This window comes from Pseudoalteromonas prydzensis (assembly GCF_001661495.1).
In the GTDB taxonomy this organism is placed as follows: Bacteria; Pseudomonadota; Gammaproteobacteria; order Enterobacterales; family Alteromonadaceae; genus Pseudoalteromonas; species Pseudoalteromonas prydzensis.
Genome location: NZ_BDDT01000001.1, coordinates 865069 through 980411 on the forward strand (window position 1 = coordinate 865069; position 115343 = coordinate 980411).

The 115343-nt window shown below is 41.8% G+C and carries 81 protein-coding genes, 2 pseudogenes and 2 CRISPR repeat arrays (2 of these 85 only partly in view); of the genes and pseudogenes, 41 read left to right on the top strand and 42 right to left on the bottom strand.

What is annotated here, in order from left to right; genetic code table 11:
- The 6 genes from A7968_RS03525 to A7968_RS03550 form a co-directional block, all read left to right on the top strand.
- A protein-coding gene (locus A7968_RS03525; RefSeq protein WP_064665170.1) for a glycoside hydrolase family 43 protein crosses the window boundary here: on the top strand, nucleotides 1-258 show its 3' portion. Its footprint begins 705 nt before the window's first position; the window shows 258 of its 963 coding nt (coding positions 706-963); the start codon falls outside the window, past its left edge; the stop codon is at nucleotides 256-258.
- Between the two features lie 496 nt (nucleotides 259-754).
- The gene (locus tag A7968_RS03530) at nucleotides 755-4180 is read left to right on the top strand and encodes a LamG-like jellyroll fold domain-containing protein (RefSeq protein ID WP_064665171.1); all 3426 of its coding nucleotides are present in this window, start codon (nucleotides 755-757) and stop codon (nucleotides 4178-4180) included.
- 146 nt (nucleotides 4181-4326) lie between these two features.
- Nucleotides 4327-5175: a poly(ethylene terephthalate) hydrolase family protein gene (locus tag A7968_RS03535; protein ID WP_064665172.1), complete on the top strand. Its 849-nt coding sequence runs from the start codon at nucleotides 4327-4329 to the stop codon at nucleotides 5173-5175.
- A gap of 11 nt (nucleotides 5176-5186) precedes the next feature.
- Nucleotides 5187-6770 carry a carboxylesterase/lipase family protein gene (locus A7968_RS03540; protein WP_064665173.1) on the top strand — a complete coding sequence of 528 codons (1584 nt, stop codon included), beginning with the start codon at nucleotides 5187-5189 and terminating at the stop codon, nucleotides 6768-6770.
- Between the two features lie 114 nt (nucleotides 6771-6884).
- The gene (locus A7968_RS03545) at nucleotides 6885-7301 is read left to right on the top strand and encodes a hypothetical protein (protein WP_157586645.1); all 417 of its coding nucleotides are present in this window, start codon (nucleotides 6885-6887) and stop codon (nucleotides 7299-7301) included.
- 117 nt (nucleotides 7302-7418) lie between these two features.
- Nucleotides 7419-9422: a methyl-accepting chemotaxis protein gene (locus A7968_RS03550; protein ID WP_064665175.1), complete on the top strand. Its 2004-nt coding sequence runs from the start codon at nucleotides 7419-7421 to the stop codon at nucleotides 9420-9422.
- A gap of 323 nt (nucleotides 9423-9745) precedes the next feature.
- On the opposite strand, the gene A7968_RS23680 is transcribed toward A7968_RS03550, so the two are convergent.
- Together A7968_RS23680 and A7968_RS03555 are read right to left on the bottom strand one after the other, a co-directional pair.
- The gene (locus tag A7968_RS23680) at nucleotides 9746-9874 is read right to left on the bottom strand and encodes a hypothetical protein (protein WP_264373507.1); all 129 of its coding nucleotides are present in this window, start codon (nucleotides 9872-9874) and stop codon (nucleotides 9746-9748) included.
- 176 nt (nucleotides 9875-10050) lie between these two features.
- Entirely contained in the window at nucleotides 10051-10860 is an 810-nt protein-coding gene (locus tag A7968_RS03555) for a TlpA disulfide reductase family protein (RefSeq protein WP_064665176.1), read from the bottom strand.
- 206 nt (nucleotides 10861-11066) lie between these two features.
- On the opposite strand from A7968_RS03555, the gene A7968_RS03560 reads away from it, so the two are divergent.
- Both A7968_RS03560 and A7968_RS03565 read left to right on the top strand, forming a co-directional pair.
- Entirely contained in the window at nucleotides 11067-11738 is a 672-nt protein-coding gene (locus A7968_RS03560; RefSeq protein ID WP_064665177.1) for a response regulator transcription factor, read from the top strand.
- Complete coding sequence (locus A7968_RS03565) at nucleotides 11738-13045, top strand: ATP-binding protein (RefSeq protein WP_064665178.1); 1308 nt, start codon at nucleotides 11738-11740, stop codon at nucleotides 13043-13045. The genes A7968_RS03560 and A7968_RS03565 overlap by 1 nt, the downstream gene beginning before the upstream one ends.
- A 58-nt stretch (nucleotides 13046-13103) precedes the next feature.
- Here A7968_RS03565 and A7968_RS03570 read toward each other — a convergent pair whose 3' ends face one another.
- The 8 genes from A7968_RS03570 to A7968_RS03605 all read right to left on the bottom strand — a co-directional run bounded on the left by A7968_RS03570 (nucleotide 13104) and on the right by A7968_RS03605 (nucleotide 24223).
- Nucleotides 13104-14075, bottom strand: a complete 972-nt coding sequence (locus tag A7968_RS03570) for a calcium/sodium antiporter (RefSeq protein WP_064665179.1) — start codon at nucleotides 14073-14075, stop codon at nucleotides 13104-13106.
- A 398-nt stretch (nucleotides 14076-14473) separates the two neighbouring features.
- On the bottom strand, nucleotides 14474-16444 hold the full coding sequence (locus tag A7968_RS03575; protein WP_064665180.1) for a family 43 glycosylhydrolase: 1971 nt from the start codon (nucleotides 16442-16444) through the stop codon (nucleotides 14474-14476).
- Complete coding sequence (locus A7968_RS03580; protein ID WP_064665181.1) at nucleotides 16416-18383, bottom strand: glycoside hydrolase family 97 protein; 1968 nt, start codon at nucleotides 18381-18383, stop codon at nucleotides 16416-16418. The genes A7968_RS03575 and A7968_RS03580 overlap by 29 nt, the downstream gene beginning before the upstream one ends.
- Complete coding sequence (locus tag A7968_RS03585) at nucleotides 18383-19450, bottom strand: aldose epimerase family protein (protein WP_225736544.1); 1068 nt, start codon at nucleotides 19448-19450, stop codon at nucleotides 18383-18385. Before A7968_RS03585 ends, A7968_RS03580 begins: the two co-directional genes overlap by 1 nt.
- A 216-nt stretch (nucleotides 19451-19666) precedes the next feature.
- Nucleotides 19667-20257 carry an HAD family hydrolase gene (locus A7968_RS03590; RefSeq protein WP_064665183.1) on the bottom strand — a complete coding sequence of 197 codons (591 nt, stop codon included), beginning with the start codon at nucleotides 20255-20257 and terminating at the stop codon, nucleotides 19667-19669.
- A gap of 93 nt (nucleotides 20258-20350) precedes the next feature.
- Nucleotides 20351-21850, bottom strand: coding sequence for an L-arabinose isomerase (araA, locus tag A7968_RS03595; RefSeq protein WP_064665184.1), 1500 nt, complete (start codon nucleotides 21848-21850; stop codon nucleotides 20351-20353).
- Nucleotides 21851-21872: 22 nt separating this feature from the next.
- Nucleotides 21873-22574 carry an L-ribulose-5-phosphate 4-epimerase gene (locus A7968_RS03600; RefSeq protein WP_064665185.1) on the bottom strand — a complete coding sequence of 234 codons (702 nt, stop codon included), beginning with the start codon at nucleotides 22572-22574 and terminating at the stop codon, nucleotides 21873-21875.
- Nucleotides 22571-24223, bottom strand: coding sequence for a ribulokinase (locus A7968_RS03605; RefSeq protein WP_064665186.1), 1653 nt, complete (start codon nucleotides 24221-24223; stop codon nucleotides 22571-22573). Before A7968_RS03605 ends, A7968_RS03600 begins: the two co-directional genes overlap by 4 nt.
- Before the next feature lie 238 nt (nucleotides 24224-24461).
- Between A7968_RS03605 and tal the strand changes: the two genes are divergently transcribed.
- The gene (tal, locus tag A7968_RS03610; protein ID WP_064665187.1) at nucleotides 24462-25415 is read left to right on the top strand and encodes a transaldolase; all 954 of its coding nucleotides are present in this window, start codon (nucleotides 24462-24464) and stop codon (nucleotides 25413-25415) included.
- A gap of 119 nt (nucleotides 25416-25534) precedes the next feature.
- Here the strand turns inward: tal and tkt are convergent, their stop codons facing one another.
- The 11 genes from tkt to cmr1 all read right to left on the bottom strand — a co-directional run bounded on the left by tkt (nucleotide 25535) and on the right by cmr1 (nucleotide 39099).
- On the bottom strand, nucleotides 25535-27538 hold the full coding sequence (tkt, locus tag A7968_RS03615; protein WP_064665188.1) for a transketolase: 2004 nt from the start codon (nucleotides 27536-27538) through the stop codon (nucleotides 25535-25537).
- 595 nt (nucleotides 27539-28133) lie between these two features.
- The gene (locus A7968_RS23685; protein ID WP_280138453.1) at nucleotides 28134-28256 is read right to left on the bottom strand and encodes a hypothetical protein; all 123 of its coding nucleotides are present in this window, start codon (nucleotides 28254-28256) and stop codon (nucleotides 28134-28136) included.
- Nucleotides 28257-28300: 44 nt separating this feature from the next.
- A CRISPR array of direct repeats spans nucleotides 28301-28570; the repeat unit is 28 nt; unit sequence TTTCTAAGCTGCCTGTGCGGCAGTGAAC.
- Between the two features lie 452 nt (nucleotides 28571-29022).
- On the bottom strand, nucleotides 29023-29145 hold the full coding sequence (locus A7968_RS23880; RefSeq protein WP_280138453.1) for a hypothetical protein: 123 nt from the start codon (nucleotides 29143-29145) through the stop codon (nucleotides 29023-29025).
- A gap of 44 nt (nucleotides 29146-29189) precedes the next feature.
- Nucleotides 29190-30659: a CRISPR direct-repeat array (repeat unit 28 nt; unit sequence TTTCTAAGCTGCCTGTGCGGCAGTGAAC).
- A gap of 130 nt (nucleotides 30660-30789) precedes the next feature.
- The gene (gene cas6f, locus A7968_RS03620) at nucleotides 30790-31344 is read right to left on the bottom strand and encodes a type I-F CRISPR-associated endoribonuclease Cas6/Csy4 (protein WP_064665189.1); all 555 of its coding nucleotides are present in this window, start codon (nucleotides 31342-31344) and stop codon (nucleotides 30790-30792) included.
- A 146-nt stretch (nucleotides 31345-31490) separates the two neighbouring features.
- On the bottom strand, nucleotides 31491-32369 hold the full coding sequence (locus A7968_RS03625; RefSeq protein WP_064665190.1) for a DUF6602 domain-containing protein: 879 nt from the start codon (nucleotides 32367-32369) through the stop codon (nucleotides 31491-31493).
- Nucleotides 32369-33502 (bottom strand): type III-B CRISPR module RAMP protein Cmr6, encoded by a 1134-nt coding sequence (cmr6, locus tag A7968_RS03630; RefSeq protein ID WP_064665191.1) that lies wholly within the window; start codon nucleotides 33500-33502, stop codon nucleotides 32369-32371. The genes A7968_RS03625 and cmr6 overlap by 1 nt, the downstream gene beginning before the upstream one ends.
- Entirely contained in the window at nucleotides 33499-33933 is a 435-nt protein-coding gene (cmr5, locus tag A7968_RS03635) for a type III-B CRISPR module-associated protein Cmr5 (protein ID WP_064665192.1), read from the bottom strand. Before cmr5 ends, cmr6 begins: the two co-directional genes overlap by 4 nt.
- A 3-nt stretch (nucleotides 33934-33936) precedes the next feature.
- Nucleotides 33937-34788 carry a type III-B CRISPR module RAMP protein Cmr4 gene (gene cmr4, locus A7968_RS03640; RefSeq protein ID WP_064665193.1) on the bottom strand — a complete coding sequence of 284 codons (852 nt, stop codon included), beginning with the start codon at nucleotides 34786-34788 and terminating at the stop codon, nucleotides 33937-33939.
- A 23-nt stretch (nucleotides 34789-34811) separates the two neighbouring features.
- Nucleotides 34812-35999, bottom strand: coding sequence for a type III-B CRISPR module-associated protein Cmr3 (locus tag A7968_RS03645; protein WP_064665194.1), 1188 nt, complete (start codon nucleotides 35997-35999; stop codon nucleotides 34812-34814).
- A gap of 11 nt (nucleotides 36000-36010) precedes the next feature.
- Nucleotides 36011-37843: a type III-B CRISPR-associated protein Cas10/Cmr2 gene (cas10, locus tag A7968_RS03650; protein ID WP_064665195.1), complete on the bottom strand. Its 1833-nt coding sequence runs from the start codon at nucleotides 37841-37843 to the stop codon at nucleotides 36011-36013.
- On the bottom strand, nucleotides 37843-39099 hold the full coding sequence (cmr1, locus tag A7968_RS03655) for a type III-B CRISPR module RAMP protein Cmr1 (RefSeq protein ID WP_227008939.1): 1257 nt from the start codon (nucleotides 39097-39099) through the stop codon (nucleotides 37843-37845). Before cmr1 ends, cas10 begins: the two co-directional genes overlap by 1 nt.
- A gap of 584 nt (nucleotides 39100-39683) precedes the next feature.
- Here cmr1 and A7968_RS03660 point away from each other — a divergent pair.
- The 9 genes and pseudogenes from A7968_RS03660 to A7968_RS22825 all read left to right on the top strand — a co-directional run.
- On the top strand, nucleotides 39684-40637 hold the full coding sequence (locus A7968_RS03660; RefSeq protein WP_064665197.1) for an SPFH domain-containing protein: 954 nt from the start codon (nucleotides 39684-39686) through the stop codon (nucleotides 40635-40637).
- A gap of 18 nt (nucleotides 40638-40655) precedes the next feature.
- Entirely contained in the window at nucleotides 40656-41108 is a 453-nt protein-coding gene (locus A7968_RS03665; protein ID WP_064665198.1) for an NfeD family protein, read from the top strand.
- Nucleotides 41109-41378: 270 nt separating this feature from the next.
- Nucleotides 41379-42053 carry an ABC transporter ATP-binding protein gene (locus tag A7968_RS03670; protein WP_064665199.1) on the top strand — a complete coding sequence of 225 codons (675 nt, stop codon included), beginning with the start codon at nucleotides 41379-41381 and terminating at the stop codon, nucleotides 42051-42053.
- Nucleotides 42047-43015 (top strand): HlyD family secretion protein, encoded by a 969-nt coding sequence (locus A7968_RS03675; RefSeq protein WP_064665200.1) that lies wholly within the window; start codon nucleotides 42047-42049, stop codon nucleotides 43013-43015. Before A7968_RS03670 ends, A7968_RS03675 begins: the two co-directional genes overlap by 7 nt.
- A complete protein-coding gene (locus A7968_RS03680) occupies nucleotides 43008-44177 on the top strand; it encodes an efflux RND transporter periplasmic adaptor subunit (protein ID WP_064665201.1) in 1170 nt (389 codons plus the stop codon). Before A7968_RS03675 ends, A7968_RS03680 begins: the two co-directional genes overlap by 8 nt.
- Complete coding sequence (locus A7968_RS03685) at nucleotides 44174-45367, top strand: efflux RND transporter periplasmic adaptor subunit (RefSeq protein WP_064665202.1); 1194 nt, start codon at nucleotides 44174-44176, stop codon at nucleotides 45365-45367. Before A7968_RS03680 ends, A7968_RS03685 begins: the two co-directional genes overlap by 4 nt.
- A complete protein-coding gene (locus A7968_RS03690; RefSeq protein ID WP_064665203.1) occupies nucleotides 45367-46602 on the top strand; it encodes an ABC transporter permease in 1236 nt (411 codons plus the stop codon). The genes A7968_RS03685 and A7968_RS03690 overlap by 1 nt, the downstream gene beginning before the upstream one ends.
- Nucleotides 46603-46693: 91 nt before the next feature.
- Entirely contained in the window at nucleotides 46694-47536 is an 843-nt protein-coding gene (locus tag A7968_RS03695) for a patatin-like phospholipase family protein (protein ID WP_064665204.1), read from the top strand.
- Nucleotides 47537-47633: 97 nt separating this feature from the next.
- A pseudogene (locus A7968_RS22825) lies at nucleotides 47634-47801 on the top strand (transposase); the annotation flags it as partial.
- Nucleotides 47802-48138: 337 nt separating this feature from the next.
- On the opposite strand, the gene A7968_RS03700 reads toward A7968_RS22825, so the two are convergent.
- Entirely contained in the window at nucleotides 48139-50013 is a 1875-nt protein-coding gene (locus A7968_RS03700) for a methyl-accepting chemotaxis protein (protein WP_064665205.1), read from the bottom strand.
- Nucleotides 50014-50601: 588 nt separating this feature from the next.
- Between A7968_RS03700 and A7968_RS03705 the strand changes: the two genes are divergently transcribed.
- Nucleotides 50602-52809, top strand: coding sequence for a hypothetical protein (locus A7968_RS03705; protein WP_064665206.1), 2208 nt, complete (start codon nucleotides 50602-50604; stop codon nucleotides 52807-52809).
- A 60-nt stretch (nucleotides 52810-52869) separates the two neighbouring features.
- Here A7968_RS03705 and A7968_RS03710 read toward each other — a convergent pair whose 3' ends face one another.
- Both A7968_RS03710 and A7968_RS03715 read right to left on the bottom strand, forming a co-directional pair.
- Nucleotides 52870-53421 carry a YdeI/OmpD-associated family protein gene (locus A7968_RS03710; RefSeq protein WP_225736695.1) on the bottom strand — a complete coding sequence of 184 codons (552 nt, stop codon included), beginning with the start codon at nucleotides 53419-53421 and terminating at the stop codon, nucleotides 52870-52872.
- A 115-nt stretch (nucleotides 53422-53536) separates the two neighbouring features.
- Complete coding sequence (locus A7968_RS03715; RefSeq protein ID WP_064665207.1) at nucleotides 53537-55162, bottom strand: methyl-accepting chemotaxis protein; 1626 nt, start codon at nucleotides 55160-55162, stop codon at nucleotides 53537-53539.
- A gap of 561 nt (nucleotides 55163-55723) precedes the next feature.
- Between A7968_RS03715 and A7968_RS03720 the strand changes: the two genes are divergently transcribed.
- A complete protein-coding gene (locus tag A7968_RS03720) occupies nucleotides 55724-56194 on the top strand; it encodes a DM13 domain-containing protein (protein WP_064665208.1) in 471 nt (156 codons plus the stop codon).
- A gap of 7 nt (nucleotides 56195-56201) precedes the next feature.
- Here the strand turns inward: A7968_RS03720 and A7968_RS03725 are convergent, their stop codons facing one another.
- From A7968_RS03725 to ahpC, 3 genes are all read right to left on the bottom strand, one after another.
- Entirely contained in the window at nucleotides 56202-56606 is a 405-nt protein-coding gene (locus A7968_RS03725; protein WP_064665209.1) for a GFA family protein, read from the bottom strand.
- Between the two features lie 149 nt (nucleotides 56607-56755).
- Nucleotides 56756-58330 carry an alkyl hydroperoxide reductase subunit F gene (ahpF, locus tag A7968_RS03730; protein WP_064665210.1) on the bottom strand — a complete coding sequence of 525 codons (1575 nt, stop codon included), beginning with the start codon at nucleotides 58328-58330 and terminating at the stop codon, nucleotides 56756-56758.
- 123 nt (nucleotides 58331-58453) lie between these two features.
- The gene (ahpC, locus tag A7968_RS03735) at nucleotides 58454-59023 is read right to left on the bottom strand and encodes an alkyl hydroperoxide reductase subunit C (protein WP_064665211.1); all 570 of its coding nucleotides are present in this window, start codon (nucleotides 59021-59023) and stop codon (nucleotides 58454-58456) included.
- Nucleotides 59024-59263: 240 nt separating this feature from the next.
- Here ahpC and A7968_RS03740 point away from each other — a divergent pair, with 240 nt between their 5' ends.
- From A7968_RS03740 to A7968_RS03755, 4 genes are read left to right on the top strand one after another with little or no spacing between them, the layout of a single operon-like run.
- Nucleotides 59264-59683 carry a DUF3429 domain-containing protein gene (locus tag A7968_RS03740; RefSeq protein ID WP_064665212.1) on the top strand — a complete coding sequence of 140 codons (420 nt, stop codon included), beginning with the start codon at nucleotides 59264-59266 and terminating at the stop codon, nucleotides 59681-59683.
- A 57-nt stretch (nucleotides 59684-59740) separates the two neighbouring features.
- Nucleotides 59741-60112, top strand: coding sequence for a hypothetical protein (locus tag A7968_RS03745; protein ID WP_064665213.1), 372 nt, complete (start codon nucleotides 59741-59743; stop codon nucleotides 60110-60112).
- On the top strand, nucleotides 60112-60909 hold the full coding sequence (locus tag A7968_RS03750; RefSeq protein ID WP_064665214.1) for a class I SAM-dependent methyltransferase: 798 nt from the start codon (nucleotides 60112-60114) through the stop codon (nucleotides 60907-60909). The genes A7968_RS03745 and A7968_RS03750 overlap by 1 nt, the downstream gene beginning before the upstream one ends.
- A 2-nt stretch (nucleotides 60910-60911) precedes the next feature.
- Nucleotides 60912-61898 (top strand): Gfo/Idh/MocA family protein, encoded by a 987-nt coding sequence (locus A7968_RS03755; protein WP_064665215.1) that lies wholly within the window; start codon nucleotides 60912-60914, stop codon nucleotides 61896-61898.
- 103 nt (nucleotides 61899-62001) lie between these two features.
- Here A7968_RS03755 and A7968_RS03760 read toward each other — a convergent pair whose 3' ends face one another.
- Complete coding sequence (locus A7968_RS03760) at nucleotides 62002-64077, bottom strand: TonB-dependent receptor (RefSeq protein WP_064665216.1); 2076 nt, start codon at nucleotides 64075-64077, stop codon at nucleotides 62002-62004.
- Nucleotides 64078-64435: 358 nt separating this feature from the next.
- On the opposite strand from A7968_RS03760, the gene A7968_RS03770 reads away from it, so the two are divergent.
- The 3 genes from A7968_RS03770 (at nucleotide 64436) to A7968_RS03780 (ending at nucleotide 67297) form a co-directional block, all read left to right on the top strand.
- A complete protein-coding gene (locus tag A7968_RS03770) occupies nucleotides 64436-64732 on the top strand; it encodes a hypothetical protein (protein ID WP_064665218.1) in 297 nt (98 codons plus the stop codon).
- The gene (locus A7968_RS03775) at nucleotides 64729-66303 is read left to right on the top strand and encodes a PepSY-associated TM helix domain-containing protein (RefSeq protein ID WP_064665219.1); all 1575 of its coding nucleotides are present in this window, start codon (nucleotides 64729-64731) and stop codon (nucleotides 66301-66303) included. The genes A7968_RS03770 and A7968_RS03775 overlap by 4 nt, the downstream gene beginning before the upstream one ends.
- A 130-nt stretch (nucleotides 66304-66433) precedes the next feature.
- Nucleotides 66434-67297, top strand: coding sequence for an EamA family transporter (locus A7968_RS03780; RefSeq protein ID WP_064665220.1), 864 nt, complete (start codon nucleotides 66434-66436; stop codon nucleotides 67295-67297).
- 34 nt (nucleotides 67298-67331) lie between these two features.
- On the opposite strand, the gene A7968_RS03785 is transcribed toward A7968_RS03780, so the two are convergent.
- The gene (locus A7968_RS03785) at nucleotides 67332-68216 is read right to left on the bottom strand and encodes a sensor domain-containing diguanylate cyclase (protein ID WP_064665221.1); all 885 of its coding nucleotides are present in this window, start codon (nucleotides 68214-68216) and stop codon (nucleotides 67332-67334) included.
- A gap of 158 nt (nucleotides 68217-68374) precedes the next feature.
- Nucleotides 68375-70399, bottom strand: a complete 2025-nt coding sequence (locus tag A7968_RS03790) for a hybrid sensor histidine kinase/response regulator (protein WP_064665379.1) — start codon at nucleotides 70397-70399, stop codon at nucleotides 68375-68377.
- 268 nt (nucleotides 70400-70667) lie between these two features.
- On the opposite strand from A7968_RS03790, the gene A7968_RS03795 reads away from it, so the two are divergent.
- The 5 genes from A7968_RS03795 to A7968_RS03815 all read left to right on the top strand — a co-directional run bounded on the left by A7968_RS03795 (nucleotide 70668) and on the right by A7968_RS03815 (nucleotide 76053).
- Entirely contained in the window at nucleotides 70668-72983 is a 2316-nt protein-coding gene (locus tag A7968_RS03795) for a TonB-dependent receptor (protein ID WP_064665222.1), read from the top strand.
- A gap of 57 nt (nucleotides 72984-73040) precedes the next feature.
- On the top strand, nucleotides 73041-73328 hold the full coding sequence (locus A7968_RS03800) for a hypothetical protein (protein ID WP_064665223.1): 288 nt from the start codon (nucleotides 73041-73043) through the stop codon (nucleotides 73326-73328).
- A complete protein-coding gene (locus tag A7968_RS03805) occupies nucleotides 73325-74935 on the top strand; it encodes a PepSY-associated TM helix domain-containing protein (protein WP_064665224.1) in 1611 nt (536 codons plus the stop codon). Before A7968_RS03800 ends, A7968_RS03805 begins: the two co-directional genes overlap by 4 nt.
- Nucleotides 74932-75165 carry a hypothetical protein gene (locus tag A7968_RS03810; RefSeq protein ID WP_064665225.1) on the top strand — a complete coding sequence of 78 codons (234 nt, stop codon included), beginning with the start codon at nucleotides 74932-74934 and terminating at the stop codon, nucleotides 75163-75165. Before A7968_RS03805 ends, A7968_RS03810 begins: the two co-directional genes overlap by 4 nt.
- Before the next feature lie 198 nt (nucleotides 75166-75363).
- Nucleotides 75364-76053, top strand: a complete 690-nt coding sequence (locus tag A7968_RS03815; RefSeq protein WP_064665226.1) for a VC0807 family protein — start codon at nucleotides 75364-75366, stop codon at nucleotides 76051-76053.
- 11 nt (nucleotides 76054-76064) lie between these two features.
- On the opposite strand, the gene A7968_RS03820 is transcribed toward A7968_RS03815, so the two are convergent.
- Nucleotides 76065-76670: a TetR/AcrR family transcriptional regulator gene (locus A7968_RS03820; protein ID WP_064665227.1), complete on the bottom strand. Its 606-nt coding sequence runs from the start codon at nucleotides 76668-76670 to the stop codon at nucleotides 76065-76067.
- A gap of 155 nt (nucleotides 76671-76825) precedes the next feature.
- On the opposite strand from A7968_RS03820, the gene A7968_RS03825 reads away from it, so the two are divergent.
- Nucleotides 76826-77875, top strand: a complete 1050-nt coding sequence (locus A7968_RS03825; RefSeq protein ID WP_064665228.1) for an efflux RND transporter periplasmic adaptor subunit — start codon at nucleotides 76826-76828, stop codon at nucleotides 77873-77875.
- Complete coding sequence (locus tag A7968_RS03830; RefSeq protein ID WP_064665229.1) at nucleotides 77875-80928, top strand: efflux RND transporter permease subunit; 3054 nt, start codon at nucleotides 77875-77877, stop codon at nucleotides 80926-80928. The genes A7968_RS03825 and A7968_RS03830 overlap by 1 nt, the downstream gene beginning before the upstream one ends.
- Nucleotides 80929-80988: 60 nt before the next feature.
- Here A7968_RS03830 and A7968_RS03835 read toward each other — a convergent pair whose 3' ends face one another.
- The gene (locus A7968_RS03835; RefSeq protein WP_064665230.1) at nucleotides 80989-82968 is read right to left on the bottom strand and encodes a ligand-gated channel protein; all 1980 of its coding nucleotides are present in this window, start codon (nucleotides 82966-82968) and stop codon (nucleotides 80989-80991) included.
- Between the two features lie 121 nt (nucleotides 82969-83089).
- Here A7968_RS03835 and A7968_RS03840 point away from each other — a divergent pair, with 121 nt between their 5' ends.
- Nucleotides 83090-84016: a LysR family transcriptional regulator gene (locus tag A7968_RS03840; RefSeq protein WP_064665231.1), complete on the top strand. Its 927-nt coding sequence runs from the start codon at nucleotides 83090-83092 to the stop codon at nucleotides 84014-84016.
- Here A7968_RS03840 and A7968_RS03845 read toward each other — a convergent pair.
- The 7 genes from A7968_RS03845 to A7968_RS03875 all read right to left on the bottom strand — a co-directional run bounded on the left by A7968_RS03845 (nucleotide 83988) and on the right by A7968_RS03875 (nucleotide 99761).
- Entirely contained in the window at nucleotides 83988-85811 is a 1824-nt protein-coding gene (locus tag A7968_RS03845) for an Lnb N-terminal periplasmic domain-containing protein (protein WP_227008938.1), read from the bottom strand. The genes A7968_RS03840 and A7968_RS03845 overlap by 29 nt on opposite strands.
- 56 nt (nucleotides 85812-85867) lie before the next feature.
- Nucleotides 85868-86350 carry a DUF3015 domain-containing protein gene (locus A7968_RS03850; protein ID WP_064665233.1) on the bottom strand — a complete coding sequence of 161 codons (483 nt, stop codon included), beginning with the start codon at nucleotides 86348-86350 and terminating at the stop codon, nucleotides 85868-85870.
- Nucleotides 86351-86550: 200 nt separating this feature from the next.
- Nucleotides 86551-87189: a response regulator transcription factor gene (locus A7968_RS03855; protein ID WP_064665234.1), complete on the bottom strand. Its 639-nt coding sequence runs from the start codon at nucleotides 87187-87189 to the stop codon at nucleotides 86551-86553.
- A gap of 7 nt (nucleotides 87190-87196) precedes the next feature.
- A complete protein-coding gene (locus A7968_RS03860) occupies nucleotides 87197-90691 on the bottom strand; it encodes a hybrid sensor histidine kinase/response regulator (RefSeq protein ID WP_167542951.1) in 3495 nt (1164 codons plus the stop codon).
- Nucleotides 90692-90700: 9 nt separating this feature from the next.
- The gene (locus A7968_RS03865; RefSeq protein WP_064665236.1) at nucleotides 90701-94450 is read right to left on the bottom strand and encodes a S8 family serine peptidase; all 3750 of its coding nucleotides are present in this window, start codon (nucleotides 94448-94450) and stop codon (nucleotides 90701-90703) included.
- Between the two features lie 2 nt (nucleotides 94451-94452).
- Nucleotides 94453-96825, bottom strand: coding sequence for a PKD domain-containing protein (locus tag A7968_RS03870; protein ID WP_064665237.1), 2373 nt, complete (start codon nucleotides 96823-96825; stop codon nucleotides 94453-94455).
- Between the two features lie 218 nt (nucleotides 96826-97043).
- Nucleotides 97044-99761 carry a choice-of-anchor I family protein gene (locus A7968_RS03875; RefSeq protein ID WP_064665238.1) on the bottom strand — a complete coding sequence of 906 codons (2718 nt, stop codon included), beginning with the start codon at nucleotides 99759-99761 and terminating at the stop codon, nucleotides 97044-97046.
- Between the two features lie 297 nt (nucleotides 99762-100058).
- Between A7968_RS03875 and katG the strand changes: the two genes are divergently transcribed.
- Entirely contained in the window at nucleotides 100059-102272 is a 2214-nt protein-coding gene (gene katG, locus A7968_RS03880; protein ID WP_064665239.1) for a catalase/peroxidase HPI, read from the top strand.
- A gap of 99 nt (nucleotides 102273-102371) precedes the next feature.
- On the opposite strand, the pseudogene A7968_RS03885 reads toward katG, so the two are convergent.
- Both A7968_RS03885 and A7968_RS03890 read right to left on the bottom strand, forming a co-directional pair.
- Nucleotides 102372-102578 (bottom strand): annotated as a pseudogene (locus A7968_RS03885) (alpha/beta hydrolase family protein); the annotation flags it as partial.
- A gap of 75 nt (nucleotides 102579-102653) precedes the next feature.
- Nucleotides 102654-105101, bottom strand: coding sequence for a S9 family peptidase (locus tag A7968_RS03890; protein WP_064665241.1), 2448 nt, complete (start codon nucleotides 105099-105101; stop codon nucleotides 102654-102656).
- Nucleotides 105102-105246: 145 nt separating this feature from the next.
- On the opposite strand from A7968_RS03890, the gene A7968_RS03895 reads away from it, so the two are divergent.
- The 5 genes from A7968_RS03895 to A7968_RS03915 all read left to right on the top strand — a co-directional run bounded on the left by A7968_RS03895 (nucleotide 105247) and on the right by A7968_RS03915 (nucleotide 113550).
- Nucleotides 105247-106254 (top strand): LacI family DNA-binding transcriptional regulator, encoded by a 1008-nt coding sequence (locus A7968_RS03895; RefSeq protein WP_064665242.1) that lies wholly within the window; start codon nucleotides 105247-105249, stop codon nucleotides 106252-106254.
- Nucleotides 106251-107471, top strand: a complete 1221-nt coding sequence (locus tag A7968_RS03900) for a glycosyltransferase (protein ID WP_064665243.1) — start codon at nucleotides 106251-106253, stop codon at nucleotides 107469-107471. The genes A7968_RS03895 and A7968_RS03900 overlap by 4 nt, the downstream gene beginning before the upstream one ends.
- A gap of 128 nt (nucleotides 107472-107599) precedes the next feature.
- Nucleotides 107600-108826, top strand: coding sequence for a threonine/serine exporter family protein (locus tag A7968_RS03905; protein ID WP_084448003.1), 1227 nt, complete (start codon nucleotides 107600-107602; stop codon nucleotides 108824-108826).
- A gap of 527 nt (nucleotides 108827-109353) precedes the next feature.
- Entirely contained in the window at nucleotides 109354-111912 is a 2559-nt protein-coding gene (locus A7968_RS03910) for a TonB-dependent receptor (RefSeq protein WP_064665245.1), read from the top strand.
- A 228-nt stretch (nucleotides 111913-112140) separates the two neighbouring features.
- A complete protein-coding gene (locus A7968_RS03915; protein WP_227008973.1) occupies nucleotides 112141-113550 on the top strand; it encodes a TonB family protein in 1410 nt (469 codons plus the stop codon).
- On the opposite strand, the gene A7968_RS03920 is transcribed toward A7968_RS03915, so the two are convergent.
- A protein-coding gene (locus A7968_RS03920; protein ID WP_064665246.1) for a winged helix-turn-helix domain-containing protein crosses the window boundary here: on the bottom strand, nucleotides 113531-115343 show its 3' portion. It continues 341 nt past the right edge of the window; only the last 1813 of its 2154 coding nucleotides appear in the window; its start codon lies off the right edge, out of view — the gene reads right to left on this strand; the stop codon is at nucleotides 113531-113533. The genes A7968_RS03915 and A7968_RS03920 overlap by 20 nt on opposite strands.

Below are 115343 nucleotides of genomic sequence, written 5' to 3' on the forward strand. Positions count from 1 at the left end.
AGTATCCATGGGCCTTGGCAGTACCAAGGTATCCTCAATGAGATTGCCGGTAACAGCGAAACCAATCACCAATCAATTATCGAATTTAAAGGTAAAAGTTACTTTATTTACCACACCGGTGCAGTACCACCGAAAGACGGCAAGCCAAGTGGCGGTCGTTTTCGACGCTCTGTTGCTATTGAGCCACTGCTTTACAATGAAGATGGCACCTTACAGCGTATTATCATGACCACTGAAGGATTGAGTAAAGGTAAATAACTCAGTCAATAAATGGGCTCTTATTGTAGAGCCCTCAATACTATGATTTAAAAAGCCTGCTGTTCGGAAAATTAATCGTCTTGCTACAATAACTATCTCAACACTCCAAAAGTTAGTTTAGGGTTGAATTAACTACCGATAAGCCTGTTATACAAATCTTTGGTTATTTACATTTTCAAATCAATATATTGGTAACTTCCATTAATCAGCTCAGGTCTGAAATACTGACACTTACTCGCAACACTTAGGTTTTTCGCTGCAAAAAAGCGAAAAATCAGTTCAAATCATTACTTAAAAATAATTAAAACAGCGCTGTAAGCATTGTAAATAAAGTACTTTTTATTTACATACCAATTACTTTTGCAAAAGTATTTGCACATTTTTAATAGTACTATAAAATTACAATACTACGTAGTTGCTATTTTACGTTCAATGCGCAGCAATTTTATTGACAACATTAAATAACAAAAATCCCAGTAATAAGAGGACACACAAAATGAAACTAACCAAATTAGCGATGGTGATCACCTGCGCTTTAGCTGTTACAGCATGCTCTGAGGAAGGCACTAAGCTTGAGTCATCACCAGCAGTTGCCCAGCCACAAAGTGCAAAACCAACCGTCAGTGATAGTGTTGAGTACAACGAAGAAGGTAAGGTAGCAGTAACTTATGTTGGCGTACACGATCCATCAGTCATTGAAAATGATGGCACCTATTATATCTTTGGCTCGCATTTAGCAGCCGCTAAATCCACTGACTTGTTAAATTGGGAAATGATTTCAAGTCTTTCCGCTAATGAAGCCGTGAATGAAAGCCCGCTTTTTGACTTTAATTACACGAGCGAAATTGCAGAGGGTATTCAGTGGACAGATGGCTTTACCGGTAACTGGGCTGCTGATGTTGTTAAAGCACCCAATGGTAAATTTTGGTTTTATTATAACCACTGCGCACAAGACAACCCTGATACACCCGATGTAGTCGATGAAGTATGCTGGAACCGCTCATACTTAGGCCTTGCAGAAGCTGATAATATTGAAGGCCCATATAAAAATAAAGGCGTATTTTTACGCAGTGGCTATCGCAACGATGAAGAGTTTGCACAGTATCCTTTAGATAATGGCCAAACAACATGGAATGGCGCGGTTGACCCGAATGCCATTGACCCCGCCGCTTTTTATGATAAAGACGGGCAATTATGGATGGTTTATGGTTCATATTCTGGCGGTATTTTTGTACTGGCAATGGATGAAGAAACGGGTATGCCAGATGCTGAGCAAGGCTATGGTAAACACTTAGTGGGTGGTGACTTTAGAGCCATTGAAGGCGCATTTGCTATGTATAGCCCTGAAAGTGACTACTATTACTTATTTTACTCAGTAGCTGGTTTTGATGTAAACGGTGGTTACAATATCCGTGTAGCACGTTCAAAAACACCAGATGGCCCATACTTAGATACCGCTGGCAATGATATTGCCGCTGTTGGTGGTCTAGAAATTGGTGAAAAACTATTAGGTGGCTTTGAGTACACTCAAGAGCTAGGTGAAACCTCACCTGCTTGGGGTTATCAATCACCGGGCCATAATTCAGCACATTATGACGAAGCGACTGGCCGTCACTTATTGATTACCCACACGCGTTTCCCGCAAACCTCTACACCGTTTCCGACAGCGAGTGAAGCTCACCAAGTTCGCGTGCATGAGATGTTCATTAATTCAACCGGTTGGCCGGTAACCTCACCGCAACGTTATGTGCCATTAGAGGGTGATAATTTAGTGGTGGCTGAGCAGCTATACGGTTACTACAAATTTATAAACCATGGGACTGATGTTAATACCAGCGCAGTGCGCTCTACTCACATTGCTTTAAATGCCGATCATTCAGTAACAGGTGATGAAGCAGGTATTTGGTATATGGTTGATGATTCAAGCGTTAAACTTGAGCTTGAATCTGGCACTTACTATGGTGTGGCTAAATGGCAATGGGATGATGGCAAGCAAGATTTAGTGGTTACTTTCTCTGCAGTATCACTAGAAAACACCACCGTCTGGGGCAGTAAAGTAGCGGAAATTGATGAAACTGCCAGTGTTTTAGCAACCGTGAGCGATGCACTGGATATAAAAACTGAGCTGACAATTGATGATGAAGGTTATTCATTACCAACCAAAGGGAAAGCGGGTACGACTATTCTCTGGGAGTCAAGTAATGAATATTACATTAATACCCAAGGCAATGTGTTTATACCAACTCCTGATCGGGGCGACCAAGCAGTTACATTAACCGCTAATATGTCACTTAATGGTGAAACTATCACCAAAACGTTCAATGTTAATCTAAAAGCACGCCCCGTATTTAAAAATGCGATTGCGCACTATAGCTTTGAAAACGGCTTAACAGATAATTTAAGCAACCTTGCTGATGCCATGACCACTGATAACAATTTAGACAACACAGGTGTTGGTACGCCAGCCTATGCTGCTGGTCAAACAGGACAAGCATTTAACTTTGATGGCGCAACCGGTGTTCGGTTACCGGATGACATTATCAATTCTGACAGCTACACCGTTTCATTTTGGTCTAAGCCAGATGTCGTTTCAGGCTATACTCCGGCATTTTTTGCTGCTGAAAATGCCGATCGTTGGATTAGCTATATTCCTGGCGGCGCCCCTCACTTCACAACTAACCATCTAGTATGGAGCCGCTACCTAGTTGAACCAGAGGTTGAGCAATGGAATCAAATTGAAGGTACGAGCGGCGCAACTGCCGGCCAATGGTCACATGTCGCCCTGAGCTATTCAAATGGGACTATGAGATACTATCGAAATGGTCAGCTTGTGGGCTCTATGCCACGCCCTGATATGTTTAGTGCTGATACAGCTAAATTTGCACTTGGTGTAAATTTTGGCTGGGATACACCATTCCAAGGTCAAGTAGATGAATTTATTGTCTATGATTACGCATTAAACAGCTTAGATATCAATGGTGCAGCGATAAACAACCTAACTGATCCAACTAAGTTTGAAACCTTCATTACTGATGCACTTGATTTAGGTGATACAACGGCTATCCGTGAAAGCTTTACCTTACCCCGTGTTGGGCCATTTGTGTCAGGGATTAGCTGGACATCAAATAATGAGGAGTTCTTAAAACCGGTTAATGGCACTGCCATTGTTAATCAGCCAAGCGCCAATGCGGGTGACCAAGTTGTTACTTTAACAGCAACAATTAACTATAAAGACTTTACCGATACTAAAACTTTTGAAGTTACAGTTAAATCACTTGCCCCTGCAGAATATAGTTTTGAAGGCGACTTAGCTGAACTTAAAGCAGCTTACGCAAACGCCAAGCCTACTGGAGACCGTATTGATAACACTGGCGGTAACATCACATTTGTTGAAGGTATTAAAGGCCAAGCAGTATTCCTGCAAGGTTCAGGGATTCGTTTACCAAATAACTTGATCACTACCAATGATTATTCTGTGTCTATGTGGTTAAAGCCTGAAACGTTCTCAGATTACACCACTGCATTTTTTGCAGGTGCAAGCTCGTCTGCATGGATAAGCTTAGTCCCCTCAATGGTTGATTCGAATACGACTCGCCTTTGGGCAAATGGCGGCGGTGCCTTCTTTGATAATGGTGATTTAGGCATGCGACTGCCAGCCAAAGAGTGGTCACATGTTGCCTTCACTGTTGACGGAACCAACGGTGACACCTTGAAGATGTATGTAAACGGTGAGCTTAAAATTGAAGCAGGTGGCTTCCCTCGCGTGTTTACTGTTGAGGGCGAAACCAATGAATTTGCGTTAGGTGTAAACTACTGGGATACACCTTTCAACGGCGCGGTTGATGAGTTAAAAATATTTAACGGAGCAATCGATGCTGACGCAATCAAAGCACTCTACGATGCAGCTAATGCACAAGAGTAAGCTATTTAGGGTGAGCTGCCTTACCCAATAGTTTGTTGTCATAAAAAGCCAGACGAGAGTCTGGCTTTTTTTAACTTTTTATTTTCAACAAACACAACATCATATACAGTGATATTTATAATACAATATTAACTAAGGAAGGAGCTATGCAACGTCTTTTCATCACCTTACTATGCTTGATACCCTCACTATGCTTTGCGAAAACTGCTAACTATAAAGTGATAGACGAAGGTGGCAGTGGCCCATTTAGCGCCATTGCAGCCACTGAAACCTCGTTAGGTAACTATGTTATATACCGTCCGAAAGAGTTAAATCAGTCAATAAAACTACCCGTTGTAGTATTTGCTAACGGCGGCTGCATGGATACATCATATCCCTTTGAGCATATGCTCTCAGACATTGCCTCGCATGGTTACTTAGTGATTGCATTAGGCAAAATGCAAAACAGCCTTGATGACAGGCCCTTAAATAAGGCCAGTAATAGCATGATCCCTCACGCGATTGATTGGATCACAGCACAATCTAGTAATCCGCTGAGTGAATTTTATCAACGCGCACACCTTGAGAAAGTCGCTATTGCAGGCCAATCGTGTGGCGGCGCGCAACTACTTGCTACTGCCGCAGATAAAAGAATCAACAGCTATTTAATGTTTAATTCAGGCATTGGTGATATGACCATGGCAAGCGCCGATGTTGACTCACTGCACAACTTACATGCTCCTGTTATTTATCTTGTCGGTGGGCCAACCGATATTGCCACTGACAATGCCAAGCTTGATTATCAGCGTATAAATCATGTGCCTATTGTGTTTGCAAATCATAAAACAGCCGGACACTCTGGTACGTTTGAACAGCCGTTTGGTGGTTCGTTCTCAAAGCTCGCTATCAAATGGCTTGACTGGCAATTAAAAGATAAACAAACCAATGCAACGCTATTTTTACAGGGCCAAACCGCTGATTTTGTCAGCTGGGATATAAAAGCAAAGCAATTTTAAAAGGAATGATTATGAACACCTCAACACTTAAGCGGCTTTTATGGGCTGCATTTTTTGCTACAACAGCGGCCAGTGTAAACGCTGAGCCGTTAACCCAAGTAAGCGTGGCACAAGGCAAACTTGAAGGCACTGCACAGCAAAACCTGGCAGTTTTTAAAGGTGTGCCGTTTGCTAAACCACCCGTTGGTGAATTACGTTGGAAAGCCCCTCAACCGGCTGAAAAATGGCAAGGTGTGCTTAAAGCACAAGCATATGCACCCGCCCCAATTCAAGCTGGTGACCCTGTATCTGGGATCAGCGAAGATAGTTTATATTTGAATATTTGGACACCCGCACAATCCGATAATGAAAAGCTCCCTGTACTCGTTTGGATATATGGGGGTGGTTTTAGTTTTGGCAGTTCATCAGACCCCATTTTTGATGGTAGTGAACTTGCGAATAAAGGCGTGATAGTTGTTTCGATTGCTTATCGCGTTGGTCAACTTGGCTTTTTAGCTCACCCAGAGCTTAACAAAGAAAGCCCAGCAGGTGTCTCTGGAAATTACGGCTTACTCGATCAAATTGCCGCGTTAAAGTGGCTTAAACAGAACATTGCTGCGTTTGGCGGTGATGCTGATAATGTCACTATTGCTGGAGAATCCGCGGGCGGTATTTCAGTGAGTATGCTTGCAGCGTCCCCGTTAGCGAAAGGGTTAATTAACAAAGTTATCTCACAAAGTGGCGGTTCATTTGGCCCTACTCGCATAAAAAATTACCCCGGTGAAAATATGTCGACCTTACAACAGGCTCAAGCAGAAGGTTTCGACTATGTAAAACAGTTTGGCACAACCTCCATTACACAACTGCGAAAAATGAGCGCAGACACCTTTATTCCAAAAGGTTGGTCGCTGCCTGGTGGCTGGCCTATCGTTGACGGTTATGTGATCAAAGGCGATCAATATAAACTCTATCAGCAAGGCAAGTTTAATGACGTACCCGCTTTAATTGGTTATAACTCGGATGAAGGCGTCAGCTTTGTATGGGACCCTGATGTAAATAACTTTGTTGACGGAGTAAAGACTCGTTTCGGTCAGTTTGCGCCAAGTCTGCTTGAAGCTTACCCGGTGGCAAAAAATAGCATTCCTCGCAGTGCTCGAAACCTTGTACGCGATGCGGCATTTGGTTGGCATACTTGGAGCTGGGCTAAATTACAAAGCCAGTATGGTAATGCACCCGCTTACCTTTATTACTTTGATCATCACCCTGAGCGTAAACTTGGTGGCAAAGATGAAGATCATGGCTCTGGCCACGGTCATGAAATTGCCTATATGTTTAAAAACCTTAATAAAGCAGATCCGAATGTAACTGAAAATGATTTAAAGATGTCAGATACTATGGCCACCTATTGGACTAACTTTGCCAAAAATGGCAACCCAAATGACACTACCCTGCCCCATTGGCCCGCTTTTAATGAAAGCAAACCAAGCACTATGTATTTTCAACAACAAGCGAAAGTAGGCCCAGTGCCCGACAAACAAGCGCTAGAAATACTTGATGAGTATTTTAAATGGCGCCGCACACCAGCTGGTGAAAAATGGGCTAACCAAATTCACTAATTTGCAGCGATATAAATAAAAGCCAATTTAATCGTTGGCTTTTTACTCTTCACCTCTTTAGTTACAACTCATCCAGCCGATAAATGTGCTTATACCACATTATAAAGAGCCATGATGCAGATACATAAACCGCAGGGATACCCCATTGCGTCACCCGCAGAGTCTAGAGTAAAAAGTAACGACGCTACTGGTTATCGCTTGTCAGAAAAAGAGCTGGATAAGCTCTCAGGTAAAGAGGCCAAACAAGCAGCAGAAAAAGCGGCCAGTTCAGACCTGCCTGAACACATTGCAAAAATGATTGAACAACTAGAACAACTAAAACAGCAGCTTGAACTACAAAAACAGCAACTACTTAAGTTGAAAGCGCTAGATAACCAGCAAGATGAAGCCGTGAAAGCACAAATCAAGATGCAAACTGACATGGTTTCATCAATACAGAATCAAATGATTACCTTAGCAAAGGCAATTAGCGACGCCATGAAAGAAGCCGGTATTACTGATCCAGGCGCACTTATTAGTGCTATGGTCTGATCGACTCTAAAATGCGATTAGTCAATACTATTATTCTGCTGCCCATAATCTATTCTTAGCATTAGTGTTTTTTTCACTATACTTAAATAAGCGCAATATCAACAAGTGGGTATTAATATGAGTTATAGAAACTGGCCTATTGCCAAACAGATTGGTGCACTGGCATTTTTGCTATCACTGTGTGTTTTTAGTATCGTTGGTGTTTCTTCCTATATGGTCGCCACCGCGATTTTCACCGATAAAAGTGAATCAGCCATTGAATCTGAAACCCATCAAATCGTTAACTTACTCGAACTGCAATACAACAGTCTGCTGGCAATAGCATCAAAAAACGCCGATGTTTTTAAAACCATGTACCCAGGTGACTTTCAGCTCTCAAATGAAAGAGTAACTGTGGTTAATCAGCAAGTGCCAGTACTATTACACAATAATGAAGCCGTAAATAATGACATGGCAGTCGTTGATCAGTATGCGGCACTCACACGAGGCAATGCTACTGTGTTCGTCAGAGATGGCGATGATTTTTTCCGTATTGCGACTTCTTTAAAAAAATCGGACGGTCAACGAGCTGTAGGCACTTACTTAGGTAAAAAGCACCCTGGCTATCAAACCTTAATGGCAGGTGATACCTATCAAGGCTATGCCCAATTGTTTGGCAATGAATATATGACTGTGTATAAGCCAATTATGAATAACGCTAACAGAGTCATTGGTATTCTTTATATCGGTTTTAATATTAACGATTCAATGCGCTCTTTAAGGAAAACGGTCAATGCATTAGTTATGGAAGAAACAGGCCACGTGGCTATTTTTAATAATGCCAATAACACGGTTATTGTTGCCAAAAATGCAGAACCTAATGTAGAAGTGTCAAGTAGTTTACTTGAAGGGCTAACACCAGAACAAGTACACATGCATGCCCCATTGTTCTATACAAATACCGCAGGTAAGGCGATGTTTTCTTATAGCGAGCCAATTAAAGGCTGGAACTGGACCATACTCTCACGAGTAAATGCAAATGAACTAGCTGATGAAAGTATTCAGCTAATGACTGTCAATGCCATAGCATCTGTTGTTGGTATTGCTATGATAACGGCACTACTTTCATGGGTACTCGTGAAAACCCTCAAACCATTAAAGCAACTCACTAAAACAGTGGATAGACTGGGTAATGGCGACTTATCTGAGCAACTATCGGGCTCAGATAGACATAGTAACAATGAAGTTGATCAAATCACCGTCAGTGTCAGTGCTATGGCTGAAGAATTACGTAAGCTTATTTTTGCCCTGCAATCATCCATGGTACAACTTGAATCCCACGCAGTAAAAAGTCAAACCGAAGCGCAAACCAATGGTCAAGAAGCTCATGAAATGATGGCGCAAACAGCACAAATCGCCACTGCGATTGAGCAAATGTCATGTTCAATTAAAGATGTTGCAAACAACGCCAATGAAGGTGCTGAACGCACTGGACAAGTAGATAAAGATGCACAATCGGGCCGCTCACAGCTTAATCAAGTGATCGAAGATTTAATGCAACTTAGTGAACAACTCAATAGTAGCCATCAAGCGGTTGAACAAGTTAATTTGGCGAGTAATGAAATCAGTAAAGTCACTGAAGTGATTAATGCGATTGCAGAGCAAACTAACTTATTAGCGCTAAATGCAGCAATTGAAGCAGCCCGTGCTGGTGAGCAAGGTCGCGGTTTTGCCGTGGTCGCCGATGAAGTTAGAACACTAGCCCAACGAACGCAAAAATCTATTGTTGAAATTAGTAACACCATAGAGCAATTACAGAATCAAGTTAGTACGGCAACACGGCAAATGCAGCAAAGTCAGCAACTAGGAATTAAGTCAGCAAATGAAGGTAAACAAACTGGAGAACAACTTAACTTGATCACCGCAAGCATCGGTGATTTAACCCGTTCTTCCAGTAATATAGCCGAAGCAACCGAGCAACAAAGTACCGTTGCTAATGAGATCACGCAAAACTTACACTTGATAAGCCAACTGGCCAAAGATGCTGAATCAAGAACAGAAGGAACAATTTATTCCGCTGATGAGTTGATTCAATTAGCAAATAAAATAAAACAGCAAATCAGCTTCTTTAAAGTTAAATAAACATACCAATGGCTACTTGTCATCTAAGTTCATGACGAGTAGTCCTGACCACTTTACAGCAATGAAGGCTGTGTTTTGTTGTTTAAGACGCCATGTAATACTAATGCTTTTTTAGCTTTTCATATGTTATACCAATCGTGTTAAGTTGTTTTCTCAGATTGAAGCGCTCATTTCCTCTCATTGTCTTCTCTTTGTGTAAAATGGTTTTGTAAGCGAGTGGCTTGCCACCGCGAAAGATTTAAGTGATTTATTCACAAAGAGGTTAAGAGCCGCTTCGCTTAAAGAGTTAGATCATCAATTAAATATGAGGAGTGCAAACACGGCTAATCTTCAAGCGTTCCTAAAATATCTTCCATCGCAGCCTGTGGCGGTAAGCCCATCTGCATTTTCAACTGCCCAGCTTGGTTATGATAAAAAGTCGCAGGTGTTGCTCTTGCCCCCATAGCAGACATGATCTGATGATTTGGCTCTAAGTTCTTCAGGTATTGTTGCTAAAGATTTTAAGGAATTAAAAGTTATGCCACTTTCAAACTTGTTAAATTCTCCCTCCGGGTTATCTGAACCAAGAATCGCAGCAACTAAATGAAATGGCACTAAAAATATTAAAAAAGCGAACTTATTCATAAAGCTACCTTATTTTTTGGATATTGTAATTGAGGCTCGCCTGCGACAACTCACCCATATGGCTCTCCACCAGCCCACCTTGGGCATCATAAAACAATGTGGTGGGTAAGCCTGCTGAGCCTGACTCTCGACTGACCCTACTGGCAGGATCAAGAAACATATTCTGTAATGCCAACTGCTCAGAGTTAATGAACTGACGAACGGTTGCTTTACTCTCTCCTTGGTTTAAAAATATAAACACTACGTCGTCAGCGTATTTCTGTTGTGCACTTGCTAATACAGGCATTTCTCTGCGACACGGGGGACACCATGAGGCCCAAAAGTTAATGACTACAGGTTGACCTTTATAATCTGTTAAATCAATTTCTTGGCCCTGCATATTATGAACTTTGGCGCTGGGTAGCTCGATGCCCGTTTGATAGATTGCCAAACTAAAGGTCGGAATCGCCATCCCTAAAGCCGCTAACATCGCAGAAATAAAATAAACCTTGATGAGTTGCTTGTTCTTACGCGCATAAAATAGCAGCACGACACCACCACTCAGCCAACCATAAAAAGCGACAAAGCCACCATCGCTAATATTTATAATTTGCCATAAGTTAGCCTGGTAGGATTGCCACATTGTGATCACAAAAGCCACCCGTGCAGCGAAAAAGCCCACTATAATCGCCCTAGATACAGCGTCTAAGATTGCTTTTTGTTGAGGATTCTTGCGTGTTTGCAAATAGGTAAAACTCCAAAAAGCAAACAAGCCAACGAAAATAATTAACAGTGATAAGGGGATCACTAATGGCCCTAAAGAAATACTTAGCATTTATTTTATAATCCAATTGCGTATTGCCAGCCACTATAACTCACTTAGATTAAGTCAATATTAAGAATATAAATTATCAATCCTTTACTTGTTTTAGCTATTCATAGCGAGTTACTCTACTCACTTACGCGATTAACCATGCCGCTTTTCATTCATCATTAGTGACAATGCGAGCAAAATAATTTCACGCATAAAAGTAGGTAAAAATGTTCGTATTACTGGTTGAAGATGATGACATTATTGCCGATGCAATTAGCACGTTTTTAGCAAATGAAGGCATTGCATTAGAACATGTAAGGTCTATCAGCGGCGCTAAAAACATTATTGCTGCAAGTCAGTTTGATATAGCAATACTTGATTTAAATTTACCAGATGGCAATGGACTCAATTGGTTAACCTGGTTACGTAAACAACAAAACGCTTTACCTGTATTAGTACTTACGGCCAGTAACACCATTGACGACAAAGTCGCGGGCCTAAAAAGTGGCGCAGATGACTATTTAGTTAAGCCGTTTGATCTAAGAGAATTGCTTGCCCGTTTATACAGTTTACAAAGACGAGCCAATGATCGATTAACAAATATACTCTCCCATGGACAGTTAAATTATGACCTTGAGCAACATAAGGCTCAGCTTAACGGTGAACATATAAGTCTCTCGCGCAGTGAGGATTTACTGTTAAAAACCCTGCTCAATAATCCGCAACGAATTTTATCGGAAAACCAATTAAAAAATGTACTGTATGGCACCTACGACGACGTATCTAGTAATGCATTGAATGTGCATATATTCAACTTGCGTAAAAAATTCGGTTCAAAAGCAATTGAAACAATCCGCAATTTTGGTTTTCGTTTAGGTCCCGCAGAGCAGTTTAAATAATGAGCTTACGCATACGTCTAACAATTTTAGTTGCCATCGTATTTATTGCCTTTTGGCTTATTGTCAGTATCTGGATGGTAGCGGGTTTAAATAATAAGCTAGAAAACAGCTTTGATAAACGTCTTGAATCCACCGCAATGATGCTGAGTAACATTTTAAGGCATGTCCCCCATGATTCACTTAAAGCTGGTGTACCAAACATAATTACAGAAAATGAAATTGGCACTGAAAAAGGGCTAACATGCCAAATTAGCTCTTTGCATGGTGCTATTCTTACCACCAGTAACAGTGGGCCTTTCCCAAATAACAACGCTTTTAGTGCTGGTTTCGATTATCTCACTAGCAACAACGCTCGTTGGCGGACATTTACTTTAATTACCAAGCAACGCAAGATCACCATAGCAGACAAGGTATCAGAGCGGCAGTCACTTTATTATGATTTATTAAAAAGCATACTTATTCCACCTACTCTGGCAATTTTCATTACGTTGGCGCTACTTTGGTTTGCCATTGGTAAAGGTATCCAACCCATAATGCAACTTACCACAGCCCTAAAAAAGCGCGGAAGTAATGATCTAGCCCCCATAGAGCTCACACAACCTTCCAAAGAATTGCAGCCACTGCTTGATAGCCAAAATGCCCTCATGGCGCGTTTAGAGCAAACCATAAAACGTGAAAAGCAATTTACCAGTAATGCTGCACATGAGCTGCGTACACCATTGGCAGGCATTTTATCGCAAACCCAAATTGCGCACTTGAGCACCGGCGATAAACAGCTACACGCGTTAGAACAGGTAGAATTAAGCTGCAAAAAATTAACGGCTATATTGGATAACTTACTTTTATTAGCCAATATTGATGCTGCGCCATTAATGCGCAGTAAAGAAAGTTACTCTATTGAGGCATTACTTAAAAGCATCATTCAAGAGCTCGCACCTAACGAAGAGCGCGTAGCTTATATGATACAAAGTGACGAATATACATCGGCGCTGCCACCTATGCTACTGGCTATTGTTGGTAAGAATCTGCTTGATAACGCGCTCAAATACAGCAAAAAAAATACACCGATTATTATTATCAGTGAAGTCACAGACGAGCATATTAGTCTTAGAGTTAGGAATGAAGCCACACTGCCAGCTGCGGATGTGCCATTAATGACAACTCGTTTTTGGCGAAAAGGAAATGCGCAAGGCGCAGGTCTAGGTTTATCCATCGTAGATACAATCGCGCAAAGTTATCATGGCTCGATAAAACTTCAGCAGCAAGATGAAATATTTACAGCCGAATTTACCATCCCTGCAGCTTAGCCCTCTAAATCATTAATATATGGCCCAATACAGACCGGCCATATACTAACCACTCGTATTAGCTTATTACTGACATCACTAACCAAATAGTGTAACCAATATAAGCGAGTAATAGCGCTGCGCCTTCAACTCGGTTGATCCGTCCCTGCCGACGAAAACCATATGCCATCATCAATAACGCAACCATCATTGCCATCATTACCAGCCAATCACGTGACAACACTTCGGGAGCGACTGAGGTTATCGGTGTGATCAGGCCTGCAATGCCCACAACAGCTAGAATATTAAACATATTTGAGCCAACCACATTACCAATTGCAATGTCATGCTCTCCTTTTCGCACCGCTATTATTGATGCCGCCAATTCCGGTAATGAAGTGCCCAATGCAACAATAGTCAACCCAATAACTAAGTCACTCACGCCCAAACTTTGGGCTATACTTACAGAGCCCCACACCAGTATTCGCGAACTAATAACCAATATAATAAGCCCAAATATAAGCCAGAAAATGGCTTTTCCTAATGTCATTTCGTGACTATGTAATGCTTGCTCAGTATCAGTTTCTAATGAGTCACCTTTATTACTCATTGCCGAATAAATACTCCATGCGATTAAAACAAAAAAGCCTATCAGTAAGAGCATTGCATCAAAGCGTTCCAAAGCGCCATTCCACAGTAAAGCCCCAAAAAAAAGCCCGATAATCAACAACAGAGGGAGCTCTTTACGGACAATTTTAGAGTGCACAACAATAGGCGCAATTAGTGCTGTAACACCAAGGATCAGCCCTGTATTAACGATATTTGAACCCAGCGCATTGCCTAGTGCTAAATCAGGATTCCCATCAACTGCCGCCATTGCCGACACCACCATTTCAGGTGCTGATGTACCAAACCCGACAATTACCATACCAATAAGCAGCGAAGGCATACCAGCATACTTAGCCGTAGCCGCTGCGCCATCAACAAATCTATCGGCGCTCCAGACTAACAATATAAAACCACCTAAAATAGCCAAGCTGGCGAGGATCATGATGATTCCTTAAGTAAAAAATAATGGTTAGCTACACCAGCAATAAATCGCATTAAGCGACATAGTAAACAAGCATAACCGTTTTAACACTAAACCTTTATCCGAGTTAATATTAACCAGTGACTATAATATCGCAAAGAGATTTGTGCTGATGCTAATGCGATAATTGGTGTGGAATAAGTAAACCTGAAAAATCTAGTCTGGACCACGCGAACAAAAAAGCAAACACTGTCAGTAAATACAATGCAGATACAATTTAAGGGGGTTTTTTTGCCTGCTTATTCCTTGTCTGTCTGGTTGTCAAAGTTTATAGCATAAACAAAAAAGCCACTACCTAAGTTAAGTAGTGGCTTGGTGAGAGTCGAACATGTTTCTTGACTAGTTAACCTAAGCTCAGGTTAGTTAGGCTCACGGAGGTGGAAAATTTGGCACTTGTTACCTAAATCAGGTTGTTGCGCAAAATTAGTTTTATCTGCAAGGCCACAATCACTTAAGCCTAGTGCTTGCTTTGTATAGCGATTGATCAACATCACGCCGCCACCTGCAACAGGAGCAATGCGCCATTGTGCTGTTTTAGTTTCGCACGAAGCCATTTCAACATTAGCACCGGGTACTAAGGCATTGTTTGCCACCGCAGCGCAGTAATCGCTATCAAGGTCTTGTTTTAAAGCAACGTAACCTGTGTCTGTTGGTGCAAAGAACCATTGCTGGGCATCGCTATGAGTAAACGCTTGTTGCTCAACATTAGTGCCTGCTTTAACAGTACCTGCAACGCTCAACGCTTTACCACTTTGTTGGCTCATTACCGCGACACTGCCTACAGGCTGTAATTGCCAGTCACCACAGGCCGTATCTTTGCCTTGTTGTAACACGGCTTGATTTTGTGCAGCTGAACACCCTGCTACGGCTAATGGTTTTTCAGTGTAGCGATTCGTGATAGTGACATTACCATCAGTGCTTGGGGCTACTTGCCATTGCTGACAGAAGTTATTACGCCAAGCAGCAGATTGTGTTTTCGCATTATCTGCATCACTACAATTAGCTAGTTCTAAAAACTTGCTATCTTCACGGTTTGCTAAGCGGACAAAGCCATCTGTAGTGGCATCAATAACCCATTGACCATTGGTTGCAGCACATTGACGTTGTACGGCACGGGCATCTTGAGGATCGGCTGCAATGTCTAAACACAAACCGCTAGTTGCATTTACGAGGTTATAACGCTGACCTTGAACACGAGTAACCAGTGGTCCGTATTCGCCTGATGGCGGAGCTACTTCAACACCCGGTGTTACAGGTTTTGCAAAGTTTGGCGTGCCATCATCATGCCAAGTAAATTTTTGCGCACGTAAAGAACGTGTGGCACTACAACCATGTTCTACTGAGTCATTACCGTGATATACCAGCCAATCTTCACTGCCATCTGGAGAAGTGAAGAAACCATTGTGACCAGGGCCAAATACTTCAGTGGTACGTTCAAATACTGGTTGATCAAACTTTTTCCAGCTGTTTGCATCAAGCGGATCATCACCAACAAGTTCTAACATCCCTAACTTATAATCTGGCGTGTTACAAAAGCTTGCTGAGTAAGTCATAAACGTGCGACCGTTATGCTGCAGAATTTCAGCACCTTCAGTTACCTTACGTCCGCTGATCTCCCAATCAAGTTCAGGACGTGTGATCACAGTATGTGGCGTGCCTTTTTTCAGTGTCCATGGGTTTTCCATTTCAGCAATAATATTAAGCTGTTGATCGCCCTGCCACTGTGAATAAATAACATAGAGTTTATCTTTGTAGCTTAAATAGTTACCATCAATATTCCATACGTCAGGCATGAGCGCGCCTTTGTACTCATACGGGCCCATTGGGTCGTCACCAGCACTTTCTAATACATTAAGATGTTGGTTATCTAATGTGCCATCAGTGCCGGCTGTGTACATCATGTACCAACGGTAGCCATCAGGGCCTTTAACACGATGAAATTCGAACGCCCAAAAGTTACAACAGCGAGCAGGATCGGTTGCTGACCATACATTTACTGGGGTTGCATCGGCAAGTCCGGCTAACGTCGGTGACTTACGCATCACCAATTCAGATGTCCATGTTGTTGTAGTCAGGTAATAGTTACCATCCCAGTACTCAAGCCATGGATCGGCACCATTTGGGAACAGTGGATTAGTGAACACGCCATCGTCTTGCGTGGGTGCTTTGGCGCTCGTAGTTAGTGCCTTATCAGCTGTTTTTTGTGTGCCTGCGCTAGTTGTAGATCCACAACCACTAAGCGAGCTTAAAGACAAAGCAAATAAGCCTACAAGGCCAGTTGCTTTAGCTGTACGCTTTAACTTAGTTCGCAAGTGATGTTGTACATTCATTGTTGTTATCACCCTTAGTTATTATAACAAACCCACTATTGGGGTTTAATTTTATAGAAAGCTGTTTTGAGTCGAGCTGTTGCGTCTCAACTTCTGTTAATTTTTTACCTGCGCTTAGCAGCTGTGCTGAGTTAAAGTTGCTAAAACTTAACTCAATATCTAGCGTAATAGCTTTATCTTCAGCATTGATCCCTGCTATATACCAGTTGCAACCACGGCGCCTTGCCATTACCACATGCTTACCAGGGCTGCCTTGCAATAGCCGTGTTTCGTCCCATACTGTTGGCAACGATTGTAAATAGGTTTTAACTGGTGCTGACACCTTTGCCATTTGCTCAGGGGTCGTAACTAAGTGCTGAACCCCAGAGGTAAATAAAATCGGCAACGCGAGCTGAAAGGCATTATTGGTTTTGCGTTCAATATTAGGAATATCGCCAAGTACCATAGGTGTAAAATCCATTGGATCAAACACGTTACGAGTAAACACTAAGGTGGCGGCATGTTGTGCTTCTTTATCAGCAAAAGCTTGGAAGAAACTGATCATCTCAAAACCCTTTACGGCTTCGGAGGTCATTAAATTAGGATACGTTCGCTGTAGCCCCCGTGGTAAGGTGGTGCCATGAAAATTGACCATTAACTGATACGCTGCGGCGTCTTGCAATATTGCTTCGTAATACGCCATCACCGATGAGCCATCACCTGGGAAGAAGTCAACTTTAATGCCTTTAATCCCTAAAGCTTGCAGTTTAGTAAAATGTTTTATGCGATCAGCGCGAGTCAGTAATGCACTTTTAGGCGAGTAAACAGTATTATTCCAAGCTCCTGATGAGTTATACCAAACCCATAAATCAACATTTTTTTGCTTAGCATAAGTTGCCAACTGCTGGATTTTATCCCAACCTATTTTTTGATCCCAATCCGCATCAATCAATACATATTGCCAATGCATATCTGCTGCATAATCAATAAACTGCTTTTGCACAGGGAAGGTTGTAAAGTCATCTTTTAGTAAGCCCCAGCTCCATGCAGCGATGCCGGGTTTAATAAAATCAGTATTGCTTAATTGATTAGGGCGAGCGATATCAGTACCCAGAGTCGATTGCGTAATAGTTTGCAATGAGCCTATCGTTAATATGCGCCACGGCGATAATAATGGCAAAGTATGCTCAGGTAAGTAGCCACCGTTGCTGATAACTTCACGGGCATCTGGAAAACGTACCTGAAACTGCCCTTCGCTATTATTCGTTAAATTGGTACCACTGTAGTAATCAGCACCACCGGCCTCAGATACTAAAATATACTGTTGGTGGTGTTTAAATAACGCAGGATAAACCCAGCCATTATTGGTTACCGCTGGTGTATTCAATGGCGCTGCTTGTAAATATTCTTCTTCATAAGAAGGGTTAGTATTCATCCAGCCAGATTGTGCTTCGGCCTTAGGCTGCAACCACGCAACTGTTTCAGCTGGAAAGTTAAACCCTGTTTGTTCACTCATTACCACACGTGTATCTGTGGTTTCGCCGGCTAACTCATAGCGAAAAGCAACCCCATCATTACTGACTTGAAAGCGAATATTCAGTGCTTGGTCTTGCTGATTAGTCACGCTAACAACCGTGCTGTTAGCATGGTAATCAACCAACTGCTGCTTACCAGTAAAAAGCTGGTAGCTGTCATTTACTGTGGGCTGTTTTAAAACTGCGGCTAAGCTCAATCGCTTAGTAAAGTCGGTATTATTAAGCGTGATACCTAATAAAGAAGGCTCAATGACCTTATCGCTACGTGACTGTACTTGATAACTTAGCTGCCCTTGCTCATCTAAATCAACCAATAAAGTTAACTGCTGATCCGGGCTGCGAATGGTCGCAACCTCAGTCGCTTGCGCCGCAGTTGTTATCACTAAGGCTGCAAACAGCAGCCCTATTTGATTAACAACGTGCATTACTTAGTACCAAACTCATACACGATACGAGTTGAGTAAACCTCACCAGGGAGCAGTGTCGTGCTTGGGAATGTTGGCTGATTAGGCGCGTCTGGGAAGTGCTGTGGCTCTAAACAAAAACCACTTCTTAATTTATGCACTAAACCCGAGGCTTGTTTACTGCTGCCATCTAAAAAGTTGCCTGAGTAAAACTGTACCGCGGGCTCTTCTGTATACACAGTCAAGGTACGCCCTGAGCTTGGTTCATACACATTAGCAGCTTCAATCAAATCATGATTAGGCTTGTTTTTAAGCACAAAGTTATGGTCATAACCTTTGCCAAGCTTGAGCTGCTCATCATCGATATTAATATCTTTGCCAATCGCTTTTGGATTTCTAAAATCAAACGGCGTACCCGCCACTTGCATCAACTCACCCGTTGGGATCAAACCGCCATCAACTGGGGTAATTGCATTTGAGTTAATTTGCATTTGGTGATCAAGAATATCGCCCTTACCGGCTAAGTTAAAATAACTATGCTGGGTCATATTAATGATGGTGGGCTTATTAGTTTTTGCCACAAATTGCATATCTAGGGTATTTTTGTTGGTCAGTGTGTAGGTAACTTGTGTTGTAAGCTCGCCAGGGTAACCTTGGTCGCCATCAGGGCTCACTAAACTGAGTGTGACACCCGCACTGTTTTCTGTACTAAATGGCACCATGGTCCAGACTTTCTTATCAAAGCCCTGTACACCACCGTGCAAGTGATTATCACCGTCATTTGTGGCTAACTGATAGTCGGTGCCATTTAAGCTAAATTTACCATTGGCAATACGGTTACCAAAGCGGCCAATGATCGCGCCAAAGTAAGTGGTTGCATTGGTATAATCTTCTAAGTTATCCAAGCCTAAAACAATGTTACCCATATTGCCATTGCTGTCTGGCGTTTCGATGCGCGTTATGATGCCACCATAATTGATCACATCAACGCTCACACCATTACTATTGGTTAGCGTTACTTGGTTGATCGGAGTTTGATCTGCAAGCTTGCCATAAGCGTGCAGTAATGCAGAAGGTGAATTGCTCATATTGTCTCCTTGGTGAGCACACGCGGGGGTTAAGGCAATTGAAAAGGACACTGCCACTGCAAAGATACCGCGAGAGAATTTTTTAATAGATGCTGACGACTGATGAACCGCTGTTAGGCGCTGAGTTACACATTGCAATGACATACCAATAACCTTTTTATAATTGTATTTATACTTTTATAATACAATACAGTAGTCAATTGCAAATTTATTCGCTTAAGTTTTTAGTTGTATTTTGCCGTTTTTAACTAAAATACAGTCCATACCTGCCGCCGCCGCTGCCTGATAACCTATTTGCGTGTCTTCAAACACCACACAATGATTTGGCTGTATACCAATTTGTTTGGCAACCGTTAAAAAGGTTTCTGGGTGTGGTTTACCGTGACGAACATCACTGGCCGTGACTAGCGCATCAATTTTATCGATTAGCCCGGTATGAGTTAAATGATCAATGGCATGCTCGCGGTCTGCACCAGTACCTACACCAATTGGCATTTTGCCATGGTAATAATTTAATATATCGACTGTCTCAGTAATGATTTCTGGTTGCTGGTTTAAACCTAACCAAAATTGGTGTTTTTGCTGCGCAATTTCATCCGCATTATGGCTAAGGCCAAATTTTTCATTGAGAATATCAACGGTTGCAAGCGTTGGCACGCCACCTAAACCATACATGTAGTCGTAGTCAAACGGATAGCCAAAAGCTTGGCAGGTCAGCTCCCACGCTTGCAAATGTGCGCCCATCGAATCGATTAGCGTACCATCCATATCAAAAATAATGCCTTGGTATTTTGTTAGACTTAGCATTGTTACTCCTAAAATTAAAAGCCCACAATAGCATAAGCCAGCGCTAGGCTGGCTTATGAAAACAACATATTATTGTCTACTTGCGCTATAAAATTATAAGCCGCGCTTTAGCATGTAATACGCTGCATTATGGCGTAGTTCTGTTTTGAAACCACGGATGTTGGTATCAGCATCGATGATCATGGTTTCAACGCCAGCCATTTCAGCAAAATCAACAATCATATCTGTAGTTACCGCTTGGCTGTATGCAGTGTGGTGTGCACCACCAGCATGGATCCACGCAGCAGACGCTACTGAAAGGTTTGGCTTTGGTTCCCACAATGCTGACGCCACTGGTAAGTGTGGTAATTCAGCCGGTGGTGTTACCGTGTCTACTTCGTTAATTAAGATGCGGAAACGGTTACCCATATCAATTGGTGAAACGTTAATTGCCGCACCAGCTTTAGCAGTAAACAATAAACGACCTACATCACATTTCACACCAATTGTATGAGTGTGAACTTCTAGACGCGGTTTTTGCGCTGCAATTGATGGACACACTTCTAACATGTGAGCACCCAATACTTGGTCAGTATCACCCATGTTATAGGTGTAGTCTTCCATAAATGAACAACCGCCTTCACGGCCTTCACCCATTACTTTCATGATGCGAACCATAGCAGCTGTTTTCCAGTCGCCCTCGCCACCATAGCCGTAACCTTTCGCCATTAAGCGCTGCGTTGCAAGGCCCGGTAAACCTGATAAACCTGATAAATCTTCAAAACAGTTAGTGAATGCTTTAAAACCACCTTTTTCTAAAAAGCGCTCCATACCAAGCTCTAAACGTGCTTCGTTGCGTAGCATCGATACTTTGTAATCATCTTGCAGCGTTTCATCGCTAATCACATAGTCAGTTTTGTATACTTCAAGCTGTGCATCTACTTCGGCATCAGTGACGGTATCAACAACTTTAACTAGCTCCGCTACGCCAAAGGCATGTACTTCATAACCAAACGTGATTTGTGCTGATACTTTGTTACCTTCAGTAACCGCAACTTGACGCATGTTATCGCCAAAACGTGCCACTTTAAGTGTTTGGCTTTCAGCCCAACCTTTAGCAGCGCGACACCAATCATCAATTTGCTTTTGTACGTCAGCGCGTTGCCAATGACCTGCAACCACTTTACGCTCTTTACGCATCACTGTGCCGATAAAACCAAATTCACGGTCACCGTGGGCACTTTGGTGGGTATTCATGTAGTTCATATCAATATCAGCCCACGGTAGCGCGGCATTGAATTGCGTATGAAGGTGTAACCATGGTTTACGTAACTCGTTTAATCCAGCAATCCACATTTTCGCAGGTGAGAACGTATGCATCCATAATACTAAACCCACACAGTTAGGATCGGTGTTGGCTGCTTGGCACACGGCATGAATTTCTTCAGGCGTTTTCACCGTTGGCTTACACACTAAGTTAACTGGTAAATTAGCTTCGCTATTTAAACCAGCCACAATTGCAGCGCTATTATCTGCAACGGTATTTAACACTTTTGGGCCATATAAATGTTGTGACCCAGTTACAAACCAAACTTCTTTCATTGACGACGGCATATATAAATTCCTCTTGTACTTGTTAGCCACGGTTACTTTGGCCGTAGTAGGCATCTTTACCGTGTTTTCTTAAATAATGTTTATCCATCACAGACTTCTTAAGTGCACCGGCATTTTGATCTAAGGTGCGAGTTAAGTAAGCCATGCGAGCAATTTCTTCTAGTAGTGCAGCGTGATACACAGACTGCGCAGCATCTTTACCCCAAGTAAACGGTGCATGTCCTGCCACAATCACCATAGGTGCCGCTTTCGGATCACGGTCTTTATAAGCATCGGTAATTTGAATACCGGTCTCAAGCTCATAATCACCATTTACTTGCGCATCAGTAAGCTCGCGGGTGCAGGTAATGTCACCGTGCACATAATCAGCGTGTGTAGTACCAAAACAAGGAATGCTCTGCTTTGCTTGTGCCCATGCAGTGGCATACGTTGAATGAGTATGCGTTACGCCACCAATGTCATTAAAATGACGATACAAATGAATATGGGTTTTGGTATCCGAAGACGGCCGCATGCTGCCCTCAACGATGTTGTTTTCTAAATCAACAATCACCATGTCTTCTGCTTTCATTTGGTCATACGATACACCACTTGGTTTAATCGCAATCACGCCTTTGTCGCGGTCGATTTGCGATACATTACCAAAGGTATAAATCACCAAACCACGACGTTGTAATTCCATATTTGCTTCGAATACTTCGCGCTTTAATTCTGTGTAGCTCATGCTTTTGCTCCATCAACATACTGTGCTAACGCTTGATAGTTAGCATAGAGTTCGTTATAAACCGCAACCCGCTCTGGGTTAGGTAAATACTGATGACATACAGCAGAAGCCATAACTTGCTGAGCATCCGCCACTGTTGCAAATTCACCCGCTGCCACAGCAGCCATAATTGCAGCACCAAGCGCACAGCTTTGCTCGCTTTCAAGTACGTCAATTGGGCAGTTCCATACATCAGCACAGGTTTGCATTACGTAATCAGATTTTTTCGAAATACCGCCAATCACAACCACTGACTCAATCGGTACGCCTTCACTTTGAAAACGCTCAGTAATGGCGCGTGCGCCAAAGGCCGTCGCCTCAACTAATGCTTTAAAGAACTGCGGCGCATCAGTGCCCATTTTCATGCCCGTCATGGCCATTGCTACGCTTTGATCAGCATCAGGAGTGCGACGACCGTTGACCCAGTCAAGTGCCGTTACATCGGTATTTTTAACCGGTAACGCACTGGCAGCTTTTGATAAATCAACTAAAATTGAGTCTTCAATTTTGTTGATCAAGCTTTGTTCAACGTCGTTTAAATTTGTTAATTGGCGAGTCGGCCATAACATCAGGTTTTTAAACCATGCATATAAATCACCAAACGCAGATTGACCCGCTTCAAGGCCAATCATGCCTGGAATAACCGAGCCATCAACCTGACCACAGATACCTTTTACACAGGTATCGCCAAGTTGTTGTTTTGAAGTAACGGTAATATCACAGGTAGAAGTACCCATTACTTTAGTCAGTACGCCTGGGCGCACATTAGCGGCAACTGCGCCCATGTGACAGTCAAAAGCACCGTAACCAACAACGACGCTCTGCGGTAAACCCAGTTTCTCAGCCCATTGCGCGGTTAGTTTACCCGCGACTTGGTCGCTTGGTTGAGTTGTTGCATTAAGCGTATCAACCACACCATCTAATAATGGGTCAATTTTGCTGAAGAAACTATTTGGTGGGAAACCACCCCATTGCTCATTCCACATTTGTTTGTGGCCTGTAGCACAACGACCCAGCGTTAATACTTCAGGGTGTGTGGTGCCGCACATTAATGCCGTCATCCAGTCACAATGCTCTACCCACGAGTAAGTAGCGGCTTTTACAGCGGCGTCATCTCTGAAGATATGCAGTGCTTTAGCCCAGTACCATTCTGATGAATAGATACCGCCCATATGTGAAAGATAATTAACCTCGTTATTGGTCGCGGCTTTGGTGATCTCATTCGCTTCTTTAATCGACGTATGGTCTTTCCAAAGAATGAACATAGCATTTGGATTTTCAGCAAATTCTTCCGTCAGCGCTAAAGGTGTGCCTTGGCTATTAATCGCCACTGGCGTTGAACCTGTGGTGTCAAAGCTCATACCAACAACGTTATCTGCAGTACCTGCTGGCACTTGTTGCCATAGACCATTTACAACCTCAATTAAGCTGTCGATATAATCTTGTGGGTGCTGGCGAAACTGGTCTTTACTCGGATCACAATATAAGCCTTGTGCCCAACGCGGATAATTTACTAAATGGCTAGCCAGCTCTTTACCTGTGGTAACATCAACAAGCAGTGCTCTTACTGAATCAGAGCCATAATCTAAGCCCAATGTATAACGAGACATAAATACCTTTCACTAATTGGATACTAACAATGTTAGTCATTACTGTTATTTGTATGATAATATCAATAATGACAGGTTGTAAAGGTATTATAAAAATATTATTAACAGATTAATTCTGAAATATTCGTGACACCTGTGCCCTTTAAACTAATGTTTTGCACTTATAAAGGGCTTAAACCATGTCACAAGCAATGCTAAAAGCCGTTAATTTATTTTGTATGATGAAAATAGGATGTCTATGTCTAGCCAATTAGAACAATTAAAAACCATGACCACTGTGGTTGCTGATACCGGTGATTTTGAAGCAATCGATCAATATAAGCCGCAAGATGCCACTACAAATCCATCGTTATTGCTCAATGCGATTAAAATTGAAAAATACCGTCCACTGGCTGTTGAAGCCGTTGCTTGGGCTAAGCAACAAACCAATGACAATGCACAAGTGATCAGTAAAGCCGCAGATAAGTTATCAGTATTAATTGGTGCAAACTTAATGGCACAAGTGCCTGGTTTAGTCTCAACTGAAGTCGATGCGCGCTTATCATTTGATACGCAAGCAACTATTAATAAAGCGCTTGAGTTGGTTGCGCTATATAAAGAGCAAGACATTGACACTTCACGGGTGTTGATCAAAGTAGCGTCAACATGGGAAGGTATTCAAGCGGCAAAAGTACTTGAGCAACAAGGTATTCGTTGTAACTTAACGCTGGTATTCGCGTTTGCTCAAGCACGTGCTTGTGCTGAAGCCGGTGCTTACCTAATTTCACCATTTGTTGGTCGAATTCTTGATTGGTATAAAGCCAATAATGCTGATACTGATTTTAGTGGTGCTAACGATCCGGGCGTGCAATCAGTGACTCACATCTATAACTTCTTTAAAAAGCATGATTATAAAACCATTGTTATGGGAGCAAGTTTTAGAAACATCAACGAAATTCAACAACTCGCAGGCTGTGATAGATTAACAATCAGCCCAGGGCTACTTTCAGAGCTGGCAGCAACAGATGCACCTTTAGCGCGTCAACTAGCTCCTACACCTGAAACAGTTGCGGCACCTGAGACTATGACTGAGCAAGCATTCCGCTGGGAAATGAACCAAGATGCAATGGCAACAGATAAACTAAGCCAAGGCATTCGTCAGTTTGCAATTGACCAAGAAAAGCTTGAAGCCATTTTAGCTGAGCTTGTCTAAATCATTAACTAAATTGGGCTCTTGATAATAAATCATTTATCAAGAGCTCAAATTAAAGACATAAAAAAGCCCGCTGATTTAATTAAATCAGCGGGCTTTTTATCAGGTAAAACTTTAACCTAGATGTCGTTTAATAACGCATTTGCCTTAGCAACTAAGTTCTTTACGGTAAAACCAAAATGCTCTAGTAATACAGCACCCGGTGCTGACTCACCAAACGTAGTCATACCTAATACATCGCCATCTTGGCCAACATATTTATACCAAAAATCACTGTGTGCGGCTTCTACGGCAATTTTAGCAACACCTGCTGGCAATACACTTTGGCGGTAATCTTTATCTTGCAAGTCAAACTGATTGGTTGATGGCATAGAAACAACGCGAACTTGCTTGCCTTGAGCTGTTAGTTCAGCTGCTGCATTCACCGCTAATTCAACTTCAGAGCCAGTCGCCATTAGAATAAGTTCTGGCGTTTGCTCCGATTCAACTAAGGTATAGCCACCTTTTGCAACATTGGCTAATTGCTCTTTTGCACGTGGCATTGCTTTAGTGCCTTGGCGACTAAAGATCAACGCACTAGGCCCTGCTTCATTGATCAGAGCTTGACGCCATGCAACGGCAGTTTCAACCTCATCACATGGGCGCCAAGTAGTCATGTTAGGCGTCATACGCAGGTTGGCAATTTGTTCAATCGGCTGATGAGTTGGGCCATCTTCACCTTGACCAATTGAATCATGGGTGTACACAAAAATGCTGTGTGCTTTCATCAATGCCGCCATACGCACTGCGTTACGAGCGTATTCCATAAACATTAGGAAGGTTGCACCAAACGGAATAAATCCACCATGTAGCGCAATACCATTCATAATCGCGCTCATGCCAAACTCGCGTACGCCATAAAATACATAGTTACCGGCAGCGTCATCTTGCAAGCCTTTGGCGTCAGGCCATAAGGTTAAATTTGACCCTGCTAAATCGGCTGAACCACCCATTAGCTCCGGCAAGTGCTCAGCGAAGAAGGTAATGGCATTTTGTGATGACTTACGTGTTGCAATGTTTTGCATATCGTCTTGGCATTTTGCAATGTATTGATCAGCAATTTCTGCAAAGTTGCTCGGTAATGATTTAGCTGTTACACGACGATTAAACTCTTTACTTAGCTCTGGGTGCGCTTTGCTGTATGCTGCAAACGTTTGTTGCCAAGCACTTTCTAAGTCTTGACCTTTAGCTTGCGTGTTCCACTCATTATATACATCTTGTGGAATTTCAAATGCTGGATGTGGCCAATTTAGTTGCTCACGAACCGCAGCAATTTCATCATTACCCAGAGGTGAACCATGACAATCGTGACTACCTGATTTATTAGGTGAGCCGAAACCAATCACTGTTTTACAACAAATAAGCGTCGGTTGCTCAGGGTTCGCTTGCGCTGCTTCAATTGCACTGGCAATCGCGGCCATGTCGTGGCCATCAACACCACGAATAACTTGCCAACCGTATGACTCAAAACGCTTTGGCGTATCGTCAGTAAACCAGCCTTCTACTTCACCATCAATTGAGATGCCATTGTCATCCCAAAAAGCAATCAGTTTGCCTAACTTTAAAGTGCCGGCTAATGAACATGCTTCGTGAGAAATACCTTCCATCAAACAACCATCGCCTAAAAAGCAATAAGTAAAGTGATCAACGATATCAAAATGAGGCTTATTAAATTGCGCTGCTAAGGTTTTTTCAGCAATTGCCATACCTACCGCATTAGCAATACCGGCCCCGAGTGGCCCTGTTGTTGTTTCAACCCCAGGTGTATAACCGTACTCTGGGTGACCAGGCGTTTTTGAATGTAATTGGCGAAACTGCTTGATGTCTTCAATGCTAACGTCATAACCACTTAGGTGTAATAACGCATATTGCAACATTGAACCATGGCCATTTGACAATACAAAACGGTCGCGGTTAACCCAATTAGGGTTAGATGGGTTGTGGCGATGAAAGTTTTGCCAAAGTACCGCGGCAATATCGGCCATTCCCATTGGCGCACCTGGGTGGCCAGAGTTAGCTTTTTGAACGGCATCGACAGCAAGCATGCGGATTGCATTTGCAGATTGAGAACTGGGCAGAGTCATCTTTTCCTATCCTGTTAATATTATATTATAAATAATATCTCAAAATGTAATATAAATAGCAATCAGAAATCACCCAAACTCGCTAAAAACAGCTCATTAGGTTTCCTAATATGCAGATCTCCTAGTCATTTTCCTAGAACTTAACTATTTTTTGCACAAAGAGCAGACTATGAGGGTAAATGAGAAACCATGAAATAATTTGTAGCTCGTGCTTAGCACGTTAAGCATATCGTCGCCGTAAGCATCCGTAGTGTGGCTTGTAGAAGAGCGCTTTAGCGCCGAATAGTGATCAAAAAACTCGTTTCACTGCCTCGCCACCTAAGCTGCCTGTGTCGTAGGCGCTAAGCTTGCTGGCGCGAAAAAAAACATCGGCGTTTGAATCCATCCATGGAGCTTGGTTACATCGGTCATTGCCTAAATGGATTTAGGTACTTAGATTTTGTCGGGAACAAAAATCTGCCATGACCTCACTTCCTCAGGCTGCGAAACTCCGTTTCGGTCCCTCGTCACCTAAGCTGCATGTGCGGCAGTGAACGCCCGCCGCGCTGCAAACAATGATAAGTTTGCTTTCTAAGCTGCCTGTGCGGCAGTGAACTTAAACAAGTTGTTTTTTGGCTTGAATGGCATTTTCTAAGCTGCCTGTGCGGCAGTGAACTGTTGTTAAATTAACATCGGCGTTTGAATCCGTCCATGGAGCTTGGTTACATCGGTCATCCATGACCTCACTTCCTCAGGCTGCGAAACTCCGTTTCGGTCCCTCGTCACCTAAGCTGCCTGTGCGGCAGTGAACCGATGAACCTGCCAACTCGTATTTACCAACTGGTTTCTAAGCTGCCTGTGCGGCAGTGAACAATTACCGTATGGTAAGTTCAAACACGTCAATTTTCTAAGCTGCCTGTGCGGCAGTGAACACACAGCATTTCAATAACGCTATTAATGCAATTTTCTAAGCTGCCTGTGCGGCAGTGAACATGATTGTTCTATAAAAGTGACATTTGATAAATTTCTAAGCTGCCTGTGCGGCAGTGAACTGAATTTCAAACAAACCACGGTGTTAACAATCCATCCATGGAGCTTGGTTACATCGGTCATTGCCTAAATGGATTTAGGTACTTAGATTTTGTCGGGAACAAAAATCTGCCATGACCTCACTTCTTCGCGCTGCACTCTTTACTAGATATGCCCTTTCGGTCCCTCGTCACCTAAGCTGCCTGTGCGGCAGTGAACTGAATTTCAAACAAACCACGGTGTTAACAATCCATCCATGGAGCTTGGTTACATCGGTCATCCATGACCTCACTTCCTCAGGCTGCGAAACTCCGTTTCGGTCCCTCGTCACCTAAGCTGCCTGTGCGGCAGTGAACCGCTAAAAACTCAGTTTAACTTTGATACAAATTTTCTAAGCTGCCTGTGCGGCAGTGAACAATCAAGGGTGCTGAACGTACCACCCCCTAGATTTCTAAGCTGCCTGTGCGGCAGTGAACTTAAACAAGTTGTTTTTTGGCTTGAATGGCATTTTCTAAGCTGCCTGTGCGGCAGTGAACTGTTGTTAAATTAACATCGGCGTTTGAATCCGTCCATGGAGCTTGGTTACATCGGTCATCCATGACCTCACTTCCTCAGGCTGCGAAACTCCGTTTCGGTCCCTCGTCACCTAAGCTGCCTGTGCGGCAGTGAACCGATGAACCTGCCAACTCGTATTTACCAACTGGTTTCTAAGCTGCCTGTGCGGCAGTGAACAATTACCGTATGGTAAGTTCAAACACGTCAATTTTCTAAGCTGCCTGTGCGGCAGTGAACTGGATAACTTTATCAGAATTGTTGATTGTGATTTTCTAAGCTGCCTGTGCGGCAGTGAACTTTAATTGAAAGAAATAAAATGCCTGCACATATTTCTAAGCTGCCTGTGCGGCAGTGAACATTGCTACAGGAGGCGCTCTCTGTACTGATGATTTCTAAGCTGCCTGTGCGGCAGTGAACAGCTATCAAAAATACAAAGCAAAAAGAGTTTACTTTCTAAGCTGCCTGTGCGGCAGTGAACATATTCAGATTCAATTTATCAACCAAGTGTCATTTCTAAGCTGCCTGTGCGGCAGTGAACGGCCTCTTGCAGGCGAATCATGCCCATTGATTTTTCTAAGCTGCCTGTGCGGCAGTGAACTAACTGTGAGACATGGTAACGGGCCTCTTGCATTTCTAAGCTGCCTGTGCGGCAGTGAACTTATAAGCAAAATTGGTGAAGAGCCACCCGAATTTCTAAGCTGCCTGTGCGGCAGTGAACTCGTTACTTTTCAAGCGTTCTATGACCCGAAATTTCTAAGCTGCCTGTGCGGCAGTGAACCTAGCGCCAACCCTAACACCCTTGGAAGTGAATTTCTAAGCTGCCTGTGCGGCAGTGAACTAACTCTGAGACACGGTAACGGGCCTCTTGCATTTCTAAGCTGCCTGTGCGGCAGTGAACAAACAACGCGCCCAGCTAGAAAGAGCCACACATTTCTAAGCTGCCTGTGCGGCAGTGAACTCAATTCAAGAATCGTTAGCGGCTGCCAGAAATTTCTAAGCTGCCTGTGCGGCAGTGAACAATTAAATTCACACTAACTTTAATGCTTATTATTTCTAAGCTGCCTGTGCGGCAGTGAACAATATGGATTTCTGTTGTGGTCATTTTAAAACTTTCTAAGCTGCCTGTGCGGCAGTGAACGGTTAGCATCAATAGGCACAGGCGGAGCTCTATTTCTAAGCTGCCTGTGCGGCAGTGAACATATTGATGGTTTGACTTACAAAGGTGATAGTTTTCTAAGCTGCCTGTGCGGCAGTGAACTTATTTCAGACGTCGGCGGACATCACATGCAATTTCTAAGCTGCCTGTGCGGCAGTGAACGGTAGTGATGGGTTTGTTGAGTTTTATATAGCTTTCTAAGCTGCCTGTGCGGCAGTGAACAAAACGGCACTAGCAACATGTCTGGTAGTGATTTTCTAAGCTGCCTGTGCGGCAGTGAACCGAAATCAATCGAGCATACTTTGCATTTTTTATTTCTAAGCTGCCTGTGCGGCAGTGAACGGTGATTACATACCTAAATCAGAGATTGATACTTTCTAAGCTGCCTGTGCGGCAGTGAACTATAGAATACCAGCATAATAATAAGTTACAACAAGCCGTTAGGTTAAATATTGCTATTTTACCTTATAAAAAACGACCTATTATAACTCATTGTTTTTATATCAAATTTTTAAAGAGCAAAAATAAAGGGTTAAAACCAAGGTACGGTAGCGGTTTTGCTTAATCCATATGAATTAAACTCACCAGATATTGGTGTTTGCTGTAATTCTCCGTGATTAATAAAAAGCTTTACATTATTTTGCTGTGTCGATGAACTATTTATCAGCAAAAAAGGTAACTTTAGTCTTTTTTGCTGAGTATCACCGACTTTAACCGCTGCTTCGTCCTCAGTGAGCCAGCCTTTCGCTACCGAGCGCTTTCTTTTGTTGAATACACTTTTTGCCTGCACTCTACTCACTATGCAAAACTGCACATTACTTGGTATAGGTAAAATCGAGCTCACTTCACAATAATCCCGCAACCCTTTTAACCAGTTAGTTTGTAGAAGTTTATTTAAACTCTGCTCATTGCAATGAAAACGAACGGTATTACCTAGAGTCTCAGCGTAATTAGGAAAGCTTACTCCGATATCTGTCATTTGTAGTTTCACCAATATTCGATGAAATTTAGACATTAAATTATTGACCAATACTGGCTCACTCGCTTCTGGATCAGGTAATACTTTTATCTCGCAATAAAATTGCATATTTGTCTCCTTATTCGCCAAAGACCTAGACCAAAATTTCCAAGTCACCTATTCGGGTGGTAAATCCATGAAAAATAACATTTTTTATCAGTAGTCGCTAAGCCCCTATTTTATTGGGTTTGGCAGATGCTCTCAAAAAGGGGATTTTATAATTCAGATCCGTTAATGTTACTTTCAACCCGACTGATCGTCTCTGCGTAGCGGCTCCAGTCTGCAGCAGGCGCTGTGCCCATAGATTGAAGCTTGCTGAGTAACCTGAATACAAAATACGCTAAACTGTTCTCAGTGTTAGGACTAAATGATAACTCAGCTTGCGGTGTTCTAGCATTGTTTACGGAGCAACCACATGCTTTAACTTGAGTTACTTCTTTTAATGCCACTAATCCTTCATTTGGACTAGTAAAAATATCAAATGCTTTATCGGATAATGCTACCCCACAATCAATTTTTGTTGACGGATCCTTTGCCAGTGAATTGAAGTGTTCCCTAAAACTCGGTGAGCTAATGCCATTATTACTCTCCCAATCAACTTTTGGCGCAATAATACCCGCCAGAATATCAAAAGGTTTTTTCTTAGATATACCACCAATGTGCAAAAACTCACCACTGGTACGACTCAACTTTCGGACTGATTTCGCTTTATTCCCAGCGTATATTAAATAATCTTTGTTAATTTTTTGCTTTATTTCAAATACTGCATAAACAGCTTCAGCAGGAATATAGCGATGGTCATTTTGGTCTAATAAAGTTGGCGTATATTGAGAGTCGTAAATGATGATATCGATTTGATCACTCGTAGCACCTTTATGATCAATCACTATACCCGATGAAACACTATATCTTCTCGGTAAGTAGCGCTTCAAAAACTTGATAAAGTGCATTTCAGTAACAGAACCTTTTGTTCCACTATGTTCTATAGAGCTAGTCGTTAGTATTAACTGCTCCCTTAAAACACGCTGTTCTGCTGCCAGAGATTCACGTAAAAACTCTTTTGAAGCAATTTTTTCTGAATTTATCTCACTCATCACTCGCCCCTCAATTGCTGCAGCCGCTGTTTACGGATCTGATGATTTGGATTTTTCTTATTATTTGGTACGTAGCTAACTTCTTTTAGACAACTCACTAATAACTCTCTGTCTTCTATAGTCCAATTTTCTATTGCGGTATTAATCCAATTTTCAACTTTGAGTTGATATTCAGCATGATCGCGATTTTTTAAATAGTCCGATTTTAATTCGCCGATAATTTGAGCTGGTGGCTTTGCCAGTTCAGCCTTAGCAGTAGCTTCACGCTCTTGCTCAGTTCGACGTTGCGCTTCTGCTTGTCTTTTTTCGCGTATTTCAGGAGGTAAACGTTTTTCTGCTTCTATTTTCAATGTGCTTTCTAACTTTGTGTCCCGCTTCATATATCCATAACCCGCTGCAGTTTTAGCACCTATGCCATTTCCTGCTAAGGCTTTTTGCAATAACTCTTGGCAAAGTTTGATTGACTTGGGATCGCCTTCGATAGCAAATAAAAAACTACCTTGTACAGCGAGCATATGATTGGGAATGGGGCTGTCTTTATCTGATGGCAGGTCTACTTTGCCATTATAATAATCTTGATGATGAGTAGTGACTATATCCAAAATAAAGGGCTTATTATTACCTTGTGGGATCCACCAAGCATCGTGAAAGGTAACGCTGGCAGCAACACGGTTATTTTGCTCGCTGTCATACGTGCCAAAAAGTTGCTCTAGCGCAGCGGCTGAATTCGGGAGGTGTTTTGTCGCCCAAGCACGCACTACGCCTTTCACACTGGAGCCCGGAATATACGGCATACCGTAGTTATGGCTAAGGCTACAGCCGGTTTCTAACGCGCCATTACCTGTTAAGCCAATCAACAAGCGATTTTCGAGAGCCATCGCAGATTGGGTAAAGTGATTCTCATCAAAAGTCAGATCAAACCAACGGTTAAAAGCATTTTTGTACTCATCCGATGCGGGGAGTTTAACAATGTTTTCTAAATGCCCAGTCTTCTGATTATCTGATTTACCTTCACTATTTTTTGATCCATTATCTTCTGCTTCAAGCATGCCTTTTTGCAGTAAAAGACTCGGGTTAATACTATCACTCTGGCAAAAAGCTTTTTTTATTTCCTCTCGAACCAATAGAGTCATGATTCACCTTCCTTATCTTTTTCATTCTCTTGCAAATAATTATTACCATCTGACCCTATTTTTAAGATGCCTTGCACGTAACGGCGTAACCAGCCTGCTATTTCAAGTGCCTCACGGGTCATACGCATAATTTTATATAAATCTGATCCGATAATGAGGGCGTGAAACGCTTTGTCATCTTTATCAGTAATGTCTTTAAAATCAGCATCAATTTTCTTAAAAATCAGCGTTAAATCTTCTAATAATGCTTTATGATGGGCTTCGTTTTTAGCCAGCAAAAACCCCGTGGTCTGCGCTAAGCCATTTTGCAAAATCATGGAGGGCAGTTTATGCACCAAGGTGGCGTATTTTGATGTGTCCGTCTTATCTATTTTTCGTTCACTGATCCGCTCAAACGCGGCAGTGGCAACTTTTTGGCTGCGTGGTTTCATGCGCTATTCCCCTTTGCTTGATTGAGCAATAAACTGCACTAATCCATTACCAGTCCCCATGTTGCCGCCCATTTGGAGAAGTGGTTTTTTATTAAACTCGCTTGCTAAAGTTTGTCGCGTATCCTCTTTCATTCGTGTTTGATCGGTACTAAATACACCCCACAATACACTTTCAGCAGGCAGACTTTCTTCTGTCCATAATCCATTACCTGTTACGCCTGTCTCTTGTTCTATGCGAATACGGGTGCGAATTTCGGTAGCGGTTTCGGCCAAAAAGGAGAAAACCGTATCAGGCAAAACAATGATGCGCTTGCTTATATCTTTATAATCATCACTGTCTTTTGTATAAAGCGTTTCAGCAATATGCTCAGCCCATTTTTGGGTGTCCATACACTCTTTGGCTTTAAGATCTAAATCTTCAAGCACCATCAGGTTATCTCGGTGGTTTGGATTACCGTTAGGGTACAAGGCTTGGTCATCAGCAACTGTAGGAACCGTTAAATCTAATTTTAAATCTTTTTTATAACGCTGAAGAATAAAAGGGCAAGTCGCATAAGCAACAATGCCGTAAACTGCTCTGACGGGCAGCAACAGCAAATGCGCATCAGTGATAGATAACGCACCAGCGGGACTTGGCTCGTTATCAGGCTTTTGATAACCAAACAAGGTATTCGTTAATTCGTCGTTTTGTTGACTAATATGCGCTCTTAACACACCACGTACTGTAGAGCCTGGCACGAACGGCAAATGGGTCGCGCGGTCACGAATTATAGGTTGATCGACAACGCCGACCGATTGACCTGAGCCACAGTGCAAAATGGTTTGACTAAACAGATGATAAACTTGAAATGACATAAACTAGTCCTTTAAAAATAGAGTTAAGAATTAAATGTGTAAGCGGCAGGAAACGCCAAACCAAATCCGTTACGGTTGTTTTGGTTACCCTTTACTGAGTCATCGCATAAATGCGCTAACCAAAGCGCACGAATGTCTTCGTCGCAAGCTTCGCCTAACATTTCAAACCAATAAGTGGCACCAGCAGGGATCATTTTTTGTGCAGCACGCGGTTGTCTGTTAGCTAAATCCCAACCCGATTGAGGTACCCAACGCTCTAACGCGGCAGCGTGCAACCTAACTTGTAGACTTTTACAGCAAGGCGGCTTGCCAATAAGTACGTTTTCATCAAGACTCGCTTTAAGCCAATTCGGCAACCAACCATTTTCAAACAAGGCTGGCGTCAAAAAGGTCAGCGTAAATCCTTTAGCCTTTTTAATAGTGTGCACGAAATCGTCTGGCATTTTCGGCCATATAGAACAAGGCTCAACTTCTGCCAAACGCCGTTCACCACCGAGGTTCATCATTTTTTTGGTGGAAATTTCACCATCAAATCCAGTCAATAATGCAACAGAGTGATCGGGAAAGGGTTTGCCTAAGCTTGGATTATCAACCTTGGGCATTTGCCACAGAGTTAGACCTGTGGTTTGAAAGATCTTTCCTGTCTCGGCATTGCGGCTTTGATTATCAATGGCAATATGGGTACGAATATCAGGCTCTGTGGGCGTCCAACCGTTTTTTATAATGTCATCAAAACTGACGTCCTCCCCTTTGCGCCATTTGTCTAGGTCTTTAATCGACCACCAGTTTGGACCTGATACTGGTTTGCTTGCCTTGGTTTGCTCAGTTAATAATGGCAATAGTCCATTGGGCAAATCACAACCTTGCCCCTCGGCTAACGTCATGGGGCTGGAACGAACAAGATAAACTTCGCCATTCTCTTTTTGCTCACGAAAATACTGCACATCAGCAGGCTTGGGCACCAAGATATCGTTCTGTGTAGGTTCGTTGCCATTGGCTGGGAGCTTGAGCGCCAGCGAGCCAGTGACGGCAAGTTTTAAAAGTTTTTCATCCAAGGCTTTTCCAGTGCTGCGCGCATGAATGTTTCGCAACGCACCGGCGACGGTTGAAGGCGGTGGAAAGCGCGCAGCTTGAGCATCAGCGATTTCTTCAAAGGGTCGACCAGAGCGAATGATCAAGGGATCTTTGGGTTTGATTATATAGTATTGCATTAGACGTTCCCTCAAATGTCGGAATCTGTTTTAGCACAAAGCCAGCGCGCTAGAACAAGTTGATTGGCAAATTCATCGAGTGTTTGCAAAGACGCTTGCATGCGAAGTTGCGATTTGAGTGTATTGACAATGTGCTCTTTTATTGCTGCGATTTCTTTAGGTGTTTTCCCTGACTCTTCACAAGTCACAGCAAAATCCACTCGCATTAACATACGTTCTAACTCGCTGTCTCGAATACCACTGAGATCAATTTTTTCGCTGTAAGTCCACTGTAATCGCTGTGCCATTTCGCGTACTTCTTGCATGATGCGAGTCGGCATCCAGCCCTTGGCAAAAGCTTCAGTGAAGTTAGAAAGTGCGTCTAATGTTTCCTTATCGTCCCAACGACAACGCCAATTAACCTCATGACCGGAACGGATCCCGAGATGGATCGCCAACGCATTGCGGGGTGCTTTTTCTGCATTCCCTTTAGCGTACTTTTCTGCAGCAACCGCTCGCTGGCGAAGCTGACGTATAGGCTGGACAAAATGACCGATTGCCAAGCCGACAGATAAAGTAGGATACAATACTTCATCCAACTCCAACTCATTAGCGATAGTCTTCATCTGTTCTTTAAAATCATCTGCCAACTGTTTAGCGCACTTCATTGCTTGCGCCAGTGGCACAAACGCCAGCACGTCATCCCCCCCTGCGTAAACGGCATGTCCGCCATGATCTTGCATCGTCTTGCGCACGCTGCTGGCAAATTCGTGCAAGGCTTTAGAAATCGCTCTTGATTGCTCTTTACATTTAGCTTTAGCAAGTAGTTCGCTCATACGATCGCCATCGGCTTTGAGTAAAACGCCGTAAGATACTGGCGCTGAAGCAATTTTGCTTAGCTCTTTTTGAAGATTATCTTTCACTTCTTTTTCAATATCCGCTTGCTCTAAGCGGCTTAAAAACAGGTATTCACCGTCATAAGGGAAACTTTTATATTTTCCATCATTGCCTGAGACCTTAGTAACATGCCCCGATTTTGAAAGGGGTTCATAGACATCTTTTAGGGCGATAGATTGTTCTGCACTCAATTTTTCAAGCCAACTATGCGCCACAATACGACTAAAAGGCGTAAACTGCTCCAAGTTACCCGCTCGGCGTTTTACCACACCTAATGCGTCTAATTCTTCTTCATTTGTCAGGCTCAAAAACCTTTTTTTCTGTAGCACTTGTTGATCACTGACTTTTAACTCTTTTGCGGCATCTCGCGCGGTAAGTTTGTTAGTGACCGTATTATTGGCACCATCTAACGTTGATTTGTGTAAGGCTGCGGTGTTGTCTTTCATGGGATCAAAATTACGTGTCAGCTTGCGAGCTTGTAGTAGCTGGCCAAGACGTTTTGAGGCTGCTTGATATTCCTGATTATCTAGCCCTACCCACGCCGAAAAGATTTCCAACACATCATCTTGCTGTTGCTGCCAGCGTTCACGGTCAATCCCTGAGTTTTGCAGCTCATCTTTACTTAATACTTCAGTAAAAATACCGACCAATCGCTCAGATGCTGCGCCTTTAGCTTTCTCTACTTTTTTATGAAGTTCCTCTTTGCTATTGGCAGAAATCACCGCTCGAATCACGTTTGCAATATTGGCTTTCGGTTCTTCAGACTCAGACTGAGGCAGTAATTCTAGATCTGGGTTTGCTGGATTGGGAAATATCAAACAGCAATTTTGTGTTTGATGGAAATTAAGCGCCACGGCACGGGCCACTTCGGATAATAACCAAGAGCCACACCATAAATCCTGTGCACGCCGCCCCGCTTCAATCAAACTTTGTACTGGGCCAATACTGATGGCAACCAAATATTCCATTATAAATTTCCTTCTTTAAAGAAATCGAGGAAGGCGGAAAGGGGGTCTGGCCCATTTTCTGGGTCATCGGCGCGAAGATTATCCCCATCTTTCATTGGGCGAATTGCTCTGGCCGCTTTTTGTCTGGCCACTCTGTCAACAGGCCAATTTTGAAGTGGTGCTTTTTGTTTTTTTGGCTTTGGAGTGAGTTCTAACTCTTCTGTTAACGCTTCTTGCCACTTTGGTAATAACAGCGCCACGGCTTTCCATTCAGTATCATGCCCATAAGGTCTTAAAATTAGAGGACTAGCCATTCGCTCATTATTAATAGGCTTTAAATCTGTTTTTACTGGTTCACCTTTCCCTACCAGCTTCAACGTAATAGGTAAACCAAATGCAGCACGAGCAAATATATTACCCGCCTCATGCTTTGGAACATGGTCACCATTTGCATCTTTTCCCGTCAACCTTCGAAGTGTATCTGGTTCCGGCCAAAAACTACGTCCGGCTTTGCCCGAGGAATTATTTCGCCCCGAACCTGGTTTTTGACGGAATTCAAACAATCTTTCTGAGGCATATTTCCAAGCTTCCGAAGCATTATTATAGGTTTTACTGGAAAATATTAGACGAGGCGATTCTGAATCCGCGCGTTTAAATGCAGCATGTTCATGATTAATAAGCTCTAGATTTTCTATGCTAACAGCACCGAAACCTCTTCGAGTGCGACCACCAATACCGCCAAAAGAACTCCACCAACGTAAAGCTTCTTCAACATCGTTCTTCACGGCATCATCACAGTGAACAAACAAGGTAAACTCATAACCATCCTTAAGCCAACCAACTGTGCCATTTATACTGGCAGAACCAAAAACATACTTAATACCTCCATTATACTGATTCGATTTTACGAGATCATTTTCCACTACAGGTTTAGTTTGAACCTTAATCTCCACCTGACTTGCTGTCGCTCCATCATCACCAATCCCGCCCCAAATCGCGGTTTCTTGCGTAAACAAGTTATTCACATATTTATGCCCACAGGCAATCCTCCACCAAAAGCGTAACTGGCCGCGGATTGAACTAGCACGAATTGGCATTTCTTTGTCGACTTCACCAGCTTTGACCCCGCCACCGTACATGGGCGTAACTAAGGTGCATTGATAGGTTTGCCATTTTTTGCCGGACGTATTGCTTAGCTCTTCTTGTAAGCTATCAAGCAAGACGCTGTCTATTTTTCTTCGCATTTCATGATTCCATTCTGCAGGATTAAAATCCAAGGGTAAGAATTGCTATTTTTTTATTCTGCTCAACAATAAACTTAACATTGTTTAATAAAATAGAAAATTAATATTATTCAAATATCTACACTGTTTATTCATTAAACACTTTAGCTCCTCGCCACCTAAGCTGCCTGTGCGGCAGTGAACATTGGCGCGTTTCAGTGCGCTGATATCGGCCATTGGGTTGTGATTGCATTTGCTGATCGAGTATATAATGTGTACGTTGTTTTGAGCTAAACATGGAGCGGGCTCTATCATTTATATAGAGGTGAATTTAACCATTTAAGGCATTCACTTTGATCTTGCTAATCTTAAATTAACTCAGAGGACCACAAGCAGACTTCCTTTTCGGCCTGAACGATTTGCTTTAGATCAAAAATTAAACATGCTTTCTGTGTGCATCTTCAAAAAACATGACCATAATATTGCAATCGTAATTAACTTACCGACATACTTTGTCACGATTTTTCACTAGCTGGGCTTGCAGCTCAATGGTAATGTAGGGTTAGTCACGTTTATAAGTATATAAATTAAATAAATATGTGACACGCCATATTGGCCACTATTAAAGGAGAGTATCTATGGACCCGATAACGCAAGTTCTCAACATGTTATTCACTGTTGAGGCGTTTTTACTCATTTTTGTTTTAGTACTGCTAAAAAGTAGTGTTAAATTTGTGCCGCAAAACCGTGCGTGGCTCATTGAACGTTTTGGTAAGTATCAATCAACTAAAGAAGCAGGCCTAAACTTTATTGTGCCGTTTGTTGACCGTATTGCCGCTGATCGTAGCTTAAAAGAGCAAGCGCAAGATGTGCCGTCGCAATCTGCTATTACCAAAGATAATATTTCATTGATTGTTGATGGTGTATTGTATTTCCGTGTGATGGACCCATACAAAGCCACTTATGGCGTTGATGATTATGTGTTTGCTGTTACGCAATTATCGCAAACAACGATGCGTTCAGAGCTTGGTAAAATGGAGCTGGATAAAACCTTTGAAGAACGTGATGTACTAAATACTAATATTGTTGCGGCAATTAACCAAGCCGCAGATCCTTGGGGTATTCAAGTATTACGTTATGAAATTAAAGATATTGTGCCACCGCAATCAGTAATGGAAGCGATGGAAGCACAAATGAAAGCGGAACGTGTTAAGCGTGCGCAAATTTTAGAATCAGAAGGTGACCGCCAAGCAAACATTAACGTTGCTGAAGGTAGAAAACAAGCACAAGTACTTGCTGCAGAAGCCGAAAAGGCCGAACAAATACTACGTGCAGAAGGTGAAGCCCAAGCCATTACAGCTGTTGCACAAGCACAAGCTGATGCACTGCGCAAAGTCGGTGAAGCGGCGGATACTGAACAAGGTCAAAAAGCGATTCAGTTAGACCTTGCTACCAAAGCCATTGCCGCCAAACAAGCTATTGCTAAAGAATCGTCAGTGGTTTTATTACCCGATAACGGCACCGATGCCAGCTCAATGGTGGCGCAAGCAATGTCGATTATTAATACCTTAAATACCAAACAAAAAGGTTAAGCTGTAAAGGAGCAGAATATGGAGTTCATTACCAATAATTTACCGCAAACACTGATGATTTTAGGTGTACTGGCACTGATAATAGAAGTAGCTGTACTGGGTATGTCTACATTTATATTATTGTTTTTAGGTATCTCTTTATTTGCTACAGGCTTGATGATGAACTTTGGTTTACTCGATGCATCACTCACCACCGCACTTTGGAGTAACACACTAATAACCGCAGCTTGCGCATTATTATTATGGAAGCCGCTAAAACGCATGCAAGAAAACGTAGACAGCAAAGATGTAAAAAGTGACTTCGCTGAGCTCGATTTTGTACTTACTAATGACGTTAATGAATTAGGCCTGAGTACTTATTCGTACTCAGGAATAAACTGGAAATTAAAAAGCCATCAACCATTAACCGCCGGTACCCATGTAAAAGTGGTGAAAAAAGAAGTCGGCGTAATGTGGGTTGAAGCCATCTAAGTTAGTATACTTTACAAAACGTAGCGCGAAGTCATTTTCGCGCTACCTGTCCCCTTGCAAAACAGCTAAACAGCTAGATTCAAAACAGCTGCAATTTGCACCGACGACACGTTAACCACGCAAATCCTTTTTGATAACAAATTGTTAACCATTGATTTTATTTGCAAATAAACCTTCCTTAATCTGACTGCGAGCTGAATTTTTACTTGTTTCGTAGCACATTTATCGCTAGTTTAGGCTGTTATAAATTATAAAAATAAAAAGTACACTATGATCAGGGTTGAAAATCTTTGCCGTACTTATGGTGCTGGTGAGACGCAAGTAACGGCATTAAAAAATGTGTCGTTGCATATCAAGGAAGGTGAATTTGTTGCTGTAATGGGGGCTTCTGGCTCAGGCAAATCTACCCTAATGAATATTTTAGGGTGTTTAGATACACCAACATCAGGAGGCTATCTACTCTCCGGTGAAAGCATCAAAGAAATTGATGATGTGAGCCTCTCAGCTATTCGTAATAAGAAGATTGGCTTTATTTTTCAAACCTTCCATTTGCTTACTCGCTTAAGTGCACAAGAAAATGTCGCCCTGCCACTGCGTTATACCGATACTCCAAAACAACTAGCTAGCGAGCGCGCACTGGCAATGCTCGATAAAGTGGGCCTAAGCTCTCGGGCACATCATAAACCGTTTGAAATGTCCGGTGGCCAACGCCAACGTGTTGCCATTGCCAGGGCATTGGTAAACGAGCCAAAAGTCATTTTTGCCGATGAACCGACCGGTAATCTTGATAGCAAAACATCCCATGAGATCATGGAATTACTTTGCACGCTTCATCAACAAGGCCATACCTTAGTAATGGTAACCCACGAAGAAGATATTGCAGCCTACGCAAAACGCATCATTCGCATGAAAGATGGTGTGGTCATTGAGGACAGTGGATGTTAATCAAACAATTAATCAAAACCAGCCTAGTGTTATCACTAAGCATCGCTTCATACGCAAGCGTTGCCCAGAACTTACTGTTGAGCGGCGAACTCAAAGCCAGTGAGCAGCAGCTTTTTTATGCTCCAAAGTCTGATAACTGGCGAGTGCAAGTACAATGGATGATGGAAGAAGGCGAGATTGCCCAGCAAGGCGATGTGGTGGTGGTATTTGATAGCGGCTCTATTGCCAGCGAAATTGAACAAGATGAAGTAAGTTTGGAAGCGGCAAAGGAAGAACTGGTTCGAGTTACCACCAGTAATGAAGAAAAACAGATTGAAGCCGAGTTTAACTTTAAGCGCACCGAATTATTATTGCAGCGAGCTCGCATTGATGCGGCGATACCGCAGGCAAATTTAAGCACTTATGATTATCAAAAAAACCAACTTGAACTTGAAAAAGCCTTGATCAATAGACAGAAGTCATCCGAAGAGCTGCTCCAAGTTAAAACTGAAAATAAAGTAGCCCACAGTAAACAACTGCTCACCATTGAGCAATTAGAAACCAACTTACAATACAATAAAACCCAACTGGCCAGTATGAGCATTAAAGCGCAGCGCACAGGCCCAGTACTTTATGCAAATCATCCATGGAATGGTGAAAAAGCCTTTGTTGGCATGACAGCACAACCCGGCTGGAAAATTGCTGAAATTCCCGCTATGAGTGAACTGTATATTGAAGCCTGGGTGCACGAAATTGATTATCAAAAGCTCAAGCTCGATCAACCAGCTCAACTACTATTTGATGCCTATTTACAGCAACCACTGCAAGCCAAATTAACCGAAATATCCACTCAGCCAGAAGAGCGACTGCAATGGGGTAAAGACGCCTACTTTAGAGCGCGTTTTAATTTCAGCGCTTCAGGATTAAAGTTATTGCCAGGTATGAGCGCAAAACTCACTATAGGAGCGAGTGCTGATGAATAATTCTCTCTATTTTAAAACATTACTAATAAGCTCAGTGCTGTTATTAACCGCCTGTGATGAGCAAAGCGAGCAAAACTTCCATGTTAAAAACAGTGATATTGTCCTAACCGTTAAAGCAAATGGTGAACTTGAGTCATCAACCAGCGCAATCATCGCCCCGCCTTCCGTTGCGCGCATGTGGCAATATCAAATAAAAACCATGCAACCGGAAAACAGCCAAGTAAAAAAAGGCGATGTAGTGGTGTCGTTCGATGACAAACAAGTGCGTGACAAACTGATTGATAAACAAGGCGATCTAGAGCGCGCTAAAAAACAACTTGAGAACGCTAAAAACAAAGAGCTAATAAAAGAGCAAGAGCTGACTCTGCAAGTGGCTGAAATGAAAATGAACTACGATAAAGCCAAACGTAAAGCACAAATTGTTGATAACTCGCGCTCTGAGGTCGAACGCAAAAAATCACAAATCGATTTTACCATTGCCAGTAACGACTTAACCCTAGCAAAAAGCAAACAAGCGTACCAACAACAAAGCAAAGAGCTCAATTTAAAAATGGTGCAAAGTAAAGTTGCTCGCCTGCAAAGTGAAGTTGATGGTTACTTGCAAGATATTGAACGCTTGAAAGTAAAAGCACCGATCGATGGCTTAGTCATTTACAAAACTAATTACGAAGGCGAAAAGTCATCAATAGGCGAAAGCGTGCAATTTGGCCAACCGGTTATCGAACTTGCCGTATTAGCAAACATGCAAGTCAAAGCGCAAATAGACGAGCCAGATAGCGGTAAAATTGCCCCCGGCCAAGTGGTTAAAATCACTATTGATGGTAGTACTGAAATCGTGGTCTCAGGTAAAATTGACAGCTTAGGACGGGTATTTAGAGAAAAATCCCCACAAGATAAACGCCGGATTGTCGATGCTATCGTCAGTATTGACGACCTTGATACCAGTGTGATCCGCCCAGGTCTTACAGCCCGTTTAGAAATAACCACAGCTGCCCTCCCCCAAGTATTGAGTATTCCCTTAGCCAGTATACAGTACGACCAGCAAGGGCCTTATGTTGAGACGACTAAAAGCAATAAGCAATTTATAGAGATCAGCCACTTTACCGATAACCTTGCAGTGGTAAAAAGCGGTTTAAACGCAGGTGACGAGGTGAAATTATGAACATAAAGTTGAGCCTAAGTTTACTTGCCATTTTGGTATTGACCGGCTGCGGACCAGATAACACAGTTCAAAACGCGCTGACCTATACAGTCAATAAACATCAATTTGAAACCGTTGTTGAAGCTAAAGGCCATCTGATTGCAGCGAATGAAACCATTATCACTGCACCGGCTTCTTCGCGAGGGCCGCAAACCTTAGCCTGGCTGATGCCCGAATACAGCCAAGTAAAAAAAGGTGACGTGATTGCCCGCTTTGATGGCGAGCAAATGCGTCGTCAAAGCCAGAAAAACACCAATAAAGCAGCCTTAACCGCACAAGATTTAGCACAAAAATCCGGTGAAATAGATAAAGACAAAGCAATTTTAAAGCATGACATTGTGTTAGTGAATGAAGAGAAACAGTTTGCCGAAGACTACTCTATTGAAGATGAGCGTATTCGTTCAAAACTGGATATTTTAGAGTCACAACAAAACGTTGAATTTTTAAATGCTAAACACGATTACTATGATTGGCAAACGACTCGCTTTGAGCAAAGTGCGGCTGGTGAACTCATGTTACTAAAGATGCAAGAGAATCAATATAAACAAAAGCTTGAAATGCTCAACACGAATTTATCGCTGCTGGAAATTATTGCCCCACATGATGGCCTGTTAACTCACAGTACCAATTGGCGCGGCGAAAAACCTCGCGCTGGTGAGACCTTATGGCCGGGGCAAAAAATAGCGGCACTGCCTGACGTTAGCCAAATGCAATTAGTGTTATATGTGTCTGAGCGCGAAGCCATTGATTTAGCTCCAGGACAAGCTCTGCAATTTCAACTGATTGCTTTGCCAGAGCAGCAATTTAGTGGTGAGCTCATTGAGGTATCGCCGTTTCCTAAGTCGATAAAACGCGGCGATCCGCAAAAGTACTACGAGCTAAAAGCAAATATTACCCAACAAACCACTGTCCTGCGCCCAGGTTTAAAGCTCAATGCGCGCATTTTAGTGACCCCCGCAAGCGAGCGTTTAGTAGTACCAAAGCAAAGTGTGTTCACTGAACAAAATGCCCATTATGTCTATGCAGAACACGGTGGTGAATTTATAAAAACCGCCGTTACATTAGGCAAACATAACCTCAGCCATGTTGAAATTCTCGACGGCTTAACAAGTAGTGATGTGGTTTCTCTGATAGATATAAAGGACATCTAATGAAGTATTTAAGTTTATTTATCGACACCACTTTAGAGCTTGCTCAGCACAAACTGCGCACGCTACTCACTTTGCTAGGGATGATTTTTGGTGTCGGTGCAGTAATAGCCATGCTAAATATTGGTGAAGGCGCTGAGCGCGAAGCAATGAAAATGATTGACTCCATGGGCTTATACAACCTAATCGTTAATGCCAAAGAGTTTGATGAAAAAGAGCTAAAAGAGCAACGTAAACACTCCGCGGGCTTGAGCTTACGTGACGCCGAAGTGGCCCACGACTCACTGCCGTTTATAACCGCATTTTCCGCACAAAAAAACATCGAAACTTACCATATTTTTAGCCAATATAATAACAGTGATGGCCGTGCGGTAGGGGTCAGCGCTAATTATTTTCAACTGTCTCACTTTGAGTTATTTCAAGGTCGGGCGCTAAACCAAGCTGATGATAAAAATTTTGCTCAAGTAGCGTTACTAGGCGCTAATACCGCTAAGCAGCTATTTCCACTGGGGGATGCACTTGGCCAGCAAATAAAGATTAACCATCTATGGTTTGAAGTGATCGGTATTTTACAAGCGCCCTATTTAAAGAAAAAAGAATTCCAAGGGGTAAAACTTGGTAACGAACAAAACCAAGTATTTATTCCTTTGAGCACCGCTTTACATCGCTTTGAAAGTGGCCTGCTTGATAGTGAAGTGAGCAGTTTAAAACTGGCGATAGATAAAACCGTGGACCCGATTATAGCCGCGCAAGCGTTGGAGCATTTATTAGAAAACCGCCACAGCGATATTGATGATTTTGAATTAGTTATTCCCGCTGCGTTATTAGCGCAGCAAAAGCAAACTCAACAGATTTTTAATATTGTTATGTCCTGTGTAGCAGGAATTTCTCTGTTGGTCGGTGGTATTGGTATTATGAATATTATGCTGGCCACTGTGCTCGAGCGTACTAAAGAAATTGGCTTGTTACGTGCCGTGGGGGCAACTCAAAAAGACATTCGCATTCAATTTATTGCTGAGAGCTTTACCATTTCTATTTTAGGCGGCTTACTCGGTGTGGTATTTGGTATCGCGCTATCTGAGATCATTTCTATCTATTCGCAATGGGCGGTATCTTGGTCAATGACGGCAATTGTTTTGTCATTTAGTATCTGTGCACTCGTTGGGCTTATTTTTGGTGTATATCCCGCGATCAAAGCGTCGCAACTTGACCCTATCGAAGCATTGCAAAGCGACTAAGATCATTTTTGTAATTAGAGTTTAAGCTCAATTGTGCCTCGCAGATCACGTTTAAAATTGTTAGCATGGATAAAAAAATAAAGGAGTGAACATGGCTCAGTTAAACCATGCTTTAGTAGTGGAAGGTGGCGCGATGCGCGGCATTTTTGCCACTGGTGTACTCGATGCGTTTTTAACAGCTCAATATCAGCCATTTAACCAGTGCTTTGGAGTATCTGCGGGAGCAACCAATATTGCTGCCTATTTATGTGGCCAACATAAACGTAATCATGCAGTGATCACTGACTATTCTTGTCGCCCTGAATTTATCAATTTAACGCGTTTTATACGTGGCGGTCACTTGTTTGATTTAGATTGGCTATGGCAAACTACAATGGCGGAAATTAGACTAGATTTAGCCGAATTTGCTAAACAGCACAGTGAGTTTTTTATTGTAGCAACAGATATCAACACCGCAACGGCGCAGTATCTAAAAGCAACACCTGAGCAGATGGAACAACAGCTTAAAGCCTCCTGCGCAATTCCTATTGCTTACCGTGATTACCCTAAAATTGATGGCATGGCTATGACCGACGGCGGTGTTGCAGATTCAATTCCCGTACGTAAAGCTTATGAAATGGGAGCCGAACAAATCACCGTGGTGTTATCGCAGCCACTGGGTTATCGCAAAAAACCCAGCAAGGCACCTTGGCTTACTGAAAGGCTTTATAAAGATCACCCTGCTCTTGCGCGTGCCTCCATAGCACGTGCTGATAACTACAATGCCAGTATCGACTTTATCCACAGCCCCCCTGCTGAGTGTAAAATCAATATCATTGCACCACCCGCTGATTTTAAAGTGGGGCGTACCACCAAAAACTATCAAAAGCTCAGCGCAGGTTATGAAATGGGTGTTACAGCAGCAGCGCAATACTTAAAAAACATGCACGTTTAATCTGTTTCTTTTATTCACAAAACCATTAAGCAGATATTTATATCGGATTGTTCTAGGGCGTACTGATCTTTGCTGTATTAAAAATAAGCAGCATGAAGATATTGACTGGTGCATGTACAAATATCGGCACTTGGTTGAGAATGCATTTGCCCGTATTAAGCAATATAGAGGGAGAGCCACACGATATGAAAAGCTTGAGCGAAATTATCACTCAATGCCCGCTTTAGTATTTACTATGATGTGGCTACCAATGTGCTCTGATTGATAAATGAACTACAAAAATCAACAGCCCGTAGCATAGAACATGAAAAATACTATGGTGTGATAGTACGTTATATCAATATCACCATAGAATTCACTCTTTTGAACAATTGTTTTCAACTGTGTTCTATAAAACTCTAAGTACACTTTACGTGAATATTTATATACCTACACAAAATGAAATATTATCCAAAACGGGGAATTTCTTTGAAATTCTATCCATTCGATAGTGTAAATTGGCTCAAGTCTAATCTACACTATCGAACATGGGTGATAAATTACTCTAAATTTAGTTACACTCTATTAACTTCTACTCTATGGGTATTGACTCGTTACAACCATTATCTAACCTGAAACATATCCGTCGATTTTTTCAGTTGCAGACTTAATCCACTTAAATTTTCTATCGCAAGTGTTGATTGAGATGCACTATGAGAAGTTTCCTCAGCTAAATCACGAACTTTAATTATACTCCGGTTAATTTCCTCAGAGACCTGACTCTGCTCTTCTGCCGCTGTAGCAATTTGCTGACTCATACTTTCAACGTCATTAACAATCAAAGTTATCTCAGAAAAAACCTCCAACACTTTTTTAGCATTATTTGCATTTTCTTCAGATTTATCACGACTTTTACGCATCATACTTAACGAACTATCCGCACCTGACTGAAGCGTTAATATTAACTGCTCTATTTCCGTTGCTGATTTTTGAGTTCTGCTTGCCAGACTTCTTACTTCATCAGCTACAACCGCAAATCCTCTTCCTGCTTCACCCGCTCTGGCTGCTTCTATTGCAGCATTTAATGCAAGTAAATTTGTTTGTTCTGCAACGGCTTTTATAACTTCTAAAATTTGACCAACACTATCTGTTTGTTTCTTTAATTGCTCCATAGCTTCAGCGGTTATATTTAACTCCCCTGCAAGTATATTTATTTCTGATACTGCATCTGCAATCATTTGACTACCCTGCGAAACAACGCTTGCTGCTGTGCATGTTGATAACGCTGCCGACTCTGCGTTTCTTGTTACTTCGTTTACGGTAGTAGTCATTTCGTTTACAGCCGTTGCAACAAGATCTGTTTCTTGATACTGTTCTTGCATACTTTTAGCGCTCTTCTTAGCTAAATTTTCTAACTGATACGTGGCGCTATTCATATGATTTACACTATCAATCGTGGTACTCATGAGCTCATTTAATCGCACACTCATATTGCCAATACTATTATAAAGTTGGCCAATTTCATCTTTACGGTCAGTGCTGATACGTTGAGTTAAATTCCCTTGTGATATCTGCCCAGCCACTGCAACCGCTTCCTGAAGTGTTGGTACAATTAAATGTTTTATCCACCACGCAAGTAAAATACCCATGATAATAGCAATAGCTGTCACAATAAATAATATCAACTCAATGTGGTTTCGATCTTCCGCCGCCTTTTTTGATTGTAAAGCAGTTAGTGCATCAATTTGATTATCCATATCTGTTGCGTGTTTAATCAATGCATCTTCTTTAGCCAATATTTTTGTTGTGGTGGCATGATAATTATCCATGTATTGCTTAAAATCACCAAGATGTTTTAAAAGCACCTCAGAATTAAGTGATTGTGCCTCTGTGATAACACTACTTAGTTTTCCCATTATTGGGTTTAGTTCTAATACCTTTACTTGTAACATGTTTGCTGTTAGCTCAGCTGAAATATCTCTGTATTGATTCAATAAAAAAGACGCATTAACCACTTTTTTATTTTGTTGCTTTGAGTCTAACTCACTAATTATTGATATAAAATCAGATATTATATTATCTGTGTTGTTATGAATGTTAGTCGTGTTTTGTGATCGCTCTGTATCGAGTACAGAAAATTGCTCAAGTATTTGACTGTACTGTTTTAACGAGTTTTCGACACTTGTCACTAATTCTTGTACATCGTTACCTTCGAAAATCAATTTACCTGTATTCAGAAAGCTACCAAATACTGTCGCTTTTTGTTGTAGTTCCTTCATTTTATAGCTTTCGCCACTTTGTATATACTCCATTCTCGCGACTTTCATTTTTAATAGCCTGTCATTAAGCTCCTCAGATAGTACCACCTTTTCACTGCGTGACATCAGCCCAGACAATCCTTGCTGCCCAGCAATGGCCACTGCAATTGTGAATAACAAAATGCACATAAATCCGCAGGTTAATTTACTACTTATTGATAAATTTTTTATAAATTGCATTATTTACAACCTTATTATTATTAATATACTCAGCCCATTAACTATGCTGATAAATATTCAATCTGACTTAATACTGAAGTATCTCCACAAAATATGGATTAATAGACAACCTTCATTATCGCACTAACTAGTGCAGCGCAAGAGCATGGCAAAAACTATAAATTCAATAGCTTTTCAATGTAATGTACAGCGCATTGCTTTCTTGTGTTTGCAAGCATGCCTTTTCTAAAACTTGTTTTAGCTTTTAGCTGATTAAATGAACTTTTAATCGTTTCCCATTAATCGCAGCTACGGTGCCATGAGTTAATTTGAAGCAAGGTTTCACCCACAAGAAAAAAGAATCTTAGATAAAATTTAGATTCAGTCTAATATTAAACCCATAACTTTATTAAATATTGATCCAAATCAATGATTGGCCCTTTTTCAGGGTCTAACTTTAATACTAAAAAATTTATAAACTCAATATCTTTTCTAGGTAGGCTTTCATTCAAGAAGGAAAAGCTAATAATTCATCCATTGAACTTTTTCTGTTCAATAATAACCTATACTGGCATAGTAACTACATCAACAGTTAGTAAGGAAACCTGTATGAATGCTTTTACTAAGGCCAAAAATGCTTGTGTGTATTTTATCGCCTTGACCACCTGCCTTTTCTCTCTCAATAGCGTTGCTGTTGAATGGCCTCAAGAAGTGGATACCTCAGAAGGCACGATTGTGGTTTACCAACCACAGCCCGAGACACTCAAAGGCAACACGCTTACCGCGCGATCTGCTATGTCATTCAAATTAAAAGATAGCGATCCAATTTTTGGGGTTTTTTGGTTTAATGCCAAAATTGATACCGATCGCAGCAACGACAGCGCAACAGTGCATAATATAGATGTTACTAAAGTGCGCTGGCCTGATTCAAAAGACGCCGGCGAGCAACGCTTTACCTTCGCCGTTAACAACGCGCTCAAAGAAGTACAATTTGTTACCTCACTATCGCAACTCACGGCAAGTCTAGAAAGTGCCGAAGCCGCAGAAAAAAGTTTATCTGAGCTTAAAAATGACCCGCCAAAGATTCTCTTTGCCGATAAGCTTGCTGTACTTTTGAGCTTTGACGGTAAACCTAAATTCAGTGCAATTGAAAACAGCCCTTACGAGCGCGCTTTAAATACACCAATGACGGTGGTGCGTGACACTAAATCAAAAACCGTCTATCTCACCAGCGGCCATACTTGGTATCAAGCTAAAGGTGTGATGGGCCCGTATACTGAAACGAAAACACCGCCTGCTGATCTCGTTAAAATGGTTCCCAAACCAGAAGATGATGCGCCAGTAAGCCAAGTTGCACCACAGATAGTTGTTGCGACCGAGCCTACAGAACTCATCGTAACCGATGGCACCGCTAACTGGAAAAGCCTCACTGGTGGCGAGCTGATGTACGTAAATAATACCGAAACACCGTGGTTACGTGAGCTTAAAACCAGCAATATGTATGTGCTGCTTTCAGGACGTTGGTATCGCGCTAAAAAACAAACCGGGCCTTGGACCTTTGTTAGAGCCGATGAGTTACCAAGCAGTTTTGCCAATATTCCACCTGAGTCTGATTTGGCAGGGCTACGAGTGTCAGTCGCGGGCACCGAAGAAGCGAATGAAGCAGTGCTCGATGCACATATTCCACAAACAGCAGCCATTAGCCGTAAAGATACTAGTTTAACAGTGACTTACGATGGCGAACCTAAGTTTGAAAAAATCCCTGGCACCCAAGTCGCTTATGCTGTAAACACCGGTGCACAAGTGCTATTGGTAGACAAAAAATACTATGCAGTTGATAACGCGGTGTGGTTTAAAGCAGATTCCCCGAAAGGCCCTTGGAAAGTGGCCGATGAAATCCCTAAAGACGAGATTGCAAAAATCCCACCAAGCTCGCCTGTCTACAATGTGACTTACGTCGATATTTACGAATCAACCCCAGAAGTCGTCTACGTGGGTTATTATCCAGGTTACATGTGGTCATACCCTTATTATGGTGTGCCTGTGTATGGCACTGGTTGGTATTACCCACCGTATTGGGGCGGCGGGTATTACTACCCGCGCCCACCAACATGGGGCTTTAATGTCGGTTACAACCCTTGGACCGGTTGGAACTTTGGTTTAAGTTGGAGCAATGGCTTCTTTAGCGTTGGTATTGGTTGGAATGCCGGTTTCCCTAGTGGTGCTCGTCCAGGTATTTACTGTTGTTCAGGTTGGTACGGTGGTGGCTACCGCGGTCCTGTGGTGATCAACACCGGTGATATCAATATCGGTAATAAAGTGAATATTGGCAATCGGAATAATATCAACATTGGCAGTAACAATCGCACCAATAACTTGTACAAACGTGGCGATAACATCAAGCGTAATGCAGCACCTGCGCAAGTTAAGCGTGACTTCAAAACCGCCCGCAGCAATCGCGATGCTAAAAATAATCTGTTCGCTGATAAACAAGGTAATGTTTTAAAACTCGACGGTGATAAATGGCGACAACGCAGTCAAAATCAATGGCAAGAACTTGATAGCATCCAGCAGCAGCAAATCAAAGATAAAGCCAGCAATATTGACCGCCAGCAATTACAAAATAGAGTGAGTACCATTGACCGTGATAAGGCCCGCTCGACGTTACAAAATAGGCAATCGCAGGACTTTGCTCGCTCATTGTCAAACCAACGTATGCAGCAGCTTAATAATGCCAACCGCGCCCGTCAACAGGGTTTTCAGCGTCAGCAGCAAATGCGTCAACTGCCTCGTCAATTACCCAGACGCGGGCATTAGTTTAGTGCACAATTAAAAGAGCGGCGGCATTAGCCGCTCTTTTTCGTTACAATTTTAAGCTTAATCAGCAGCTTGAGGTGCACTAAACGCCTTACTGTAAAAACCTGAAGAGTCAAAACAACAGACTCTCTTTTTACCCGACGCTAGCATATTACATGCATCATTAATGCGTTTTGTTCGCGTTTTTTGTTGCTTAGCTGACGTGATCCAATGGATCCAATCTAAGCGAGCAATTGTGGTTGTCGCATGCCATGTAGTTTGAGCTTCACTTGATGCCTGCAATGCATTAGCAAGATCAGCGGGTACTTCAGGCTCAGGTTCTTTATCTACAGCAACAACTTCAAATAGTGCATCCGCCCCGATCACCGCACCAGATAACTCAAGTTGTTCCTTATCAATGCGTAGCCAGTGACTTTTCTTACCATCTGGCTCTAACAAGGCTTCAAAAGCATAGCCGTTGATAGTTGCTATGACTGTTATACGGCCGCGTCTGGCCAGCACTGCGCTTACTGCTTGAGGCAGCACCACAAAGGCCCATGATTGACCTGTATTAGGTTTCAGTGGCTGAGCCGTAAATTGTGCTTTGCTGTGTTCGTTGGTCATATCTTTCATACTAAAACGTTAATCTGTCAGAGCTTGCGACACCGAATTACAACTGTACCCCTTAATTTTATGAATTTCCATTCAATCTTGATGCTGGAATAGGATTATAGAAAGTTCCCGTTGGCTATATTTTAAACTCACTTACTTGCTGCTGCAGTGTTGCTGCAAGCATCGCTAATTCTTGTGATGCTTGTGCATTTTGCTGTGAGCTTTCACTCACTGAGGCAATACTGGCACTAAACTCGTTAATATTACTGCTTAACTCATTGGCAACCATTTTTTGCTCTTGCGTTGCAGTTGAAACTTGCGTATTCATTTCGGCAATTTCGGTTACTTCTTGGTTTATTTCAGTCAGTACTTGCGAAGAGTATTGCGCGTGTTCAACACTTTCTTGAGCACTACTTTCAGCATTGCCCATTGCGCTCACTGCTTGCTGGGCCATGCCCTGTAACTTACTGATCATTTCATTGATGCTCGCCGTAGCCTTTTGGGTATTGTGCGCAAGCTGCCTTACTTCATCTGCAACCACAGCAAAACCACGGCCAGAATCCCCCGCTCTGGCAGCCTCTATTGCGGCATTCAGTGCCAACAAATTAGTTTGCTCAGCAACACCTTGGATCATCATTACCACCTGATTAATATCGTTCGTTTGCGTATTAAGATCAGTTATTAATTGGGTATTCGCATTAACTAACTTAGACAAGGTTTGAATTGACTCAATATTATCTGCAACAGCCTGTTGCCCTTGCTGTGCTTTATGATCTGCATTAGTCGCTTTATCTGAAGTTGCAAATGCATTTTGCGCGACTTGCTCAATAGCACTACTCATTTGCGTAATTGCAGTAGCAATCATGGCTGATTGTTGTTCTTGCTCTGTAGCGGTACTGGCGACTTGTTCACTTATTGAATTCATTTCCTCAGCGGCTGAGGATAGGGTTAATGTAGCCCCTGATACATCCGTCACTAAGGTGTGAATACGCGACAGCATATGGTTAAAATTACTTGCCGTTTCAGCCAATTCATCATTGCCTTGTACGTCAGCCCGGATCCGTAAATCGGCATTATCAGCAATAAGTGCAATCGTGTCTCGCAAAGACATCAAAGGAGTTTGAATTGACCGATAGATCACATAGGAAATGAACAGCAGTAATAAAATGAGTACCGCAACCGCTACTTTCATTACTAGGCTTACAACCTCATAATTTTCATCTGCATGTTTTTTAAAGCTATTAGCTTCTGTCAGTTGCAAGTCAATTAAAGATTGGTAACTTGCACTTAGCGGATCAAAAACATTATATAAGTCAGTTACAAACTGTTCTTGTGACAGTGAATTAAACGTCCCACTACGAATTTTATTTAATACGCTTTTAAGGTGCTCTTGAACGGGGATCAGCTTTTGTTCAACAGTCGCCGTTAAGTCTTTTTCTTCGTTGGTTAATTCCGTACTAAGGTAATCACTCCATTCTTTGTCGGCGGTATTTTTAGCCTCTTGCACAGCAGCCAGCAACGCTGTTTGATTTACCGTGCCAGCCCTGTACTTGTGAAGTAAATCAACAATATTAACGGCATAGTTATCAGACACCGTTTTTATCTGCTTCAACGGTACGATGCGATTATCGTATAAATCATCAATTCCTTTAACTAATCCACCCATAGTGTTAATCGAAAATATCGCTGTAATCGTAAATATTATTACGGGTAAAAGTGCTAACACAATCAAACGAGTACGAACCAAGTAATTATTTAACATAGTATTCCAATAACGACACCTCTAAAAATTAAAGTATAATACTTAATTTGCAAGCTTCTCGTTATTTTGTAATCTTTTTTGCAATAATTAAATTTATCACTTTACTACACTGGATGTACTTACTTTAGGCACATCAAAACATTATAAATTTTTCTGGTCCATGGTTGTTCGAATTAATCGCTTATTTACCGCTTTTAGCTTAACGCATTACAACTGGTGTAATCGTTAATCTTTACTTAACTCGACCACGTATCACCACTTCACCTAGTAATCACTATATCCAGCGTTGTTCGCTCTCGCTTTTACTTTGTAATATCAATGTTGAAAAAATTTAACCCCTTAATAGCTTCACAAAAATAACGTTGCTCTAACTATAATGCACTAAAGCGCAATGGATTTACTGTTAATGGTGAGCTAGATTATAAAGGAGTTAGAGGCAAGTTTACTCAAGATCCAAAAATAGGCTATTTGCGTTACGTTATCAATACTACTTTGGTGACAAACAAAGACAATGGCTGTTAGCAACGCATAAAGTATTTATTTTAGAATAAGGGTGATAGCATGATTCAAATATTGATCCGCACATGTACCTATTTAATAATTTTTGTCTTTGGCTTTGCTGCGGGCATATATACTCTGCCAATCTTAACGGCACCTGATGGCCCCAGCCAGTTAGAGCTCGCAAACCATGCCCAGCAAGCATTATACAAAGGTGAGTTTAAAGAGGAATTAGCAGGCTCCGATAGCTTCCATTATGGCATTGGTGAAGTTCGCTTGACTAATAGCACCATTTCTTTTGCAGGTACATTAAGCCCAGGCCCTGATTATCAATTGTATTTGGCCAATCGTTTTATTGATAACGAAACTGACTTTTTAGCTTATAAAGGCACTATGACACGTGTGGCAAGTATAAAAACCTTTGATGGTTTTATAGTCACAGTGCCACAAGGGATCAATATTGCTGACTTTAATACTGTGATTGTCTGGTGCGAAAGTTTCAATGAGTTTATCAGCGCAGCACAATACCAATAAAGGTTAATTATCGGCTTGGTTCAAATCCATCATACTGGGGTAAATCACTGTTTAACAACTCCCAATTAGCCTTTGAACTAACAAAGTTATGACTAATTGGCCGCTCAGTAATATCGCTATCAAGAATACCCAGCCTTAACCTTAAGCGTGATATATCATCTAGGTTTTCACTGAAGACGGGGCTGCCGCAGGCACTACAAAAATGACGAATACGCCCTGGCTTAAATTCAAATGCCGTTAAATTATCTTGGCCCTTAACGACTTTAAAATCAGCGCGATTAATAAACCCGTTAGTGGCAAATGCAGTACCGCTGGATTTACGGCATAGCGAACAATGGCAATGGATAATACTGTCGATTGAACCATCAATTTGAATCGCTATTTTTTTACACAAACAACTTCCTTGGTACATAAATTTCCCCAATTATTTTTTTAGAATATAGCATAAATGCCTATGCCAAAGCACAAAAAAAGTCGCCTTTGGAGAGGGCGACTTTGGAGAATAACAGTCATGGGTGTATGGCTGTTAAAACATAGACTTAGACTGTTAAATCAAGAGTTTTATGCAGCCTCTGTGGTTTGCTCACTGTGGCGAATTAAATAATCAAATGCCCCAAGGCTTGCTGTTGCACCACTGCCCATGGCGATGATGATTTGTTTAAATGGCGTGTTTGTCGCATCACCTGCACCATAAACCCCGGGTAACGAAGTTGCGCCTTTGGCGTCCACTAAAATTTCACCAAATTGACTAAGCTCAAGCTCAGCGCCTTTTAACCATTCGGTATTTGGGATCAAGCCGATTTGCACAAAGATACCTGCCAGCGTTAGCTCTTTGCTATCGCCCGTTACACGGTCAGTGTAAGTCAGTCCAGTTACTCGCTTACCATCACCTAACACTGCTGTCGTCTGTGCATTCTTAATAATAGTAATATTTTTTAAGCTATTAGCTTTACGAATAAGTACTTCATCGGCACGCAAGGTATCAGCAAACTCAAGTACCGTAACGTGTTCAACAATGTTTGCTAAATCAATAGCGGCCTCAATCCCCGAGTTACCGCCACCAATAACAGCAACAGCCTTACCTTTGAATAATGGCCCATCACAGTGCGGGCAATACGCCACACCATGGCCTCGGTATTGTTGCTCACCCGGTACGTTCATTTCACGCCAGCGTGCGCCCGTAGCAAGGACTAACGTCTTAGCTTTAAGCGTCGCACCATTTTCAAGTGTAATTTCATAACCATTATTAGCACGCTGAAGAGAAGCCGCGCGTTGGTTATGCATCACATCTACGTCGTATTCTTTAACATGCTCTTCAAGTTGAGCGACCAGTTTTGGCCCTTGCGTAGCTTGCACAGAAATAAAGTTTTCAATTGCTAAGGTATCTGCAACTTGGCCACCAAATCTATCGGCAACAATGCCTGTATTAAGCCCCTTGCGCGCTGAATAAATTGCCGCCGATGCGCCTGCGGGCCCACCACCTACAACCAGCATATCAAATTGCTCTTTTTCACTGAGTGACGCGGCTTGGCGTGCCGCCCCTTTTGCATCAACCTTATTAAGAATGTCAGTCAGGCTCAATGCACCTTGACTAAATAGTTCACCGTTTAGGTATACCGCTGGAACAGCTAAAATATTGCGTTGTTCCACTTCGTCTTGAAATAACGCACCATCAATCATAGTGGCTTTAATGTGGCTATTAGTAGCCGCCATAGTATTGAGTGCCTGTACAACCTGCGGGCAAGTTTGGCAGCTTAAACTGATATAGATCTCAAAATTAAGGGGCTGTTCTAGTGATTGTATTTGTTCAATGTCTTCTGCCTTCGCTTTGCTTGCGTGGCCGCCGGTATGTAATAAGGCTAACACTAAACTAGTGAATTCATGTCCCATTGGTACACCGGCGAAAGTGATATAGGTCTCTTTTAACGAGGAATGTACAACCATAGAAGGACGGCGAGCGTCAATATCAGGGTTGTTCAATACTGTAATTTTATCGCTTAACGATGCGAGATCGTGAGCCAAGTTTTCAAGTTCTGTTGATTTGTTGCTGTCATCCAAGGCGATAAGCAGCTCAACAGGTTGAGTAAGCGATTCAAAATGGCTTTTTAATTGATTTTTAATGTTGTTATCTAACATGGCTGCGCCCTTGTTTTCAGCGAAAGAAAACCCACCACATGCTAATGTGCTTAAAAATCGCGTGGTGGGAGTTGTTAGCGCGACTTAAGCCGCGCTTAATGTAGCTAAGCTACAGATTAGCAATTAAATTTTGCCAACTAGGTCAAGTGAAGGTGCAAGTGTGTCTTCACCTGGCTGCCAAGAAGCTGGACATACTTCACCATCGTGCGTTGCAATGTACTGGGCTGCTTGTACTTTACGAACTAGCTCTTTGGCGCTACGACCAATGCCTAAGTCGTGCGTTTCAATTACTTTGATTTCGCCTTCCGGGTTCATTACAAACGTACCACGCAGTGCAAGGCCTTCGTCTTCAATCATCACGCCGAAGTTACGTGTAATACGACCCGTTGGATCGCCAATCATTGGGTAAGTGATTTTACCGATTGTGTCTGACGTGTCGTGCCATGCTTTATGAGTAAAGTGTGTGTCAGTAGATACTGAGTACACTTCAACGCCCATCTCTTGAAGCTGTGCGTAATGATCTGCAATATCACCTAATTCCGTAGGGCACACAAATGTGAAATCTGCTGGGTAAAAGAAGAAGATTGACCACTTGCCCAGTACATCTTTTTCAGATAGCTCTACAAAGTCACCATTGTGGTATGCAGTTGCGTTAAAAGGTTGGATTTTTGTGTTAATTAATGAAGTGCTCATAGTATTCCTCATTTATATATAAAAGTATTTAAGTTACTCAACACAGCCTATTAAAGGCCTTCTGCGTTGGCTTGATTAGTACAATAAGGCGAAAGGAAACTTAAATAAAATTGATTGTTTAGATTAATTCAATCGATTTTTAGGATTGAACTATTTAATTACAGTATTCGTATTTTCTTTGTTGTTCATAATGCTGCTACAATAGCGGCGCTTAAAATATGCAAACAAGGGCATGCTGTTATGGAAAAATTTGTTAACCACATTCAACTTGGCTATCTAGGTCTGCTGCCCTTTTTAGGCTGTGTTGCTTGGCCGCTTTTATTAGGCAGCAATAGCGTAAACTTAGAATTTTTCACTTTTTATAGCATCGCAATATTGGCTTTTATGGCAGGTAATTTATGGCGGGCAGGTTCGCAAAGTTATAGTGACGCAATAAAAGCAGTCGTACCGGTTATTCCTATCCCCTTCTTATCATTTTTACCGACCGAATGGATGTTAGCTTGGTTGGGTCTTAGCTTTTGGCTAGTCCTGTTATTTGAAAAAGCCACCCTGCAATGGCAGAGCTACCATGCTGATTATCAAAAAATGCGCTTTGTGTTAACGTCAGTGGTGTTCGTTTGCCATGTTTTTGTGATTGGTATTAGTTTATACCCTAACTAACTCGCCCTTTAAAACGTATTAATGTACCATCCGGGCTCTGCTTTTTGAGGATAAACAATGATAGACCAATTGCGCCAACAGCTTGATCAACTCGGTGAAAACTACGTTGAAAAAAACGCTCACTTCAAAATTAAAGTGATCCCTTTTTTTTGTGCGATTCAAATTAAAAAAGATCACAAAGGTGAAGGTCGACTTTCATTTTATTCCAACCAATGGCTCGAAATTGCACTAGTCGTGCTGTTTTTACTGTTTGGTTTGATGCTATTTGACACCAATGCAGGCTTTACCCATGGTCCAATTCATATTGCAGTTGCGGTATTAATCAGCTTCAATTTAATCATCAAACAAATCGCCATTGAGGGACTAAAAACTCGCCTCGCTTTTTGCCGTTTGGTTGAGCATGACGCAAAAAAAACACCTGCAGAATAATGTATTTAAATCCTAATTGGCGGATCCTTACGGTAGGCGATGGTGATTTATCGTTTTCCTATGCTTTAGCAACTGATATCAAACCAACCAAGTTGGTCGCTTCAACCTATGACGATGCAACCACACTTACCAAAAAATATACTGATAACGCGTTAACTGCACTTAAGGCAAGCAATGTAACTGTATTAAATAGCTTTGATGTAACGGATCCACAAGCGTGGCAACGTCTAAACGGTGAGTTATTTGATGTGGTGGTGTTTCAATTTCCACTTATCCCTGCATTTGTTGGGCAAGCGGCTTTTCGAGAAAATACGGCCAGTATTAATACACTTAACCGCGCGTTACTGCATCAATTTATTAAATACGCCACTGACTTTGCCCTCGATAGCAATGGACCTATGCTTTGCTACATTACGTCTAAAGATGTAAAGCCTTATCGCGAGTGGAATATTGAAGGCAGTTTAAATAACGGTTTAACCTCACATTACCTTGGTCAGATGCCATTTGATATTAGCCTATTTCCAGGTTATAAAATTCGTAACGTTGACCGTGATAAACACGTTAAAGACACCAGTGGTATTAGTTATGTTTTCAGCCCTAAAACCGTGCCTGAGGTAGAGAGCAAATTAACCATACCAAGCTACCTAACCGCAGACAGTTGCCCACTTTGCCGTGTAGGCCCATTTCACGGCGAAGAAGATAAACAAAAACACTTATTAGCCAAAAAGCATCAACAAATGTTAGCCTTTGAGGCAGACTGGCAAGCTTGGCTTGCACAATTTAATCATCGGGAGTAGCTATGAACTTTGTAATCGTTGGCACCAATTTTATTAGTGATACTTTACTTGCAGCGGCAAAGACCGTCAGCGAATTTACGCTTTATGGCGTGTGCTCACGAGCCACTGAAAGTGGCGAAACCTTTTTAGCTAAACATGCAATCAGTGATGCAAAAATATTTACCAATATTGAACAAGTGTGTGCCGATGAGAATGTTGATGCGGTGTATATCGCTGCCCCCAATAGTTTGCATAAGAGCTATGCTGTAGCCTGTTTAAATGCAGGAAAACACGTATTAGGTGAAAAACCGGCTGCCGCTAATAGCCAAGAATTAGCTGCGATTTTAACCGCAGCAAAGCACAATAATCGCCTCTACATGGAAGCGATGATGACCACTCATCTACCAAATTTCACGGTATTACGCCAAGCAATTGAGAAAATTGGCGTTCCTCGTAAATACATTGGCCAATACAGTCAATATTCATCTCGTTACGATAAATACAAAAATGGCGAACGCCCTAATACGTTTTTACCTGAGTTTGCCAATGGCGCTTTGGTCGATTTAGGGGTATATCCACTGTATATTTTAATTGCGCTATGGGGAGCACCAAACAGCGTACAAGCCAGTGGGGTATTGCTTGAAACAGGTGTTGATGGGGCCGGTGATGTGTTACTAAATTACAGTGATAAGCAAGCGGTGATCAGTTACTCGAAAATATCTCAGGGTGATAACTTTACCGAGATCCAAGGTGAACAAGGCCGTATTAGAATCGAAGCCGTTTCGCTGTTAAAACGTATGCAGTTTATCGCCAACGACGGCACTGTTGAAGAGTTATCACAGCCATTTGACGAACACTTTATGCGTCACGAAGTGACTCATTTTATTGCCATAGCCAACGCAGGACAGCTAGAATCACCGATCAATACTCATCAACTAAGTATCAGTGTGGTGGATGTACTTGATAAAGCAAGACAGCAACTTGGCGTGAGTTATCCAGCCGACTTATAGTAGGCATCGTATCTAGTAAGTCTTCAGTAACTCTGCATATATTTAGCTTAAACTAGCTAAACCATTTAAGGCTGTATATCAACAGCCTTAAATTTTCTTGTAATTAAAAACGGTAAATAACTGAAGCACCTAATGTTTGTGGGCTAACAACGGAGACATAGCCAGTTGGATACCTGCCACTTACAGGCTCTACACTGGTATAACCTTGTTCATCAAAGGCATTATTAATATAAGCGCTAATTAACCAATTCTCTGCGTCATAGCTTATTGTTGCGCGAGTAATAGTGTAATCACCTGCCACGCGCTCTTCGGTGTTAGTAAGATCACCGTAATACTCATCAACATAATTTGCACTGACATTTATCTTAAAGCTATCAGTAAACCAATGAGACAAACCTAAACTGGCCGTAAATGAAGGGGCTGAATTAAGTTCGTTACCGACAGCCTCAGAATAACTGTCAGATGCATCAATTTCAGTTTTTAATAGCCCTAGCCCAGCATGTAACTGCCATTGTTCACCCAACATACTATAGGCTTCGAGCTCTAAACCATAACTGTGGGCATCATCAATATTGGTTATTCTTCGCGCTGAGTTTAAAGCTTGATAGCCATTAAAATTATTGTAGAATACATTCGCACTTATGTTGATATCACCGTTATTTAATACACTACGTGTGCCTACCTCATAAGTATTAACGGTTTCTTCATCATAGTAATAATAATCCTCAGCATTAAAGTCGAGTGCACCACCGCCAGAATTATAACCACGCCGCGCACTAGCTGATAAAGTAGTTGCTTCGGTAACTTTGTATTGAATAGCTAAGGTAGGTAATTTAATAGTATTAGAATCATCTAGCTGTTCAGCTAAGGTATCGCCTCTAAATGCCATGTTAAAGTTACGAAGCTGGCTTTCACGTTCAACTCGCAAGCCACCTGTTACTATTAACTTATCAGTCAGATTGAAGCTTGCCTCTGAGTAAATCGCCATCGAATCACTACTATCATCACCAAAATAATCTGTTGCTCCAACACTGTCAAAATCTTGATCTCGATCGAAATAAGCTAAGCCAATAAAGCCTGAATAAAAGTCACTACTAAGACCGAAGTTTAATTTACCATCAATGGTAATATTTTTTTCATCCATAGTAACATCAGATTCTGCTGTTTCTAGTGGCTCATAAGCATCAAAAGCCCAGTGGTAATCCATATACGCCACGAGCAGATCCACAGAGAAGTTCTCATCAATCTTATATTCAAAATCGATTTGTGTTGTATCTGAATCTGTATCCATTATACGTTGAAACAGTGGTATATAATCAGATGGGTTGTCACCTTCATAATACTGACGACCAGAATTTCCTTTTTCACTGTAGTTTGAATAACTTAGTTGAATTGATAGATCATCAAATGGAGTATAAAGTAATTTTGCTCGGGTGCTTGAAGTGTTTAATTTATTCAGATCGCGATCAGTCGGATTTGTTTCATAGACAGTTGGGTTACTGTAAGTTTCACCATCAACATATTGAGTCGATAACCTAAAAGCAAATACATCTTCAACTAATGCACCGGAAATAACGGCTGCGGTGTCAAGGTAGTTATCTTGATTACGGTAACCGACTCGCACTGCGCCTTCAAAGTCTTGAGTCGGTGCTTTGGTTGTCATATAAACAGCGCCAGCAATGCTATTACGACCATTACTTGTTGATTGTGGACCTCGATACACTGCTATTTGCTCCATATCCCACAAACCAGTATCACCCGTTAAATCAGCGACAAACGGCTGGCTTACACCGTCAACTAGCGTTGATACTCGCGCTTTTGAGCCGCCACTAAACGAATTAAACCCTGTTGCTCCACCGTTACCTGACACACCACGCATATCAGGAACTGATCCCGTTAACACTACTACATTGGCCATATCAGCAAGTGCTTCTGAAACAGATGCTAACTGACCATTTTCTAATAACGACTTATCGACGACCGCAACTGAGGTAATAGTGTCTTTAAGTGATTTTGCTATTTTTTCACCCGTAACAACGATAGTATCGATTGATTCGCGATTGCCCTCATCATCTGCTAATACCTGAGCTTGAGTAAATAACAGCGCGCTGGCAATAAGCAGTGAAAGCTGATTTCGTTTAAATAAAGCAGCCAAAATAGTTTCCTTTTTTTGAGACATTTTAAATTGCGCGAAAAAATACCATACCAACTACAGTATTGCAATTGAGTTTACTTATCATTTAGAATTGCATTAAAAAATAAACTATTTATTGCTCTTATGTCTAAATTTACCGTTATTGTTATCTTATTCATTGCTATAACTGTGCTCTACTGCAGTAATCGCCATCAAAGATTACTTACTAAACCTATTTCTAAACACTGGCGTACACTTGCGCTAATGCTGTTTATAACCGCAATTATCATTGCTTTTTCTACACTGTCTAAATTAGCAGCAAGCTTCTTTATTATTTTAATACTGATGCTCGCTTTAATGGTCATGCCATTTGCAAGCTTAATTAAAGTGAAGGGGCTAAGAAATGACACCTGAGCAAAGACAAAAAATTCAACCAACTTGGCTTGGTAAAAGTTTAGCGGGAGCAGTGCTGGGTTTAGCGCTGGCTTATATTCTGATTGCTTTTTTTGCTTGGTACGGCCCAGGCGGAATTGATGCCCAAGATAAGGTCCAATTTAATATGTGGATGATCCCGATTTTATGGCTCACGATCTTTAGTTTTACTTATTTATTTAATTCAGCGAAGCAAACTTGGCTCATGCTCGGTGGTGCAAATGTTATCTTGTATAGTTTATTTTTGCTGTTAAGGGGTGGATTATGAAAGTAAGAGCCGATATTTTACGCACCTACCAAGGTGTGCATACATGGACGGGGATTATTGCAGGTTTAGTACTTTTCATCGGCTTTTATGCTGGTAGTTTGACCATGTTTAAACATGAAATTCAACAATGGGCAGAGCCAACTACTGCACCGCTTACCGATCCCACAACTACAAACTATCAAAGCTTAGTCGACCAAGCCATCGCTGTTTATCCTGAGCAAATGGCAAAAGGTTTTGAACTCGACCTTTTAACAACAGCTGCGCCACTGTCGTGGTATACACAAGGTCAAGCTCGTGGTATGCACTTAGATAATCAACAACAAACAGCATACCTTGATGCCGATCAAAAGCTAATAATTACTGTTCAAGCTGAACATAAACTTGCCGATCTAATCGATTACCTACACCGTACCGCAGGATTTATTGGTGAAATTGGTCACGACCAATCAGGCGTTTACATTCTTGGTATTGCTGCAGGACTGTATTTTTTAGCCTTAGTGTCCGGTGTAATTATCCTTTTACCAACACTGGCAAAAACATTTTTTGCGCTGCGAAAAGAAAAAGGTCCGAGTCGCTTTTGGTTAGATAGCCATAACCTTATCGGCGTTGCGAGTTTGCCCTTTCATTTGATCATTGCGTTTACCGTTGTGGTATTTGCCTTTCATGATTTAATATATGATGGTTTAGCCCAGTTTTATGGCGATAAGCCCTTATTTGAACGCCCCCTGGCTGCCGCACATGCTTACCAGATCAACGATTTAAAAACGATTGAAACACAGATCATCACAGCAAAAAGTTACGCTCCAGGGTATCAACCGATCCATATTAGTTACAATGCGTTAAATTCCGCTAGTCCTTCAGCGCTATTTAAAATGAGTAATGCAGCCGCTGTAAGCCGAGGACCAGACACCGATTACTTGGCCATTAACCCATATAGCTTAGAAATACTTTATACCAGTTACCCGCAAGGAGAAGATAGTTTTTGGGGCAATTTTACCGCCAGTCTATTTTCCTTACACTTTGGCACCTATGGTGGTGACTGGGGCCGTTGGGCTTATTTTATTATGGGGCTATTCGGCGCATTTCTTTTTTATTCCGGTAATTTACTATGGATAGACAAGCGGATGAAAAAAGATGCAAATAAAACCAGCACACACCTTATGGCAAAACTAACGATTGGCGTGTGTTTGGGGTCCATGCTCGCTGTTGTTGCAGTATTACTGTTAGCAAAATGGGCTAATTTACTGATAGGCAACATTAATCACCATTATATGCTGTGCTATTATGTTGTTTTTTTTATTTCCTTGGCCTGTTGTTTTACACTAGGGGCTAACAAAGCAAGCTACACTGGCTTAATAACGTTATCGATTTTAACCGTATGTTTACCCATCTCGAGTGTTATTCAAGGCCTGAATAATTTAGCTCTGCTCCCCTATTACGAAAGCTATCCTGTTGATTTTATAGCCTCACTTTTCTCAGTTATGTTTTTCTTTATCGCTAAACGCTTAAAGCAAAAACCCATTAAAGATAAAGTAATTCTGGATAACAAAACAATAGAGTTCATAAGGTAAATGAAGGCTCACGCATTGTTTAATACGTGAGCCTGCATCACTTAATGGCTGCTATTTATCGCAAATATATTAAATTGTTACATTAATCTGTACACTCTGCAGATAATTTCTTTTTTCATTTTTATACGCTATGTCTCGAGTTATTCCGCCTTTTTTCATCGCTGTTGTTTGCGTATTGTTAGCTATGGTTACCATTCAATCAGGCGCTTCAATCGCAAAACAATTATTCCCCTTGATAGGCCCTGAAGGAACCACGGCTCTTCGTTTAGGGTTTTCTGCTGCTATTTTATGTTTAGTATTTCGTCCTTGGAAAGCATTTCCACCACTTGGGCAACGTATGCCCATTGTGGTTTATGGTTTATGCCTAGGGGGAATGAACATATTATTTTACTACGCCATTGCCCGTATCCCGCTCGGTATTGGTGTTGCACTGGAATTTACCGGCCCACTTGCCGTGGCGTTATTATCATCGCGTAAAAAACGAGATTTATTTTGGGTGGCATGTGCAATTGCCGGCATAGTGCTACTACTGCCTGATATGAGCGGCGAAGAAAGTTTAGATCCGGTAGGAGTAATTCTAGCTTTAGGCGCTGGTGCTTGCTGGGCTGGTTATATTTTATTTGGCAAAAAAACTGGTAATCAAGGCTCTGGCGGTATGACTGTGGCACTTGGTATGAGTGTGGCGGCAATTGTCTTAGTGCCTTATGGTGCAATCAACCAAGGTATGGCTTTACTGAGCTGGGAAGTGTTGCCTTTAGGGTTATTAGTTGCTGTGATGTCGAGCGCACTGCCCTACACACTTGAAATGGTGGCGCTGCGTAATATGCCCGCACAAGGTTTCAGTATTATGATGAGTTTAGAGCCTGCGATTGCCGCGATGGCTGGGTTTATCATTCTGGCTGAGTTACTGAGTATTTGGCAGTGGTTGGCAATTCTATTAGTGATCATTGCCTCGGTGGGCAGTTCGATATCCGCGACTAAAAATGACGCTTAACATCATTTAATGTTATCCGTATAAGATGCTAAATTTATTCGCTCGGTGGTAGTTCAGATACAATTTGATTACCACCAGCGACTTTAGCAATGTACATTGTTTGATCTGCGTATTGGATAAGTTGCATATCATTACTGCCATGCTCTGGGTAACTAGCAAGCCCAATACTACTTGAAAGCGTTAGTTTTTTATCCTCAATAATAAAAGGCTCTGCACATTTAGAACGTATTTTTTCGGCGACATGAAGGACATCATCACGACTTTTAATGCCATTTAATACCACCACAAATTCATCACCACCAAAGCGCCCGACGGTGTCTGATCCACGTACACATTCAAGCAATCGCTCCGCTATTTTTTGTAATAACTTGTCACCTACTAGATGACCGTGTGTGTCATTCACTTCTTTAAAGCCATCAATATCAATAAACAACAGCGATAACTCTACGTCAGTTCGAGTTGCACTGGCTAAACTATTTTGCACGCGATCGAGTAATAAGGTGCGATTTGCTAAACCCGTGAGTTGATCGTGGCCAACCAAATGCTGTAGCTGTTTTTCAAACTCTTTACGCTCTGTAATATCATGAGCTACAGCTATTCTCACTTGATGAAGATCAGACCAACGTACTGACCATAAAATATGTACTACTTGGCCATCTTTTCTTACCCAGCGATTCTCAAAACGCGGCTTTGATACCCCAGATAATAAGGTTGCTACCGTATCAAGGGTTATTTCACGGTCTTCTTTATACACTAAATCAATCATTGGTTTGCCAACGACTTCTGCTGGCTTATAACCAAAAATGGTTTCAAACGCTGCGCTAACTGCAATAAAACAGCCTTGTTTATCAACCACGCAAACAGCATCGAGCATCAGCTCCAATACATCGGTAAGACAAACTAGTTCATTATTTTTCATTCACCCGCCTTTAACGGTAATATTGCAGATTTTATATTAAATATATACAGATACTAGGCCAACATATTTTTCACAGCAATAAACAAGCGTGCCGATAACAATTACAGGCTTTGAGACTGATTAGCAAGAAATACACTAAGCTCTGACTATTGGTACAATTAATTATTACGCTTAACCAACCTTGTCACTGCAATACCAACAGCTTCTTCAATTAAATGTAATTTAAAAGGCTTTGAAATAAACATATCCATTCCCGCTTCTTTGCAGGCTATTTTATCCGTGGCTGATGTATTCGCAGTTAAAGCGACGATTAAAGTATCTTGGTAGCGACAAATATTTTCAGCTCTTAGAATTTTAGTCGCTTCAAGTCCGTCGAGTTGCGGCATCACGCAGTCCATAAAAATAAGATCGTACTTGCTTTGCTTACATTTTAAAATCGCGTCTTCACCGTCTACTGCAAAATCGGCTTTTATCTGCAACTTTTCTAACGTCGCATCAAGCACAAACCTATTTATTTGATTATCATCAACAACCAACACCGATAAACCACTCGTATCGATTGTGGTATCTAAACGTTGATTTACCTCAACTTGCATTGTGCCAATTGCCAGTGGGATAGCAATAACAAATGTTGTGCCCTGCTGAAAAGTACTGTTGACTTTAATTGTTCCTCCCATGTAATCGATCAGTTCTTTTACAATCGCTAAACCAAGCCCAGTACCACCTTTATTGCTTTTGGCATCAACCTCTTGAGTAAAAGGTGAGAATAATGACTCAAGAAATGCTTTTGTCATTCCTCTACCTGTGTCACTCACTTCAAGATGCAGGGCTAATTGCTTATTAACCTGTGCAACGCTTACCTTAAAGTTTACCTCTCCTGTATCAGTAAACTTTAAAGCGTTACTTAATAAATTGGAGGCTATTTGACTGAGGCGCGTATTATCACAGTAAGCCCAACAATCATCGGCTATTTCAATCTGAGTTTTAAAATCAATATTATTCGCCTTAAAAAGCGGAATATACAAAGACGCTAAATCTACAAAGATTGTTTTTAATAGAAAGTGATTGGGTTCGAGTTTTAATTCACCGTGATTTATTTTTGAAAAATCGAGCACTTCATTGATAATATTTAATAAAATATCTGCGCTGCGTAATGCAACTTTTAACTTTTCGGCTCTTTTTTCTTCACTTTGCTCACCTAACAATGTCGTTAACATGCCTGTGATGCCATTTAATGGTGTACGAAGTTCATGGCTAATTTTTGCAAACAAAATGCTCCTATCTTCTAACATTCGTTCAGCTTGTGCTTGTTTGCTTTTTAGTTCTTCACGCAACAAAACTGATTCGGTTACATCTTGTAAAGTACCAAACAAGCGAACACACGCGCCATCAACAAACTCAGCTTCACCAAATGCACTCACCCACACGCTGTTATTTTTAGCTGTGATAAGCTCTAAATCTAAGTGCCATTTTTCGCCCGTTTTCATACCTGACTCAACCGCATTAGCTATGCGTTCTCGGTTATCGCCCTGTTTAAAAAAACTAATCGCAGACTTTAAGTCAGGAATAAATGAGTCGTCAACTTGATAGATCCGCTTGGTTTGTTCGCTCCAAGTAACTTTGCTGGTCAATAAATCAACTTCCCATGAACCAATATTGGCAATACTTTCTAACTTTACTAATGTGTTGTTGTTTTTTAAAAGCTGTTCGTTAGCGCGTTTCCTTGCAAATTCGGAACCTAGCCACTGGGCAAATAATTCAACATAGTCATGGGCTTGCTGTGAAAAAGGTGCGCAGCAGGTAGGGGATGAAAAATTGACGGTGCCATATATATCTTTACCGACTTTAATAGGCGCACCAATGTAGGATTCGAGTTGAAAATTTACATAACACGGGTGATGTGCAATACGACTTGTTGAGGCTTGATGAAAAGCCAGTGCCTTACTTGCGGCTAAGGTATGCACGCAATACGTTCCAGCTAAATCAAATGTTGTGCCTACCGCTAGCGAGTTGTCAGGGGTAATCACATGGCGTACTGTATATTGGTTATTGATTATTTCACTTATAATAGCAATCTCTAAATCAAAAACCTTGAGTCCAAACTTTAACAGACTCGCTATTTTCTCATCAAAACTTTGTTGTTGATCAGATACGATATTGTGAAAGCTTCTGAGAAAATTCAAATGCAACTCCCCGTGCAATTTAATTGTACTAAAGCAAAGCATCATGCCATTCATTCTACGCTTTAGCCCATTGCTTACTTTAATCTATAACGACTTAATACTCTACGGTAAATTTGCCGTACTGCATTGATTTTACACCGTCGTCCATTGTTAGCAGAATCACATTTTATTTACGTATTTATTCTATTTATGATTGTTTACATTACAAAAATAATTATATAATAACAATAGTTATCATTTACAGTATCAATACGGAGTTGCATCGTTCATGGCTATTCGTTCATCAAAGTTAGCATTTGCTGTTGCCTTTGCTATTTCAGGCGTTACATTTAGCAATATCGTCCACGCGGATGATATTGCTAAGATTGAAAAAATCATGGTAAAAGGTCAAAAAATAGACCGTACTTTACAAGAAACCCCTGCCAGTGTGGCTGTTATAACCAGTCAAACCATTGAACGCGAAAATTTAAATGATTTTTATGACGTATTAGCCCGTACACCTAATGCTTCAGGTACTGATGGCGCTGGTTTTAATATCCGTGGTATTGATGCTTTTGGGGTTACTGATGGTGGCTCTGGTGGGCTTGCTAGTGTTTATGTTGATGGCGCACCTGTGCCTTATCGAATCATGCAGCAAGGCGGATTTTCTACCTGGGATATTAGCCAAGTAGAAATACTACGTGGTCCGCAATCTACCTTACAAGGGCGTAACTCACTTGCCGGTGCGGTGGTGATGAAAACCCGTGATGCAGTGCAAGAGTATGATTTTAAAGGCCGTGTTGGTATGGGCGAATACGGGACTAAAGAAGCTGCGGTGGCGTTTGGTGGCGGCTTAATTGAAGATCAATTAGCATTTAGAGTCAGTGCCGAAAAACGCGATTTTGATGGTTATAATACCAATGTTGCCACGGGCGACGGATCGGATTTTGATAACAATGAGTTTTACCGTGCAAAATTGCGTTATACCCCATCTGCTTTGCCCGAGTTTGAAGCGCAGTTTAGCTTTACGCACAGCGAGAACGAAAAAGGGATTGACTGGGTAATGGTTGAAAGTGGTCATGAAGACTACCCTATCAATAATATTTACGATGATCGTTATGTGTATTTAGACTCGCCAACATTTGAATCCACAGACAGTGATCTCTATATCCTCAACCTCAATTATGATATCTCTGATGAGTGGTCTTTTGCATCAATCTCGACTTATTCTGACGCAGAGTACGGTTACGAGTGGGATGGGGATGCTAGTATGCAAGCACCACAATCTATTTTGACCGATACCCGAACCGACAAAACCACCACACAAGAGCTGCGATTTACTTACGAAAGTGAAAAACTATCGGGCTTAGTGGGCTTCTACTATTCCGATTTAGATGTGTTTGATACCAGTGGCGGTGAACGTGGTTTAACCTTCTCACAATTGGGCGTTAAAACATTATTAACAGCGCCTGCAGAGTATGGCGGTTTAGGCCTTCCTGAAGCACTGGCAGATCAAGTTCTACAACTCTATACAGGTGCTGATCCTGTATTCATTGGTCAAAATTCAGATTTCACACAAAAAGTGAAAACTAAAGCATTTTTTACTGACTTTACATACCAGTTAAACAGCAACTGGGATGTATTCGCAGGCCTTCGTTATGATAAAGAACAACAAGCAAATGGCACAACGGCTGATATTTATATTACTCAGCAAACACAAAATGCATTACCAAAGCCTGAAGATTTTGCCGCAGATCCGATGCTTGCTCAACTAATAGCAGGTATTAATCAACAGCTTTATGCAATGGCAGATGGCGCGTCAGGTAATGAACCTGTTGAAGATGCTACATTCGATGCTTGGCTGCCCAAACTGGGAACGACATATCGTTTTGATGAAGACCTATCAACTAGCTTCACCATTCAAAAAGGCTATCGTTCAGGCGGCGTGGGCACTAATGTCGCACAAGCCACCCCCTTTACCTTTGATCCTGAATATACTTGGAACTATGAGTTCTCTCTTCGCTCAGTATGGTTAGATGACACACTCGTAGTAAACGCCAATGTGTTTTACCTTGATTGGACAGATCAGCAAGTCTCTGTGTATTTATCGGGTAATCAATATGACCGCGAAACGCGTAACGTAGGTAAATCTCATGTGCAAGGTTTTGAGACTGAAATCAGTTATGAGTTATCCCCTACAACTAATTTATACGGCGGTATTGGCTATTCTAAAACCGAGTTTGACCAATTCAGCGCTACTTTTAATGGTGAAGAACAAGACTACAGCGGTTACTCATTTGCAGGTGCGCCAGAATGGACAGCGCTACTGGGACTCGATTACGCAAGTGATGAAGGCTTTATGGCTAATATTAATGCCAGTTATACAGGCAGTTCACAACGCTTGGCAACAGCCCTTGAGCCTAGAAATGATGCATATTGGTTAGTCAATTCACGTATTGGCTATCAATGGCAAAACTACGGGGTTTATGCCTTGGTAGAAAATCTGTTAGACGCAGAGTATGTCTCACTTGCTCCAGCAGGTTTTGATAATCAAACATTAAGTTCACCACGCACCGCTAGTGTACGCTTTGAAGTTAATTTCTAACCAAGACTGCAATGTGGCAACAAATTATAGCTGCCACATTTTAGGGACAAACTAACAATGAATATGAAACGCACCTTTTCTGCCACTACACGACGCCACTTAATGGCCTGTTTACTGGCATTAATTACAGCGGTTGTGATGATCCCTGGGATGACAACCTACTTACCCTTTGCTATGGAAGAACAAATACTCATCCCAATTATGCTATTTCCCTTTATTTGGGCGGGATTATTTATTTATGCTTACATGGCTGAAAAAGCATGGCAGCCATTTGTGGTTATGTTAGTAATCATATTAAGTCATGCTGGCTTGAGTTTTATGGCTTTATCGGGGGCACAAGGATGAAATCTATTTCATTAAAAAAGTTATTTTTGCTGCATAGCTGGGTCGGCATTGTCACTGCTATTTTACTTTTCATTGTTTGCTTTACCGGCGCTTTGGCTGTCCTTAGCCGCCCAGAGCTAAAAATATGGGCCAATCCAGAACTACATCAACTCAGTAATGTTCCCTGCGCAAAAGTAACCGAGCTTATTAATCATTACCATCAACAAGTCCCCCCAGAGTTTGGTGAGAACATTCACGTTTACTTACCTACTGGGCACAACACGCATTTGCTTACCATTTTATTTGAATCCCATGATGGCGATGAAAACTACGACGAAGAAGCGGCTTACGCTTATCAGTTTGACCCACGTAATTTTGAGTTGGTAAACGAGTATTATGGCGCAGCTGGTGACTTTTATGAACAGCGCAAAACCGATGCTCCCTCGTTTATTGGTCATTTTCATGCGGATCTTCATTTGGGCCGCCCTATTGGCCTCATTCTTACCGGCTTTTTAGGCTTAACCTTACTTGTATCAACAATTACAGGCCTATTTATTCATCGCCAATTAATCAAAGAGTTGTTTACTTTTAGACGTAAAAAAGAGCTTGATGTTGTTGTAAACGACGCCCATAAAATTATGGGGATTTGGGGCAGCCTATTTCATGGCATCATTGGCTTTACGGGCGCATTTTTAGGTTTAGCGACAATAATATTGCTGCCTGCTGCGGCATTTGTCAGCTTTGGTGGCGATCAAGATAAGCTGGTCGCAAAATTCACAGCAATGCCTGAGCCTATTATTACTAATGACTATCAAGCAACTGATATCAATACTATTTTAATTGATGCGCAAGCGCGCTACCCAAAAGCTAAAATTATTGATTTAACCATTATGGCGCATAACGATGCCAATGCTCAAGTGTACTTACGTTTGATTGGCGGTGATGCGGTCGCTTCACAATTGCTACACTATCATGGTAACGGTGAATTTAGTAAATCAATGAGTAGCTTTGGTGATATTCCAGGTCCTGCCATTAAAGTATTAGAGCTGTTGTTTCCATTGCATTTTGGTAACTTCGCTGGCATTTTTGTCAAACTGATTTGGGCATTATTAGGCTTAAGCACGGCATTATTACCGCTGTCGGGCATGATGATGTGGTTGGCAAAGCGTAGCCGTGGCAGTAACCCAACTTTATCTGAACTCGCCTACCAACGCTGGAACCGATCGATTATTGGTAGCTGTGGCGGTTTAGTGCTTGCTACTGCTATTTTGTTTCCGGCTCAAGTTTTGTTAAACAACCTTGTGCCTGTACAAACGCATAACGCTTATTTCGGGCCGCTGTTCTTTTATTCATGGCTCGCTTGGTGCTTATTAGCTGTGTTACCTATTAATTATCATCGCTATTTACAAGTAACGATGACGCTGACAGGACTTGCTTGTATGGCCGTATTACCGCTGAACTTAGCCCTTTCAGCCAGTCATGCATTTTCTGCAAATAATTTGCTCGTGACAGCTGTTGATATTAGTTTCTTGTTTATTGGTGGCTTATTTATTTATGTAAGCAACTGCTTAGTAACCAAGCCGTTAAATGGGGTAACAGCTAAAGCCACTCGAGAGGTAACTGTATGACATTCATCTACCTAACATTAGGGTGTTTATTATTAGTTGCTAGTAGTTTACTGCTCAGAACCGCCAACAGCGCTAGCCGCTGGCTAAGTCTGGTGGTTTTTTGTATTGCCACAGCCTGTTTTATTGCTGTGTACGGTAATATAGCCGGTGTGTTTATTGCCGTGCCTACGGCACTATTAATTGGCTTATTGACGGCATTTTTATTAGGCAAAAAAACCTCAAAACAATAATTAAAGACTTGCGCGCCCTAAGCATCATGTTGAGGGCGTTACTTAAAACAACCTCTCGCTGCCTGCATATTCTCTCTGATCATAATGCTTATATGGTTGGGATAATGGATTAGCTATATAGCTGACCACGCAAAGCCATGTATCTTCAAGTAACTTGAGTATATACTTCCTAGCATGAGTACTTGTAATGACTAACTAATGACAAAACCAAAAAAGAAAAGTAATTTTTTCAGTAACCTTATTTTTAATATTATTTTACCGGCGGTGATTTTAAGCCGCTTCAGTACACCAGATACCTTAGGCCCTGTGTGGGCGGTGGTAGTGGCACTTGCCTTTCCACTGTTATTTGGGTTGTGGGAGCTTAAGCAATCAGGCAAAGTAAACTTTTTCTCAGTACTTGGCATCATCAGCGTACTGCTTACTGGCGGTATTAGTTTATTTGAACTCGACCCTAAATACATTGCCATTAAAGAAGCCATGGTGCCCGCTATTATCGGTATCATTGTGTTAGTGAGCCAATACACGCCTTACCCATTGATCCGTAAGCTATTAATTAACCCTGAACTGTTAGATATAGAAAAGCTAACTCAGTCACTTGAGCAACAAAATAATACCGCTGTATTTGATGCTAAAATACGTTTAGCTGGGTTTATTGTTGCCAGTGCATTCTTTTTATCTGCGACACTTAATTACTTTTTAGCAAAAGCTATTGTGGTCAGTATGCCCGGCACCACAGCTTATGCGGAAGAGTTAGGGCGTATGACGTGGTTAAGTTACCCAGTGATTGTAGCACCCACTATGGTGTTATTGGTTGGTGCTATTATTTTCACATTTAAACAAATAGGTAAACTTACTAAACAACCAGTCGATGATTTCATACTGCAATAAACGCACTGAAATCAACGATACATTTTAATAAATCGCGTTACGCAATCTGCAATGTAGTCGGCCGGCGGTAATTCGTCGGCTTTTGCGTGGCCTAGTGCGTGGCGCAGTTTCCAATCTCCTTGAGTCATACCCAGTAATTGCAAAGTCGCAAATTTCGGGTTTTCAATAGTCAATAAACCTGCAGCGGCGATACTTTGCAAACATGTTTCAACTTGTTGGATCACCACTTTCGGCGCCGCCTCGTAAAATAACAAAGCCAGCTCTGGGTATTCATCTTTGTGAGCTACACAGGTGTCGTATACTCTTAACGCCTCAGGTGAAAAGACTAAAGAAATAAAATTAGTTAGCACCCGTAAAAGGTTCTCTTCAAGTGTTTGCGTAGCTTCAAACTGCTCTTTACGTAAGTTAGAAGACGAGCAGTGTGCAGTTACCGTTTCAACGAATAAGTTGTTTTTATCTTTAAAATGGCTATACACAGTCTGCTTAGACACCTCAGCTAACTTAGCAATTTGGTCCATGCTGGTATTAGGAAAACCCTTTTCCATAAACAAGCTAGTAGCTGCAGTAATGATCTGTTGTCGCTTTAGCTCTGAGCGACTCAGGGTCGTTATTTCCATTTTCACCTCAAATCAAACTAGACAGTCTAGTTTGATTGGTTTATATTTATTCAAAATTAGACTCGAGAGTCTAGTTATTATCATAGTGCGTACACAAACAAGTGTAAACAGTGTTGAATGCACTATAGCAAACTGACAATTTATATGGATATTCCATGAAAAAACATTTACTCAGTGCATTTATTATACTCATGCCGTTTTATTTAGCAGCACAAAGCTCAGTGCAAGTGGCGGCATATACGGTAAAAAAAGAAGCGGGTTTTAATCAAACGCGTACGCTCAGTGGCCAAGTAATTAAAAAGCATGATGCGAAGTTAAGCTATGAATTTCCAGGGAAAATCGAACGTATTTACTTCGACCAAGGAGAACATGTTAAACAAGGCGATGTAATAGCGCAACAAAACACCCAACTTTTAGACATCGAGCTGAAAAAATTACAAGCGCAAAAGCAACGTGCTACTGCACAACTTAATTTAGTTAAATTGGAAATAAATCGCTTAACCGCCCTTGATAAACAAAATTATTCCGCGACGTCTGCGCTGGATCAAGCAAAAACCAATATGGCGGTGCTCGTTGCAGAAACAGCGGGGATTGATGCCAGTATTAATGAAATCACTATTCGTAAACAAAAAGCCGAATTAACAGCGCCATTTACAGGTATTTTAGGGCAACGCTTTGCTTCTGAAGGTGAAATTGTAGCCGCTGGCACCCCCATCGTAAGGCTAATTGAAGATCAGCACGCGCAAGTGAGTATTGGTATTCCGCTTAGTTTGCAACATACAGTCAAAAATAATATGACCATAGAGATTGCTGGGCAACGCTATGCAGTAACGGCCTTGAGTAAAGGCGCAGGAATAGATGCTAAAACACAAACCCTTACGATGCGCTTCTCGCTTCCAGACAATGCAAAAGTATACCCGGGGCAATTAGCCAAACTTGAATTACAACAATATAAGCAGCAAGCTGGCTTTTGGGTGCCTCTTGATGCCTTAGCTGACGGCATTCGGGGCACTTGGCAAGTTTATCAAATACGCAATGCGGTTTTAAAACCCGTTATCGTGCAACTGTATTACGCACATGATGGCTATGCGTTTATTGGCGCACCACTGCACGATGGCGAGCAAATTGTGGCTAATGGCATGCATAAACTCTCTGCAAACATCGCAGTTAATATTGTTGCAACGCAAAGCGCTAAGGCATTGTGATGATCCGTTACTTATTTAATCACGGGCGAGTTCAAGCACTGTTAGTCGCTTTATTGATTGTCAGTGGTTTGGCAGCCATTAGTAGCTTACCTCGAAGTGAAGATCCGAGGATCACAAATCGCGTTGCAATTGTGACTACAGCCTTACCTGGCGCCAGTGCTGAACGCGTGGAAGTGCAGATAAGTGAAAAAATCGAGCAAAAACTTAAATCTCAGGCGGAAATAAAAACCTTATCGTCAATTTCTCGCCCTGGGTTATCAGTGATCACAATCGAATTAAAAGACGAAGTCACCAATGTAAAACCCGTTTGGTCACGAATGCGAGATTTATTAGGTGATGTCAGTAGCCAACTGCCCGTCAATGCCTCGCCGCCGTTACTAGATGATGAGCGTGGATACGCCTATACCCGAATCTTATCGCTCAATGCTAATAATGATGTTACAACCTTAGCCACGGTTAATCGCTATGCTAAAGAGTTGCAAAACCAATTACGTAATGTACCTGGCGTTGAGTTAGTGCATTTTTTTGGTCAAATCGATGAAGAAATTCTAGTTGCGGTTGATCAACATAAAGCGAATCTGGCAGGGATCTCACTGTCGCAAATTCATGCTGCTATCAAAGGCGCTGATGCTAAAGTAGCCGCTGGCACATTAACGAATAATAAAACTCAAATGCAAATAGAAGTAACCGGAGCATTTGACTCAATTGCACGAATTGGCGCCATTCCATTGAGTAGCAATCAACATGCAGGACAGTATCAACTCTCTGATGTTGCGACAATTACCCGCTCTGTAAAAACACCTGTTAGTGAAATCGCACTAATTGATGGTAAACCAGGTATTTATATCGCAATCCGCATGTTACCAAACCTACGTATTGATACCTTTTCTGAGCGCGTGGATGCTGCTGTTGCTAAATTTTCCAACGATTTGCCTGCACAAATTTTACTACAGGATATTTTTGATCAACGGGGCTATACCGAAACTCGATTAGCAGATTTACTGGGGAATATTGCGGTTGGTTTTGTGCTCATACTGGCTGTGCTTTTGATCACTTTAGGATTTAAGGCCGCGTTAGTGGTTGGAACTGCACTGCCCTTAACCGTATTATTTACCCTTGTGAGTATGCAGTGGTATGACTTGCCCATTCATCAAATGTCGGTCACAGGATTAGTGGTTGCACTGGGGATTATGGTTGATAATGCCATCGTGATCACCGATGCCGTACAGCGTTTTCGCCAACAAGGTGTTAATGCGCTTGCCGCCGTTGAAAAAGCCGTTGCACACTTTTGGTTGCCATTATTGGGCTCAACATTGACTACAATACTAGCGTTTGCACCGATAGTGTTAATGCCAGGTGCTGCTGGAGAGTTTATCGGCGGGATCGCTTTAAGTGTGATCTTTGCTTTAATTGGCTCATATTTGATATCACATTCTTTAGTGGCGGTATTTGCAGGGCAGTTTATAAAGAATGACTCGCGCACTGGAATATTCTATCAAGGAATACGTGCTCCAAAACTCAGTAAACGCTTTGCTGCAAGCTTAAAATTAAGCTTAGAAAAACCGCTATTAACTTTATTAATCGTATTTATCTTTCCTGTCGCTGGCTTTTTAGGTGCAGGGCAACTGACCGAGCAATTCTTCCCGCCTTCCGATCGCGATATGTTTCAAATTGAAGTGCATTTTGCTCCTCATGTCAGTATTGAGTCAACCCGTCAGGCGATTGTCAGTATGGATCAGTTTATACGCCAATATGAAGGGATTGAGAAGCTGGATTGGATGATCGGGACTAATTTCCCCAGCTTTTATTACAACATGCTGCAACGTAATCGCGGCGCAAATAACTATGCCCAAGCCATGGTAAAAGTTAGCGACTTTAAACGAGCCAACGAATTAATCACCCAGTTACAAGTACAGCTTGATAGTGCTTTTCCAAGCGCACAAACCTTAGTTAGAAAACTAGAGCAAGGCCCACCATTCAACGCACCTATTGAGATGCGGATCTACGGACCAAACTTAGATACGTTGTCGGAATTAGGTCAGCAACTGCGTACCCAGCTGATAGCGCATGAGAACATTACACATACCCGCCCTACTTTGCTCTCGGGTTCTCCAAAGTTGTGGTTAAACACAGATGAAGCGGCTCTCACCCATGCGGGTTTAAGCTTAAGTGCAATGGCAACGCAATTGCAAAGTCAGTTCAATGGCGTTATTGCCGGCAGTATTATTGATAATACAGAAACTGTGCCGGTGAGAGTGAGAGTTGCCGATCAAGACCGTGCTGACATTAGTGCATTATTTAGCACTCAATTAACCAGCCCTGCAGCAACGAGCCAAGGATTGTTAGTTGAATCTTATGCAGATGTTGAGCTTACACCTTCGCGAGGTTCAATTGCGCGACGTAACGGAGAGCGAGTAAATATTATTGAGGCCTATTTAACCACCGGTGTATTGCCGCAAACAGTGCTTAATGAAGTTACTGCAACTATTGAAAAATCTGGCTTTGTACTGCCCCACGGCTACAGGTTAGAAATTGGCGGTGAATCACAAGAGCGCAATGAAGCGGTCGGTAAATTACTGGGTCAAGTAGGTATTATCATGGTGCTGTTGATCACGGTACTGGTGATGTCATTTAACTCGTTTACTACCACCGCATTAATTTTAATTAACGCCTTACAAGCCGCGATGCTTGGCTTATTAAGTGTGTATATTGCAGGCTATCCGTTTGGGTTTACTGTGATTATTGGCTTACTAGGGTTAATGGGGCTGGCAATTAACGCCGCTATCGTTATTTTATCTGAGCTTAACGCAACCGGTGCCTTAACCGATAAACACAAAATCATTGCCGCGGTGATGACTTGCTCACGGCATATCAGTTCTACCACAATCACTACCGTAGGTGGTTTTTTACCGCTAATTTTAGCCGGGGGCGGCTTTTGGCCACCATTTGCAATCGCTATTGCGGGCGGCACAGTATTGACCACTATACTGTCGTTTTATTTTGTACCCGTGGCTTATTATTTACTATCAAAACGAAAGTTACGCTGTAAATAAGCATTCACAGTATTTTCTCAAACCAGACAAGGCCTCGATTGAGGCCTTGTTTATGTTAAATTAAAACTCCCAGCTCAGTGACGCCCAATAACGGCGGCCGTCTTCAACATAACCATACTCATCTTCAGTGATGTCTTTATCAAACATGTTATACACACCAAAGCCAAGTTTTACTGTGTTGGTTAAGTTATAGTTACCACCAATATCGGCCAAGGTATAATCTGGCGCAATAAGGCTACTTTGCGAAGGTCCAGTTGTTGGCTGGCTTTCTTCACCACGGTAATGAACACGTAACCAGCTGCCAAATTTATCACTGGGTTGCCAGTTAAAAGATGTTTGTAAAATATGCTTTGGTAACTGGTTTAATGGGCTGCCTTTGTACTCACCCGATTTTTGTTCGGAATCGGTGTAAGTGTAATTAGCCCTGACGTCGATATCGCTGGTGATGTCATACGACAGGGTAAATTCAAAACCTTGAGTAACTGCTTCATCCACATTGACATACGTAGTGGGCAATGAACCAAAGTCGTTAGGGCCATCTGTACACTGAGTTAGCGGGCAGGCAATACGGGTGATTTTGTCATCAAACTGATTATAAAACACGGTACTTGACACATTCAGATCACGACTCACATCGTAATAAATGCCCATTTCATAGTTAACGGACTTTTCTGGACTTAAATCTGCATTACCATAAATATTTCCGCCGCGACTTACTTGCCCCCAATCAGGAGTAGATTGGCGAATATTTGGCGCTCTAAAGCCTGTTGAGATACCGCCTTTAATAGTGAGATCATGGCTCGCGCTATACACACCGTATAAGCGAGGACTCCAATGACCGGCGAAATTACCATCATGATCGTATCTAAGTCCAGTAGTTAACTTAAATGCCTTAGTCGCGCTCCATTCGTCTTCTGCAAAGATAGACCATTGCTCATTCTCTACGTGTGTTAAATCACTAATTTTATTGCTGGTATAATCGTCCAGTGTTTCTTTTAAGTACGCAGCACCTACCGTGGCATTGTGATCGGTAATAATTGGCAAGGTCCAGCTAGTTTGTGCGTCAGTATTTTCTACAAACATTTCACGAGAGGTGTTGTCGAACTTATCGTACTTTAAGTAGCTGCGAGAAGAGCCAAAATCATAAAAGCCATTATGACTGAGTGAAAAGGTTTGTTGTTCATATTCAGTGGTTGATGATTCAGGGCATCCTCTGCGCCCGCAGCTTTCACCGGGAGCAAGTGCAGCAACGGTTTTACCAAGAGTGGCATCCAAGGTTTGTTTACCCGTGCCTGCCTCAAACATAATTTCGTGGTTAGCAGTGGGAGTTAAAATAAACTTCACTTTAATATTACTTTGCTCTTTGCCACGAAAACCTGCTGTAAAATCATCTTCATCTCGTTCTGAGAACTGGCCAGATAGCTGCACGCCTAGCAGTTCAGGAATGAGTCCACCAGCGGTAAAAAAACTGCCTTGATTAATATTGCCCGACTCACTGCGCTCTTGAATTGTGCTATCAAGGCGTACTTCACCATACCATTGCTCTGGCGTTTTTCGAGTAATAATGTTGATCACACCACCAATGGCATCAGAGCCATAAAGTGACGACATCGGGCCGCGAATAACCTCAATGCGCTCAATTGCTGAGATGGGTGGTGTCCACGCACCTTCAACGCCAGGGCCATCACTGTTAGGGCGTGTTTCACGGGATGTTTGCCGCTGTCCATCAATTAAAATCAACGTATATTGGCTCGCCATACCACGCAGGCTAATGTCTTTTCTGTCACCACCGCCTGTGACTACAACACCAGGTACATCGGTTAATGCATCGGTTAAATCACGATAAAAACGTTTTTCGAGCTGTGATCTATCTATCACACTAATACTGGCTGGTGCCTCTTTCAGCATTTGCTCACTGCCGGATGCAGATACCACAATCACTTCCATATCTTGCTTGGCATCATCCGCATGGGCTGACACACTTAAAGCGCTTAAAATTGCTGCAGTTAACGGTATTAATTTACGGCTTACCGTATTCATGATGATTCTCCGTGACTTTTGTTTTATAAATGATAATAATTAGCGTTTGCGATATTAATTAGAAGTTCCCACTTTCACAATGTGTGAATTCTTAAAGCTATGTTAAGCAGGACTTAAAGTTATGAATGGGAAATTACTCAAGGCACTTAATGTATTTGCTCGTACAGTCGAAACCGGCAACATGAGCCACGCAGCACAAGAGCTACTTATGACGACATCAGCGGTCAGCCAACAGATCAAACAACTTGAGCATGAACTGGGGTTAAGTTTGTTTAATCGCAGCCCTCGCGTTTTAACCTTAACGGAAGCAGGTCAGCTGTATTATCAAAGTTGTATTAAGATGTTGGCGCTAAGTTCAGCCACCTCTGAACAATTGCAGCAATTACAAAACAACCCAAGTGGGCAATTAAAATTAGTTGCGCCGGTTGGTTTTGGTGGAGGGCTCTTAAGTACGCCATTACAACAATTAATCAGTCAGTACGCGGATATTGATATTCAGCTCACCTTGTCGGACGAGCCTGTTGATATGATAAAAGCAGGAGCTGATTTAGCACTTGCCATTGGCCCGTTACAAGACTCAAACTTAATCGCAAGGCATTTAGTAGATTGGCCATTAGTGTTATGCGTGCATCACAGCCACCTGCTAGCCAATGAAGTAAATCACAATATTGAGCAATTAATCACCATGCCTAGAATTGCCCACATCAGCGCTGAATATGCGCTAACACACAAAACAACTAAACAAAGCGTTACATTACCTGAGCCACGGATCACTGTTAACAATATGCAAAGCATTATTCAGTTGGTATGTGATGGTGTTGGCTATGCCATTTTACCCGAGCCTGAAGTGCGAAGTTTATTACATTCAGGTGAATTAAAACCTTTGTGTACTGATTGGCAGTTACCGCATTACAGCGTATTTGCAGTTACACCTGCGCGGGATATTTTAGCTGCGAAAACAAAAGCTGCAATTTCCTTACTCAAAGAAAATTTTGCGGCTTTATCACGACCTAAAACAGTTAAAAATAATAATAAAGCGCTAATTTAACGCCATGATCAGCTTGCTGCCAATGACTATAATTGACCTCAGTACGCAGTGCAAAATCTTTTTCTAAGGCCCAATGCCAGCTCAGCTTTGCTTGACTACGCTGAGCTTGTTGATTATTTGCCAACCACTGAAATTGGCCACTGGCAGCAAATTTATGGGCTGGATTCAATTGCCAAATAATCCCTCCTTCAACCCCTGCGGCGGGGGAAATACCGTCACTAAAATCACCGCTATTTAAACCAATTGTGCCCAGTAGATAAGCATGCAATGAATTGGGATCGCCAATTGACTTTCCATATCCACCTTCAACAAAGCTGCGCCCTACTCGCTTAGTATTGCCAGCCGTGCGGTCAAAGCCCAACCGTAAGTTCCATGACCAAGTGTTAAACACTTGATTGTCAGGCGCTAAAGACATTGCATCGATTAAGTAAAGGTGCTCAAGCTGTAAATGCTCACCTGTATAACTGGCGTTGATATCTAAAAAGCTAATTTGTGCGCCGGGTATAAACCCAGCAGAGCTGTCGAGCAAGTCATGGTAGGCTAATCGATAAGCCAGCTCTGTAGTTTGCCCATAGTTTTTAGAGTCAGATCTTGCCAAAGCAACACGAGCAGAGCCATGGCCTTGCTCTGGTGATACTGTAGGCTTTGCTGGTTTGGTTAGCGGCGAGGCAATTTTATACTGACTGCGTTTTCTTAGCAGTTTAGTTAAGCGCGGCGCAATATCATCTCGGTTTAAACCTTGATCATAAAAATTAAAATTAAGCCACTCATAAGCTACTTCATAAATTGCGACGCTACGCTGGGCAGTAAACTGGCTGTTATCAAACTCTGCACCTGCCATTAACTGCTTTGCTGCCGCCAGCTCTTGTGGAGTAAGCTGTTTTGCGTAATGGTGTAATTTAGTCCCAAATGCAGGACGATAATCCGGCGTTTGAAGTAATCCTTGCCCATTTAGTACCGCCACAGTATCTGAGGGTATAGCATGAAAGCTAAACGAGCTGGTTAAATCCAGATCATCACGAGCCAACTGTAATAACGCCAATAACTGATAAGAACAATTTTCATCCGCAAAATAATAATCAAACGTCGCCGACTGCATTTCCCATAAATGCCATAAAATACGTTCAACCTCAGATTCAGAAAAACTCAGCGGGTATTCCCAAATATCTCGTGATTCAATATCACTATATTCACGCACCTTGCGATAATAAGGCATCAGGCTAAAGTTACCAGGGTATTTACCGATCAGTCCTTTTAACGCATACAAGGCAGCATTGTCATTTTCATCCGGCTCCGCGGCAAAGTTAACGGCAAACGCCACCAGCTCTTTATGACGCGTTTGATCTTTGGCATCTATACGCAGCAAGGTATGGCCAAACATTGACGAAGGACTATTCATATAAGCGGTTGGAAAAACCAGTGTCATCGCTTTAGGATTGATAAGCGAACGCCAATTTTCAAGTTCAGGACACGCTAGTGCCGCCCAGTCATTCGTAACCTGTGCTTTGAGCCATTGATAACGCGCTGGAAACTGGCAAATAATGGTTTTATTTTGTTGCTCGAACTCTTCCAGCGTGGCTGTAAATTCAGCTTTAGGATCCGTTTTACCCAAGGGGGATAGAAAAAAAGCAGTATCATCGACATCGCTTTCAAAACCACCACTAAGCTGCGGCCGATAATGGCCCAACTTTAACCAGTAGGGTTTTTCCCAAAGAGGCTCAGCAGCAACAGGTTTAGCAAAAATGGCAAAACAAAAAAATAATAAAGATAGCGCAAGTAAATTTTTCATCGTCATATATACAACAAAAGCCCCTATTGGGGCTTTAAATAAATTTATATTCAGCTAGCTAATTAAGATAGCGTGTATGCTGAAAGTGATGCATCACTTGCTACAACTGAGTTTAGGTTTTCTAAAACAGTTTGCGAAGTCACGTTTTCAGATGTGAAAACAGTGGCAAATTGGCTTTGCGCTAGTGCATTAAATGCTGCTTTATCTTGATCTTGAACACCCCAGATCTCAGCAAGCGTAGATAACGTTTCGCCTTCGCCTTGTGACATATCACGTGCTAATTGTTCCATGTTGCCATCGATAAATTGCGCGATTTTGGCTGATGAAGTAACAGTACCTGTACCATCACAACCAAGCGTACCAAATGTAATACCAAACGTTTGGTTACCAGACGTACCGTTTGTAGTTGCACCCAATACTTTTACTGCTTTACCGTCTTTACCGGCAAATAACATTGAACCCAAACCACAACCAATATCTTGATCGGCCATTGCATTTGAGAAAGGAAGAAGTGAGATAGCTGCTACTGCGATTAGTTTTTTCATTTAATAAATCCTTATATTTAATTGCTTATATTTGAGATAAATAAAAGCGTCTAAAGGCTAGCATAAAAATAAATTAAATAAAGAAGTAATTACCCAAAACAATAACAAAAAGCATTTTTGCGATTAAGATTACATACCCTGATGAACTCTGATGACTTACCGCCACAGGATATATACCTTATAAAATTGTCACTTAATTTTTATAACTTAGGATTACTATTGCTTACGGCATTAAACAAATTTCCTGCTTGGGTTCGATTAGTAACATCCAGCTTCCCAAAAATCATAGAGATATGATTTTTTACCGTTTTTTCAGATATTTGTAATAAATCGGCTATTTTTTTATTTGAATGCCCACAAGCAATTAGGTGCAAAACTTTAAATTGAGACGGGGTTAAGGACGCCACTTTGTTAACTGAGTCACTGTTTGCACTGCGTGAGGGTGTAGCTGGAAATTGATATTCGCCATGCATTATATCTACAATACATTGTACTAGTTTTTCAACATCCATTGATTTAGATAAAAACTCTGAAGCTCCTAAACTTAAACATTTAATTTTAACATCAATGGTGTCATGTGCACTTAAAACTACAATGGGGATTTCAGGATAGATTCGACGTACATAATAAATGCCCGCGTCACTGGTTGAACCTGGCATTTCAAGATCTAATAAGATTAAGTCAACCTCACTATCGCTCTTGTCGAGTAACTCAAATAGTTCAATGTAACTTTTTACGCTATCTATGTACAAAGGGAGCGCGCATTTATGCAAGGCATCTGTAATACCTTGTAAAAACATTGGATGATCATCAGCAATTAAAATCGTAAACTCATTCATAGCAACCTCAGTGAGTTTTTGATTGAATAACCCATGATAGCTTATTTTTTTTAATTGGTTTACTTAAAAAGATAAAGTCACTGGTTTCTCTGACTAGCTGCCGCAATGAAGCATCTTCAGACATAATGATCACCAACTGTTGATCTATTACTTTCAGAGAATGTAGTTTTTTAGCCAGCTCAAGGCCTGTTTCATCAATGCCTAAGTTATAGTCAAACATCACTACTTTATACTGCGCAACCGCCGCAGTAATACGTTCAATATCGATAACAACGAGTGTATCAGCAGCGAAGCCTAGTTGCGATAAGCTATTACTCAACTCATTGGCAAAAAACGCATCATTATCGATCACTAAAACATTCTTCACGCCAGAGGGTACAGACGTTACTGAGTTATTTTGCGATACACAAAGTGGTAACTGCAAGGTGAACTCAGTGCCCAATTCGTTACTCTGTAAACGGATGGGCACATCGAGTACGTCGGCAATTTGTTTAACTATCGCAAGCCCAAGCCCAGTCCCTCGATAATGATCTGTTCCCCTAACAAAGGTCGAATAGAGGTTTGATTTTACACTAGCTGGCAACCCTTGCCCTGTGTCTTTAACGCTCAGCGCAAGATACTTATCACAATAATTTGCTTCGACAGTCACAACGCCCCCAGTTTGAGTATTTTTAATGGCGTTATCTATAAGGTTATTGACTAAGCGCGATAGCAAAAATCGGTCACTAAACAAAAAGAGCTTACCGCCATGATTTTTAAACGTTAAGGTAACCTTATACTGTATCGCTAAATCGCTAAATCGCTTTTGCAGCTCAGTAATAAAGTCACTCAGTGCAAAGCTGGTTGGATTTGCAGTAATTTGTTTGGCATCGAATTTAGCTAAATTAACAATCGACTCAACTAAATTATCGAGCATTTGTATCTCTTCCATTAATGGTTCTTTATCAGGCGAGCTATCGTCTATAAGCTGTTTTAATTTCCAACGAATAGCATTAAGGGGAACTCGCAAGTCATGACTGGCTGAAGCAATAAATCGTGTTTTATCAATATTCGCTTTCACTGCTAATTGACGTTGTATTCGATATTGTTCTGTTTTCTCGCGCACTTCTTTGGCTAATTTTAAGCCATATTTTTGCTGCTCGATGGAAGCCAATTGTGTTTCATACAAGGTTTTATTTTTTGCCCGTAACTTTTTGACAAATAAACTGATCAACAATGCAAAAAATATAAAAATATACACAGCCAGCATTTCTGAGCGGCGATAAAACGGCGGCTGTACCTCAAAGAAGCTGGTATTATTCAGTATCTCAATGCCATCAGGGGTAATTAACCTAAACTCTAGCAGGTATTCACCCGATGTCGGTTGCAGTAATTTAATTTCTCGCCCTTGTGCTTCATTCCAGTGCGCATCTAATAGCGCATCCTGTTTGTGTAAATTTTTAATTCTAAACTGTAATTGGGCATTTTTAGATTGCAGTAAATCATCTGAGTAAATTAAAAAACTGAGTAAACTCGGCTGTTGATAGCTTGCTTCATTTTGATATTTAACAAAATTCAAATCTTTAGAAACAGCGCTGATCCCCAGTGATTGTGGCTGCTTTTTAAATTCTCTTGCAAACGCATTAAAAATATAAACACTGGCTGTTGTGGCAATAAACACTTGACCATCTACATTACCGCAACTTGTAATGCCCACATGCTCTGGGTTAAAACCTCTACCATCTCCTATCCAATCATTATATTTAAAATTTGCTGCCAAAATGCTAATACCCTTAGCACTGACCAACCACGTATTATTATTTTTATCAGTCACCATACACTCAGATTGGAAGTGTCGGTTAAGGTTTACATGATTTGCTTTATTAGGTTTAGACTGATCAATATAAAATATGCCATTATCAAGCGACTGCAGCCATAATCGTTGTTCTCTATCAAGATATAAATTAACCGGTACTTGCGGACCCTTGATCAATTTAGCGGTTTTCAAATTACTCTTTTTATCTTCTAAATCAATCACTAACAAACCTTGTCGCTGGCTTGCAATATAGAGCTTATGGTTCGCTTTTTTTATATCGGCAATATTTATATTACCTAGGTAAAAACTCTCTTTTAATATTAGCCTGTCATCTAAACGGGAAAATAAATAAACCGTTTCCCAGCTTACAGCAATTATTTCATTATGTTTTTGCTGTTTGTACACCGCTAATAATTGACTTTGATCGACTTGAGAGTCAATGATGAGCTTGTTTAGCTTCCCAGCTGAAAATTCATATATACTGCCTTCAACAGTGATAATGAGATTTTCATCTGACATAATAATCGGTGTTTTTAGTGTTGTTTCTTGGAAACCTTCCGCAATATTACTATTGAGGTTAACAGCAGTAATAGTATGCTCATTGACACTAAACAATTGACTATTTAAAGAAAATACATTACCAAATAGTCGACTATTGTTTGAATATTTAACATTTTTAAAGCCTAAATCACTTTGATTTAAACTATAAAAGCCATTAGTAGTCCCTATCCACATTTGCTTAGCACTGGCATTAAATGCGGTTAACGCCATTTCAGCTTGTAAATAGGCATTATTATTACTTTTTGGCAAAATAGTGTGTAGCATTTGCAATGATGTTTGGTCATATACACTCATACCTCGGCGAGTTAACACATAGATATGTTCATCCACTGCAAAAATTTTTGAGACTAAATTACTGGCAAGTCCATTTTGCTCCTCAAAATGGGCAATTACTTTTTTATTTTCAATTATATAAACCCCTTCTGCATAAACACTTATCCAGAGGCGGCCAGGCTTATCTATAAACGCATAGCGTCTATCTTTAGTGCTCAACAATGAATCGGAAGATAGCAATGGCTCTATATCATTGGTTTTGTAGCTGTATGAATAAACACCACTTTTAGTGCTTAACATCAGTAGGTCATCAGCGATTTGACTGATCGATGAAACTGGCCCTACGCCAGCCGGTAAAGTCACTTTAGATATGATGTTGTCTTTTATTGACCAATGAATTAATTTATTGCTGGCAACAATATAAGCAGATAAATCATCGGTAAATATGAGGTGATTAGCGCGCTTAAGTAACCCTGTATCGTCATTAACATGAGTCACTTTAAATGTATAAGGGTCAACAATATCAATGCCGTCCAAACTGAGCACATACATTACGTTTTGATGACTGATAACACGTGTGATCACGTTCGACTTTAAATTAGGCTTGGCGACCGTTTGTAAATTAGTGACGCCCAAACCATCTACTATATCAACACCATTTGGCGTGGCAAGCCAAGCTCTGCCGAGTGGATCTTGGTTTATATCGTAAACACTGTTATGCGATAAGCCACCCGTTGTATCCCAATGGCGTGCAAAAGGTGAGTGAGTGTTCGCGTAAACCGTGTTGGCAAGAGCGATACAAAAGACAAGGAGTATTATTCGAAAAAGAACAACCATATAAAATAAAGCAGAGGTTACCCTCTGCTTTGTCATTAACATATTTTATTTACGTCGTCTAAACATGGCGGGAATTGCCAATAAAAGCAAGTAATAAAGTGAGCCACTGTCCTCTGTATCATCTTCAACAATCACTTCATTTTCTTTATTTACAGTAATTGTCTTAGTTGCTGAGTGTGTTAATTCTCCATCACTAACCAGTACTTCAAACTCCAGCACCGAATCAACTTCAACACGTGGCATAGTCACTGTAATACTTTGTCCTTGTTGCACACCAGCCATTGCTGACACGCCAGCCACTTGACGCCATAAGTAAGTTACCTCAGTATCACTATCATCCGTTACATTCGCAGTTAAAGTAACTGTTTGACCTGCATCGCTTGCATCAACAGATGCATCAATTGACACCTGTGGTGCTTCGTTACTATTAACTTGAGTAAATGATTGCGATGTTTGCCAATTACCAAAGTCAGTGCTCATAGTTACCGTGTGCTTAAATTCACCGGTTAACTTTTCAACTAAAGTCACAGGGACTGTCAGCGTTGTTGGTGATGCTGTATTAGCAGGCACAGTTAACGTATGCGAGATTGTGCTCGTTTTGGGTGCAAATCCATCTAGCGAATCACCAGTAACCATAAAGCCGTCTGCTAAATTTAAAGTAATTGTATAGTTAACATCCTGAGCTAATAAGTTAGGCGCAAATTCAAATTGCATGTCAGTCTCTTGACCAACGCTTATTGAGTCGCTGTCTAGGCTTACACTCGCAGGCGCCCCCAGTTGATTCACTTTAAAGTTAGTCTCTGCAAACTTACTATAATCACCTGTTAACTCATTGCGCATATAAGTTGTAATAGCACTGTAGTAACTTGCATTAGTTTCTAGTGCACCATCCCAAATTGCTGACATTGCCAGTTCATCAAATGCAAATGAGCCGCTTTGCTTGGTCACATTCATTGCTACAGAGTTTTCATCTGTCGCTTTTACCACATCAATAGTCACGCTTGCAGAATCAGCATCTTGGTTTTCATAGTTCCACGCCATAACCCAGTATGTGCCTGATAGCCCACCAGATAATTGACAGTGTTCTCCCACATTCTTATCTGTTGCAGAAACACAAATACGCTCAATTAGTTGTGGAATACCATCGCCATTACTATCTAATCCGATGAATAAATCAGTATCTTGATTTGAGGCTTCACCGATATAAATATCAATAGGTGAACTTCCGGCTTCAATATCCATTAAGAAATAAGCCACGCCATCTGTTAAATCATCAAACGGTGTATTAATGTCACTGTCATTGGTTAATATTAACTGATACGAATCAGCTTTGATCAATGGCGAGTTTTGAAAGAAAATACCTTCAGGACGTCTAAACTTAAAGCCATTTAAATCCATTTTACCTTGTAGGTAATAGTAATCTTCCGTTAATTGCGACGGCGCAACAGCCACCAGTGGTCTAATATGCATTGGCATTGCTAGCGTTTGTTCACTCGAGGTCAACTCAATACTGCTAGAGATCCAATCATCTGCTGCACTTTCAGCTATCGTTGCAGAGAATGTTACTTCATAGCTTTCCCCCGCCTTTGCTGCAATCACATTGGGGGTAATAGACATTGATGATAAAGAGTAATTATTTTTTGCTAATGATAATGTCCAATCGGCATCTTTTGTCGCAGTAAATGTTCTTGTCCAGCTACATGAACCTTCACAGTTAGCATCCACTAATAAAGGCATATTGAGTGTTGTTGTATCAGCGCCTGTCGCGGGGTCTGCAGCCAAAAACTCATTTTTGGTAACATTCATGATCAGCCCTGATTCTACGGCTAAATCAGCACGCACCATACCAGCTCCCATATCCCATAGGTCCGCAGCAGTCGTACCATCTTCTTTCTTCATTTCAGTATTTGCTGTTAACATCATCGCCGATTGAATTTCTGATGGCGTCCACTCAGGATGTAATTGGGTGATCAACGCAGCTATTCCGGCAATATGTGGTGATGCCATTGACGTACCCGTTAAGAACGTATAGTCACTAGGCGCTGGATTTGCGTGAAAAGGTTGTTCATCCGTATAAGCTGCGTAGATATCAGTTCCTGGTGCTGAAATATGCGGCACCATTAGATCAGGATATAGGCTATTAGGACCACGTGACGAACTCACGTTAACTACATTTGCAGCGTTTAAATCAACCCGCTTATCGCCTGCTGATAAAGTAACTGTTGGTGTTTCTTCGTTATCTATCCAGGTTTTTAATGCATTACCGCTGGATTGATCAATCATAATGCCCGGTATTGAGAAAGGCAAAGAATGTAATTGAGTAGACGAACCGTCGGTGTTACGAATAATAATTCCGGTAGCACCGTGAGCCCGCACATTTTGAGCCATATCCATTAATGCGAAAGTACCACGGTCGCAGAGCACAACTTTGCCTTCCAGTTCAGGAAAACTCTGAAAAGCATAAAAATCACATCGATTTCGGCTAGGGTCAACGTCACCTGCATAAACAACTTCACCTGATAATGCAGCACTCATATTACCGCGACCTACAATATCATCAAATTGCGTTGTATTGTCAGTTGATGCTGATAAGCTTTTTTCAAAGTAGCGACCATGACTTGCATTGGCAACTATCGTTGTCCATGGAGCTAGATGACCAATCGTAGACGAGCCTGAACCTGAGTTACCCGCTGAAAGCGCTATAAATGTGCCAGCCTCATGTGCTGCTAAAAATGCCATATCAAGCGCATCACTCCAAGGGTGTGGACCTTCACCATTTGGACCAATCGACATATTGATCACATCGATACCATTTTCAATCGCATCTTCTACCGCTTGCAACATCGCATCTGGTGCGCACCCTCCTGTTGGTAAACACACTTGAAAAGACACAATATTCGCATGAGGGGCCATACCAGCCATTTGACTAATATTGGTTCCTGCTACTGGAATACCATCACTTACTGCTTCATTACCAACATTGTAGTAAGGTAAGTCACGTAAAATATTTCCTGCTGCAGTTGATGCAACATGGCTTCCATGACCATTATAATCAACGCCATTTTCTGGACGAACACCGCCATAATTAACTGTCACTGACTCATAATGGAAAACACCGATAAGTTTATCATTACACAAAGTGGCATCTTCAGTACAATCACCAATATAGTGACCGATAGGGTTAGTATGCACATAGCCATCATCACCTTGCGCCGCAAATGATGGGTGGTCAGTATTAACTCCTGAGTCAATAATCCCCATAATGACGCCTTCACCTTTGGCAGGCATCGTTGTGCCATTAACTCCTTGCCATACTGTTTCAGCACCAAGTTGCTCTGGGCTTACATCAGTATTGAGTTTATATTCCACTTGGCGAATAACTTTAAGTACTTGCGGTAGCTCAAGTAATTTTTCGGCTTCTTGCTCTGTTAAATCAACCGATATACCGTTAAATGCAGTTTGATAACGGTGATGGATTTTCGGTATACGACCAAGCATTGAACTCAAGTCAGTGGTAAAGCTTGCTTGTTTTTGTTCTATCGATTGCTTGCGCGCCTTAACAGGTGCAGCTTGCATATTGAGCTTTGCTTTTTTGGTACGGTATTGATCTGCTAAAAACGCTGTTGGTAAATCACGCAATTGTACAAAATAACGATTGGTAGCAAATTCTGCATCCATCGCTATAACATGATTTACTTTTTTCTCATAGGCAAATGGTTTATTGCTGGCAAGTGCGCTGGCAGCAAATGGCAAGGCAACTAATACACTTGCACTTAATAAATTCTTTAAAAACATGGTTATCTCCAATTCAACGAACGACGTACACTAACTGCTAACAACATGGCTAAAAACATCCAGCCGCTACTACCACTGTCTTCATCTTCATTAGAATCATCTTCAACAAGATCTGGGTTATCTAAAATATACACAGAAAAACTTTGCTCAGCGGTTTCACCATTGGCATCGGTCACTGTTAACATAACGGTTGATTTATCTGCCACATCCACAAAAGGTGCGTAAACACTGGTGGTCAATTCATTAACATCACTAATCGTTAGATCGGGACCAGCAGCTTGCTGCCACTGCACAGTTAATGGCAACTTTGCGCCAACAACTTGTGCTGCAATAATCCCAGCTTCACCTTCGACTAATTGAATATCTTGGCCTTCAATCATCATTGTTTTGTCGTTTTCAACAACCACATTAACCTGCGCTTGTGAGTTAAGCTCACCATCACTTACAGTTAATTGAAATGCAAAGGTCGTAGGTTCAATAATACTCGGGCTGGTGAACTCAAGTGCCTGTGCATGTGCATCAAAGCTCACGGCAGGCCCTGATAACTGCTGCCAGTTAAAAGTCAATTCGGCTGAATCTGGGTCAACCACTGTTGCAGTAATATTGACTGCTTGTTGTTCACCAACGTTCGTTGTTTCTGCAACATCAATACTTGGGGCATCTGCAACTTCGTTAACACGTACAACATAGTCATAACTTGCCACCCTACTACTATCGTTAGCATCAGTTAAAGTTACTGTTAATGGTAAAATACCATTAAAGTTTTCAGCTGGATGAACTGTTAGCTGGATTTTGTTACTCTCAGGTATGAGTTGAGCTTCCACTGTATGGTCTAGGGCTGCATCTACTGACACTAAATAACTAGTTTGTACATCATCTGTATAAAGCACATTAGTGATTAAACTTTCATCTTCGTCTATGACCCAAGGTGTGACTGGCTCAGACAATACAATTCCCGAATTTAAATAGTTATCAGCATCAGTGTTAAGGCTATGAACATAGCTATTAACATCAGGATTACGGAAAAACTTAAAGCTTGCTTGTGTTTCACCAAATGGAGAAATGGCAGCTGCAATTGACTGAGTTTCACCGTCTTCTAGTTGAGCAAATAAAGTATCTTGAAGTACCTCTCCTTGTGGCGTAAAGTCAACGCGGCGTAAATCTGCACCAACGCCACTATCTAATAAACTACGCTTGTACAAAATAGAATACTGGCCATTGTAATAACCTAGTTTACCGCCATCCATATAGCCTGCATCTTTAGTCAAATCAATATCAAGATTATTTACCAATGAAACAGGTTCAGTACCGAGAAGTAACTTACCATCTAGACTTACCTTTTGAAAAAACACACTGTAATTGTGGTTTCTACCTTGATTTACAAGGCCTCGGCTGATCCAAGCAATAGCTATATGATCTTCCTGAAACCATAAGGTAGGAGTATTAACGTCACTAAATGTTGCAACATCACTAGGTGATACACGTATACCATTACCTTTAAAAGACAGGTGGCCCTTTTTATCAATATGTTGTAGTTGGATATCAGCAGTTGTATTCATTGGTTGACGCCAAGCAAATGCAACACCACCATCGCCATCGTCATACAGCTTAATATCTGTGACTCCTCGTGAAGGTATACTATACTCCTGTGGTATAATGGGTTTCACATCCCACAACACGTCTCCCGTGTAAGAGCGTTTTTGTGCAAACAATGAAAAGCCATTATCATTATCTCGCGGCCCCTGATAAAGCAGAATTACACCATCTTTTACCATTTTTATGTCTAATACACTGATGTAGTGTGCCTTATTCGTGACTTTATCTTTCCAGAGCTCTTCACCACTATGACTATACATACCAAACTCAATAACTGACGTGCTAGGGCTATCTTGATAACCGATAGCATAGCTCACCCCTTGCACACCAGTTGATAGGTCGCCATAAATAACATCATATAAATCATCTGGAGTCACTAAAGCTGACGTAGGCCAAGCAGGCTCACCATTGCTGGCTGTTTTACTTAACACAAAGTCATTAGTTGTCTGATCTGGGATAATGGTATAAATAGCATCATCTGGTGCAATGCCTAATGACCAAATAACAGTATAACTTTGGTCTCGGTCTCTAATTAAAGTGGGCATACCATTCCATAATAAGTCCCCCTCACGACTTATTTTACGAATTTCGAGATCATTCTTTTTTTCTGAGTTAGCATAACCAATTATCATATTACCTTGTGAGTCAATAGCTAAATTAGGCGATGATATACTTGTTCCTACAGCTAAATAAGGGTCTGAATCCCCCCAACTGGCGTAGCTCTGAATTGATTGCACGATCAGCGCCGCTGACAGCAAATATTTAAATTTACGTTTCACTTGTTACCTCTTTCTTCTATTTATTGACATTTAATTAATAATTACATATCAATCAAAGCAACACATGACCCATAAGTCCCATCTACCCTAGGAAAAAAGTCCCATGCGAGGTAATAAAAATATTTAAAGAAGGTATTTAACAAAAACTAAAATATAGAATTAACGTGGAAATAGAGGGCTAATTCAGCCCTCTATTTATTGGTAGTAGTATTTTTTATTTAATTTGCAACAGCTATTATGGAAATTGTACCAAGAGGATCCACCCTATAATCTTCACTTGGTTCACCTTCATCGGCAGTGATAATTAGCTTACCATTAGGGCTAAAGGTGACCATATCAGGTAGTGAACCTACTGATGCGATCATTTCAAGTTCATACGTTGTGGTATTAAACACAGCAACCACACCTGTATCTGTTTTTACCCCAGACTCGATTGCTGCTGCGAGTTTACCATTTGCAACAGCGACTGAGTTGACCCCTTCGCCGTAGTAACTGATATCAATGGTTGCTAAAACAGCAAGGGTGGCAGGGTTGGCAAAGTCTATGACTTCAATGCGTGGTGCGCTCAGTAAGCTGCCGTTGTTAACCACAAATAAGCGCTTAGTAAGCTCATCATAAGCGGTAATTTCTGCAGCACCTTCACCACCTTCCAGTAACAGTCGTGATGTAAAGTCAAACTTACCTTCGCTGTTTTCAACATAGACTGTGATATTACCGCTATCTTCGTTTGATACGACTAGATGTGCTTTACCTGTAGGGCTTTGCGCTGCGGCTATAAATAACACACCTTCCGGCGCATCATCATCTTGTGTGACTAGCATTTGTACAAAGCTAACTGCCGTTACATCACTAACATCGTAAACAGCCACCGCATCCGCACGCTCCAAGGCAATAAAAGCATAACGCTTGTCACCGACCATTCCCGTTGTGATACTTTCAGGCTCAGTGCCTTTTGCGTCACTGCGGTCATCAGGGTAAACACCGGCTTTTTGCGCTTCGATAGCTAGCGATACACCGCTATCGTACACTTGTTCACCAGTATTACCGTTGTAAATTGAGAAAGAGCGCGCACCAAAACTGTATAGTTTGTTATGGCTTGATGCTGCATTATCGGAATCAACATATTGCGAAACTAATAAACGACCGAGTTCTGCGTCTGTTTGCAGCATAGACGCATCAGTAAATACCGATTCATCTAGTACAACATCTGCAACTTTTTCACCTTCTTCAAAGTTGGTAAACCAATCGCGCACATCACCTTCATTGGCAGTTAACACATAGTGCTTACCGTCTTGCTCAAACGTTGCAATGCCATCAGGTTGATACATACCCACTACATTTGCGCGAGTTTGTAATTTGATGATGTCGTCTTTATCGCTGGCATCAATTTCATTACCTTGTAGGCCATAATCTTTAAAACCTAACGGGAAAATATCAGTAATAGCTTTATTTACTAAATCAACTTTAGCTAAACCATTGTTCTCTTGCAGTGACACCCATGCAGTTGTGGAGTCTGCCGATACTGCAACATACTCAGGCTCAACATCCGCGGCCAAGTCAGCGTCTTTACCAAATACACGGAAACCTTTACTTTCAAGCTCTGCTTCTTGGTTATTAAATGCAGTAAAGTTAAGTGTTGTCGCGGTGGCAACAGTGGCTGGTGTGGCAAAGTTTTTACGCCCTGGGCTGGCATAAAGCTGTGGTGCATTACCTTCATCTAGATCAATAAAGTCCATGCCATCAGGGAAGCGGCCATAACTGTTAACATGAAAATCACCATAGCTGACTTGTTGGTGTACTGCACCTTGATATTTTAGCTTGATGGTTTCGCCTTTGCCGAGGCCAAAATCTTCATTATTGTTTAAGATTGCCGTCGCTGGCGCGCCATTTGGTAGCGCAGAGCCAACAACTAAGTCTGGTAACAATACGATAAAGCCATGACCTGGTATTTCAGTACCAGCAGGAATGGTCATGCCAGCTTCATTATTAGCTTCTCGGTCTAAGTCGACGAGTTCCCACTCATTAGATTCAAACACAAAGGGTTCTGATGATTTGTTATAAAGTTCAACATAATCAAAATCAGCGTCGTCACGGCCTTTAGATACCACTTCATTGATAACGATATCTGCGGCAGTTGCTCCCTCGACTACATCAGGAAGTTTATTAGCTGTACCTGGCGTTGCTTCCAATGCTTCATCTTGGCTATGCCAAACACCACCATCAGGTAAACGGCCCCAAGTTTCAACGTGGCTACCATCATTCCAGTTTACGCTTTGTACAATCTCATTATTATAAACAAGTAACGCCGTATCGCCTTTACCTAAACCAAAGTCAGTATCACCTTCACTTGCGGCAATCGTGCCCGCAGGCGCATCAAACGGTACACTAGTTTGATCCACTGCTATCACTAAAAAGCCACCCGCTTCAATAACCGTGCCCTGTGGGATTTTAATTCCAGGCTCTTTATCTTCTGAAAAACCTTTAATATCATTTACTGCCCAGTTAGCATCAAAGGTAAATGCTTCATCGGAGGTGTTATACAGTTCGATATAATCATAGCCACCACCTGTTGAGCGCAGTTCATTGATAACAATATCACCCTCTTCAGGCATCACAATAGCGTTAAATGTCGCTGTAATATCTTTATGACTATCCATAGTTAACGTAAGCGACGGCGCGTCATAATCAGCGCTGCCTATATCACCCGTCCAAGATACAAACTCATAACCCTCGCCAGCCTGAGCTGTTAACATAACAATGGCATTCTCTTCGTAATCTTCACGCTCAGGTGTGATCACGACATTACCTGCACTTTGCGGTGTAATTTCCAGCATTAATTGATAACGAGCAGGATCCATATCGTTGTTATTATCGAGATCACACCCGCTTAATGCACCCAGCATTAGTAAACTGCCTACTAATGGTTTAAGTTTCATATTTTGTCCTTGGTTATTTGTTAAATAAAACTGAACAAAACAATAATAAGAACAAATTACAAAGCGATGTTATTTACATGTAATAAACATGACAAACTAAATTATCACTTAGCTAACAGCTAACCACAGGCCAACGAACATCATTTCTAAAGCCAGCGTTAATGCAGGCTTTTGGTTATTAATCTTCCATTCATCTATTTTGTCGAACTATTCAATCGCTTTAAACCCTAGAAACTAGCTAGCTAATCGTTTTTTTCGCAACTATAGTTTTCTTTGTTAACTCACAGGAGAACATTCATGTTAAACAAAACAACTTCGACAGTAACAAAAGTTGCCGTTGCTGTTTCATTACTTTTCGCAAGTAACAGCCAAGCTGCGACTGACGTTAAATCAAATAATTTTTGGTGGCCTGAACAACTTAACCTAAGCCAACTACGTGCGCACGGTGCAGAGTCAGATCCAATGGGCGAGAACTTCAACTACAAAGACGCCTTTTTGAGTTTAGATCTTAAAGAAGTTGAAGCAGATATCGAAAAAGTCCTCACCGATTCACAAGATTGGTGGCCAGCAGATTATGGTCATTATGGCCCGTTTTTTATCCGTATGGCATGGCATGCATCGGGGACCTATCGTACCTTTGATGGTCGCGGTGGCGCAGGTGGAGGCCAACAACGCTTTGATCCACTTAACAGCTGGCCTGATAATGCGAATCTAGACAAAGCACGCCGCTTACTTTGGCCAATCAAGCAAAAATATGGGCGCAATATTTCATGGGCCGACTTAATTGCCTTAACGGGTAATGTTGCACTTGAATCGATGGGCTTTAAAACCTTTGGTTTTGCCGGTGGCCGTGAAGATGATTGGGAACCAGATTACGTATACTGGGGCCCTGAAGGGAAAATGCTAACCGACGAGCGACGTGACAAAAAAGGCAAACTTAAAGGCCCACTTGCAGCAGTAGAAATGGGTTTAATTTACGTTAATCCTGAAGGCCCACACGGAAACCCAGATCCATTACTTGCCGCAGACGATATTCGTATGTCATTTGGCCGTATGGCAATGAACGATGAAGAAATCGTTGCCTTAATCGCCGGTGGTCATAGCTTTGGTAAAGCACATGGCGCTAAAAAAGCTGATTGCTTAAATGCAGAGCCTGCTGCCGCAGGTATCGAAGAGCAAGGCTTAGGCTGGAAAAATAAATGCGGTAAAGGTCACTCAGAAGACACCATAACCTCAGGCCTTGAAGGTGCATGGACAGTTACGCCAACACATTGGTCTATTAACTACCTGCAAAATTTATTTAACTTTGAGTGGGAAAAAACGAAAAGCCCAGCAGGTGCAACACAGTGGATCCCCGTAAATGGCCAAGCTTCTAACCTAGTGCCAGATGCACACATAAAAAATAAGCGTCATGCGCCTATTATGTTCACTACCGATATCGCTTTGAAAGAGGACCCTGAGTTCCGTAAAATTTCTCAGCGTTTCTTAAACGATCCTAAAGAGTTCGAGCTGGCATTCGCCAAAGCGTGGTTCAAACTAAATCACCGTGATATGGGCCCACGTGCACGCTACTTAGGCGACCAAGTACCAGAAGAAGTATTGATCTGGCAAGATTACATTCCAGCAGTTGATCACCCACTGGTAAACAACAAAGATGTCACTAACTTAAAAGCATCGATTTTAGATTCAGGCTTGACTGTACCAGAACTTGTTCGTGTTGCTTGGGCCTCAGCGGCAAGCTACCGTGATACCGATATGCGTGGTGGCGCAAATGGCGCACGTTTACGTTTAGCACCACAAAAAGACTGGCCAGTAAACAACCCTAAAGAAGTGCAAAAAGTACTTACTAAGCTTGAAAACATCCAAACTAAGTTTAATAAGAACGCCGCAGGCGGTAAAAAGATATCACTTGCTGACATGATTGTACTGGGTGGCGCTGCAGCCATTGAAAAAGCGGCCAAAGATGCTGGCTACTCAGTAAACGTACCATTTCAAGCAGGCCGTATGGATGCATCATTGGAAATGACTGATGTTGAGTCATTCGACGTGCTTGAGCCAACAGCTGATGCGTTTCGTAACTACTACAGCTCGGCGTGGAAGTCACCGGCCGAAATGCTAGTAGAACGTGCCGACTTACTGAGCTTATCGGTCCCTGAAATGACCGCACTTGTCGGTGGTATGCGTGCATTAAATGCGAACACTAACCAAACTAAACACGGTGTTTTCACGGCAAAGCCAGGCATATTAAATAACGACTTTTTTGTGAACCTGCTTGATATGTCAACTAAGTGGTCTAAGTCATCGACAGAGGGCATTTACGAAGGCCGCGACCGCCAATCAGGAAAGCTTAAGTGGACCGCAACTCCGGTTGATTTAATCTTTGGTTCTAACTCAGAGCTTCGTTCAATTGCTGAAGTGTATGCCGCAGATGACGCAAAACAAAAGTTTGTTGATGACTTTATTGCTGCGTGGACAAAAGTGATGACACTCGACCGCTTCGACCTACGTTAAGCGTTTACTTTCATAATTAACCAAGCCGCTTTTTAGCGTCAATCTGAAGCGCGGTATTAAACCGCGCTTGTATATTTTTGAGTTTACAGTAAGTCAAAATTACTCAGCCGAAGTTACTGCCTCAACAGAGCTTTCGTCTCTCAATAAATATTTTTCAAGCCATTGCTCTTGCTCCCAAAGCACATGCAGTAAACTCTTGCGAGCACGGTAGCCGTGCGCTTCGTAAGGTAACATCACTAAACGGGCTTCTTTTCCTAAACCTTTTAATGCGGCGTACATACGCTCGCTTTGCATTGGGAAGGTGCCGTGAGATTAAGGGTGGATCTTCTTGGCTGACGCTCTGAAATCAAAAAAGCGCGATATCAAACCACGCTTTCGTATTTACTCTGCAATGACAGGCTCTATTTTAGCGGGTACATCATCGCTCAATAAATATTTTTCAAGCCACTGCTCCTGCTCCCACAGTACATGCAGTAAACTCTTACGAGCGCGATAACCATGCGCTTCATATGGCAACATCACTAAACGGGCTTCTTTTCCTAAACCTTTTAATGCGGCGTACATACGCTCACTTTGCATTGGGAAGGTGCCCGAATTAGGATCTTCTTGACCGTGGATCATCAGCATAGGTTCGTTAATTTTCTCAGCATGGAAAAACGGCGACATCGCTGCGTATACATCCTGTGCTTGCCAAAAATCACGTTCTTCGCCTTGAAAACCAAACGGTGTTAAGGTGCGGTTATATGCGCCACTGCGGGCAATACCGGTTTTAAATAAATCACTGTGTGCTAATAAGTTTGCCACCATAAAAGCACCATATGAATGCCCTGCAATGGCAATTTTATCTTTATCTGCTATGCCTTTTTCAACCAGTACATCAACCGCAGCTTGTGCGCTTGCAACTAACTGCTTTCTGAACAAGTCATTTGGCTCTTTGCCTTCAACGCCAACTATTGGCATTTTCGGGTCGTCAAACACCGCAATACCTTTAGCAAGGTATGGCATCGGTCCCCAATAACCAACATAGGTAAATTCATAAGGAGACTCACGTACTTGTGAAGCAACCGCTTTGTCTTTGTATTCAAGCGGGTATGCCCACATTAGTACCGGTAGTGGGCCTTGGGTTTTATCGTAGCCCGGTGGTAAATATAGAGTGCCTGATAACTCCACGCCATCATCACGCTTATAACGAACCAGCTCTTTTGTTACCCCTTTAAACGCCGGGTACGGATGCTCGAAAGTTGTAAGTTGTGTAAGCGTGTCATCGTCTAAATCACGAATAAAAAAGTTAGGTTGCTGCGTTTTAGATTCGCGAATAGTGATTAGTCGCTCACCTTCATCATCTAACATAGCGCGTACACGTTCATAGTACGGCGCTTGAGATTGCCATAACCGTTTGCTGCTATTGGTTTTTATATCGTATTGATCTAAAAACGGCACATTCCCTTGCTCTGACGCACCATTGCCTCGCAAGAATATATAACGACCGCCAACGACTTTAATAACGTTTACGCCCAGATCATTATGTTCATAGATGACATCACCGGGATCTTTATAAGCGTCGTTATAACTGCGCTCAGAAAATAATACCCGGTTGCGATCAGCATTGCGTGGTTGAATAACATAAGTGCGCACTTGGCGATCACTAAAGCGCCATTCACTCAATAAAGCAACGTTTTCATTAGCCCATTGAATGCTCGAAAAGCGACGTTCAACTTTAGCAAATAGTTTTGGTTCACGCTTAAATGGCGAGCGTAAGCTATATAAATAATCATGATGAGGCACATCGGTTTTCATATCACCGCCATCTTGCGCCTGCGCCCAAATAACTTCAGCACCTTGGTCATCACGCCACTGAAAGTCACGGCGACCGGTGCGCACACTGTCATAACCTTGCGGGATATTATCGGCAAGGGGTTGTTTAGCAAGCTCTACCAACGTATAGCCACGCATTCCCCACACCTGCCATGTCGCTGCAAAACGGCTATATGGCACTTGATAAGAAAAAGGTTCATCAATACTCGCAACGAGTATGTTGGTCGAATCTGGTGAGATTGAAAATGATTTAAATAATGCGGGTTGGCCAATTGCTGAAGCAACACCACTCATGGGAATATAATGTAATTGTCCTTGGCCATAAAACTTAAATTGCTGTTCATCAAATGGGCTGGTTAGTAAGTTTTGATAAGTACGCGCTGGCGCCTTTTGCCCAGTACTTTGCTGAATAACTGGCACTACGCTGTTGCTGTCATTAGTCAATCTTGGTTTACCCAAATTAACAGCTACGTTAGCAACAATAGCTGTACTATCTGGTAACCACTGATAGGGGGCTGCGGTTAACACAGAATTAAGCACGACGTCTGACAACTGTCGTGCTTGTTTAGTTTGCGAGTTATAAACCCATAAGTTGGCTTGGCTTGGCTGTTCAACAATAAACGCGAGGTATTCACTGTTACTTGACCATTTAGGCGAACGGATCACCCCGTTTGGCAAGTTATTAACTTCAATCACAGCCCCAGTCGCAATGTGTTTTAATTGCAGGCCACTAAATTTAGTGCGAGGACGTGAGCGGGAAAAGTTAGCTGGATTTAACTTTATGCCAGCGAGTTTTAGTTCTTCTTTGGCTAAATCATCCAAAGTCTCTACACGTTTGCGATCAAATAGCGCCAACCATTGACCGTCGCCCGATAAATAACTACTAGGGGCTAATTTAGCATCAACTAAAGCAGCCAAATCACTGGAGGGGGTTTGATAGCCTTGTGCAGCAAGTGCCGAGCCAGTCACACTTACACTCAGCACTAACGCGAATAAAAGCTTAATACCTTTCATGGTTTATCCTTGGTTTTTATTATTAATGACTGTATCTAAACATGTTTTGCAATCTTCATAAAGTTTTTGCGAGTATTAGGTTTATATACCCAAACTGCGTTAAACTGGCGACTTAGTTCAAGCAATTGCTGACGCATAGATTAAAATGAAAACAAAAACCGATAAAATCACTATTTTTGACGTTGCCAGAGAGGCCGAGGTTTCAAAGTCAACGGTGTCCTTAGTGCTTACCCAAAGTGACAAAGTCAGTGATAAAAGCAAAGCAAAAGTACTACAAGCCATTGATGCATTAGGGTATGTTTATAACCGTGATGCAGCTGCGTTGCGTAGCCGTCGTTCTAACTTAGTCGCTTTAGTGATCAACGACTTAACCAATCCTTATTCAGCCCAACTTGCAGTGGGTCTTGAGAACCATATTCATACATTAGGCATGTTGCCCATGTTGGTTAATACGGCTGAAAGCGTGGAGCGGCAAACTCAAGTAGTTAAAACACTCAAAGAATATAATGTGGCTGCATTTATTATGTGCCCTGCCCCTGGTACGACCCAGCAATGGGTAGACGGACTCATTGAGAGTGGCTTTCCAGTTATTCACATTATGCGAGAAGTGCCGTTTTGCGGCGCGCCAACTATATTGCCTGACAATAGAAAAGGCACTCACTTAGCGACCTGCCATATTTTACAACAAGGCATTGCTGAGGTTGCATTTGTCGGTGGTACAGAGGATATTTCCGATCACCATGAACGTTTAAGTGGTTTTCACAGCGCCCTACAACAATTTAATTTGCCTTTGGGTAAACCAATTATCACCGCAGCCACTAATCGCCAAGGCGGGCGGGATGCATTTAATACTCTATACGCACAGCACCCTAACACGAAAGCTATAATCTGTTTTAACGATGTTATCGCCTATGGGGTTATTGAAGCGATACGTGAACAAGGCTTAGTGCCGGGTAAAGATATAAAAGTAGTGGGTTTTGATGATTTAGCTGACTCATGTTTAATGTCGCCATCACTGAGCAGTGTCACTATCAATGCCGATGATATCGGTAAGCGCACATGCCAAGTATTACAAGAGTTACTCAATCAAACCGTGCCTGCGGTACGTACCTTAGTCGATGTAACATTACAGGTAAGAGATTCAAGTCAATGAAAAAAGTATTAGTAATTGGCTATGTATGGCCTGAACCAAATTCATCTGCTGCGGGCACGCACATGATGTCGCTGTTAAACGCATTTAGGGCACAAAATTGGCAAGTTGAATTTGCCAGCCCCGCACAAAAAACCGAGCATATGGTTAATCTTGATGACTACGGGATCAGCAGTGCAACAATTGCCCTTAATTGTTCAAGTTTTGATGAATATGTTAGCGACTATGCACCCGATATGGTGATGTTTGATCGCTTCATGATGGAAGAGCAATTTGGCTGGCGAGTAGATAAACACTGCCCAAACGCATTAAAAATTCTCGACACTGAAGATTTACAATGCTTACGCAATGCCCGCCATGAAGCACATAAAGGCAATCGTGAATTTAATCACAGTGATTTACATTCTGATATCGCAAAACGAGAAATCGCCGCCATTTTACGCTGCGATATAAGCTTAATTATTTCCAGCTTTGAAATGCAGTTACTAGCAGATGTATTTAAAGTAGATAACCGTTTATTACATCATTTACCCTTTATGGTCGATTTAACTGCGCTGCCAGTGCAAACAAAATCATTTGCACAACGTCAACACTTTATGACCATTGGCAATTTTCGCCATGCGCCAAACTGGGACGCCGTTTTATATTTACAACAAATTTGGCCACTCATTCGTAAACAACTCCCCCAAGCTGAGCTACATATTTATGGCTCTTATCCGCCGCCTAAAGCGACAGCCTTAAATAATCCCAAAACTGGCTTTTTAATAAAAGGCTGGGCCGATGATGCTTATAAAGTAATGGAAGATGCCCGAGTCTGTTTATCACCGCTGCGTTTTGGTGCAGGTATAAAAGGTAAACTATTAGAGGCGATGATCATGCAAACCCCAAGTGTCACAACATCAATCGGCAGCGAAGCTATGCATAATGATTTACCCTGGGCTGGCACAATTGCAGATGAAGCACAGCAGTTTGCTGATGCCGCTGTAGCGCTTTATCAAGATCAACTGCTATTTAAAAAAGCGCAAAAAAATGCGCAAGCCATACTAAACGCGACTTATGATAAAACCGCGCTCACTGCTAATTTAATCGATAAAATTATCACTACAGAGGATCAGTTAACAGCGCACAGAGAAGCAAACTTTACTGGTCAAATGCTCAAACACCATACCATGCGGAGCACCCAATATATGGCGCAATGGATTGAAGCAAAAAATAAGTAACTTCCCATTAGAAAAAACTAGACAGGCGGGGATTTGTGTTTAAAATTCCCGCCAAACTAGGTAGGCAAATTTAGATGTATTGTCTATATTTTTTAACTGAATAATTTAAATTTTGGTTCAATACACATTTGAAAACCGCAACCTTTACTGAAAAGCGCAAATTCATCGTTAAACTGGGAAAAATGCTTCATAAATACGGCACACCAGCTTATCGACTCGAAGCCCACTTAATGGAAGTGGCAACTTATCTTGATCTAAAATCATCGTTTGTTATGTCCCCTACTTCGGTTACTTTTGTGATCTGGACCGATGGCCACGAAGACGAATACACCCATGTTGCCCGTGTTGATCCTGGTGATCATGATTTAGGCTCATTGGCTGACACCGATGATCTCGTCAATAAAATGCTCAATGGTGAATTAACTTTACACGACGTTGATAAACAGCTTGATATCATTTTTGACGCACCAAACCCCTACAACAAAGTACTCACTGGTATTGCTTTTGCCACCTCTGGCGGCGCATTTGCAATGCTTATGGGTACTAGCTGGAACGACGTCCTCTGGTCTGGTTTGCTTACGTTTATTGTGTATTTATTTGTTCTTTGGTCAACACGCTCAAAACGGGTTGCCCATATGCTTGAGCCACTCGTTGCAATTATTTCAGCAATACTGGCCTGTGCGATTAGTGTTTATATCGATGCACACATTAATATTCGGTTAATTGTCCTGTCAGCTATCATAGTATTTATACCTGGGCTTGCCCTTGCGCTTGGTTTAGCTGAACTTGCAGCGCGCCACTTAGTATCAGGAACAGCCAGGGTAATGGACTCGTTTATGCTGTTGTTTAAACTCTATTTTGGCGCATTTATAGGGATAGCAATTGGTTTTGCTTTATTTGGTCAAGCGGATTTTGTACAACCAGAGCCTTTACCTAAATGGACTGCTTGGCTGGCAATATTTTTACTCTGTAGCAGTTTAATTGTTATCTTTAGAACCAAACTCAAACATGCGACTTGGTCAATTGCCTCTGGCTTTATTGCTTACGGTACCAGTATCGGCTCGGCCATGTATTTAGATTACACCTTGGGAACCTTTGTTGGCGCATTTTCAGTGGGCGTATTTAGCAATTTATTTAATCGTATTGCCAATGCTCCAGCATCAATTGTTGCTATGCAAGGACTGATTGTTTTGGTCCCTGGTAGCAAAACCTATATTGGTTTAAATTCATTGATAGAAGGGCAAGATTTTGTTTACGCTGAACACATTGGCCAACAAACATTCCTAATATTTATGTCTCTAGTAGCTGGCTTAATCTTTGCTAATGTCGCACTGCCACCGAAAAAGAGTTTATAACACACAATAAGCACCTCATTTTCTAGGCTCTTAATTGCAAAGAGCCTAGCGAAGTTACTTCACCCATCGCAAAGTGTGTATTCGCCATTGATGATTTGCCAGCCCCTTTACCATTTACCTTTCATTTTTTAATCCACTAGTTGTGAATTAGCACAATTAAGAGCATAAGAACGATTAAGTAAACTTAACTTATTAAATAAAAAACAAAATAATGAAAATATAAAACACTGATATATAAAAATTAATATTTATAACTTTTGATTTTATTTTAAAATTCATTACTTTCACAACTATTCACTTCGATTCAAGACTCTCGTTTTAAAAAGGCGTTTAATAGAGCCACAAACTAAGTTGTCAGTGGCTATTTGGGCTCATAAAACAAGCCAAAAAAGAATCATTAAGCTGCCATTGTTAGTTTGTAGACAACGGTCTTATCACATTCGACGAGTAAAATGACTAAATATGTACGAATGGTAAGCCCTTATTTGACACAACAAAATAAAGTTTTGATTCAAGGGGAATCGAGGATGTTAAAAGTAAAAATAAATAAACTGCATTTAGCAGTGAGTGCATCACTAATTACATCTGCACTTAGCTTACCTATGGTAGCGCACAGTGCTGAACTTAAAAGCACGGACGAAGTTGAAGTGATCCAAGTTCGCGGTATTCGTGGCAGTGTTGTTAAATCACTCAACACTAAGCGTTACTCAAACGCGATTGTGGATGCTGTTACTGCCGAGGATATCGGTAAATTCCCCGATCAAAACGTCGCAGAATCCTTACAACGGATCACCGGTGTATCAATTAGCCGTAACTTTGGTGAAGGTGAACGCGTAAGTATACGTGGAACCGCTGAGAGCCAAAACCGTACACTGTTAAATGGTCAAGCTGTAGGCTCCGCCGATTGGTGGACTAACTCTGCGGCAAGTCGTGGCTTTAACTATACTTTGTTGCCGTCTGAAATTGTCTCAGGGTTAGAAGTGTATAAGTCACCTGAAGCGGATATTGATGAAGGCTCAATTGGCGGTACGGTTATAGTACGTACTCGTAAACCGCTTGATTTAGAGGCCAATAAATTTGCGGGCTCAATACTTGCGCAACACAGTGAAATTTCGGGCGAAACTGACCCACAACTCTCCGCCATGTATAACTTTAAAACTGAAGATGAAACCTTCGGTGCGCTTATTTCATTGGTTCGCCAACAGCGTAATTTACGCCGCGATGGAATTGAGTCATGGAGCTGGGCAAAACGTGATATTACCCTAGAAGACGGTACTGAATATAAAGACGTTTACAGCCCAGGCGGCGGTGGCTCAGCGATGTTCTTACAAGAACGTATTCGTACTGGTATCAATTTAGCTGTGCAGTATCGCCCTACCGAGCAATTAGATTTGACCTTCAATGCCCTTGATTCAACCCTTGAAGCAAATAATGAAAACCAAAACTTTCTTTGGTTACCAGGGTATGGTGGCTCACAATACACTGATGTTACGTTAATCGAGAATGACCAAGTTGGGACAATGCTGGTTGGCGGCACATTAGGGTTATCACCCACAGCAAATAACATTTTAGATGAAACTAAAGTACGTAACTCTGAAATCAAAACCAAGTCATACGATTTAAAAGCCGACTATCAAGGCGAGTTATGGCTGACCAGTGTGCATGTTGGTTATACCGAAGGCAGTGGTGGTTCGCAAGCTGATCGCAGCGTTGGCTGGGAAGGCAATTATGTACATAGCTTTGATACATCCGCGGTTGAAGATGTACGTACTACTTATGGCGCAGATCCAGCAGATGGTAAAAATTGGGATTTAGGCTTTTTACGTTACGACAGTAATGATGCCAAAGATGACGAAACTTACCTACAAGTTGATTTTACGCGCCCAGTTGACATCGCTGTCTTTAGCAAAGTGAAATTCGGTTTAAAGTATCGTGATCATTCACGTTTTAACACCAAAAACACCACAGATAACCGCACGGATTTAGGCTGGAATTTAGCTGACTACTCACTATCAATGCCATCTGATTACTTATCAGGGCTAGGCTCAGACGGTACGTTACGTGATTACGCAATCACCGATTCAGATAAAGTACGCCGCGAAGGTGATGCCCTTGATTGGAACTACCGTGTACTTAAAGCCAGTACCTTTGAAGTTGAAGAAAAAATCACCGCCGGTTATATCAAAGCTGATATCGATGTTGAAGGTATGCGCGGTAATTTAGGGGTTCGTTTAGTACAAACTCAGCAATCAACGGCAGCTTATGTCGGTGAAAGTGGCTCTGAAGTATGGACCAATGATGACCGCGACTATTTTGATATTTTACCTAGTATCAATCTAGCAATTGATTTAGATGACGATGTGCTGCTGCGCTTCAGTGCAGCCCGTGTTATGTCGCGCCCAGATTATGCATCGATGACACCTTCAACATCTTATAACCTTGAAACACAAACAGGCAGTGGCGGTAACCCTGATATTGACCCATATCGTGCTACGCAGTTTGATTCTGGAGTTGAATGGTATTTTAGTGACGCTGGTTTATTTTCGGCTGTCGTATTTTATAAAGATATTCAATCTTTCCTAGATGTAACACCCAACCTTGAAATTCATGAAGGTGTAGAAATCTTAGTAAACCGCCCTACAAATGGCCGTTCAGGTCGTATCCAAGGTTTAGAGCTAGGTTATCAGCAAGAGATACTTGAAGGTTTTGGTTTAAATGCTAACTACACCTTTGTAGATGGTGAAGCAAAAGATGCTGATGGCAATGATACGATTATTCCTGGTAACTCGGAACACACTGTCAATTTAAGCACTTACTATGAAACAGAAACTTTTAGTACACGTATTTCATACAACTTCCGTACTGGTTACAACTCAGGCCAAGGCCATGGTTATGTTGATGATTATGGTCAAGTGGATGCGAACTTTACCTACAACGTAAACGATAATTTGGCGCTTGTTTTAGAGGCAATTAACCTCACGGACGAACATACATTTAGTTACCAAGAAGAAGGCGTTCAACAAGCGCTAACAGGTGTTTACGCAGATGGTCGCCGCTTTGTAGCCGGAGTACGTTTTAACTTTTAATTACCCATTTGTCGAACTCCAAGCTAACACAGGTATTCGACTTTAGCCAAGGATGGCAGCCCCTATGCCCAGGGGTTTAAAGCAGGCAGTCATTTGACTGCCTGCTTTTTTTCATTTGTGATATTAGTGCTATAAATAAGTCGCGTTAAGGCGCTAGTAATAATAAACAAAACAAGTACAATCAATAGGTAAAAACGTTACTCGAACAACATCGGCGAAGCATAATACGTGTCAGCACACACAATTATTAATCACAGTAAGCATACAACAAGATTTTGTCGCTACAAACTCTTACTAGTATCGCTATGTCTACTGTTTGCGCCTTTAACTAGAGCTGATTTACTCAGTGCAACCCTAGACTACCATCAAGGAAACTTCAGCGAAGCGCAAAGGGAGTTTCAGCAATTAGCGTATTTAGGTAATGCAGACGCAATTTATAACATTGCGGTTATGTATTTACATGGTCAAGGTGTTGAGAAAAACAAAGCACAAGCCTATGCTTGGTTCAGTTTAGCCGCCGATTTTGGATTACTTGATGCCCGTGATACGGCAATGCTAATCGCCAGCCAAAGTGATAATAAGCAGCCCCTTGATGATGCCTATAATGCACTATTAAAGCAGCTTAGTTTTCAGTGGTATGATCAACAATTGCGCCCTGAGTTAACCGCCAGCCCTGCCCCACATTCGAGTCCACAGCGCAGCTATACCGTTGAACCCAAATACCCTGAGCATGCCTATCAAAATGGCATTGAAGGATGGGTGTGGCTTGAATTTGATATTGATAAAAGCGGCGCTGTCACCGATATTTCCCTGATAGACTCATACCCAGAAAAAACCTTTGATCAAGCTATTATCAATGCTGTGAAACGCTGGCAATATCAAGGTGATAGCCAAACATTACCTTACTACAATCGTTCTTTGTTGTATCACTTCACCACTTATAAAGGGAAACAATACGAACAAAGCTTTAAAAGTCAGCAACGTGAGTACAATGAGAAAATTTCTGAGTTAATCGATGCCGCAGAGCAAGGTAATGCATTAGTACAGTATTATATTGCCAATTGGCTAAGTTCGGATGAATACAATGCCACCCGCTTATTGAAATACCATTGGCAACAAGCCAATGCCAATAGCGAATTATTACTGCGCTCAGCCGTCAACGGCTACGCCAATTCGCAGTATCGTATTGGTGCTAATATGTTGCGTGGCGAATATGGTAAAGTTGATCGAGAAAAAGGCTTAAACTGGATTTTACTCGCAGCCCAAAGTGGTTTTGTCAATGCGCAATACCGCTTGGGACGAGAGCTTTTAAATAGCCAATATGTCGATTATGCCCCCAATAAGGCCTTAACTTGGCTAAAAGCGGCCGCTGCACAAGGCTTATTCAGCGCTAAGCGTGAACTTGCCTTACTACTTTTTGAATTAAAAAAACCACCTCAGCAAGTTACGCAAGCCTTAGATTCTGCATTAGCAGATGATAGTGAACACCCACAATTATTATTACTTAAAGCAAAGATCCAAGCGGCAAATAACAAACCACAAGCGGCAAAAAAACTAGCCAATAACGCTTTACAAGAGGCTAATAGTCGGAATTGGGATCAAAGCAACATTAAACAATTTATGGCGACGCTGCCTTAATCGCTTTGTGTAATAAAATATCAGTTTCGATACCATCGACCTGACTAAATACCACTTGACTCCCATCCACTGAACTACTGATATTAAGATTGATATCAATATCATAACCATAAACACCCAGCTCTTTTATAAACACATTGCGCTTTTGCTCTGTTAAATAACAATACAGCAATAATTGATGACCTTGACGCAGCACATAATAAATCCCTTGTTTAAAAACTGCAGGTTTGAACAGTTCGAGAGAAGGTAATAACTGCGCCAGTGGAAATTGTTGCTCCAGCGCGGCTGAGAGATAAGTTCTTACGTGTAGATCATGCTCTAAATACGAGCTATTGAGTTGCCAAAGTGGGTGCTCTTCATCTAGCGTCTCAAATGCTACGTTATCTTTAACTAAGGTATTGCTCATAAGTTGAATATCATAGCGCCAATCTTGCCATTGTAACTGCTCATCGTCGCTTTGCTGGTTTCTAACTTGATAATAAATACTGTGGCTATCTGCTGACCAATGCACTCCATTAAGCTGCTCGAAACCCGATATAATGGGCACTAAACGGCGTGAAAAAGTATTGATCAAATACACATTTTGTTGCTCATCAGCCAATAATACATTGTCACCATTAGGTGAAAAAAGCAGGTACTTTGGGGTAATATCGCTGGGTAACGTGGCAATTAGGTTGGCGGTTTTACGCTGCTTATGTTTAAGCCATACTTCGATATGCGTAAAGCCGGTGATCCCTCTTCGCTGCAATGAAATAAACGCGCTTTGTTGTCCGTCTGGCGATACCGCAGGTAAAATGTCCATCCGTGCCGAAGAAGATAATTGCATGGTATTGCGAATTTTGGGGGTGTCTGCACTTAAATCTAATTCAATTTGATACAAATTAACGCGAGCTTGGCCTTCTGCATGAGCAATATCACCCGTTTGCGGATTAATTGCTAAATCGGCGACAAAACCTAATGGCTGATGGACCAATTGCTCATTGCCTTGGTAATCATAGCGGCGCAACGCGTCATCACCGAGCCAATAATAGTTCTGTTCACTGTCAAATAATAATGGTGCATGACTGTGGCGACTGCGCTTTATCTCTGTGCGTTTTAGTGATTGCGTTAAATCGACTTCACTGACGCTAAACCAGCCTTGATCTTTTTCAAGTATGAGCATTTTTTGCTGCTCATTAATATCAAACGTGAGTGGTTTAAAATCGCCCACGATTTGCTGATCTATTAAAGTCGGTGTAGGTGAAAACGCCAGCGTATATTTTACTAAGCGCGGCTGTTCATCTTGCCAATGCGTGGTGTAAATTGTGTTGTTCTCAGCCCAGTGTAACTTGGTAGGCCCGTGACGTTGCTGGCAGCGAGTGAGTTTAAACTCAGGACTCAAACGCCATGTTTCAATGGCATTAGAGACAGGGATAACGCGAATATCACAACTGAGCGGATCATACCTAAAATAAGCCAGCCATTTACCGTCTGGAGACCACACTGGTGCCTCTTCTGAATAACCCGAGTTTTTAATACTGTGCACAGTTTTACTTTGCTGATCATACACCGCTAAATCAAATTGGCTTTGCTGATCATTGGATTGGCTAAATGCTAAATATCGACCATTTGGCGAGTAACGTAAAAACACTTCAGCACCAGGTGCTGAGGTGATCCGTGATTGATACTCATAATTTAAACTGGGCATTTTTGGCGCAAGTAAATATTGGCTAACAAGTGTCAAAACGGCCCCAAGCATTAACCCCAGAGCTATAAATAAAGCAGACGTGCGCGGCTTAGCTGGAGTCACTTTG

Coding starts and splice junctions, on each gene's coding strand:
- A7968_RS03530 (WP_064665171.1), top strand. CDS start 755: ATGAAACTAACCAAATTAGCGATGGTGATCACCTGCGCTTTAGCTGTT.
- A7968_RS03535 (WP_064665172.1), top strand. CDS start 4,327: ATGCAACGTCTTTTCATCACCTTACTATGCTTGATACCCTCACTATGC.
- A7968_RS03540 (WP_064665173.1), top strand. CDS start 5,187: ATGAACACCTCAACACTTAAGCGGCTTTTATGGGCTGCATTTTTTGCT.
- A7968_RS03545 (WP_157586645.1), top strand. CDS start 6,885: ATGCAGATACATAAACCGCAGGGATACCCCATTGCGTCACCCGCAGAG.
- A7968_RS03550 (WP_064665175.1), top strand. CDS start 7,419: ATGAGTTATAGAAACTGGCCTATTGCCAAACAGATTGGTGCACTGGCA.
- A7968_RS23680 (WP_264373507.1), bottom strand. CDS start 9,874: ATGTCTGCTATGGGGGCAAGAGCAACACCTGCGACTTTTTATCATAAC.
- A7968_RS03555 (WP_064665176.1), bottom strand. CDS start 10,860: ATGCTAAGTATTTCTTTAGGGCCATTAGTGATCCCCTTATCACTGTTA.
- A7968_RS03560 (WP_064665177.1), top strand. CDS start 11,067: ATGTTCGTATTACTGGTTGAAGATGATGACATTATTGCCGATGCAATT.
- A7968_RS03565 (WP_064665178.1), top strand. CDS start 11,738: ATGAGCTTACGCATACGTCTAACAATTTTAGTTGCCATCGTATTTATT.
- A7968_RS03570 (WP_064665179.1), bottom strand. CDS start 14,075: ATGATCCTCGCCAGCTTGGCTATTTTAGGTGGTTTTATATTGTTAGTC.
- A7968_RS03575 (WP_064665180.1), bottom strand. CDS start 16,444: ATGAATGTACAACATCACTTGCGAACTAAGTTAAAGCGTACAGCTAAA.
- A7968_RS03580 (WP_064665181.1), bottom strand. CDS start 18,383: ATGCACGTTGTTAATCAAATAGGGCTGCTGTTTGCAGCCTTAGTGATA.
- A7968_RS03585 (WP_225736544.1), bottom strand. CDS start 19,450: ATGAGCAATTCACCTTCTGCATTACTGCACGCTTATGGCAAGCTTGCA.
- A7968_RS03590 (WP_064665183.1), bottom strand. CDS start 20,257: ATGCTAAGTCTAACAAAATACCAAGGCATTATTTTTGATATGGATGGT.
- araA (WP_064665184.1), bottom strand. CDS start 21,850: ATGCCGTCGTCAATGAAAGAAGTTTGGTTTGTAACTGGGTCACAACAT.
- A7968_RS03600 (WP_064665185.1), bottom strand. CDS start 22,574: ATGAGCTACACAGAATTAAAGCGCGAAGTATTCGAAGCAAATATGGAA.
- A7968_RS03605 (WP_064665186.1), bottom strand. CDS start 24,223: ATGTCTCGTTATACATTGGGCTTAGATTATGGCTCTGATTCAGTAAGA.
- tal (WP_064665187.1), top strand. CDS start 24,462: ATGTCTAGCCAATTAGAACAATTAAAAACCATGACCACTGTGGTTGCT.
- tkt (WP_064665188.1), bottom strand. CDS start 27,538: ATGACTCTGCCCAGTTCTCAATCTGCAAATGCAATCCGCATGCTTGCT.
- A7968_RS23685 (WP_280138453.1), bottom strand. CDS start 28,256: ATGGATGACCGATGTAACCAAGCTCCATGGACGGATTCAAACGCCGAT.
- A7968_RS23880 (WP_280138453.1), bottom strand. CDS start 29,145: ATGGATGACCGATGTAACCAAGCTCCATGGACGGATTCAAACGCCGAT.
- cas6f (WP_064665189.1), bottom strand. CDS start 31,344: ATGCAATTTTATTGCGAGATAAAAGTATTACCTGATCCAGAAGCGAGT.
- A7968_RS03625 (WP_064665190.1), bottom strand. CDS start 32,369: ATGAGTGAGATAAATTCAGAAAAAATTGCTTCAAAAGAGTTTTTACGT.
- cmr6 (WP_064665191.1), bottom strand. CDS start 33,502: ATGACTCTATTGGTTCGAGAGGAAATAAAAAAAGCTTTTTGCCAGAGT.
- cmr5 (WP_064665192.1), bottom strand. CDS start 33,933: ATGAAACCACGCAGCCAAAAAGTTGCCACTGCCGCGTTTGAGCGGATC.
- cmr4 (WP_064665193.1), bottom strand. CDS start 34,788: ATGTCATTTCAAGTTTATCATCTGTTTAGTCAAACCATTTTGCACTGT.
- A7968_RS03645 (WP_064665194.1), bottom strand. CDS start 35,999: ATGCAATACTATATAATCAAACCCAAAGATCCCTTGATCATTCGCTCT.
- cas10 (WP_064665195.1), bottom strand. CDS start 37,843: ATGGAATATTTGGTTGCCATCAGTATTGGCCCAGTACAAAGTTTGATT.
- A7968_RS03660 (WP_064665197.1), top strand. CDS start 39,684: ATGGACCCGATAACGCAAGTTCTCAACATGTTATTCACTGTTGAGGCG.
- A7968_RS03665 (WP_064665198.1), top strand. CDS start 40,656: ATGGAGTTCATTACCAATAATTTACCGCAAACACTGATGATTTTAGGT.
- A7968_RS03670 (WP_064665199.1), top strand. CDS start 41,379: ATGATCAGGGTTGAAAATCTTTGCCGTACTTATGGTGCTGGTGAGACG.
- A7968_RS03675 (WP_064665200.1), top strand. CDS start 42,047: ATGTTAATCAAACAATTAATCAAAACCAGCCTAGTGTTATCACTAAGC.
- A7968_RS03680 (WP_064665201.1), top strand. CDS start 43,008: ATGAATAATTCTCTCTATTTTAAAACATTACTAATAAGCTCAGTGCTG.
- A7968_RS03685 (WP_064665202.1), top strand. CDS start 44,174: ATGAACATAAAGTTGAGCCTAAGTTTACTTGCCATTTTGGTATTGACC.
- A7968_RS03690 (WP_064665203.1), top strand. CDS start 45,367: ATGAAGTATTTAAGTTTATTTATCGACACCACTTTAGAGCTTGCTCAG.
- A7968_RS03695 (WP_064665204.1), top strand. CDS start 46,694: ATGGCTCAGTTAAACCATGCTTTAGTAGTGGAAGGTGGCGCGATGCGC.
- A7968_RS03700 (WP_064665205.1), bottom strand. CDS start 50,013: ATGCAATTTATAAAAAATTTATCAATAAGTAGTAAATTAACCTGCGGA.
- A7968_RS03705 (WP_064665206.1), top strand. CDS start 50,602: ATGAATGCTTTTACTAAGGCCAAAAATGCTTGTGTGTATTTTATCGCC.
- A7968_RS03710 (WP_225736695.1), bottom strand. CDS start 53,421: ATGAAAGATATGACCAACGAACACAGCAAAGCACAATTTACGGCTCAG.
- A7968_RS03715 (WP_064665207.1), bottom strand. CDS start 55,162: ATGTTAAATAATTACTTGGTTCGTACTCGTTTGATTGTGTTAGCACTT.
- A7968_RS03720 (WP_064665208.1), top strand. CDS start 55,724: ATGATTCAAATATTGATCCGCACATGTACCTATTTAATAATTTTTGTC.
- A7968_RS03725 (WP_064665209.1), bottom strand. CDS start 56,606: ATGTACCAAGGAAGTTGTTTGTGTAAAAAAATAGCGATTCAAATTGAT.
- ahpF (WP_064665210.1), bottom strand. CDS start 58,330: ATGTTAGATAACAACATTAAAAATCAATTAAAAAGCCATTTTGAATCG.
- ahpC (WP_064665211.1), bottom strand. CDS start 59,023: ATGAGCACTTCATTAATTAACACAAAAATCCAACCTTTTAACGCAACT.
- A7968_RS03740 (WP_064665212.1), top strand. CDS start 59,264: ATGGAAAAATTTGTTAACCACATTCAACTTGGCTATCTAGGTCTGCTG.
- A7968_RS03745 (WP_064665213.1), top strand. CDS start 59,741: ATGATAGACCAATTGCGCCAACAGCTTGATCAACTCGGTGAAAACTAC.
- A7968_RS03750 (WP_064665214.1), top strand. CDS start 60,112: ATGTATTTAAATCCTAATTGGCGGATCCTTACGGTAGGCGATGGTGAT.
- A7968_RS03755 (WP_064665215.1), top strand. CDS start 60,912: ATGAACTTTGTAATCGTTGGCACCAATTTTATTAGTGATACTTTACTT.
- A7968_RS03760 (WP_064665216.1), bottom strand. CDS start 64,077: ATGTCTCAAAAAAAGGAAACTATTTTGGCTGCTTTATTTAAACGAAAT.
- A7968_RS03770 (WP_064665218.1), top strand. CDS start 64,436: ATGACACCTGAGCAAAGACAAAAAATTCAACCAACTTGGCTTGGTAAA.
- A7968_RS03775 (WP_064665219.1), top strand. CDS start 64,729: ATGAAAGTAAGAGCCGATATTTTACGCACCTACCAAGGTGTGCATACA.
- A7968_RS03780 (WP_064665220.1), top strand. CDS start 66,434: ATGTCTCGAGTTATTCCGCCTTTTTTCATCGCTGTTGTTTGCGTATTG.
- A7968_RS03785 (WP_064665221.1), bottom strand. CDS start 68,216: ATGAAAAATAATGAACTAGTTTGTCTTACCGATGTATTGGAGCTGATG.
- A7968_RS03795 (WP_064665222.1), top strand. CDS start 70,668: ATGGCTATTCGTTCATCAAAGTTAGCATTTGCTGTTGCCTTTGCTATT.
- A7968_RS03800 (WP_064665223.1), top strand. CDS start 73,041: ATGAATATGAAACGCACCTTTTCTGCCACTACACGACGCCACTTAATG.
- A7968_RS03805 (WP_064665224.1), top strand. CDS start 73,325: ATGAAATCTATTTCATTAAAAAAGTTATTTTTGCTGCATAGCTGGGTC.
- A7968_RS03810 (WP_064665225.1), top strand. CDS start 74,932: ATGACATTCATCTACCTAACATTAGGGTGTTTATTATTAGTTGCTAGT.
- A7968_RS03815 (WP_064665226.1), top strand. CDS start 75,364: ATGACAAAACCAAAAAAGAAAAGTAATTTTTTCAGTAACCTTATTTTT.
- A7968_RS03820 (WP_064665227.1), bottom strand. CDS start 76,670: ATGGAAATAACGACCCTGAGTCGCTCAGAGCTAAAGCGACAACAGATC.
- A7968_RS03825 (WP_064665228.1), top strand. CDS start 76,826: ATGAAAAAACATTTACTCAGTGCATTTATTATACTCATGCCGTTTTAT.
- A7968_RS03830 (WP_064665229.1), top strand. CDS start 77,875: ATGATCCGTTACTTATTTAATCACGGGCGAGTTCAAGCACTGTTAGTC.
- A7968_RS03835 (WP_064665230.1), bottom strand. CDS start 82,968: ATGAATACGGTAAGCCGTAAATTAATACCGTTAACTGCAGCAATTTTA.
- A7968_RS03840 (WP_064665231.1), top strand. CDS start 83,090: ATGAATGGGAAATTACTCAAGGCACTTAATGTATTTGCTCGTACAGTC.
- A7968_RS03845 (WP_227008938.1), bottom strand. CDS start 85,811: ATGACGATGAAAAATTTACTTGCGCTATCTTTATTATTTTTTTGTTTT.
- A7968_RS03850 (WP_064665233.1), bottom strand. CDS start 86,350: ATGAAAAAACTAATCGCAGTAGCAGCTATCTCACTTCTTCCTTTCTCA.
- A7968_RS03855 (WP_064665234.1), bottom strand. CDS start 87,189: ATGAATGAGTTTACGATTTTAATTGCTGATGATCATCCAATGTTTTTA.
- A7968_RS03860 (WP_167542951.1), bottom strand. CDS start 90,691: ATGACAAAGCAGAGGGTAACCTCTGCTTTATTTTATATGGTTGTTCTT.
- A7968_RS03865 (WP_064665236.1), bottom strand. CDS start 94,450: ATGTTTTTAAAGAATTTATTAAGTGCAAGTGTATTAGTTGCCTTGCCA.
- A7968_RS03875 (WP_064665238.1), bottom strand. CDS start 99,761: ATGAAACTTAAACCATTAGTAGGCAGTTTACTAATGCTGGGTGCATTA.
- katG (WP_064665239.1), top strand. CDS start 100,059: ATGTTAAACAAAACAACTTCGACAGTAACAAAAGTTGCCGTTGCTGTT.
- A7968_RS03890 (WP_064665241.1), bottom strand. CDS start 105,101: ATGAAAGGTATTAAGCTTTTATTCGCGTTAGTGCTGAGTGTAAGTGTG.
- A7968_RS03895 (WP_064665242.1), top strand. CDS start 105,247: ATGAAAACAAAAACCGATAAAATCACTATTTTTGACGTTGCCAGAGAG.
- A7968_RS03900 (WP_064665243.1), top strand. CDS start 106,251: ATGAAAAAAGTATTAGTAATTGGCTATGTATGGCCTGAACCAAATTCA.
- A7968_RS03910 (WP_064665245.1), top strand. CDS start 109,354: ATGTTAAAAGTAAAAATAAATAAACTGCATTTAGCAGTGAGTGCATCA.